92 protein-coding genes and 1 riboswitch are annotated in these 88466 nt (G+C 72.0%); of the genes, 72 read left to right on the top strand and 20 right to left on the bottom strand.

Annotated elements, in window-relative coordinates; translation table 11 throughout:
- The 9 genes from ABD205_RS09565 to ABD205_RS09525 all read left to right on the top strand — a co-directional run.
- Positions 1-682: DHHA1 domain-containing protein (locus tag ABD205_RS09565; protein WP_344044570.1), on the top strand; the 682-nt coding region annotated here is incomplete at its 5' end.
- A 13-nt stretch (positions 683-695) separates the two neighbouring features.
- A complete protein-coding gene (gene ruvX / locus ABD205_RS09560) occupies positions 696-1169 on the top strand; it encodes a Holliday junction resolvase RuvX (protein ID WP_344044569.1) in 474 nt (157 codons plus the stop codon).
- Positions 1166-2404, top strand: coding sequence for an endolytic transglycosylase MltG (mltG, locus tag ABD205_RS09555; protein WP_344044568.1), 1239 nt, complete (start codon positions 1166-1168; stop codon positions 2402-2404). The genes ruvX and mltG overlap by 4 nt, the downstream gene beginning before the upstream one ends.
- 2 nt (positions 2405-2406) lie before the next feature.
- Positions 2407-3222 carry a shikimate dehydrogenase gene (locus ABD205_RS09550; protein WP_344044567.1) on the top strand — a complete coding sequence of 272 codons (816 nt, stop codon included), beginning with the start codon at positions 2407-2409 and terminating at the stop codon, positions 3220-3222.
- A 10-nt stretch (positions 3223-3232) separates the two neighbouring features.
- Positions 3233-3961: an A24 family peptidase gene (locus ABD205_RS09545; RefSeq protein WP_344044566.1), complete on the top strand. Its 729-nt coding sequence runs from the start codon at positions 3233-3235 to the stop codon at positions 3959-3961.
- 59 nt (positions 3962-4020) lie between these two features.
- On the top strand, positions 4021-5199 hold the full coding sequence (gene aroC / locus ABD205_RS09540; RefSeq protein WP_344044565.1) for a chorismate synthase: 1179 nt from the start codon (positions 4021-4023) through the stop codon (positions 5197-5199).
- A 32-nt stretch (positions 5200-5231) separates the two neighbouring features.
- Positions 5232-5735 (top strand): shikimate kinase, encoded by a 504-nt coding sequence (locus tag ABD205_RS09535; RefSeq protein ID WP_425572792.1) that lies wholly within the window; start codon positions 5232-5234, stop codon positions 5733-5735.
- Positions 5732-6817 (top strand): 3-dehydroquinate synthase, encoded by a 1086-nt coding sequence (gene aroB / locus ABD205_RS09530; RefSeq protein WP_344044564.1) that lies wholly within the window; start codon positions 5732-5734, stop codon positions 6815-6817. Before ABD205_RS09535 ends, aroB begins: the two co-directional genes overlap by 4 nt.
- A complete protein-coding gene (locus tag ABD205_RS09525; protein ID WP_344044563.1) occupies positions 6814-7257 on the top strand; it encodes a type II 3-dehydroquinate dehydratase in 444 nt (147 codons plus the stop codon). Before aroB ends, ABD205_RS09525 begins: the two co-directional genes overlap by 4 nt.
- Here the strand turns inward: ABD205_RS09525 and ABD205_RS09520 are convergent.
- The 4 genes from ABD205_RS09520 to yczE all read right to left on the bottom strand — a co-directional run bounded on the left by ABD205_RS09520 (position 7254) and on the right by yczE (position 9756).
- Positions 7254-7802 (bottom strand): RNA polymerase sigma factor, encoded by a 549-nt coding sequence (locus ABD205_RS09520; protein WP_344044562.1) that lies wholly within the window; start codon positions 7800-7802, stop codon positions 7254-7256. The genes ABD205_RS09525 and ABD205_RS09520 overlap by 4 nt on opposite strands.
- A 5-nt stretch (positions 7803-7807) precedes the next feature.
- The gene (locus ABD205_RS09515) at positions 7808-8479 is read right to left on the bottom strand and encodes a hypothetical protein (RefSeq protein WP_344044561.1); all 672 of its coding nucleotides are present in this window, start codon (positions 8477-8479) and stop codon (positions 7808-7810) included.
- Positions 8480-8512: 33 nt separating this feature from the next.
- Positions 8513-9031, bottom strand: coding sequence for a prolipoprotein diacylglyceryl transferase (locus tag ABD205_RS09510; RefSeq protein WP_344044560.1), 519 nt, complete (start codon positions 9029-9031; stop codon positions 8513-8515).
- A gap of 71 nt (positions 9032-9102) precedes the next feature.
- Positions 9103-9756 carry a membrane protein YczE gene (gene yczE / locus ABD205_RS09505; RefSeq protein WP_344044558.1) on the bottom strand — a complete coding sequence of 218 codons (654 nt, stop codon included), beginning with the start codon at positions 9754-9756 and terminating at the stop codon, positions 9103-9105.
- Positions 9757-9818: 62 nt separating this feature from the next.
- Between yczE and yczR the strand changes: the two genes are divergently transcribed.
- The 12 genes from yczR to ABD205_RS09445 all read left to right on the top strand — a co-directional run bounded on the left by yczR (position 9819) and on the right by ABD205_RS09445 (position 23131).
- Positions 9819-11288 (top strand): MocR-like transcription factor YczR, encoded by a 1470-nt coding sequence (yczR, locus tag ABD205_RS09500; protein ID WP_344044556.1) that lies wholly within the window; start codon positions 9819-9821, stop codon positions 11286-11288.
- Positions 11289-11443: 155 nt separating this feature from the next.
- The gene (efp, locus tag ABD205_RS09495) at positions 11444-12010 is read left to right on the top strand and encodes an elongation factor P (RefSeq protein ID WP_344044555.1); all 567 of its coding nucleotides are present in this window, start codon (positions 11444-11446) and stop codon (positions 12008-12010) included.
- A gap of 1 nt (position 12011) precedes the next feature.
- Positions 12012-12440: a transcription antitermination factor NusB gene (gene nusB, locus ABD205_RS09490; RefSeq protein ID WP_344044554.1), complete on the top strand. Its 429-nt coding sequence runs from the start codon at positions 12012-12014 to the stop codon at positions 12438-12440.
- Positions 12441-12517: 77 nt separating this feature from the next.
- On the top strand, positions 12518-12688 hold the full coding sequence (locus ABD205_RS09485; RefSeq protein WP_344044553.1) for a CsbD family protein: 171 nt from the start codon (positions 12518-12520) through the stop codon (positions 12686-12688).
- A 123-nt stretch (positions 12689-12811) separates the two neighbouring features.
- Positions 12812-13825, top strand: a complete 1014-nt coding sequence (locus ABD205_RS09480) for an NADPH:quinone reductase (protein WP_344044552.1) — start codon at positions 12812-12814, stop codon at positions 13823-13825.
- Between the two features lie 68 nt (positions 13826-13893).
- Positions 13894-14475 (top strand): bifunctional pyr operon transcriptional regulator/uracil phosphoribosyltransferase PyrR, encoded by a 582-nt coding sequence (gene pyrR, locus ABD205_RS09475; protein ID WP_344044551.1) that lies wholly within the window; start codon positions 13894-13896, stop codon positions 14473-14475.
- Positions 14472-15419, top strand: a complete 948-nt coding sequence (locus tag ABD205_RS09470) for an aspartate carbamoyltransferase catalytic subunit (protein ID WP_344044550.1) — start codon at positions 14472-14474, stop codon at positions 15417-15419. Before pyrR ends, ABD205_RS09470 begins: the two co-directional genes overlap by 4 nt.
- Positions 15416-16702: a dihydroorotase gene (locus ABD205_RS09465; protein WP_344044549.1), complete on the top strand. Its 1287-nt coding sequence runs from the start codon at positions 15416-15418 to the stop codon at positions 16700-16702. The genes ABD205_RS09470 and ABD205_RS09465 overlap by 4 nt, the downstream gene beginning before the upstream one ends.
- Complete coding sequence (locus tag ABD205_RS09460) at positions 16699-17490, top strand: methyltransferase domain-containing protein (protein ID WP_344044548.1); 792 nt, start codon at positions 16699-16701, stop codon at positions 17488-17490. Before ABD205_RS09465 ends, ABD205_RS09460 begins: the two co-directional genes overlap by 4 nt.
- A gap of 64 nt (positions 17491-17554) precedes the next feature.
- A complete protein-coding gene (carA, locus tag ABD205_RS09455) occupies positions 17555-18751 on the top strand; it encodes a glutamine-hydrolyzing carbamoyl-phosphate synthase small subunit (protein ID WP_344044547.1) in 1197 nt (398 codons plus the stop codon).
- A 4-nt stretch (positions 18752-18755) separates the two neighbouring features.
- Positions 18756-22088, top strand: coding sequence for a carbamoyl-phosphate synthase large subunit (gene carB / locus ABD205_RS09450; RefSeq protein WP_344044546.1), 3333 nt, complete (start codon positions 18756-18758; stop codon positions 22086-22088).
- Positions 22088-23131, top strand: a complete 1044-nt coding sequence (locus ABD205_RS09445) for a quinone-dependent dihydroorotate dehydrogenase (protein WP_344044545.1) — start codon at positions 22088-22090, stop codon at positions 23129-23131. The genes carB and ABD205_RS09445 overlap by 1 nt, the downstream gene beginning before the upstream one ends.
- A 14-nt stretch (positions 23132-23145) precedes the next feature.
- On the opposite strand, the gene ABD205_RS09440 is transcribed toward ABD205_RS09445, so the two are convergent.
- Positions 23146-24273 carry a M48 family metallopeptidase gene (locus ABD205_RS09440; protein ID WP_344044544.1) on the bottom strand — a complete coding sequence of 376 codons (1128 nt, stop codon included), beginning with the start codon at positions 24271-24273 and terminating at the stop codon, positions 23146-23148.
- Between the two features lie 59 nt (positions 24274-24332).
- Here ABD205_RS09440 and pyrF point away from each other — a divergent pair, with 59 nt between their 5' ends.
- The 12 genes from pyrF (at position 24333) to ABD205_RS09380 (ending at position 35213) form a co-directional block, all read left to right on the top strand.
- The gene (gene pyrF, locus ABD205_RS09435; RefSeq protein ID WP_344044543.1) at positions 24333-25142 is read left to right on the top strand and encodes an orotidine-5'-phosphate decarboxylase; all 810 of its coding nucleotides are present in this window, start codon (positions 24333-24335) and stop codon (positions 25140-25142) included.
- A 262-nt stretch (positions 25143-25404) separates the two neighbouring features.
- The gene (locus ABD205_RS09430; RefSeq protein ID WP_344044542.1) at positions 25405-25839 is read left to right on the top strand and encodes a hypothetical protein; all 435 of its coding nucleotides are present in this window, start codon (positions 25405-25407) and stop codon (positions 25837-25839) included.
- An 87-nt stretch (positions 25840-25926) separates the two neighbouring features.
- Positions 25927-26247, top strand: coding sequence for an integration host factor, actinobacterial type (gene mihF, locus ABD205_RS09425; protein ID WP_344044541.1), 321 nt, complete (start codon positions 25927-25929; stop codon positions 26245-26247).
- Positions 26240-26860 (top strand): guanylate kinase, encoded by a 621-nt coding sequence (gmk, locus tag ABD205_RS09420; RefSeq protein ID WP_344044540.1) that lies wholly within the window; start codon positions 26240-26242, stop codon positions 26858-26860. The genes mihF and gmk overlap by 8 nt, the downstream gene beginning before the upstream one ends.
- 4 nt (positions 26861-26864) lie before the next feature.
- The gene (gene rpoZ, locus ABD205_RS09415) at positions 26865-27197 is read left to right on the top strand and encodes a DNA-directed RNA polymerase subunit omega (RefSeq protein ID WP_344044539.1); all 333 of its coding nucleotides are present in this window, start codon (positions 26865-26867) and stop codon (positions 27195-27197) included.
- Positions 27194-28450, top strand: coding sequence for a bifunctional phosphopantothenoylcysteine decarboxylase/phosphopantothenate--cysteine ligase CoaBC (gene coaBC, locus ABD205_RS09410; RefSeq protein WP_344044538.1), 1257 nt, complete (start codon positions 27194-27196; stop codon positions 28448-28450). The genes rpoZ and coaBC overlap by 4 nt, the downstream gene beginning before the upstream one ends.
- 91 nt (positions 28451-28541) lie before the next feature.
- Positions 28542-29744 (top strand): methionine adenosyltransferase, encoded by a 1203-nt coding sequence (gene metK, locus ABD205_RS09405; protein ID WP_344044537.1) that lies wholly within the window; start codon positions 28542-28544, stop codon positions 29742-29744.
- Positions 29745-29870: 126 nt separating this feature from the next.
- Positions 29871-31913 carry a primosomal protein N' gene (locus tag ABD205_RS09400; RefSeq protein WP_344044536.1) on the top strand — a complete coding sequence of 681 codons (2043 nt, stop codon included), beginning with the start codon at positions 29871-29873 and terminating at the stop codon, positions 31911-31913.
- Between the two features lie 22 nt (positions 31914-31935).
- Positions 31936-32496, top strand: coding sequence for a peptide deformylase (def, locus tag ABD205_RS09395; RefSeq protein WP_344044535.1), 561 nt, complete (start codon positions 31936-31938; stop codon positions 32494-32496).
- Positions 32496-33425: a methionyl-tRNA formyltransferase gene (fmt, locus tag ABD205_RS09390; protein ID WP_344044534.1), complete on the top strand. Its 930-nt coding sequence runs from the start codon at positions 32496-32498 to the stop codon at positions 33423-33425. Before def ends, fmt begins: the two co-directional genes overlap by 1 nt.
- Positions 33422-33832, top strand: coding sequence for an MmcQ/YjbR family DNA-binding protein (locus tag ABD205_RS09385; protein WP_344044533.1), 411 nt, complete (start codon positions 33422-33424; stop codon positions 33830-33832). Before fmt ends, ABD205_RS09385 begins: the two co-directional genes overlap by 4 nt.
- Positions 33825-35213 (top strand): RsmB/NOP family class I SAM-dependent RNA methyltransferase, encoded by a 1389-nt coding sequence (locus ABD205_RS09380; protein ID WP_344044532.1) that lies wholly within the window; start codon positions 33825-33827, stop codon positions 35211-35213. Before ABD205_RS09385 ends, ABD205_RS09380 begins: the two co-directional genes overlap by 8 nt.
- Before the next feature lie 4 nt (positions 35214-35217).
- Here the strand turns inward: ABD205_RS09380 and ABD205_RS09375 are convergent, their stop codons facing one another.
- From ABD205_RS09375 to ABD205_RS09365, 3 genes are read right to left on the bottom strand one after another with little or no spacing between them, the layout of a single operon-like run.
- Positions 35218-35979 carry a hypothetical protein gene (locus ABD205_RS09375; protein WP_344044531.1) on the bottom strand — a complete coding sequence of 254 codons (762 nt, stop codon included), beginning with the start codon at positions 35977-35979 and terminating at the stop codon, positions 35218-35220.
- Complete coding sequence (locus ABD205_RS09370; protein WP_344044530.1) at positions 35976-36497, bottom strand: SigE family RNA polymerase sigma factor; 522 nt, start codon at positions 36495-36497, stop codon at positions 35976-35978. The genes ABD205_RS09375 and ABD205_RS09370 overlap by 4 nt, the downstream gene beginning before the upstream one ends.
- 23 nt (positions 36498-36520) lie before the next feature.
- Positions 36521-37276, bottom strand: a complete 756-nt coding sequence (locus ABD205_RS09365) for an AAA family ATPase (protein WP_344044529.1) — start codon at positions 37274-37276, stop codon at positions 36521-36523.
- A gap of 94 nt (positions 37277-37370) precedes the next feature.
- Here ABD205_RS09365 and ABD205_RS09360 point away from each other — a divergent pair, with 94 nt between their 5' ends.
- The 13 genes from ABD205_RS09360 to ABD205_RS09300 all read left to right on the top strand — a co-directional run bounded on the left by ABD205_RS09360 (position 37371) and on the right by ABD205_RS09300 (position 47351).
- Positions 37371-38120, top strand: a complete 750-nt coding sequence (locus tag ABD205_RS09360) for a DUF4328 domain-containing protein (protein ID WP_344044528.1) — start codon at positions 37371-37373, stop codon at positions 38118-38120.
- A gap of 45 nt (positions 38121-38165) precedes the next feature.
- The gene (locus tag ABD205_RS09355; protein ID WP_344044527.1) at positions 38166-38984 is read left to right on the top strand and encodes a MerR family transcriptional regulator; all 819 of its coding nucleotides are present in this window, start codon (positions 38166-38168) and stop codon (positions 38982-38984) included.
- Positions 38985-39002: 18 nt separating this feature from the next.
- On the top strand, positions 39003-39959 hold the full coding sequence (gene ligD, locus ABD205_RS09350) for a non-homologous end-joining DNA ligase (RefSeq protein WP_344044526.1): 957 nt from the start codon (positions 39003-39005) through the stop codon (positions 39957-39959).
- Between the two features lie 48 nt (positions 39960-40007).
- A complete protein-coding gene (locus ABD205_RS09345; protein WP_344044525.1) occupies positions 40008-40790 on the top strand; it encodes an isocitrate lyase/PEP mutase family protein in 783 nt (260 codons plus the stop codon).
- A 19-nt stretch (positions 40791-40809) separates the two neighbouring features.
- Positions 40810-41466 carry a ribulose-phosphate 3-epimerase gene (rpe, locus tag ABD205_RS09340; RefSeq protein ID WP_425573048.1) on the top strand — a complete coding sequence of 219 codons (657 nt, stop codon included), beginning with the start codon at positions 40810-40812 and terminating at the stop codon, positions 41464-41466.
- A 32-nt stretch (positions 41467-41498) separates the two neighbouring features.
- On the top strand, positions 41499-41963 hold the full coding sequence (locus ABD205_RS09335) for a hypothetical protein (RefSeq protein ID WP_344044523.1): 465 nt from the start codon (positions 41499-41501) through the stop codon (positions 41961-41963).
- Positions 41964-42023: 60 nt separating this feature from the next.
- Positions 42024-42170, top strand: a riboswitch (FMN riboswitch).
- 118 nt (positions 42171-42288) lie between these two features.
- On the top strand, positions 42289-43341 hold the full coding sequence (ribD, locus tag ABD205_RS09330; protein WP_344044522.1) for a bifunctional diaminohydroxyphosphoribosylaminopyrimidine deaminase/5-amino-6-(5-phosphoribosylamino)uracil reductase RibD: 1053 nt from the start codon (positions 42289-42291) through the stop codon (positions 43339-43341).
- A complete protein-coding gene (locus ABD205_RS09325) occupies positions 43341-43943 on the top strand; it encodes a riboflavin synthase (RefSeq protein WP_344044521.1) in 603 nt (200 codons plus the stop codon). The genes ribD and ABD205_RS09325 overlap by 1 nt, the downstream gene beginning before the upstream one ends.
- A complete protein-coding gene (locus ABD205_RS09320; protein ID WP_344044520.1) occupies positions 43940-45184 on the top strand; it encodes a bifunctional 3,4-dihydroxy-2-butanone-4-phosphate synthase/GTP cyclohydrolase II in 1245 nt (414 codons plus the stop codon). The genes ABD205_RS09325 and ABD205_RS09320 overlap by 4 nt, the downstream gene beginning before the upstream one ends.
- Positions 45181-45669, top strand: coding sequence for a 6,7-dimethyl-8-ribityllumazine synthase (gene ribH / locus ABD205_RS09315; RefSeq protein WP_344044519.1), 489 nt, complete (start codon positions 45181-45183; stop codon positions 45667-45669). The genes ABD205_RS09320 and ribH overlap by 4 nt, the downstream gene beginning before the upstream one ends.
- A 45-nt stretch (positions 45670-45714) precedes the next feature.
- On the top strand, positions 45715-45978 hold the full coding sequence (locus ABD205_RS09310) for a phosphoribosyl-ATP diphosphatase (RefSeq protein WP_344044518.1): 264 nt from the start codon (positions 45715-45717) through the stop codon (positions 45976-45978).
- A 10-nt stretch (positions 45979-45988) separates the two neighbouring features.
- On the top strand, positions 45989-46858 hold the full coding sequence (gene hisG / locus ABD205_RS09305) for an ATP phosphoribosyltransferase (protein ID WP_344044517.1): 870 nt from the start codon (positions 45989-45991) through the stop codon (positions 46856-46858).
- Entirely contained in the window at positions 46842-47351 is a 510-nt protein-coding gene (locus ABD205_RS09300) for a PH domain-containing protein (protein WP_344044516.1), read from the top strand. The genes hisG and ABD205_RS09300 overlap by 17 nt, the downstream gene beginning before the upstream one ends.
- Here ABD205_RS09300 and ABD205_RS09295 read toward each other — a convergent pair.
- The gene (locus ABD205_RS09295; protein WP_344044515.1) at positions 47348-48268 is read right to left on the bottom strand and encodes an aldose 1-epimerase family protein; all 921 of its coding nucleotides are present in this window, start codon (positions 48266-48268) and stop codon (positions 47348-47350) included. The genes ABD205_RS09300 and ABD205_RS09295 overlap by 4 nt on opposite strands.
- Before the next feature lie 81 nt (positions 48269-48349).
- Between ABD205_RS09295 and ABD205_RS09290 the strand changes: the two genes are divergently transcribed.
- Positions 48350-49855: a glycoside hydrolase family 6 protein gene (locus ABD205_RS09290; protein ID WP_344044514.1), complete on the top strand. Its 1506-nt coding sequence runs from the start codon at positions 48350-48352 to the stop codon at positions 49853-49855.
- A gap of 121 nt (positions 49856-49976) precedes the next feature.
- Here the strand turns inward: ABD205_RS09290 and ABD205_RS09285 are convergent, their stop codons facing one another.
- Genes ABD205_RS09285 through ABD205_RS09275 form a run of 3 tightly spaced genes read right to left on the bottom strand, consistent with a single transcriptional unit; the run spans position 49977 to position 52139 of the window.
- Positions 49977-50525, bottom strand: a complete 549-nt coding sequence (locus ABD205_RS09285) for a nucleoside/nucleotide kinase family protein (RefSeq protein ID WP_344044513.1) — start codon at positions 50523-50525, stop codon at positions 49977-49979.
- A complete protein-coding gene (locus ABD205_RS09280) occupies positions 50509-51720 on the bottom strand; it encodes an amino acid deaminase/aldolase (RefSeq protein WP_344044512.1) in 1212 nt (403 codons plus the stop codon). The genes ABD205_RS09285 and ABD205_RS09280 overlap by 17 nt, the downstream gene beginning before the upstream one ends.
- A complete protein-coding gene (locus ABD205_RS09275; protein ID WP_344044511.1) occupies positions 51720-52139 on the bottom strand; it encodes a hypothetical protein in 420 nt (139 codons plus the stop codon). The genes ABD205_RS09280 and ABD205_RS09275 overlap by 1 nt, the downstream gene beginning before the upstream one ends.
- Before the next feature lie 64 nt (positions 52140-52203).
- Here ABD205_RS09275 and ABD205_RS09270 point away from each other — a divergent pair, with 64 nt between their 5' ends.
- The 7 genes from ABD205_RS09270 (at position 52204) to ABD205_RS09240 (ending at position 56619) form a co-directional block, all read left to right on the top strand.
- On the top strand, positions 52204-52719 hold the full coding sequence (locus ABD205_RS09270) for an SseB family protein (RefSeq protein ID WP_344044510.1): 516 nt from the start codon (positions 52204-52206) through the stop codon (positions 52717-52719).
- A gap of 238 nt (positions 52720-52957) precedes the next feature.
- On the top strand, positions 52958-53692 hold the full coding sequence (infC, locus tag ABD205_RS09265) for a translation initiation factor IF-3 (protein ID WP_425573047.1): 735 nt from the start codon (positions 52958-52960) through the stop codon (positions 53690-53692).
- 34 nt (positions 53693-53726) lie between these two features.
- Positions 53727-53921: a 50S ribosomal protein L35 gene (gene rpmI / locus ABD205_RS09260; protein WP_192680718.1), complete on the top strand. Its 195-nt coding sequence runs from the start codon at positions 53727-53729 to the stop codon at positions 53919-53921.
- Between the two features lie 61 nt (positions 53922-53982).
- Entirely contained in the window at positions 53983-54366 is a 384-nt protein-coding gene (gene rplT / locus ABD205_RS09255) for a 50S ribosomal protein L20 (protein ID WP_344044509.1), read from the top strand.
- 16 nt (positions 54367-54382) lie between these two features.
- Positions 54383-55207, top strand: a complete 825-nt coding sequence (locus ABD205_RS09250) for a TrmH family RNA methyltransferase (RefSeq protein ID WP_344044508.1) — start codon at positions 54383-54385, stop codon at positions 55205-55207.
- An 18-nt stretch (positions 55208-55225) separates the two neighbouring features.
- Entirely contained in the window at positions 55226-56245 is a 1020-nt protein-coding gene (locus ABD205_RS09245; RefSeq protein ID WP_344044507.1) for a sensor histidine kinase, read from the top strand.
- Positions 56245-56619, top strand: a complete 375-nt coding sequence (locus ABD205_RS09240) for an iron chaperone (protein ID WP_344044506.1) — start codon at positions 56245-56247, stop codon at positions 56617-56619. Before ABD205_RS09245 ends, ABD205_RS09240 begins: the two co-directional genes overlap by 1 nt.
- On the opposite strand, the gene ABD205_RS09235 is transcribed toward ABD205_RS09240, so the two are convergent.
- From ABD205_RS09235 to ABD205_RS09215, 5 genes are read right to left on the bottom strand one after another with little or no spacing between them, the layout of a single operon-like run.
- A complete protein-coding gene (locus ABD205_RS09235) occupies positions 56616-57800 on the bottom strand; it encodes an MFS transporter (protein WP_344044505.1) in 1185 nt (394 codons plus the stop codon). The two genes, ABD205_RS09240 and ABD205_RS09235, sit on opposite strands and share 4 nt — an antisense overlap.
- Complete coding sequence (narI, locus tag ABD205_RS09230; RefSeq protein ID WP_344044504.1) at positions 57797-58552, bottom strand: respiratory nitrate reductase subunit gamma; 756 nt, start codon at positions 58550-58552, stop codon at positions 57797-57799. The genes ABD205_RS09235 and narI overlap by 4 nt, the downstream gene beginning before the upstream one ends.
- Positions 58552-59208 carry a nitrate reductase molybdenum cofactor assembly chaperone gene (gene narJ / locus ABD205_RS09225; protein ID WP_344044503.1) on the bottom strand — a complete coding sequence of 219 codons (657 nt, stop codon included), beginning with the start codon at positions 59206-59208 and terminating at the stop codon, positions 58552-58554. The genes narI and narJ overlap by 1 nt, the downstream gene beginning before the upstream one ends.
- The gene (gene narH, locus ABD205_RS09220) at positions 59205-60911 is read right to left on the bottom strand and encodes a nitrate reductase subunit beta (protein WP_344044502.1); all 1707 of its coding nucleotides are present in this window, start codon (positions 60909-60911) and stop codon (positions 59205-59207) included. Before narH ends, narJ begins: the two co-directional genes overlap by 4 nt.
- Before the next feature lie 16 nt (positions 60912-60927).
- Positions 60928-64677, bottom strand: coding sequence for a nitrate reductase subunit alpha (locus ABD205_RS09215; protein WP_344044501.1), 3750 nt, complete (start codon positions 64675-64677; stop codon positions 60928-60930).
- Positions 64678-64766: 89 nt separating this feature from the next.
- Between ABD205_RS09215 and ABD205_RS09210 the strand changes: the two genes are divergently transcribed.
- From ABD205_RS09210 to ABD205_RS09170, 9 genes are all read left to right on the top strand, one after another.
- Positions 64767-65222 (top strand): RrF2 family transcriptional regulator, encoded by a 456-nt coding sequence (locus ABD205_RS09210; RefSeq protein WP_344044500.1) that lies wholly within the window; start codon positions 64767-64769, stop codon positions 65220-65222.
- A 27-nt stretch (positions 65223-65249) separates the two neighbouring features.
- Positions 65250-66467, top strand: coding sequence for a globin domain-containing protein (locus ABD205_RS09205; protein WP_344044499.1), 1218 nt, complete (start codon positions 65250-65252; stop codon positions 66465-66467).
- The gene (locus tag ABD205_RS09200; protein ID WP_344044498.1) at positions 66464-66874 is read left to right on the top strand and encodes a hypothetical protein; all 411 of its coding nucleotides are present in this window, start codon (positions 66464-66466) and stop codon (positions 66872-66874) included. Before ABD205_RS09205 ends, ABD205_RS09200 begins: the two co-directional genes overlap by 4 nt.
- Positions 66875-66980: 106 nt before the next feature.
- Positions 66981-68081: an ABC transporter permease gene (locus ABD205_RS09195; RefSeq protein ID WP_344044497.1), complete on the top strand. Its 1101-nt coding sequence runs from the start codon at positions 66981-66983 to the stop codon at positions 68079-68081.
- 25 nt (positions 68082-68106) lie between these two features.
- Positions 68107-68787 (top strand): ABC transporter ATP-binding protein, encoded by a 681-nt coding sequence (locus ABD205_RS09190; protein WP_344044496.1) that lies wholly within the window; start codon positions 68107-68109, stop codon positions 68785-68787.
- 21 nt (positions 68788-68808) lie between these two features.
- On the top strand, positions 68809-69399 hold the full coding sequence (locus ABD205_RS09185) for a TetR/AcrR family transcriptional regulator (protein ID WP_344044495.1): 591 nt from the start codon (positions 68809-68811) through the stop codon (positions 69397-69399).
- A gap of 125 nt (positions 69400-69524) precedes the next feature.
- A complete protein-coding gene (pheS, locus tag ABD205_RS09180; RefSeq protein WP_344044494.1) occupies positions 69525-70637 on the top strand; it encodes a phenylalanine--tRNA ligase subunit alpha in 1113 nt (370 codons plus the stop codon).
- Positions 70634-73117 carry a phenylalanine--tRNA ligase subunit beta gene (pheT, locus tag ABD205_RS09175; protein WP_344044493.1) on the top strand — a complete coding sequence of 828 codons (2484 nt, stop codon included), beginning with the start codon at positions 70634-70636 and terminating at the stop codon, positions 73115-73117. Before pheS ends, pheT begins: the two co-directional genes overlap by 4 nt.
- Before the next feature lie 27 nt (positions 73118-73144).
- The gene (locus tag ABD205_RS09170) at positions 73145-76048 is read left to right on the top strand and encodes an ATP-binding protein (protein ID WP_344044492.1); all 2904 of its coding nucleotides are present in this window, start codon (positions 73145-73147) and stop codon (positions 76046-76048) included.
- A 1-nt stretch (position 76049) separates the two neighbouring features.
- Here ABD205_RS09170 and ABD205_RS09165 read toward each other — a convergent pair whose 3' ends face one another.
- From ABD205_RS09165 to ABD205_RS09155, 3 genes are all read right to left on the bottom strand, one after another.
- Complete coding sequence (locus ABD205_RS09165; protein WP_344044491.1) at positions 76050-76883, bottom strand: ABC transporter permease; 834 nt, start codon at positions 76881-76883, stop codon at positions 76050-76052.
- Complete coding sequence (locus ABD205_RS09160; protein ID WP_344044490.1) at positions 76883-77884, bottom strand: ATP-binding cassette domain-containing protein; 1002 nt, start codon at positions 77882-77884, stop codon at positions 76883-76885. The genes ABD205_RS09165 and ABD205_RS09160 overlap by 1 nt, the downstream gene beginning before the upstream one ends.
- 73 nt (positions 77885-77957) lie before the next feature.
- Positions 77958-78752 (bottom strand): maleylpyruvate isomerase family mycothiol-dependent enzyme, encoded by a 795-nt coding sequence (locus ABD205_RS09155; protein WP_344044489.1) that lies wholly within the window; start codon positions 78750-78752, stop codon positions 77958-77960.
- 129 nt (positions 78753-78881) lie between these two features.
- Here ABD205_RS09155 and argC point away from each other — a divergent pair, with 129 nt between their 5' ends.
- Genes argC through ABD205_RS09110 form a run of 9 tightly spaced genes read left to right on the top strand, consistent with a single transcriptional unit; the run spans position 78882 to position 88158 of the window.
- Complete coding sequence (gene argC, locus ABD205_RS09150; protein ID WP_344044488.1) at positions 78882-79925, top strand: N-acetyl-gamma-glutamyl-phosphate reductase; 1044 nt, start codon at positions 78882-78884, stop codon at positions 79923-79925.
- Positions 79922-81073: a bifunctional glutamate N-acetyltransferase/amino-acid acetyltransferase ArgJ gene (argJ, locus tag ABD205_RS09145; protein WP_344044487.1), complete on the top strand. Its 1152-nt coding sequence runs from the start codon at positions 79922-79924 to the stop codon at positions 81071-81073. Before argC ends, argJ begins: the two co-directional genes overlap by 4 nt.
- Positions 81070-82008: an acetylglutamate kinase gene (argB, locus tag ABD205_RS09140; protein ID WP_344044486.1), complete on the top strand. Its 939-nt coding sequence runs from the start codon at positions 81070-81072 to the stop codon at positions 82006-82008. The genes argJ and argB overlap by 4 nt, the downstream gene beginning before the upstream one ends.
- Positions 82005-83180: an acetylornithine transaminase gene (locus ABD205_RS09135; RefSeq protein ID WP_344044485.1), complete on the top strand. Its 1176-nt coding sequence runs from the start codon at positions 82005-82007 to the stop codon at positions 83178-83180. Before argB ends, ABD205_RS09135 begins: the two co-directional genes overlap by 4 nt.
- A complete protein-coding gene (gene argF / locus ABD205_RS09130) occupies positions 83177-84109 on the top strand; it encodes an ornithine carbamoyltransferase (RefSeq protein WP_344044484.1) in 933 nt (310 codons plus the stop codon). The genes ABD205_RS09135 and argF overlap by 4 nt, the downstream gene beginning before the upstream one ends.
- Complete coding sequence (locus ABD205_RS09125) at positions 84106-84663, top strand: arginine repressor (RefSeq protein WP_344044483.1); 558 nt, start codon at positions 84106-84108, stop codon at positions 84661-84663. The genes argF and ABD205_RS09125 overlap by 4 nt, the downstream gene beginning before the upstream one ends.
- Before the next feature lie 7 nt (positions 84664-84670).
- On the top strand, positions 84671-86110 hold the full coding sequence (gene argG / locus ABD205_RS09120; RefSeq protein ID WP_344044482.1) for an argininosuccinate synthase: 1440 nt from the start codon (positions 84671-84673) through the stop codon (positions 86108-86110).
- The gene (argH, locus tag ABD205_RS09115) at positions 86103-87575 is read left to right on the top strand and encodes an argininosuccinate lyase (RefSeq protein WP_344044481.1); all 1473 of its coding nucleotides are present in this window, start codon (positions 86103-86105) and stop codon (positions 87573-87575) included. The genes argG and argH overlap by 8 nt, the downstream gene beginning before the upstream one ends.
- On the top strand, positions 87535-88158 hold the full coding sequence (locus tag ABD205_RS09110) for a DNA-3-methyladenine glycosylase (protein ID WP_344045837.1): 624 nt from the start codon (positions 87535-87537) through the stop codon (positions 88156-88158). Before argH ends, ABD205_RS09110 begins: the two co-directional genes overlap by 41 nt.
- Positions 88159-88466 lie beyond the last annotated feature (308 nt).

Below are 88466 nucleotides of genomic sequence, written 5' to 3'. Positions count from 1 at the left end.
CGTGGTCCGGGTCGTCTCCGTGGGCGACTGGGCCCGGGAGCTGTGCGGCGGCACCCACACCGCCTCCAGCGGCAAGCTCGGCGTCATCAAGCTGCTCGGCGAGGCGTCGATCGGCTCCGGCGTGCGCCGCGTCGAGGCGCTGGTCGGCACGGACGCCTACCAGTTCCTCGCCCGCGAGCACGTGCTCGTCGCCCAGCTCTCCGAGGCGCTCAAGGCGCGCCCGGAGGAGCTGCCCGAGCGGGTCAACGACCTGGTGGAGCGGCTTCGTGGCGCGGAGAAGGAGATCGAGCGTGTCCGGACCGCCCAGCTGCTCTCCAGCGCCGGCGCGATCGCCGACAGCGCGGTCGACGTCGGCGGCGTTGCCGTCGTCGCGGCACGCGCGTCCGGTGCGGCTGCGGGCGACGTACGCACCTTGGTGACGGACGTCCGTGCGCGGCTGCTCGACCGTCCGGCTGTCGTCGTGCTCGTCGGCGACGGCGACGGCAAGGTCTCGGTGGTCACCGCGACGAACGACGCGGCGCGTGCCCGTGGGCTGTCCGCCGACGCGCTGCTGCGGGAGCTCGCGCCGGTCCTGGGCGGCCGCGGCGGCGGCAAGGACGACCTGGCGCAGGGTGGCGGCAGCGATGCGTCCCGGATCGACGAGGCGCTCGGCCTCGTGCCGGGCCTGGTGGCGAAGGCCTGATGCGGCGGAGCCGATGAGGCCGGGCGTCAGGCTGGGGATCGATCCGGGTGACGCCCGGATCGGCGTCGCCCGCAGCGACCCGACCGGATTCCTCGCCACGCCGCTCGAGACGGTGCGACGGGGCCGGGGCGACCTGGCCCGGATCGTCGCCCTGGCGGCGGAGATCCAAGCGGAGTCGGTGCTGCTCGAGGTCGTCGTCGGACTGCCCCGCTCGCTCAAGGGCGGGGAGAATCCGGCGACTGCCAAGGTGCGCGACTTCGCCACCGCACTGGCCACTCGGATGGCGCCCGTGCCGGTGCGTCTGGTCGACGAACGGCTCACCACGGTTTCGGCGGAGGCTATGCTCCGCGACCGGGGCCGAAAGGGCCAGGACCGGCGCTCGGTGGTCGACCAGGCGGCGGCGGTCCTGATCCTGCAACATGCACTGGACACCGAACGCGGCGTGGGGGACGCGCCTGGAGAGATCGTCGAGGTTGGGACACGATGAGCGAGCACGACGAGGCCGGACACATTCCGGGGCTCGGCGACACGGCCGAGCGACCCGCCGTACAGGACGGCGAGCCTGGGCACGACGACTTCGACGAGCTGGACGAGCCGCCGCGTCGGGGTGGGCGGCGTGCCGAACGACGCCGCAGCCGCCTGCCCGGCTGCATCGCGGCGCTGGTCGCGCTCGCCGTCGTGGTCGGCATGCTCTGGTTCGGCTTCTCGTTCGTCAAGGGCAAGATCGACGGGCTCGGCGGGAGCAGCGGCGGCGACTACTCGGGCCAGACCGCCCACGACCAGGTGAGCTTCGAGGTCAAGCCCGGCGACACGGCCGCCCAGATCGGCCGCAACCTCAAGACCGCTGGCGTCGTGAAGTCGGTGGACGCCTTCATCTCGGCGGCGAACTCGAACCCGAGCGCGTCCGGGATCCAGGTGGGCTTCTACCAGCTGCAGAAGGAGATGAGCGCCGAGGACGCGCTCGCCGTGCTGGTCGACCCGAAGAACATCGTCAACACGACCGTCGCCGTGCCCGAGGGCCTGCGGGTGGTCGACGTGGTCGATCTGCTCGCGAAGAAGACGAAGTTCAAGAAGTCCGACTTCGAGAAGGCGCTCAAGGACCCCTCGATCGGGCTGCCGGCGTACGCGAAGGGCAACCCGGAGGGCTACCTGTTCCCCGCGACGTACGCCTACGGACCGACCGACAAGCCGGTCGACATGATCAAGAAGATGGTCACGCGCTGGAAGCAGGCGGCGAAGGACAACGACCTCGAGGCGCAGGCGGCAGCGCTCGGCTACACGCCGGCGCAGATGATGACGATCGCCTCGCTCGTGCAGGCCGAGGGTCGCGGTGACGACATGCCGAAGATCGCTCGGGTCATCTACAACCGGCTCGAGGGGCCTGGCGACAAGCAAGGCACCAACGGTCTGCTGCAGATCGACGCCACGGTGAACTACGCGCTCGGACGCAAGGGCGTCGCGACGGTGACGACCGACGAGACGAAGACCGACTCGCCGTACAACACCTATGTCAACGCCGGGCTGCCCCCGGGCCCGATCGAGGCACCCGGAGACCAGGCCATCCAGGCGGCGACCCACCCGGCGCAGGGGGACTGGTACTACTACGTCACGGTCAACCTGAAGACGGGCGAGACCAAGTTCGCCAAGACGTACTCCGAGTTCCTCCAGTACCGCCAGGAGCTGAAGGACTACTGCGCCAACGAGTCTGCCGGCGCCTGCTGACCGTGAGGTGTGCTGTCCTGGGCGACCCCGTCGCCCACTCGCTGTCGCCGGTCCTGCACGCCGCCGGCTATGCCGAGATCGGCCTCGAGGACTGGTCGTACGACGCCGTCCGGGTGCCGTCCGGCTCACTCGCCGGCTTCGTGGCCGACCTCGACCCGACCTGGCGGGGACTGTCCGTCACAGCACCGCTCAAGCGGGAGGCGCTGGCCTTCGCCGTCTCGGTGACGACCCGAGCCCGGCTGGCGGGGGGCGCCAACACGCTGGTCCGGGCGGAGTCGGGCTGGACAGGCGACAACACCGACCTCCCGGGTGCGGTGTCCGCGATCCGCGAGCGCTACTCCGGGCCGGTCGGCTCGGCACTGATCCTCGGCGGCGGGGCGACCGCAGCGAGCGTCGGGCTGGCACTGGTCGAGCTCGGGGCGACGTCGCTCACGCTGGCGGTCCGCGACCCCACGCGAGCGTCGGAGACGGTCGCCGCCCTCGTCGCCCACCCCTCGGCACCCCTCGTCGAAACGGTGCCGTTCGACACGGTGCCTTTCGACACGTTGCCGTTCGACGCGGTCGTCTCCACGGTCCCGGTCGCCGCCGAGACTCCCGACCTGGTCGCCCGCTGCGCGGTGGCCCCGCTCGTCTTCGAGGTCACCTACGACACGTGGCCAACCCCGCTGGCTGACGCGGCGAGGGGTGCCGTCGTCACCGGGCTCGACCTGCTCGTGCACCAGGCGGTGCTGCAGTTCGAGCAGTTCACCGGTCTGCCGGCCCCGCTCGAGGCCATGCGGGCCGCGGGTTCGGCCGCGCTGGCCGCGCGCGCTCAGTAGGGTTCGCGCCATGCATCTGGTCCCGGCGCTGCTCTGCGCCGCCATCGGCGCGGCGACCGGCTGGTTCGCACCGCGTCTGATCGCCTCCCTGCCCGAGCCCGAGACGGACCCGGACGAGAAGCCCGGCGAGTTCCCCGACAAGGTCCTCTACGCCGACCTCGGGGCGACGCCCGGACTGCCGTGGAAGTGCGCCGTGGCCTGCGCGATCGCCGCCGGTCTGCTGGGCGCCGTGTTCGGCTGGGTGTGGGCGCTGCCGTGGCTGGTGTTCCTGGTGCCGGTGGGCTGCGCACTGACGGTGATCGACTACGTGACGTGGTATCTGCCCTCGCGCATCGTCGCGCCGTCGTACGTCGTCGTCGGGCTGCTCATCGTCCTCGGCGCCGTGGCCGTGGGCGACTGGCACGTGGTGCTGCACGCCGTGATCGGCTGGCTCGCCCTGGGCCTCTACTACGGGCTGATGTGGTTCATCAGCCCTCGCATCATGGCGTACGGCGACGTGCGGCTCGGCGGCCTGATCGGGCTCGCCCTCGGCCCGCTGGGCTTCGGGACCCTGATCCTGTCCGTCCTCGCCGCGGGCGTCCTCGGCGCGCTGTCGTTCCTCCCGCTCAAGCTGCTCGGCCGCACCATCAAGCGCGACCCGAGCAAGGGACCGTTGCGCGAGCACGTGCCGTTCGGGCCGTTCCTGCTTCTCGGCGCGCTGGCCGCCGCCTTGGCCGGGAGCCTGCTGAACCTCGCCTGACCCGTCTCACGGGCCCGGCCACGCATGCGCGCGTGAATGCCGAATGGGAGACTGGGCCCATGTTGCGTTGGCTCACTGCGGGCGAGTCCCACGGCCCGTCCCTGGTCGCGATCCTCGAGGGCCTGCCCGCCCACGTCCGGATCACGTCGGAGGAGATCGGCGACTCGCTCGCCCGCCGCCGCCTCGGCTACGGCCGCGGCGCCCGGATGAAGTTCGAGCGCGACGAGGTGACCCTGGTCGGCGGTGTGCGCCACGGCGAGACGCAGGGTGGTCCCGTGGCCGTCCAGGTCGGCAACACGGAGTGGCCGAAGTGGGAGACCGTCATGTCGGCCGACCCCGTCGATCCCGCGATCCTCGAGGGCCAGGCCCGCAACGCGCCGCTGACCCGGCCGCGACCGGGGCACGCCGACCTGGTCGGCATGCAGAAGTACGACTTCGACGACGCGCGCCCGATCCTCGAGCGCGCGTCGGCCCGGGAGACGGCCGCCCGCGTCGCGCTGGGCCGGGTCGCGAGCAACTTCCTCGAGCAGAGCGTCGGCGCCCGGATCGTGTCCCACGTCCTGGAGCTCGGAGGCGTTCGCACGCCCGGCACCGACCTGCCCGGGCCCGACGACGTCGCCCGGCTCGACGAGGACCCGGTGCGCTGCCTCGACCCCGACGGCTCCAAGCGGATGGTCGCGCGCATCGACGAGGCCCACAAGGACGGCGACACCCTCGGCGGCGTCGTCGAGGTCGTCGTCCACGGCCTCCCGCCGGGGCTCGGCTCGCACGTGCACTGGGACCGCCGCCTCGACGCGCGGCTCGCGGGTGCGCTGATGGGCATCCAGGCGATCAAGGGCGTCGAGGTCGGCGACGGCTTCGAGCTGGCCGCCACGCCGGGCAGCCTCGCGCACGACGAGATCGTCTCGGGACCGGACGGCATCCGGCGTACGTCGGGACGCAGCGGCGGCACCGAGGGCGGCATGTCCACCGGCGAGATCCTGCGCGTGCGAGCGGCCATGAAGCCGATCGCCACCGTTCCGCGCGCGTTGCGCACGGTCGACCTCGCGACGGGCCAGGAGGCGGTCGCGCACCACCAGCGCTCCGACGTGTGCGCGGTGCCGGCGGCGGGGATCGTCGCGGAGGCCATGGTGGCGCTCGTGCTCGCCGACGCGGTGCTGGAGAAGTTCGGCGGCGACTCGGTGGCCGAGACCAGGCGCAACGCCGAGTCGTACCGCGACGCCATCCGCTACCGATGACAGAGCCGGTGACAGAGCCGATGACAGGGCCGGTGAGCCCGAGTGTCGTGCTGGTCGGCCCGATGGGAGCCGGCAAGACCACCGTCGGCCGTGTCCTCGCGCGTCGTTGGGGCGTCGCCGTCCGCGACACCGACGCCGACATCGAGGCCGATGCCGGCAAGCCGGTCTCGGAGATCTTCGTGGACGAGGGCGAGGCTCACTTCCGCGAGCTGGAGAAGGCCGCAGTCGCCGCCGCCTTGGCCTCCCACGACGGCGTGCTCTCGCTCGGCGGAGGCGCCGTCCTCGACCCGGACACGCAGGTGCTGCTCAAGGACCACGCGGTGGTCTTCCTCCGGGTCGGGCTCGCCGACGCGGTCAAGAGGGTCGGACTCGGCTCCGCGCGCCCTCTGCTCCTCGGCAACGTCCGCGGCCGCGTGAAGCAGCTGCTCGACGAGCGCACTCCGATCTACGAGGCCGTGGCGCGGTTCGCCGTGGAGACGGACGGGCGGACCCCCGAGCAGGTGGCCGACGACATCGAGGAGAGGCTGGGTCGATGACCACCATCCACGTGGGCGGAGCGTCGCCGTACGACGTCGTGATCGGGCGGGACCTCGCCGACCGACTCCCCGGCATGCTGGGGGAGAAGGTCGAGCGCGTCGCCTTCCTGTACGCCGGCACTCTCGGCGCGCTCGCCGAGCCCGTCCTCGACCGGCTCGTGGATCGCTTCGAGGTGCTCGCCCTCGGCCTGCCCGACGGCGAGGCCGCGAAGACGGCCGCGGTCGCCAACGACTGCTGGGAGGCGCTGGGGGAGAAGGGCTTCACGCGCTCCGACGCCGTCGTGACGTTCGGCGGAGGCGCCACCACCGACCTCGGCGGCTTCGTCGCAGCGAGCTGGCTGCGCGGCGTGCGGGTCGTCCACGTGCCGACCACGCTGCTCGCGATGGTCGACGCGGCGGTCGGCGGCAAGACCGGCGTCAACACCGGCGCCGGCAAGAACCTCGTGGGCGCCTTCCACGAGCCCGCCGGTGTGCTCTGTGACCTCACGCTCCTCCGCACGCTGCCACGGGAGGAGCTGGTGGCCGGCCTGGGCGAGGTCGTCAAGTGCGGCTTCATCGCCGACCCGCGGATCCTCGAGCTGGTCGAGGCGACCGACCCGGCGACGCTCGACGCTGACTCGCCGGTGCTCGAGGAGCTCGTCGAGCGGGCGATCCGGGTCAAGGCCGAGGTCGTCGTCGCGGACCTCAAGGAGACCGGGGGCGCGGACGGGCACCCGGGCCGCGAGATGTTGAACTACGGCCACACCCTCGCCCACGCGATCGAGAAGCGCGAGGCATACGCGATCCGGCACGGCGAGGCGGTCGCGATCGGCTGCGTGTACGCCGCTGAGCTGGCGCGGCTGGCGGGCCGGCTGGACGACGCGACGGCGGCGCGGCACCGCAGTGCGTTCGAGAGGGTCGGTCTGCCGACGACGTACGACAAGGCGGGCTTCGACGACCTGGTCGGATCGATGCGGGTCGACAAGAAGGCGCGCGGCTCGCAGCTGCGCTTCCTCGTGCTCGACGGGCTCGCCCGCCCGTCCATCCTCGCCGGCCCGAGCGACGAGCTGCTGCGCGCCGCGTTCGAGGCGGTGTCGCGATGACGGTCGCCGCGACGCGGGTGCTGGTGCTCAACGGTCCGAACCTCGGCCGGCTCGGGCGCCGGCAGCCGGAGATCTACGGATCGACGACGCACGACGAGCTGGTCGAGATGTGCCGGAGCTGGGGTCACGAGCTCGGGCTGGACGTGGAGGTGCGTCAGACCAACCACGAGGGCGTCATGCTCGACTGGCTCAACGCCGCCGCGGACGAGCAGACGCCGGTCGTCCTCAACGCAGCCGCCTGGACGCACTACTCGTGGGCGATCTACGACGCCTGCGCGCAGCTCGCCGCCCCGCTCGTCGAGGTCCACATCAGCGCGCCGTCGACCCGGCCCGAGGAGTGGCGCCACACCTCGGTGGTCACCCCTCACGCGGCTCGGGTGATCGAGGGGCACGGGCTCGAGGGCTACCGGATGGCGCTCGAGACCATCGCCGGACGCTAGACCTCCCAGCCGAGGCGACGCAGCCGCGCCAGACCCCGGCTGCGCGCCATCCGGGCGGCGGGCCGCTTCACGCCGAGCACCTGCGCCGTCGTGGCCAGGTCGAGCCCGACGACGTCCATGCAGGCGATCACCTCACCCTCGCGCGTGGGCAGCGCGGCGAGTGCCCGTCGTACGGCGTCGTGGTGGTCGACCACGGCCGTCTCCGCCGGGACCGGGATCTCGGGCAGCTCGGCGGTGCCGTACGTCGCCCGACGGGCCACCTTGCGGCGCGTGTTCAGCAGGTGGTTGCGGGCGATCGTGAACAGCCAGCCACCGAAGTCGTCGTCGCCGCCGCCGAAGTCGGCGATCCGGGAGGCGGCCACGGCCCATGCCTCCATGGCGAGGTCCTCGTGGTCCGCGCTCGGATCGCCGCTCGGAAGCTGGCGCAGCCACAGCAGCAGCCGGCCCGCGTGCCGGTCGTAGAGCTCGCGCCAGGCGGCTGCCTCGCCCGCACGCGCGAGCGCGACGACGGAGGTCTCCGTGTCGGCCCGAGACGTGTCACGCACGGTGCTCAACCGTCGTGCTCCCCGGTGCCGCCTGTGCCAGCCGTGTCGCTCCCGCCGTCGTGGGCCGCGCCGTCCCCGGAGTCTCGCCCGCCGTCGGAACCGTCAGGTGCGTCGTCGGATGCTTCCCCGGTCGCCGAGTCGCCGTCGGACGGCTCGGACCGCTCGGAGCCGTCCGAGTGGCCGCCGTCGTGGCCGGCGTCGTCGCCCTGGTCGTCGCCCGAGTCGTCGCTCGGGTCGTCGCCGGTGCTGTCGCCCGGATGCGACGCGGCGCCGGAGGTGCCGCCCCGCCGGTGGGAGTCGCTGAGCCCGCCGTCGTCCCCGCCTGTGGGGTGGAAGGTGGTCGGCGGCTCGACCGGCTGGACCTCGTCGTCGTGCTCGTCGGCCGCGGTCGGGACGAGAGGTTGATGGCTCGTCGAGCGCTCGAGGCGTGTGGCGGGCACGACCGGCTGCGGCCCGTCGCCGTGATGACGGACCTGGTCGGCTCCGAACGTGGCGCCCGCCGTCGCCAGGGCGACGACCGCCCCGGCGACGGGCAGGCCCCAGTGGCGGCGGGCCCGGGGCGACGCGGTCGGCGTCGAGGAACGGGCCAGTGCGGCCAGCCGCTCGCCGAGCGACTCGTCGGAGAGCACGCTCGGCGGATCGAGGTGCAGCGACCGACGGTCAGCGGCGCCGGTCACGACGCCGCCCGACCGCGCGCGCGACGGTGAGGATCAGTCGTCACCCTCGTGGTCATCCCCGTGCGAGCCGCCACCGGAGTGGTCGCCGTCGTGTCCACCGTCATGCTCACTGCCGCCATCGGTCTCGCCCCGGTCGTCGTGCGTCGAGGTGCTCTCGTGCTCGGCGTCGTCTCCCTGGGTGTCCTCGCCCTGGTCGTCGTCGCCCTGGTCGTCGTCGTTCTGGTCGGCCTTCGGAGCCTCCGTGTCGGGTGCCTCGGTGTCAGGGGCCTCCGTCTCGGGAGCCTCGGTCTCAGGCGTCTCCGTGTCGGCGGCCTCGGTCTCCGGGTCCGTCGCGTCCGCAGAGACGGTACCTGCAGCCGGAGAGGTCTCCACCTCGGCGGGCTCGGGGCTCTGGGTGTCCGCCGCCGGAGCCACCGACGAGGTCGGTGCCTGCACCGTGGTCCCGTGGGCGGGGTGGCTGGGCACGGTGGTGGCGGCGTACGCGCCGCCGGCCGCGCAGACGAGGACGGCAGCCGCTCCGGCGGCGATCTTGACCTTGCCGAGGTGTCGCATCAGGGTCCTCCTGGACCTGTCGGGGGTCGGCTCCTCATCGGAGCCTCACCCTGACATGTCGCGAGACGCCCTCAGGCGAACACGGGCTCCTCGGATTTCTGGAGGCTGACGGTCCAGGCTGGGAGCATCCACTGCGTCAGCGGGCCGATGGTCAGCGCGAAGACCACGGTGCCGACGCCGAGCGGTCCACCGAGCAGCAGGCCGACGACCACGACCGCGACCTCCAGGGAGGTCCGGACCAGCCGGATCGAGAGCCCCGTGCGGCGTACGAGGCCGGTCATCAGGCCGTCGCGCGGCCCGCGGCCGAACTGGGCGCCGATGTACATCGCCGTCGCCAGGGCGCAGAGTGCCACGCCGGCGAACATCAGGACGAGCCGCCACACGAGAGCGTCGGGCTGGTGGAGGACGGCCAGTGTGGCGTCCGTGCTCGGGCCGATCATGAGCGCGTTCGCGACCGTGCCGATGCCGGGCTTCTCCCGCAGCGGGATCCACAGGATCAGGACGACGAACGAGGTCCCGACGAGGACGGTGCCGAGGCTGAGGCCGAGGTGCTCGGCGATCCCGAGGTGCAGCACGTCCCAGGGAGCCACGCCGACGGCGCCGCGCACCATGAGGCCGAGCGAGATGCCGTAGACGACCAGGCCGACGAGCAGCTGGGGGAGGCGGCGGCCGAGGCGGCCGGCGCGGAGCTGGGCGAGCGGCCCGAGATCGGCGAGAGCGGTCATGGGAACCAGCGTGGCGGAGATTGGACTGTTCTCAAATAGCCAATCGTGACAGAGTGGACTGCGTGCCCCAGTCCATCGGTACGGCCTCCATCGGTCCGGCCTCCATCAGCGCGGCCCGCCTCGCGGGACTCGTCGAGGGGTTCGGACGCTCGCCGGCGTACGCCGGTCTGGCCGAGAGCCTGACCCTGCTCATCGGCGACGGGCGGATCGCCCTGGCTGCCCGCCTGCCGAGCGAGCGCGACCTGAGCGTCGCGCTCCGCGTCTCGCGCACCACGGTGACGCGGGCCTACGCGACCCTCGTCGAGGCCGGCTACGCCGAGGCGCGCCAGGGTGCCGGCACGTTCACGCGCGTCCCGGGTGACCGCCGGCGTGCACTCGACCGTGCCCTCATGCCGGGCGGCCGCGACGGCGACGTGATCGACCTCAACTGCGCCGCCGCGTCGGCGCCGCCCGGCGTCGCTGCGGCGTACGCCGAGGCCGTGGCCGACCTGCCGGCGTACCTCGGCGGGCACGGCTACTTCCCGGCCGGCCTGCCACGACTGCAGGAGGCCATCGCCCAGGCGTACGACGCCCGCGGGCTGCCCACCCGCCCCGAGCAGGTCATGGTGACCGCCGGCGCGCTCTCGGCGTCCGCCATCGTCGCGCAGGCGCTCACCCGGCGCGGTGCACGCGTGCTCGTCGAGACCCCGACCTACCCGAACGGCGTCGACGCCCTGCGCATCGCGGGTGCCCGGCTGGTCGGCCTGCCGGTCGCCCCCGACGGCTGGGACCTGGACGGGCTGGAGGCGACGCTGCGCCAGGCGCGGCCGACGCTGGCCTCGCTGATCCCCGACTTCCAGAACCCGACCGGCCTGGTGATGCAGGCGGACGAGCGGGAGCGTGTCGCGGCGGCGCTGCGCCGGTCGGGGACCGTGCCGATCGTCGACGAGGCGCACCAGGCCCTCATGCTCGACGGTGACCCGATGCCGCCCCCGTTCGCGGCGTTCGCCCCGGAGACGATCACGATCGGCAGCGCGTCGAAGAGCTTCTGGGGCGGTCTGCGGATCGGCTGGATCCGGGTGCCCGACTCGGCCACGATGCGGGCGCTCACCCATGCGCGGGTCCGGCTGGACCTGGGTGCGCCGGTGCTCGAGCAGCTCGCCTTCGCGCGCTTGCTCGACGACCCGTGGCCGGTGGTCGAGGCCCATCGGGCCCGGCTGCGCGAGCAGCGGGCGGCACTGGTGGCGGCGGTCAGCGAGCAGCTGCCGGAGTGGACGTTCCGCGTCCCACGCGGCGGTCTGTGCCTGTGGTGCCGGCTGCCGGAGCCGCTCGGCACCGACGTGGCGGTCGAGGCCGAGCGACGCGGAGCGATCGTCGCGCCGGGGCCGGTCTTCGCGCCCGAGGGCGGGCTCGACCACTTCGTGCGGATCCCGTGGAGCCGGCCGGCTGAGGAGCTCGAGGCGGCGGTCGGCGTGCTCGCCGAGTCGTGGCGTGCCGTCCAGGGCCGGCGAGGGGGCGGCGGCCGTCCGACGGATCGCATGATCGTGGCCTGAGCCGGTCTGAGCGCTCGCTGGGACGACCTCGCGCCTCGGGCGGGGTGACGCGCGGTTTCGCCGCGCCGCCGGGCCGCCGATAGACTCGGCCGCCGGTGCCTCGGCGCCACGGGAAGACCTTGACAACCTGGACATCAGAAGGCTGGACGCGACGCATGGCAACCACGAACGACCTCAAGAACGGCTTGGTTCTCAACATCGACGGCCAGCTCTGGCAGGTGGTCGAGTTCCAGCACGTCAAGCCTGGCAAGGGCCCGGCGTTCGTGCGCACCAAGCTGAAGAACGTCGAGTCGGGCAAGAACGTCGACAAGACCTTCAACGCCGGCACCAAGGTCGAGACCGCGACGGTCGACCGCCGGACCTACCAGTACCTGTACAACGACGGCACGCACTACGTCTTCATGGACTCCGGGACCTACGAGCAGATCGAGGTCGGCCCCGAGCTGGTGGGTGACGCCAAGAACTACATGCTCGAGAACACCGACGTCATCGTGGCCACCAACGAGGGTCGCGTGCTCTTCGTCGAGCTCCCTGCCTCGGTCGAGCTCTCGGTGACCTACACCGAGCCCGGTGTCGTCGGCGACTCGGCCACCGGCCGCACCAAGCCGGCCACGCTCGAGACCGGCCACGAGATCCAGGTCCCGCTCTTCATCGAGCAGGGCGAGAAGATCAAGGTCGACACCCGCGAAGGCGGCTCCTACCTCAGCCGCGTCAAGGGCTGACGTGGCTGCTCCGTCGGGTCAGCCGACCGCTCGCACCAAGGCGCGCAAGCGGGCTCTGGACCTGCTCTTCGCCGCCGAGGCGCGAGGCCTGAGCCCCGTCGACATGCTCGACCAGGCCATCGCCGAGGGCGAGGGTCCGGGCAACGCCTACACCGCGACGCTCGTGCGCGGCGTGACGGCCGAGCAACCGCGGATCGACGAGCTGCTGGCGACGTACTCGCAGGGCTGGACGCTCGACCGTATGCCGGCCGTCGACCGCAACGTGCTGCGCCTGGGTGTGTGGGAGCTGCTGCACGCCACCGACGTGCCCGAGCACGTGGCGATCAGCGAGGCCATGCAGCTGGTGCGCGAGCTGTCGACGGACGACTCACCACAGTTCGTCAACGGCATCCTCGGCGCCATCCAGCGCGACAAGGCCCAGCTCTCCTGATCGAGCCGCGAGGCATTCCTCTCCCGCAGTCGGTTACCGGGACCTCGTCGGACACCGACCAGAGAGGGGAGCCCCCCATGGGTGAGAAGGACAAGGCTCAGAACTTCGCCGAGGAGAAGGTCGGCGAGGCCAAGGAAGCCGTCGGCAAGGCCACGGACAACAAGGACCTCGAGGCTGAGGGCAAGACCGACCAGACCAAGGGCAGCCTCAAGCAGGCCGGCGAGAAGGTCAAGGACGCGTTCGACTGAGCGTCCGACGCCTGCGAAGCCTGACGAGGGGCACGGTGAGAGCCGTGCCCCTCGTGGCATTTCGCCGGGAGCATCTGCTCCGGACCATCTGCTCGGGTGCATCCGCTGGGTAACGTCGAACCCATGCGCGCCATCGTCTACTCAGAGACCGGTCCGTCCTCCGTCCTGCGCCTCGTCGAGCGCGAGGTGCCCACGCCGGGCCCCGGCGAGCTCCGGGTGCGCCTGTCGCGGGCCGGGGTGAACCCGACCGACTGGAAGGCGCGCGCCGGTGGCACCTACGCCGCGCTGCCGTACGACGAGATCACGCCCGGCCAGGACGGCGCCGGTGTGGTCGACGCCGTCGGCGAGGGTGTCCTCGGCTTCGGCGTCGGGGACCGTGTGTGGGTGCTGCTCGCCCAGCACGGCCGCGCGCACGGCACGGCCGCCGAGCACGTCGTCGTGCCGGCCGAGAAGGCCGTCCACCTGCCGGTCGGGGCGTCCTTCGACCTCGGCGCCGCACTCGGCGTCCCCGCGATCACGGCCCATCGCGCCCTGACCTCCGGAGACGTCGACCGTCTCGAGCCCGGGGCCCTGGCCGGTCGCACGGTGCTCGTCGCCGGGGGAGCGGGCGCGGTCGGCAACGCCGCGATCCAGCTCGCCCGCTGGGCCGGCGCGACGGTCATCTCCACGGTCAGCAGCGACGAGAAGGCCGCCCTGGCGATCGCCGCCGGGGCCCACCAGACCGTCAACTACCGCGTCGGCGACGCGGTGGCCGAGGTCAAGGCGCTCGCTCCGGACGGCGTCGACCTGGTCGTCGAGGTCGCCCCGGCCGTCAACAACGACCTCGACCGCGAGGTGCTGCGCGTCCACGGCACGGTCGCGATCTACGCCAACAACGGCGGCGACGAGATGACGCTGCCGCTGCGGGCCACGTTCTCGAAGAACCTGCGCTACCAGTTCGTCCTGCTCTACACCCTCGCGCCGGAGCTGCTGCGGACAGCGGCCGAGGACGTCGCGGCCGCTGTCGAGGCGGGGGCCCTGCGGGTCGGCGACGAGGTCGGCGTACCGCTGCACCACTACCCGCTGGAGCAGGCCGGAGCGGCCCACGACGCGGTCGAGCAGGGTGCGGTTGGCAAGGTCCTCATCGACCTGGACTAGTCTCCTGCTCGATCCGACATCCTTTAACGACCCGTCCCGTGAGGCGGAGAAGGAGGTCCGGCGAGGCCATGACAGCTCAGTCCTCTCCAGACGTCACACCCCCGGGCGACGGCCGCGTCGTGCTCGACGCCGACGACATCTCCCGCGCACTGACCCGCATCTCCCACGAGCTCCTCGAGAAGAACCGTGGCGCGGACGGCCTGCTCCTGCTCGGTCTGCACACCCGTGGCGTCCCGCTGTCGCGGCGGATCGCCGAGCGGATCGAGACCGTCGAGGGCACGCCCGTCGCGGTCGGGTCGCTCGACGTGACCATGTATCGCGACGACCTGCGCAACCACCCGACGCGTGCCCCGCACAAGACGTCGTTGCCCGCCGGCGGCATCGACGGCAAGACCGTCGTGCTGGTCGACGACGTGCTCTACAGCGGCCGCACCATCCGCGCGGCACTCGACGCGCTCTCCGACCTCGGCCGACCTGCCGTGGTGCGGCTGGCCGTGCTCGTCGACCGCGGTCACCGCGAGCTCCCGATCCGGGCCGACCACGTCGGGAAGAACCTGCCCACGGCCCGCACCGAGAAGGTCCGCGTCCGCCTGACGGAGACCGACGGCGCCGACGAGGTCCGCATCACCGGAGGGGAGATCGCGTCGTGAAGAAGCACCTGCTCTCGATCGACGACGTCACCGCCGACGACATCGCCGCGCTCTTCGAGACCGCCGCCGAGATGCACGACGTGCAGCGGCGCGAGGTCAAGAAGCTGCCCGCGCTGCGCGGCCGGACGGTCATCAACCTGTTCTTCGAGGACTCCACGCGCACCCGGTCTTCCTTCGAGATCGCCGGCAAGTGGCTCAGCGCCGACGTCATCAACCTGTCCGCGAAGGGGTCCTCCGCCTCGAAGGGGGAGTCCCTGCGTGACACCGTGCTGACGGTGACGGCGATGGGCGTCGACGGCCTCGTCATCCGCCATTCGGCGAGCGGGGCCGCCCAGCAGGTCAGCGAGTGGGTCGACGTGCCGGTCATCAACGCGGGCGACGGCACCCACGAGCACCCGACGCAGGCGCTGCTGGACGCCTACACGCTCACCCGGCGGCTCGGCTCCCTCGAGGGCCGCCACGTCGCGATCGTCGGCGACCTCACCCACTCCCGGGTGTTCCGCTCCAACGTCAAGGCGCTCACCAAGCTCGGTGCGCAGGTCACGGTGGTCGCCCCGCCGACCCTCATGCCGAGCGGGATCGGCCCGTGGTCGGCGGAGGCGGGGTTCGCGACGTCGTACGACCTGGATGCGGTGCTGCCCACGGCGGACGCCGTCATGATGCTGCGCGTCCAGCGTGAGCGGATGAGCGGCGCCTACTTCCCGAGCCCGCGGGAGTACACCGTCGGCTACGGGCTCACCCGCGACCGGCTGGGCCGGCTGAAGGACGGCACGCCGATCCTCCACCCGGGCCCGATGAACCGCGGCCTCGAGATCTCCGCGGACGCCGCCGACGCCGTCGACTCGGTCGTCCTCGACCAGGTCTCGGCAGGCGTCGCCGTGCGCATGGCCGTGCTCTACCACCTGCTCGCCGGAGAGACGGCGCCGATGAAGGAGGGGAAGTGAGCCTGCTCATCAAGGGCGCTCGCCTGCTCGGCGGCAAGGCCGCCGACGTGTACGTCGAGGACGGGCTGATCCGCGAGATCGGCTCGCTCTCCACGACCGCCGAGGAGACCGTCGACGCCGACGGCCTCGTGCTCCTGCCGGGCCTCGTCGACCTGCACACGCACCTGCGCGAGCCCGGCCGCGAGGACGCCGAGACGGTGCTGAGCGGCTCCCGGGCCGCCGCGGCGGGCGGCTACACGTCGGTGCTCGCGATGGCGAACACCTCACCCGTGACCGACACCGCCGAGGCCGCCGAGCGTGTCCTCGACCTGGGCCGGTCGGCCGGCCTGGTCGACGTGCAGCCCGTCGGCGCGGTGACCCGCGGCCTGGTCGGCGAGGAGCTCGCGGAGCTCGGCCTGATGGCGCGCTCGCGCGCCCGGGTCCGGGTGTTCTCCGACGACGGCCGGTGCGTCGCGGACGCGCGCGTGATGCGGCGGGCCCTGGAGTACGTCAAGGCCTTCGGCGGTGTGATCAGCCAGCACAGCCAGGACCCCGCCCTCGCCCCGCACGCCGCGTGCTGCCATGAAGGCCGGCTCTCCGGCGAGCTCGGGCTGCCGGGCTGGCCGTCGGTCGCCGAGGAGGTCATCGTCGCCCGCGACGTGATGCTGGCCCGCCACACGGGGTCGCGCGTCCACGTCGCGCACGTGTCGACGGCGGGCTCGGTCGAGCTGGTCCGCTGGGCGAAGGCGCAGGCCGAGAGGGACGGCATGTGGGCCGTGACCGCCGAGGTCACGCCGCACCACCTGCTGCTGACGACCGACCTGCTGACCGGCTACGACCCGACGTTCAAGGTCAACCCGCCGCTGCGACCGGCCGAGGACGTCGAGGCACTTCGGGCGGGGCTCGCCGACGGCACCATCGACGCCGTCGCGACCGACCACGCTCCACACGCACGGCACGACAAGGAGCACGCGTTCGTCGACGCGGCCTTCGGCATGCTCGGCCTCGAGACGGCGCTCTCCGTGGTGGCGACCGTCATGGTCGAGGGTGGGCTGCTCGACTGGGCCGGCGTCGCCCGCGTCATGTCCGTCAACCCGGCCGGCATCGCCGGACTCGACGGTCACGGGCGCGCGCTGGTCGCCGGCGAGCCGGCCAACCTGACGCTGGTCGACCCGGCTGCGTCGTACGTCGTGGATCGGGCCGCCTCGCTGTCGCTGAGCCGCAACAACCCGTGGCACGGGCGCACCGTGACCGGGCAGGTCGTCGGCACCTGGCTGCGCGGCACTCGGACGTTCAGCGCATGACCGACCCGTTCGAGGAGCGGCTCGCCGAGTGGAAGGCGTGGGCCGAGGCTCCGTGGGGCCGGATCCGCTTCGCGGTCGTGGGGGAGACGCTGCGTCGCCAGACCGACTGGCTCGGCCGTCGGCTGCGGGTGCTCGACGTCGGCGGTGGTGACGGTCGCGACGCCGTGCCGCTCGCGGTGGCTGGCCACGACGTCACGGTCCTCGACCCTGCGCCCGGGTGGCTCGCTGAGGCACGTTCCCGGGCCGCCGAGGCCGGTGTCGAGCTCACGACGCTCGAGGGCGGCCTCGACGACCTCCCGGTCACGGGGACGTTCGACCTGGTGCTCTGCCACTTCGTGCTGCACTACCGTCCGGCCGGCACAGCCGACCTCGCCCGGCTGGCGGCGCTCGTACGGCCAGGTGGCCGTCTCTCGGTGATGGCCCCGAACCCGGCGGCGATGGTCCTCATGCGCCTCACGCGGAGCGGCCCGGAGGCAGCCCTGCGCGAGCTCGTCGCGGAGGCCCAGCACTCGGTGACGTTCGACCACACCGCCCGCAAGATCACCGCCGAGGAGATGGCGTCCGACCTGGAGCAGGTCGGCCTCGCCGTGGTGGATCGCTACGGCACCCGCATCGCCAACGACCTCCTCACCGACGACGAGGCCAAGCGGGACCCCGCGTACTTCGACCGCTTGCTGGAGCTCGAGCTCGCCCTCTGCGACCGGGAGCCGTTCCTGCGCGTCGGCGGCATGTGGCAGCTGGTCGCCGAGCGGCGGACCGATGCCGGGACCGCCCCGCCGCGCTGGTAGGGTCGGCGCTCGAGTCCGGCATCCTTTAACAGGCCGTCCAGAGAGGCGGAGAAGGAGGTACGGCGTGCCGCTGCATGCCAAGAATCCCATCAGGCAGAGCGCTCTTCTGGTCCTCGAGGACGGGCGCACCTTCCGCGGTGAGTCGTTCGGGGCCGAGGGCGAGACCTTCGGCGAGGCGGTCTTCTCGACCGGCATGTCCGGCTACCAGGAGACCCTGACCGACCCGTCCTACCACCGCCAGGTCGTCGTCATGACGGCCCCGCACGTGGGCAACACCGGCGTCAACGACGAGGATCCCGAGTCGCGCCGGATCTGGGTCGCGGGGTACGTCGTCCGCGACCCCGCTCGCGTCCCGAGCAACTGGCGCTCGAAGCGCACCCTCGACGACGAGCTGCGTGCCCAGGGCGTCGTCGGCATCTCCGGCGTCGACACCCGGGCCCTCACCCGCCACCTGCGCGAGCGCGGAGCGATGCGCGTCGGCATCTCCACCGTCGAGACCGACACCGAGGCGCTGCTGGCCCGGGTGCGGGCGAGCGCCGAGATGAGCGGCGCCGAGCTGGCCGACGAGGTCACCACGACCGAGGCCTACGTCGTCCCGGCCCAAGGCGAGAAGCGGCTCACCGTCGCAGCGCTCGACCTCGGCATCAAGGAGATGACGCCGCAGCGGATGGCCGAGCGCGGCATCGAGGTGCACGTGCTGCCCTCGACAGCGACCCTCGACGACGTGCTCGCCGTCCGGCCGGACGGGCTGTTCTACTCCAACGGGCCCGGCGACCCCGCCGCGACGACCCACCAGATCGAGCTCCTGCAGGAGGCCCTGGGACGGCAGATCCCCTACTTCGGGATCTGCTTCGGCAACCAGCTCTTCGGCCGCGCGCTCGGGTTCGGCACCTACAAGCTCAAGTACGGCCACCGCGGCATCAACCAGCCGGTGATGGACCTGACGACGCGCAAGGTCGAGGTGACGGCGCACAACCACGGCTTCGCGGTCGACGCGCCGGTGGGCACGCCGACCGAGACGCCGTACGGCACCGCGTCGGTCTCCCACGTCAACCTCAACGACGACTGTGTGGAGGGCCTCGAGCTTCGTGACGCGGAGGGCGACCTGTTGGGCTTCTCCGTGCAGTACCACCCGGAGGCGGCCGCCGGCCCGCACGATGCGGCGTACCTCTTCGACCGATTCGTCCAGCTCATGACCGACCGGCGTCTCGATACGCCCTCGCCCAGCGGCTCGGGCTACTCGACGACCGAGGGGAACTGACGACATGCCGAAGCGCACCGACATCAAGAGCGTCCTGGTCATCGGCTCCGGCCCGATCGTCATCGGCCAGGCCTGCGAGTTCGACTACTCCGGCACCCAGGCGTGCCGCGTGCTGAAGGCCGAGGGCCTGCGCGTCATCCTGGTGAACTCCAACCCGGCGACCATCATGACCGACCCGGAGTTCGCCGACGCGACCTACGTCGAGCCGATCACCCCCGAGTTCGTCGAGAAGGTCATCGCCAAGGAGCGTCCCGACGCGATCCTGCCGACGCTGGGCGGCCAGACGGCGCTCAACACGGCCACCGCACTGCACGAGAACGGCGTGCTCGAGAAGTACGGCGTCGAGATGATCGGCGCGAGCTTCGACGCGATCCACCGTGGTGAGAACCGGGAGAAGTTCAACGCGATCGTCGAGAAGGTCGGCGGCGAGGTCGCCCGCTCGTTCGTCTGCCACTCGATGGACGAGGTCGAGAAGGCGACCGTGACGCTGGGCTATCCGGTCGTCGTCCGGCCCTCCTTCACGATGGGAGGGCTCGGATCGGGCATCGCCTACGACGAGTCGGACCTGCACCGCATCGCGGGCGCCGGTCTGGCCGCCAGCCCGACGACCGAGGTCCTCATCGAGGAGTCGATCATCGGCTGGAAGGAGTACGAGCTGGAGGTGATGCGCGACAAGGCCGACAACGTCGTCATCATCTGCTCGATCGAGAACCTCGACCCGATGGGCGTCCACACCGGCGACTCGATCACCGTCGCCCCGTCGATGACCCTCACCGACCGCGAGTACCAGCGCCTGCGCGACCTCGCCATCGGGATCATCCGCGAGGTCGGGGTCGACACGGGCGGCTGCAACATCCAGTACGCCGTCAACCCGGCCGACGGCCGCGTGATCGTGATCGAGATGAACCCGCGTGTGTCCCGCTCGAGCGCCCTGGCCTCGAAGGCGACCGGCTACCCGATCGCGAAGATCGCGGCCAAGGTCGCCGTCGGCTACACGCTCGACGAGATCGCCAACGACATCACCCAGGAGACCGCCGCCTCGTTCGAGCCGACGCTCGACTACGTCGTCGTGAAGGTGCCGCGCTTCGCGTTCGAGAAGTTCCCGACCGCCGACCCGACGCTCACCACGCACATGAAGTCGGTGGGCGAGGCGATGGCGATCGGCCGCAACTTCACCGAGGCGCTCAACAAGGCGCTGCGCTCGCTGGAGAACAAGGCGGCCCCGTTCACGTGGGTCGGCGACCCGGGCGACAAGACCACCCTGCTCGAGCAGATCGCCGTCCCGCACGACGGCCGGCTGCAGAAGGTGATGCAGGCGGTCCGTGCCGGCGCCACCCCGGAGGAGATCTTCGACGCCACGAAGATCGACCCGTGGTTCGTCGACCAGCTGTTCCTCATCGACGAGATCGCCCAGCAGGTCGCCGCGGCCGACGCGCTGGACGCGACCACGCTGCGACTCGCCAAGCGGCACGGGCTCTCCGACGCCCAGATCGCCGGCCTCCGCTCGACGAGCACGGGCGGCCTGACCGAGGCCGACGTCCGCGGTGCCCGCTACGACCTGGGTGTGCGGCCGGTCTACAAGACCGTCGACACGTGCGCGGCCGAGTTCGCCGCGCGGACGCCGTACCACTACTCGTCCTACGACGAGGAGACCGAGGTGGCGTCGCGCGAGAAGCCGGCGGTGCTGATCCTCGGCTCCGGCCCGAACCGGATCGGGCAGGGCATCGAGTTCGACTACTCGTGCGTCCACGCCTCCCTGGAGCTCTCCAAGGCCGGCTACGAGACGGTCATGGTCAACTGCAACCCGGAGACCGTGTCGACCGACTACGACACCTCCGACCGCCTCTACTTCGAGCCGCTCACGCTCGAGGACGTGCTCGAGGTCTACGAGGCCGAGAAGGCCGCCGGCCCGATCGCCGGCGTCATCGCCACCCTCGGCGGCCAGACCCCGCTCGGCCTGGCGCAGGGGCTGCAGGACGCAGGTGTCCCGATCGTCGGCACCTCGCCGGAGGCCATCGAGCTCGCCGAGGAGCGCGGCGCCTTCGGCCGCGTGCTCGCCGAGGCGGGTCTGATCGCCCCGAAGCACGGCACCGCCGTGTCGTTCGACGACGCTCGGACGATCGCGCACGAGATCGGCTACCCGGTGCTCGTCCGGCCGTCGTACGTCCTCGGCGGCCGCGGCATGCAGATCGTGTACGACGACCAGGCGCTCCAGTCCTACATCGAGGCCGCGACCGAGATCAGCCCCGACCGGCCTGTGCTGGTCGACCGGTTCATCGACGACGCCGTCGAGATCGACGTCGACGCGCTGTACGACGGCACCGACCTGTTCCTGGGTGGCGTGATGGAGCACATCGAGGAGGCCGGCATCCACTCCGGTGACTCGTCGTGCGCGCTGCCCCCGATCACCCTCGGCGCGGCCGAGATCGAGCGGATCCGCGAGGCCACCGAGGGCATCGCGAAGGGTGTCGGCGTCCGCGGGCTCATCAACATCCAGTTCGCCCTCGGCGCTGACGTGCTCTACGTCCTCGAGGCCAACCCGCGCGCCTCCCGCACCGTGCCGTTCGTGTCCAAGGCGACCGGGACCTCGCTGGCCAAGGCCGCGGCGCGCGTGATGATGGGCGAGACGATCGCCGACCTGCGCGCCGCCGGTGTGCTGCCGGCCACGGGCGACGGCGGCACCCTGCCTGCCGACTCGCCGATCGCGGTCAAGGAGGCGGTCCTGCCGTTCAACCGGTTCCGCACCAAGGAGGGTCAGTTCGTCGACACCGTCCTCGGCCCCGAGATGAAGTCGACCGGCGAGGTGATGGGCTTCGACGCAGACTTCGGCAAGGCGTTCTCCAAGGCCCAGGCGGCGGCCTTCGGCCCGCTGCCGACCTCGGGGAAGGTGTTCATCTCGATCGCCAACCGCGACAAGCGGACGATGATCTTCCCGGCGCGCGTCCTGGCCGACTACGGCTTCGAGATCCTCGCGACCCAGGGCACCGCCGAGGTGCTGCGCCGCAACGGGATCCCGTCGACGGTCATCCGCAAGCACTCCGAGGGCGAGGGTCCGAACGGCGAGAGGACCACGGTCCAGCTCATCCTGGACGGTGAGATCGACGTCATCGTGAACACCCCGAACGGCTCGGCGAGTGGCGCGCGCATCGACGGCTACGAGATCCGGTCCGCGGCGGTGCTCTCCGGCACGCCGTGCATCACGACGGTGCAGGGCCTCGCAGCGGCCGTCCAGGGGATCGCCGCGCTGCGTCAGGGCGACATCGACGTGCGCTCGCTGCAGGAGTGGGCGGCACGGGCGGAGCGGGCGGCGCTGGCCTCGTCGGCCGAGACCGTCTGATGGGACGCCCCTACCGGCTGCTCTTCGACCACCTCCTGAGCCACACCGACCCGGAGGAGGCGCACCACGCCGCGTTCCGCGCGATCCGCGCGGCGGCGCCGGCGCTCGCCCGGGTGGCGGCCGTCGGCGAGCCGGTCGACGCCCTCGGCCTGACCTTCCCCAACCGGCTCGGCCTGGCCGCCGGCTTCGACAAGAACGCCGTCGGGATCGACGCGCTCGGCGCCCTCGGCTTCGGCCACGTCGAGATCGGCACGGTGACGGGGGAGGCGCAGCCCGGCAACCCGAAGCCGCGGCTCTTCCGGCTCGTGTCGGACCGTGCGGTCATCAACCGGATGGGCTTCAACAACGACGGGGCCGAGGCGGTCGCCGGCCGGTTGAAGGAGCGGCTCGACCGGCGTCGGTCCGGCACGCTCGGCCCGGTGCTCGGCGTCAACATCGGCAAGACGAAGATCGTGCCCGAGGACGACCAGGGGGCCGTGGAGGCCGACTACGGCAAGTCGACACGTCTGCTGGCGCCGTACGCCGACTATCTCGTCGTCAACGTGAGCTCACCCAACACTCCCGGGCTCCGGTCGCTGCAGGCTGTGGAGAGGCTGGGGCCGCTGCTGCAGCACGTGCGCGCCACGGCCGACTCCGTCACCGACCGCCGCGTGCCGCTGCTGGTGAAGATCGCGCCGGACCTGGCCGACGAGGACATCCTGGGCGTCGCCGACCTCGCGCTCGAGACCGGGCTCGACGGGATCATCGCCACCAACACCACCATCTCGCGCGACGGCCTGCGCAGCCACCCGAGCGAGGTCGAGGAGGCGGGGCCCGGCGGGTTGTCGGGCCGCCCGCTCGCTGGGAGGGCGACGGAGGTCATGCGCCTGCTGCGTGGACGCGTCGGCGACCGCCTGACGCTGATCGGCGTCGGCGGGATCACGACCGTCGAGGACGCGCGGGAGCGGGTCGAGGCGGGCGCCGACCTGGTGCAGGGCTACACGGCCTTCATCTACGAGGGGCCGCTGTGGCCGCGGCGGATCGCGAACGGCCTGTCTGCGTGACCTCGCGGTCGCGCTCAGCGCACGAAGCGGTACCTGTCGCCGAGCCGCTTGAAGGCCTGCTCCAGGTGCGGCGCCAGCTCCTTGTCGATCAGACGACTGCGGTCGGGGTCGAGCACGACCGCCGCGGTCGACCGCTCCACCGACTCGATCAGCCGCAGCCGGTCCACCGTCGGCGGGTGCGAGGCGTCGATGCTGCGCCCGTCGCTTGCGCCCCGGCGCCGGGCGGCCTCACGCTGCCCCGCGTCGTAGGCGGCCACCCGCGCCGCGATGCTCTCGCCGAGGGCGGGTCGGGTCGGGTCGACCGCGGCCCGGTTCGCGGCGGCGTCCACACCGTCGTGGATCAGGCCCACCTCGAGGCTGTCGACGGCCCCGTCGGTTCCGGCGGCGAGCGCGGAGGCGAGGTCGGCGTACAGCTCCTGTCGTCGCGAGGCTGCGGAGTTCACGGCGTCGACCAGGCGGAGGTAGCCGAGGACCAGCCAGCGCGGAGGTGCCAGTATCGCGCGGACCAGCACCGGCGTGCTGTGGAGGAACACCTCGGAGCCCATCGGGTCCAGCAGCGCGACCCAGTGGGAGAGGGTGCTGTAGGCGCTCCCGACGTATCGGAGGCTGAGCAGGTCACCATGGGCCAGGTGTCCCACCTCGTGGCCGAGCAGGGCGATCCGCGACTGCGGTTCGCACGCGGCCCACAGCGGCGCGCCGAGGACGAGCTGACGCCCGCGGAACCGGCGGGCGGCGACGTAGGCGTTGAAGCTGCTGTCGAGGCGGATCTCGTCCGGCGCCCGAGTGCCGAGCAGATCGGCCACGTCGGCGACGAGGGCGGTCAGGAGCGGGGCCTCTGCAGGGTCGACCAGGATGGTGTCGCGCTCGACCGATCCCCAGACGCGTGGCCGCGTCATCCAGGCCACGCCGAGCAGGAACGCGGCCATCGACCACTGCCACCAGCCGCCCCCCAGCACAGCCAGCGCCACGCCGCCCGCCGCCAGTGCGATGCTCACCAGGTGCACCGGAGTGACCAGGAGGAATGCCGCGGCGCGGGCCAGCCAGGTGGATCGACCGGTGCTGATCCTGTCGACCAGCCGTCGGTCGAGCGCCTCGGCAACGCGGGCGTCGAGTCGGCGGGCGAACGTCTCAGGAGTCGGCACGGGCGGATCGTAGGCGCCCACGGAGCGTCGATGTGCACGAACAGAGGAGAGTGAGAGGCATGACCAGCTTCGGAGAGCGGCTGTCCGCCGCCGTCACCCAGCGCGGCCCGCTGTGCGCCGGCATCGACCCGCACGCGTCGCTGCTGGCGGAGTGGGGGTTGGACGACACCGTCGCCGGGCTGGAGACGTTCGCGTTCACGGCCGTGGAGGGGCTGGCGCCGCACGTGTCGGTGATCAAGCCCCAGAGCGCGTTCTACGAGCGCTTCGGGTCCCGCGGCGTCGCCGTGCTCGAGCGGGTGATCGCCGAGTCGCGTGCGCTCGGCGCGCTGGTGCTGCTCGACGTCAAGCGCGGCGACATCGGGTCCACCTCGCAGGCGTACGCCGACGCCTATCTCGACCCCGCCTCGCCCCTGGCCTCCGACGCGATCACGGTGTCGCCGTACCTCGGCTTCGGCTCGCTCGACCCGTTCGTCGACACCGCGCGCCGCTTCGACGCGGGGCTGTTCGTGCTCGGCCTCACCTCCAACAAGGAGGGTCCGGAGGTGCAGTCCGCGACCGTCGACACGGGGGAGACGGTGGCCGGGCGGATGTTCGGCCACCTGCGTCGCCTCAACGCCGACGCGACGCCGCTCGGATCCTTCGGTGCGGTGGTCGGCGCGACGATCGGCGACGCGGCCGAGGGCCTGGACTTCAACGGCCCGATCCTCGCTCCGGGCTTCGGCGAGCAGGGAGGGACTGCCGCCGACATCCGCCGGATCTTCGGCTCGCTCACCGTGCTCCCGTCGTCCTCGCGGGGCATCCTGCGCGCCGGCCCGTCGGTCGACCGGCTGCGCGACGCCGCGCTGCGCACCAACGACGAGCTGCGCTGACGCGGGCTCCGCGCCGCCACCTCCAAAGTGTCACCGTGACAGTTGGCGCGATTGGTGACAGTTAGGAGCTATCACCGACCCCGCAAAGTGTCACCGTGACAGTTTGGGGCCCGGCCCGGTCCGGCCCAGCCATCCCAAAGTGTCACCGTGACACTTTGGGCGGTCGGTGACAGTTGGCAACTATCACCGACCCCGCAAACTGTCACCGTGACAGTTCGGCGGAGCGGCGCGCCCCGTCTGGGCCGCCTGGTTGGATGAGCCGGTGCGAAGACTCCTCGTGACAGCGCTCGCGCTGGCCACTCTCGGCGCGTGCGGAGGCGATCCGTACGCCGGCTACTGCGACCGCGTGAAGAGCCATCGTGACGAGCTCACCCGGACGCTCGACGCCGGCGGCCCGCAGGCACTGCTCAAGGCGCTCCCGACGTTCGAGCAGCTGCGCGACGGTGCTCCGAGCGACATCGCGGACGACTGGAAGACCCTCACCACCGCACTGACACATCTGCGCGACGCGCTCCAGGCGGCGCACGTGGACCCCGCGACGTACGACCCCGCCAAGCCGCCGGCAGGGGTGACCACGGCCGAGCGCGACCGGATCGCCGCGGCGGCGACGGAGGTGGGCGCGGATCGCACCCGAGCGGCCCTGGCCGCCGTCGACCAGCAGGCGCGAGATGTCTGCCACGCTCCGCTGACTCTTTGAGGTATCCCCGCGTTGCCGCCTCCGTGGGCGGCGGCTATGTTGACCGGAAATCGACTGCACGCTCCCGACCACCGAAGGACCACGCACGTGGCTCTGCCTCCACTCACGCCCGAACAGCGCCAGGCCGCCCTCGACAAGGCGGCTGCCTCCCGACGCGAGCGGGCCGAGGTGAAGAACCGGATCAAGAACTCCGGCGGATCCGTCCTCGACGTGATCGAGCAGGGACAGACCAACGAGGTCATCGGGAAGATGAAGGTGCTCGACCTGCTCCAGGCCGTGCCCGGCGTCGGCAAGGTCCGCGCCCGCCAGATGATGGAGCGGCTCAACATCGCCGAGAGCCGCCGCGTGCGCGGTCTCGGGTTCAAGCAGATCGAGGCCCTGGCCGAGGAGTTCGCCCGGCGTGGCTGACGCTCCGCCCGTCCCGCAGCCCTCGCGTCTCGTGGTGCTCGCCGGTCCGACGGCCGTGGGCAAGGGGACCGTCGCGGCCGCCGTACGGTCGTCGCACCCCGAGGTCTGGTACTCCGTGTCCGCCACCACCCGGCCGCCGCGACCCGGCGAGGTCCACGGTGTGCACTACTGGTTCGTCTCCGACGAGGAGTTCGACCGGATGATCGCTGACGGCGAGCTGCTCGAGTGGGCGACGGTCCACAAGGTCGCCCGCTACGGCACGCCGCGTCGGCCCGTCGAGGAGGCGCTCGCCGCAGGTCGTCCGGCCCTGCTCGAGATCGACCTGCAGGGGGCGCGCCAGGTCCGGGAGACGATGCCGGGCGCGCTGTTCGCCTTCCTCGCCCCGCCGTCGTGGGACGAGCTGGTGCGTCGCCTGGTCGGTCGTGGCACCGAGACCGAGGAGGAGCGCGAGCGCCGACTGGCGACCGCGAGGACCGAGCTCGAGGCCGAGCAGGAGTTCGATGTCACCATCGTCAACCGCGAAGTTCACGCTGCCGCGGAGGAGTTGGTAGCCTTGATGATGCTCGCCGCGCCTCTGCGCACGAGCCCATCGAACCCCGACAGTGAGGCATGAACGCGTGGCTGCCCCCGAGATCGACGCCCAGGGCGTGACCAACCCCTCGATCGACGACCTGCTGAGCAAGACCGACAGCAAGTACCGCCTGGTGCTCTACGGCGCCAAGCGCGCCCGCCAGATCAACGCCTACTACTCGCAGCTCGGCGAGGGCCTGCTGGAGTACGTCGGCCCGCTGGTCGAGACCCACGTCCAGGAGAAGCCGCTCTCCATCGCACTGCGCGAGATCAACGCCGACCTGCTCAGCTGCGAGGAGGTCGACCCCGCGGAGCTCGCCGCGGAGGAGGCCGCTCAGCGCGCTGCGACCGCGACGGACCCGTTCGCGGTCGGCGAGTGACCGACAGCACCACCCACGAGGCCGCTCCCCACGCCGGGGAGCGGCCCCGTGTCGTTCTGGGGGTTGCGGGCGGGATCGCGGCGTACAAGGCGGCGGAGCTGCTGCGCCGCTTCACCGAGTCCGGCCACGACGTGACCGTCGTGCCGACCGCCTCGGCCCTGGAGTTCGTCGGCGCCCCGACGTGGGCGGCGCTCTCCGGCAAGGAGATCGCGACCGGGGTGTTCGAGAACATCACGGAGGTGCCGCACGTCCGGCTCGGCCAGCAGGCCGACCTGGTGGTCGTCGCCCCGGCGACGGCCAACACGCTGGCGCGGGCCGCGCACGGACTGGCCGACGACCTGCTCACGAACGTCCTGCTCACCGCCCGCTGCCCCGTCGTCTTCGCGCCCGCCATGCACACGGAGATGTGGGAGCACCCGGCGACCGTCGAGAACGTCGCCACGCTGCGTCGCCGCGGTGCCATCGTCATCGAGCCGGCCGAGGGCCGGCTGACCGGCAAGGACACCGGCAAGGGCCGACTGCCCGAGCCGGACGAGATCTTCGCCCTGTGCGCGGACGTGCTCGCCCGTCCGCGCGCAACCGCCGACCTGACCGGTCGACGGGTCGTGGTCAGCGCCGGCGGGACCCGGGAGTACCTCGACCCGGTCCGCTTCCTCGGCAACCGGTCGAGCGGGCTCCAGGGCTACGCCATCGCTCGCTCCGCGGCGGCCCGTGGCGCCGACGTGGTGCTCGTCGCCGCCAACGTGAGCCTGCCGGACCCGGCCGGGGTCAAGGTCGTCCGCGTCGAGACCACGGCCCAGCTGCGGGAGGAGGTCGTCACGGCGGCCTCCGGCGCCGACGCCGTCGTCATGGCGGCCGCTCCGGCCGACTTCCGGCCGACCACCGTCAGCGACGCCAAGATCAAGAAGGCGACCGACGGCTCGGCCCCGGTCATCGAGCTCGCTCAGAACCCCGACATCCTCCACGAGATCAGTCACCACCGCTCGCGCCCGGGCAGCGTCGTGGTGGGGTTCGCGGCGGAGACCGGCGACGAGACCGGCACCGTCCTCGAGCTGGCCAGGGCCAAGCTCGCACGCAAGGGCTGTGACCTCCTGGTCGTCAACGACGTCAGCGGGGGAGCCGTGTTCGGCAGCCCGGACAACCAGGCGGTCATCCTGGCCGCCGACGGAGCCGCGGTCGACGTACCCGCTGGCTCCAAGAGCGCCCTGGCCCAGGTCATCTGGGACCTCGTCGTTGCGCGTTTGTCGACCTGATCGTGCGACAATGAGACGCCCGTCCGGACCTTGGACGCGCCATCTACCGTAAGACCACAAGTTCCGCCAGCAGAAACGGGAGAGATCGATCGTGACCGGACGTCTGTTCACCTCTGAGTCGGTGACCGAGGGCCACCCCGACAAGATCGCCGACCAGATCAGCGACACCGTGCTCGACTACCTCCTCGAGCACGACCCCAAGAGCCGGGTCGCCGTCGAGACGCTCCTCACCACGGGCCTCGTCGTCGTCGCCGGTGAGGTCACCACCGAGGCCTACGCCCCCGTCGCACAGCTCGTGCGTCAGAAGATCCTCGAGATCGGCTACGACTCCTCCGAGAAGGGCTTCGACGGCAACTCCTGCGGCGTGCAGGTCGCCATCGGCGCGCAGTCGGCCGACATCGCCCAGGGCGTCGACGACGCCTTCGAGGAGCGCGTCGACCACTCCGTCGACGAGCTCGACCGCCAGGGCGCGGGCGACCAGGGCCTGATGTTCGGCTACGCCTGCGACGACACCGCGGAGCTCTTCCCGCTGCCGATCAAGATCGCGCAGTCGCTCGCCGAGCGCCTCACCGAGGTCCGCAAGAACGGCACGCTCCCGTACCTCCGTCCCGACGGCAAGACCCAGGTCACGATCGAGTACGACGACGACCACCGTCCCGTGCGCATCGACGCGGTCGTCCTCTCGACGCAGCACGCCGATGACATCGACCTCGAGGCCACCCTCGGGCCGGACATCAAGAAGCACGTCATCGAGCCCGTGCTCGAGGTGTTCAAGGACAGCGTGCCGTCCGACGGCTACAAGCTCTACATCAACCCGACCGGACGCTTCGTCGTCGGCGGCCCGATGGGTGACGCCGGCCTGACCGGCCGCAAGATCATCGTCGACACGTACGGCGGCATGGCCCGCCACGGCGGCGGCGCGTTCTCCGGCAAGGACCCGTCGAAGGTCGACCGCTCGGCGGCGTACGCCATGCGGTGGGTCGCGAAGAACATCGTCGCCGCGGGCCTGGCCCGTCGCGCCGAGGTCCAGGTCGCCTACGCGATCGGCAAGGCCGCCCCCGTGGGCGTCTACGTCGAGACCTTCGGCACCGAGACCGCGCCGGTCGAGAAGATCCGCGCGGCCGTCCTGGAGGTCTTCGACCTGCGCCCGGCCGCCATCATCCGCGACCTCGACCTGCTGCGCCCGATCTACGCCAAGACCGCGGCGTACGGTCACTTCGGCCGCGAGCTCCCGGAGTTCACCTGGGAGCGGACCGACCGCGCCGAGGCGCTCAAGGCCGCTGTCGGCGCCTGACACCGCACTGCCGAGTCGGCGCATCCTCGCACTCTCGCGTGCGAGGATGCGCCGACTCGGCATTTGTGGGCTGCGAGGATGCGCCGACTCGGCATTTGGTCGGAGTCCGCTGGTAGAACTGCGCGCATGACCGCTGACGAGCCCCCGGCACTCGAGCTGCCCGGTCTCGTCCGCGACAAGGTGGCCGAGGGCCGCGCGAAGGCCCGCGCGACCCGTGCCCGCAAACAGGCCGAGGCCGAGATCACCGACCACCTGCCCGTCGCTCGGGTGCTGCTCGACCTCCAGCCCGCGCATCTCGACAGGGACTTCGACTACGCCGTCCCGGCGAGCATGGCCGGCGACGCCACACCGGGCACCCGCGTGAAGGTGCGCTTCGCCGGACAGGACGTCGACGGCTTCGTGCTCGCGCGACTGGAGGCCTCGGACCACGAGGGGAGGCTGTCCCCGCTGAAGCGGGTGGTCAGCCCCGAGCCGGTCCTCGTCCCGACGGTCGCAGGCCTCGCTGCCGCGCTGGCGGAGAGGTATGCCGGCACCCGCTCCGACGTCCTGCGCCTCGCGGTGCCACCGCGCCATGCCGCGGTGGAGAAGGAGGCCTCGGCCGATCCGGGGCAGCCCGTCGCGCCCGACCCGGTGACCGTGGCCGGTGCCTGGGCGGGCCACGAGCCGGCGGAGGCGTTCCTGCGCCATCTCGGCTCGGGCGGATCACCGCGGGCGGTCTGGCACGCGGCGGCCGGCACGGACTGGGCGCTCCTGCTCGCCCACGTGGTGGCGACGACCCTCGCGAGCGGTCGGGGTGCCGTCGTCTGCGTCCCGGACGGGAAGGACGTCGCCCGCCTCTCCGCCGCGCTCGACGCGGTCCTCGGGGCAGGGCAGCACGCGACCCTCACGGCGGACAGCGGCCCGGCCGCCCGTTACCGGTCCTTCCTGGCCATCAGTCGCGGTGCGGTCCGGGTCGCGATCGGCACGCGCGCGGCCGCGTTCGCGCCGGTCCGCGACCTGGGGCTCGTGGCGATCTGGGATGACGGCGACGACATGCTCGCAGAGCCGCGGGCGCCGTACCCGCACGCGCGGGAGACGCTCCTCCTCCGGGCGGAGCGGGAGGGTGCGGCGGCACTGGTCGGAGGGTTCGCGCGCACCGTCGAGGCCGACCAGCTCCTGCGGTCCGGCTGGGCACAGGAGATCGCGCCGACCCGCGCCCTCGCGCGCCAGCGTGTGCAGGTGAACATCGCCGGGTCGAGCGACATCGACCTCGACCGCGACCCGCTCACCCGTGCCTCGCGCGTGCCGCGGGAGGTGCACGCGGCGATCCGGGCGGCGCTGCCCGACGGGCCGGTGCTCGTGCAGACTCCGCGCCGCGGCTATGCGGCCGCGCTCGCCTGCGAGCGCTGCCGGACGCCTGCACGGTGTGCCGTGTGCACGGGTCCGCTTCGGCTCACCGGCCAGACGACGCCCCCGGCGTGTGGCTGGTGCGGCACCGAGGCCGCCCAGTGGGCCTGCCCGGTGTGCGCGCATCGGGGACTGCGCGCTCCGGTCCTCGGCGACGCCCGCACCGCGGAGGAGCTCGGCCGCACGTTCCCCGGTGTGCGCGTGCTGACCTCCAGTGGCGAGCGGGTGCTGAGCACCGTCCCGGCCGGTCCCGCGATCGTCGTCGCGACGCCCGGCGCTGAGCCCGTCGCGGCGGAGGGGTACGCCGCGGTGGTGCTGCTCGACACCTGGCTGCTGCTCGGCCGACCCGACCTGCGCACCGAGGAGGAGGCGCTGCGACGGTGGAGCGACGCCATCGCACTCGCCGGACCCGGCGGTCGAGCGGTCGTCGTCGGCGATCCCGCCCACCCCGCCCTGCAGGCACTCGTGCGCTGGGACCAGCCCGGGTTCGCCCGCCGCGAGTCCGCCCAACGGGCGGAGGCGCACCTGCCGCCGGCGTCACGGCTGGCCACCATCAGCGGGGACCCGGGCGCTCTGGACGACGCGCTGACGCTGCTCGCGGCGCCGGCCAGCGCGGAGGTGCTCGGGCCGGTCCCGGTGGGCGAGGACCAGTGGCGCGCCGTCGTACGCGTGCCGCGCCCGGAGGGCCCGGCGCTCTCCCGCGCCCTCCTCGAGCTGCAGCGGCTGCGCTCCGCGCGCAAGCTCGACCCCGTGCGGGTCGAGGTGGATCCGCCGACCCTGTAGGCGACTCTCTAGGATTGCCACCATGCCTCTCCAGCCCATCCGTCTGTTCGGCGACCCGGTCCTGCGGCAGAAGGCCCAGCCGGTGACGGACTTCGACAAGGAGCTGCGACGGCTCGTCGAGGACCTCACCGACACCATGCTCGAGGCGCCCGGGGCCGGCCTGGCCGCGCCGCAGATCGGCGTGGGGCTGCGCGTCTTCACCTGGTACGTCGACGGCGAGGTCGGCCACCTCGTCAACCCGGACCTGACCCTGTCCGACGAGACCCAGGACGGCGACGAGGGCTGCCTCTCGATCCCCGGCCTCAAGTACGACTGCCGGCGTGCCCTGTCGGTCGTCGCCCGCGGGTTCAACATGTACGGCGACCCGGTGCTCATCGAGGGATCCGAGCTCCTCGCCCGGGCGATCCAGCACGAGACCGACCACCTCGACGGGGTGCTCTTCATCGACCGGCTCGACGAGGCTGCCCGCAAGGCGGCGATGCGTGAGATCCGCGAGTCGGACTGGTTCGGCCTTGCCCTGAACTCAGGCACGGCGCCGACCGTCAAGGTGTCGCCGCATGCGACGCGCGGGTTCGCTATCTGATGCGCCTCGCATTCGCCGGCACCCCCGACGTCGCCCTGCCGACCCTGAACGCCATCGCGGAGTCCCGCCACGAGCTGGTCGCCGTGATCACCCGCCCCGACGCGCCGGCCGGGCGCGGTCGTCGCCTGGTCGCGAGCCCGGTCGCACAGCGGGCCGAGGAGCTCGGCATCCCGGTGCTCAAGCCGGAGCACCCGCGCGACCCGGAGTTCCAGGACCGGCTGAAGGCCCTCGAGCTCGACTGTGTCGCCGTCGTCGCCTACGGCGCGCTGCTCCCGACCAGTGCGCTCGAGATCCCCACCCACGGCTGGGTCAACCTGCACTTCTCCCTGCTGCCGCACTGGCGCGGCGCCGCCCCGGTGCAGCACGCGATCTGGGCCGGCGACGAGTTCAGCGGCGCGACCACGTTCCGGATCGTCCGGGCGCTCGACGCGGGCCCCACCTACGGCGTGATGACCGAGCGGGTGCGCCCGACGGACACCTCCGGCGACCTGCTGGGCCGACTGGCCGACGGAGGAGCGCAGCTCGTGGTCGCCACGCTGGACGGCATCGACGACGGCTCGCTGGAGGCGCGCGAGCAGGTGGGCGACGACATCACGCTCGCGCCGAAGATCACCGTCGAGGACGCCCGCGTCGACTGGACGGAGCCGGCGGCCGCGGTCGACCGCCGCATCAGGGCCTGCACGCCGGCCCCGGGCGCGTGGACGACGTTCGCGGGGGAGCGGCTCAAGCTCGGCCCGGTCACGCCCGACCCCGACGAGGCGCCGCTGGCTCCGGGCGAGCTTCGCGTCACCAAGCGCTCGGTGCACGCCGGGACGGCGACGGTGCCGGTGCGGCTCGGCCTGGTCCGGCCGTTCGGCAAGAAGGAGATGGCGGCGGCGGACTGGGCCCGGGGCGCGGACGTGCCGCCGGGGACTACCGTCGGACCGTGACGAGACCAGCCACGCCCGACGACATCGGCGAGATCTGCCTGTCGCTGCCGGAGGTCGAGCTCGGCATCAGCTGGGGCGACCGACCGACGTACCTCGTGCCGCGCGGCGACAAGGGCCGCGGTTTCGTGCTCTACCGCGCACCGCACAAGACGGCGATCGACCCCACGACCGGAGAGATGTACGACGACCTGCTGGTGGTCCGCACGCCGACCGAGGCCGACAAGCTGGCGCTGGTGGCCGACGAGGAGCTGCCGTTCTTCACGATCCCGCACTTCAACGGCTACAACGCCGTGCTCGTCCAGGAGTCGCGGCTCGGTGAGATGTCGGTCGAGGAGCTGCGTGAGGTGATCGAGGACGCCTGGCGTGCCGTCGCCCCCAAGAAGCTGGTGAAGCAGATCGATGGCTGACCCTCGCAAGCGCCGCGGCCCGGGCGGACGGCCGCCCCGACGCGCCCGCGTGGACCCCGCCCGCGACATCGCCTTCGAGGTGCTCACCCGGGTCCGCACCGAGGACGCCTACGTCAACCTGGTCCTCCCGGTGCTCTTGCGTCGCGCCGGGCTGACCGGCCGCGACGCCGCCTTCACGACCGCGCTCGTGTCCGGCACGGTCCGCGGGCAGCTCACCTACGACGCGGTGATCGACGCCTGCGTCGACCGCTCACCGCACCCGAAGGTCCGCGACGCGCTCCGCCTCGGGGCCCATCAGCTCCTCGGGATGCGGGTCGCGACGCACGCCGCGGTCAGCACGACGGTCGACCTGGTCCGGTCCCAGGCCGGCCCCGGGGCCGCGGGCTTCGCCAACGCGGTGATGCGGCGCATCGGCGAGACGGACCTGGCGACCTGGGTGCGGCGGCTCGCACCGGCGGACCCGGGCGGGTTCCGGACCGTCGCGTTCAGTCACCCTCGGTGGGTCGTGGACGCTCTCACCGAGGCGGTCGGCGAGGACGAGGTCGAGGCACTGCTGGAGGCCGACAACGCACCGCCGAAGGTCACCCTCGTCGCGCGTCCGGGCCGGGCCACGCCCGAGGAGCTGGGCGGGTCGGCGACCGGACTGTCGCCGTACGCCGTCGTGCTGGACTCGGGCGACCCCGGCGCCGTGCCGGCCGTCGCCGAGGGCCGCGCCGGCGTCCAGGACGAGGGCTCGCAGCTCGTGGCGATCGCCGCAGCGGAGGCTCCGCTGGAGGGGCGCGACGAGCTCTGGCTGGACCTCTGCGCCGGCCCCGGCGGCAAGTCGGCGCTGCTGGCCGCGCTCGCCGCCGAGCGGGGCGCCGTCCTCGTCGCCAACGAGGCGCAGCCCCACCGTGCCGCGCTCGTACGCCGCAACCTGACCGATCCGGGGACCGGCCGACCCGTCCCGGGCACGGTGGGCGTGGTCGCGGCCGACGGGACCCGGCCCGCGTTCCGCGAGGGCGCGTTCGACCGTGTGCTCGTGGACGCGCCGTGCAGCGGCCTCGGCGCACTCCGTCGTCGGCCGGAGGCCCGTTGGCGTCGTCGACCCGAGGACCTCGACGGTCTGGTCCCGCTGCAGCGCGCGCTGCTCGGCAGTGCCCTGCGCCTGGTCCGGCCCGGCGGCGTGGTGCTCTACGCCACGTGCTCGCCCGTGCTCGCCGAGACGCGGGACGTCGTCGAGGCTGTCCTCGCCGAGCAGCCGGCGATCCGGCTGGAGCCGGTGGCGGGGACCGTGGCCGACGTGGCCGATGCCGACGGCCCCCTGCCTGGCACGGTCCAGCTCTGGCCGCACCGGCACGGGACCGACGCCATGTTCATGGCGCTGTTGCGTCGGCCCTGACGGCTCAGTGGACCCAGCGCAGGGTCTTGCCGAGTGACTGGATCTCGGCGTTCGTCGTGCCCTGACCGCCCTGGACGGTGACGAAGATCGTGCCGCGGGTCTGCGTCGTGTAGACGTCCGGAGTGGCGCCCTTGTCGGCGTTCGCGAGCCAGGAGGCGCGCTCGTTCGCCGGTCGGACGACGAGGCTGGCGACGTGACCCCCGTCCGAGGTGCAGGCGGCCTTGTCGTCGGCCAACGCCCACTCGCACGTCCACCCGGCGACGGTCACCGTGACCGGGGCGCGGTCGACCAGACCGCCGGGTGCGCCGGCGGTCGCCACGATCTGACCGGGATAGGTCGTCGTGAGCCACGAGAGGTCGCCGCCGACGAAACCCTCCTGGAGGACGAGCGCGAACGTCGCCGTCGTGCCGGCGGGCGGGCTGGACAGCATCTCGCCGCTCAGCTGGAACTTCGATGCGAGCTCGACCCGGACCGTCGTGCCCTGCGGGGTGGTGAGGTTCGCTCCGGCGACGAGGGGGACGGCGGAGGCGGTCGGCTCGCTGGCGATGCCACCGTCGAGCGGCTGCGGGTCTCCGCCCGGTGCGATCAGTGCCGCCCCCGCGGCGACCGCCGCGACGCCGGCGGCGGCAGCGATCGACACGCCGATCCGGCGGCGCAGGCGGATGCGGGTGCCGGCCCTCATCGAGGCCGTGACGAGGCGGTCGAGGTCGGGGTGGACGTCGGCGACGCGGTCGTGCAGCGCGGTGCCCAGGTCGAGGTCGTTCATGACAGGGTCCTCTCGGAGAGGTCGGTGTGGTCGAGGAGCGGGCGCAGCCGCTGGAGCGCGCGCCGCGCCCGGGTGCGGACGGCCGCCTCCGTCATCCCGAGATCGATCGCGGTGTCGGCCACGCTGCGGTCCTCCCAGTAGCGGAGCACGACCACGGTGCGGTCGAGCGCCGGCAGGACCGCCAACGCCGCCAACACGTCCAGGCGGGTGGCGTGGTCGAGCCCCGGAGCCTCGAGCTCGGGGCCCACGGTCAGATCGAACGGCTGCTCGCTGTTGCGGCGCAGCCGTCGATGGGAGAGGAACGTGTTGAGCAGCGTCGTGCGGGCGTAGGCGAGCGGGTTGTCGGTCGCGTTCACCCGCCGCCAGGAGGCGAACACCTTGGCGTACGTCGCCTGGGTCAGGTCCTCGGCGAGGTGGTGGTCGCCGGTCAGCAGCAGCGCCGCGCGGTGCAGCTGGGTGCCTGTCGCCCGGACGAAGTCAGCGAATCCGCCGGACGGATCCGTGTGGTTCCTCTTCACATCATCTATGACGCCTCGACCCCTCATCCGCGTGACACGTCCTCGTCGATGACGTGTCGCAGGTAGCGGTGCGGCTCGGCCAGGTAGGCGCGCCAGTGACCGACGAGGTCGAGCTCGTCCCAGGTCGCCCGCCTCAGGCCCCAGGGTCCGACCTCCAGGATCGTCGCCCCCGGCATGGCCGCCAGCACGGGCGAGTGCGTCGCGCACAACACCTGGCCACCGGTGGCGACGACGTCGTGCAGTGCGGCGATGAGGCCGAGGGTCGAGGAGAAGGACAGCGCCGCCTCCGGCTCGTCGAGGCAGTAGAACCCGGGGGAGTCGAAGCGGCGGCGGAGCACGGCGAGGAACGACTCGCCGTGGCTCATCTCGTGGAACACCGGGTCGCGCAGGCGGCTCGAGTCGGGCGGTGGGTTCTGCTCGAGGTAGGTGTACCAGCCGTGCATCGTCTCGGCCCGCAGGAAGAAGCCCCAGCGGCTCGAGCCCAGACCGCGCTGGAGCCGCAGTGCCCCGACGAGCGGGGACTCCGACTCTCGGGTCGAGTGCCGGCTCTGTGCGGTGCCGCCCTCGCGGTTGAGACCGAAGGCCATGGCCACGGCCTCGACGATGGTCGACTTGCCGGACCCGTTCTCCCCGACGAGGAACGTCACGCCCTTCGGCAGGGACAGACCCTCGCCGAGGATCTGCTCGACCGCCGGGATCGTCCGCGGCCACGCCGTCGGCGGGAGACCGTGGTCCGCGCGGGCCGCGACCCTGACCACGGGCGGCTGGTCGAAGTCCACGAGCCCGAGGATAAGCGCGCGCACCGACGCTCCGCGTCTTTAAACTGCGGCGACGCCGGAGACAGGCGCCCGTCCACACCCGTCAGGAGATGCTGTGTCCCACCCGGCCAACTGGTACCCCGACCCCGAGGCTCCCCAGCAGCGCCTGCGGTACTGGGACGGCATCGCGTGGACCGCTCACCTCGCGCCGCTCGCCCCCGTCCAGCCGCGCTGGACCTACGACGCGCGCCACCTGCTCGGCACCCTCAGCCTGGTGGCCGTCGGCCTCGTCACCGCCCTGCAGGTGCTGTCGGTGCCGCTGGTCGGGCCGGCGTACGACGCCTTCGAGGATGCGGCCCGACGCGGGGACGATCCGTCGCTCGTCTGGACGGCCTTCGACACGGTGGGGGCCCTCATGTTCCCTGTCCTGCTGCTCGCCTGGATCCTGACCGCGATGTGGCTCGTCGGTATGCGACGCAACGCGGAGGCGATCGCTCCCGGGGCCCCGCACCGTCGCAGCATCGGCTGGGTGTGGGGTGGCTGGGTCTGCCCGGTCGTGAGCCTGTGGTTCCCGTACCAGGTCGTGCGCGACATCATCCGGGCGACCCGACCCGCCGGCCGACTTCCCGTCGGCTGGTGGTGGACCGCCTTCCTGGTCTTCCAGAGCCTCAGCAATCACTTCAACAGCTTTGTCACCGCCGACTCCAGCCCGGCGACGATCCACGACATCGGGTCCGTCGCACTCGGCGTCCAGGCCGTCGCAGCCCTCTCGGCGGTGGCCGCCGCTTTCCTCTGGTTCGTCATCACCCGCGCGGTGAGCCGCGACCAGGCCGCTGCGGCGTCCGCCGTGACGGCGACGTACTGATCGACCGTTGACCTTTCCCCGCGGCAACGGCCTAGCGTTCACGGCGTGGGTGTGCGGACGAGCGGGATGCTCTCGGTGGGCGAGGTCGCCCGGCGTACCGGCCTGACCACGAAGGCGCTGCGGCACTACGACCGCCTCGGCCTGCTCGTCCCGGCCGCGGTGTCGGACGACGGTTACCGCTGGTACGACGAGGTGCAGCTGCGCACCGCCCGCCTGATCGCGCGGCTACGGGCCCTGGAGATGCCACTCGACGCGGTGCGTGCCGTGCTCGCGGGGGACGACGCCCGGCCCATCCTGGAACGGCATCGGATCGTCCTGCAGGCGAGGTCCGACCGGGTCCACGGGGCGCTGCACGCACTCGACCACCTGATGCACGACGAGCGAGGAGTGACGATGGCGACGGATGACGCGACCCCGACCTTGCCGACCGACCAGCGGGCGCTGGCGGTCCAGCTGTTCAACGACACGTGGACGCTGCTGGAGAAGGAGGGTCGCACCCCTGAGGACGATCTGCTGATGATCCACACCGCGCACGCCTCACGGCTGCACTGGGAGGGGGTCGGGGACGACCAGCACCGTGCGATCGGCGAGTGGCAGGTCGCCCGCGTCTACTCGACCCTCGGGCGTGCCGAGCCCGCGTTGTTCCACTCCGAGCGGGCGCTCGAGCTCGCGGCACGTCCCGGCGTGGACGACTGGCTGCTCGCCAGCACGCACGAGGGTCTGGCCCGTGCGCTTGCGGTCGCGGGCGACCTGGAGACGGCGCGCGATGTGCGTGACCGGGCACTGACGCTGCTCGAGGGCATCAGCGATCCGGAGGACCGCAAGATCGTGGCGGACGACATCGACACGCTGCCGATCCCGTAGCCCACTACCCTCGGCACCATGGCGAGCCCTTTCGTCGAGATCGACGTCGACGACCGCGTCGTCAAGGTGACCAACCCCGAGCGGGTCTACTTCCCGCGGCTCGGCCTGACCAAGCTGGACCTCGTGGAGTACTACCTCGCGGTCGGCCCGGGCATCGTGAACGCGCTCTTCGAGCGGCCCTGCATGTTGCACCGCTTCCCGAAGGGGCTCGACGGCGAGAAGGTCCACCAGAAGCGCCTGCCGGCAGGCGCCCCCGACTGGGTGGAGACGGTCCGGCTGTTCTTCCCGCGCTGGAAGCGCACCGCCGACGAGCTCTGCGTCACCGAGCTGGGCTCGGTGATCTGGGCGGTCCAGATGTCGACGGTGGAGTTCCACCCGTGGAACAGCCGGCGGGAGGACACCGAGAAGCCCGACGAGTGGCGCATCGACCTCGACCCCGGTCCGGAGTGCCCGTGGGAGACCGTGCAGCGCGTCGCGGGCGTCGTCCACGAGGTGCTCGACGACCTGGGCGCGGTCGGCTTCCCGAAGACGAGCGGCGGCAAGGGGCTGCACGTCTACGTCCGGATCCCGCCCGCCCGCGGCTTCTCCGACGTACGCCGGGCGGCGCTCGCGTTCGCTCGCGAGGTCGAGCGCCGCGCACCGGAGGACGTGACCACGGCGTGGTGGCGCAAGGACCGCGATCCGGCCCACCTGTTCGTGGACTACAACCAGAACACCCGCGACCACACCATCGCGTCCGCGTACTCCGTCCGAGGCGTCCCGGAGGCCCGTGTCTCCACGCCGGTCACCTGGGCCGAGGTGACGGAGGTGCACCCCAACGACTTCACCGTCCTGACCGTGCCCGAGCGGTTCGCGAAGGTCGGTGACCTGCACGCGGACATCGACGACCACGTCTTCGACATCGCGCCGCTGCTGGAATGGGCCGAGCGCGACGAGCGGGCCGGCGACGAGGTGCCTCCCGAGCCGGAGGACTGACGGTCCTGGCTGTCCCTGGCTGTCCCCGGTCGGAGGCAGGATGGCGCCATGAGCGCCTTCCTCGACCTGCACCGCCCCGGTGACCCGCTGCTGATGCCGAACCCGTGGGACATCGGCTCGGCGCGCATCCTCGTCTCGCTCGGCGCCCGGGCGCTGGCGACGACCAGCAGCGGCTTCGCGGCGACCCTCGGCCGACCGGACGGGTCGGTGACGCGCGACGAGGCGATCGGGCATGCCGCCGCGATCGCCGCCGCCGTCGACGTCCCGGTCTCCGCCGATCTCGAGCAGTGCTTCGCCGACGATCCCGCCGGCGTCGCGGAGACGGTGACCCTCGCCAGGGCCGCCGGCCTTGCCGGCTGCTCGGTGGAGGACTTCAGCGGCACCGCCGTCTACGACATCGGGCTCGCGACGGAGCGGGTCGCCGCCGCGGTCGAGGCGGCAGGTGACGACTTCGTCATCACAGCCCGCGCCGAGAACCTGCTGCACGGTGGCGACCTGGGCGACACCCTGACCCGGCTGCAGCGGTTCCAGGAGGCCGGAGCACCGGTCCTCTTCGCGCCCGGCGCGGTGACCGAGGATCAGATCCGTGCCGTCGTGGGCTCGGTCGACCGGCCGGTCAACGTCCTGGCCTTCGCCGAGGCACCGCCCGTCGCACGCCTCGCCGGGCTGGGCGTCGCGCGCGTCTCCACGGGAGGTGCACTCGCGTTCGCGGCGTACGGCGCCCTGGCCGCCGCGGGGCGGGAGCTGCTCGAGCAGGGGACCTACGGCTACTGGGGCGGCGCCGGTGCCGGACGGCACGCCGCCGGGCGGGCCTTCGCCGACCGACCCTAGGATCTGCGGCGTGGGCCACATCCAGATCACGCCGAGCATCCTCAACGCCGACTTCGCCGACCTCGGCGCCGAGGTCGCCCGTATCGCCGGCGCCGACTGGGTGCACGTCGACGTCATGGACAACCACTTCGTGCCCAACCTGACCTTCGGCCCGACCATGGTGGAGGCGCTCAGCAAGGCCACCGACCTGCCGCTCGACGCTCACCTGATGATCGCGGACCCCGACCGGTGGGCGCCGGGCTATGCGGAGGCGGGCGCCGGCAGCGTCACCTTCCACGTCGAGGCGGCCGCGGCTCCGGTCCGTCTCGCGCGAGAGATCCGCGCACAGGGCGCCCGGGCCAGCATGGCGCTCAAGCCGGCGACGCCGATCGAGCCGTACGCCGACCTGCTGCCCGAGCTCGACATGGTGCTCGTGATGACGGTCGAGCCGGGCTTCGGGGGGCAGAAGTTCCTCGACCTGTGCCTCCCCAAGATCCGGCGGACGCGCGAGCTCATCGCCCGGCACGGCGGAGACGTGTGGCTGCAGGTCGACGGCGGGGTCAGCCTCGAGACGATCGAGCGCTGTGCGCAGGCCGGCGCCGACGTGTTCGTCGCGGGCTCGGCGGTCTACTCGGCCGACGACCCCGACGCGATGGTCGCCGCGCTGCGGGCGAAGGCCGAGGCCGCGGCATCCTAGGGGCCTCGCACACCGACCCCTAGAGTGACCCCGTGCGCTACGAGTGGGGCGGCCGCGGGGTCCTTCTCCGGGACGGAGAGCCCGTCGGTCGTGCCGCCAAGGCGTTCTGGCGCGAGCGGGCGACGGTCACGACCGACGAAGGCACGTGGTCCTTCCGAGCGCACGGGCACAAGCGCATCGTGTCGACCGGGCCCGACGGCGCCGAGCGCGTGGCCGCGGCCTGCAGCGGGTGGCTCTCGCCCGTGTGGACGGTCGACGGGGAGGCCGCCACCTACCGGGTCCGCCGAGGCAGCCTGTTCGCCAGCCGCCTGGTCGTCGACCGGGACGGCGGTGCGATCGGAGGTCTCACCTCGGCCGGTTGGGCGACGGACCGGCCCGCGCTCGACGTCGGGCCGGACGTCCCGCTGGTGGACGTGGTCCTGCTGCTCTGGGTCGGGTACGTCGCCCGGCAGCGCGCCAGCTCCGAGGCGGCCGCGGCGACGACGGCGGCCACCTGACGGACGCCCGGCCCGTGGCATGGACACCGGGGCTATCATCGTCGTTGACGAGTGAACAACTCGCGTGCTCTGGGGTCGGTGTAATTCCGAACCGGCGGTGACTGGGCCGAAGGCTCAGAAGTCCGCGACCCGATGGCAGCCAGCCATCGGTTGACCAGGTGTGAATCCTGGACCGACGGTGAAAGTCCGGATGGGAAGCGCACGCAGATGCCCTCGTCGGACCCTTCCTCGGGAGGCTCCGACGGCGAGCACACTGTCAGGCCCCAGGGTCCGCGACCGGACCATGAAGGGGCCTTTTCCTTTGGCCGAGGCAGCCACGCAGACGATGTCGCAGCGCAGCCTGGAGCGCGCGACGATGCGGCGCGCGCTCGAGCTCGCGGCCAGCCCTGACGCCCCGTTGTGGCCGAACCCACGCGTCGGCTGCGTCCTGCTCGCGCCCGACGGGTCGATCCTCGCCGAGGGCCACCATCGCGGCGCCGGCACCCCGCACGCCGAGGCCGACGCGCTCGCCCTGGCCGGGTCGGCGGCCCGTGGCGCGACCGCGGTCGTGACGCTCGAGCCGTGCAACCACACCGGACGCACAGGCCCGTGCTCCGAGGCACTGATCGCCGCCGGCGTACGCCGCGTCGTGCACGCGCAGGCCGACCCCAACCCGGTCGCCGCCGGGGGCGCGGAGCGGCTGCGGGCCGCGGGCGTCGAGGTCGAGGGCGGCCTCCTCGCCGACGAGGCGCGCGCCCTCAACGCCGTCTGGACGCGAGCGACCGAGCTGCAGCGCCCTTTCGTGACCTGGAAGTTCGCGAGCACGCTCGACGGCCGCAGCGCGGCCGCCGACGGCAGCAGCCGCTGGGTCTCCTCGACAGCCGCGCGGCGGGACACCCACCGGCTCCGCGCTCTCGCCGACACGATGCTCGTCGGCACCAACACCGTCGCGGTCGACGACCCCGAGCTGACGGTCCGCGACGAGCGCGACCGGCCTGTCGGCGTCCAGCCCCTCCGCGTCGTCATGGGCCTGCGGGACCTCCCGACCGGCAAGCGCGTCTTCAACGACCGCGCCGAGACCCTGCACCTGCGCACCCGCGATCCGCACCAGGCGCTCAAGGAGCTGTGGGTCAGGGATCGTCGCCACGTCTTCCTCGAGGGTGGCCCGACGCTCGCGGCCGCCTTCCTCCGCGCCGGCCTCGTCGACGAGATCGTCGCCTACGTCGCACCGATGCTGCTCGGCTCCGGCCGCAACGCCGTCGCCGACCTCGGGATCGCCACGATCGGCGACGCCCTCCGGCCGACCGTCGCCGACGTGACCGTCCTGCCGGGCGTCGACGGCGAGGAGCCCAACGTCCGGCTCACCATGACACCGTCCACCATCGAAGGGGATCGCTGATGTTCACCGGGATCGTCGAGGAGCTCGGCACCGTGGTCGCGCTGGAGGACCAGGGCGACGCGCTCCGGCTCACCATCGCGGCCAGCGCCGTGCTCGAGGACGTCAAGCACGGCGACTCGATCGCCGTCAACGGCTGCTGCCTGACCGTGACCGACACCACGGGCGACACCTGGACGGCCGATGTCATGCAGGAGACGCTCGACAAGACGTCGCTGCGTGGCGTCGCGCCCGGGGACGTCGTCAACCTGGAGCGGGCCGTCACCCCGCAGACGCGGCTCGGTGGTCACATCGTCCAGGGTCACGTCGACGGGGTCGGCCGGATCCTCGGCCGGACGCCCAGCGAGCACTGGGAGGTCGTCGAGATCAGCGTGCCGGCGGAGCTGGCCCGCTACGTCGTCGACAAGGGGTCGATCGCGGTCGACGGCGTCAGCCTCACCGTGGTGAGCGCGGGGGAGGAGAGCTTCACCGTCAGCCTCATCCCGGAGACCCTGGCCCGCACGACGCTGGGCCGCAAGGTCGCCGGCGACGTGGTCAACCTCGAGACGGACATCATCGCCAAGCACGTCGAGCGGCTCCTCGGCCAGGCAGGGGGAGCCCGATGAGCGGCCAGCACGACGGAGTCAGGCTCGATCCGGTCGAGCGGGCCGTCGCCGACATCGCCGCCGGACGAGCGGTCGTCGTCGTCGACGACGAGAGCCGGGAGAACGAGGGCGACATCGTCTTCGCCGCGAGCCTGGCGACTCCCGAGCTGATGGCGTTCACCATCCGGCACAGCAGCGGGGTCATCTGCGTCCCGATGGCCGGCCGTCTGCTGGACCGACTCGAGATCCCGCTGATGACACCGCACAACACCGACCGGCACCGGACGGCGTACACCATCAGCGTCGACGCCCGCGACGGCGTGAGCACCGGCATCTCGGCGGCCGACCGCGCGCGCACCGCCCGGCTCCTCGCGGACACCGCGACCACGCCGCAGGACCTGACCCGGCCGGGACATGTCTTCCCGCTGCGCTACCGCGACGGCGGGGTGCTGGTGCGCCGTGGCCACACCGAGGCCGCCGTCGACCTGGCCCGGCTGGCCGGGCTGGAGGAGGCGGGCGTGCTGGTGGAGGTCGTCAACGACGACGGCACCATGAAGCGTGCGCCCCAGCTGCGCGAGTTCGCCGACGAGCACGGCCTGGCGATGATCTCCATCGAGCAGCTCGTGACCTACCGACGCCGGCACGACGTGCTCGTCGAGCGGGCCGCCGAGACGCGGCTTCCGACGGCGTACGGCGACTTCACGGCGTACGGCTTCCGGATCGCCTTCGACGGCTCCGAGCACGTCGCACTGGTGCACGGGGACGTGTCGGGGGAGTCTCCCGTGCTCACCCGCGTGCACTCGGAGTGCCTCACCGGTGACGTCTTCGGCAGTCGGCGCTGCGACTGCGGCCCGCAGCTCGAGGAGAGCCTGCGACGCGTCGTCGAGGAGGGCCGTGGCGTCGTCGTCTACCTGCGCGGACACGAGGGCCGGGGGATCGGCCTGGTCGCGAAGCTGCAGGCCTACCAGCTGCAGGACGGCGGTCGCGACACCGTCGACGCCAACCTCGACCTCGGCCTCCCCGCCGACGCGCGGCACTACGCGGCGGCCAGCCAGATCCTCCGGGACCTCGGTGTCGACGCGGTGCGACTGCTCACGAACAACCCGGGCAAGGTCACCGAGCTCGAGGAGTACGGCGTGCGCGTGGTGGAGCGGGTGCCGCTCACGCCACGCCCGAACGACCACAACATCGCCTATCTGATGACCAAGCGCGACAGGATGGGACACGTCCTGCCCGACCTCGACCTAGGAGCTGTGCAGTGAGTGGTGCAGGAGCGCCCCAGACCAAGGCCATCGACTGCCACGACCTCCGGGTGGCGCTGGTCGCGGCGAGCTGGCACGAGCAGGTCATGGACGGACTGATCGCCGGCGCCCAGCGCGCGTTCGCCGACCATCGGATCGAGGCGCCGGTCGTCACCCGCGTGCCGGGGACGTTCGAGCTCCCGGTCGTGGCGGGCGCGCTCGCCCAGCAGGGCTTCGACGCGGTCGTCGCGCTCGGCGTCGTGATCAGGGGCGGCACGCCGCACTTCGACTACGTCTGCAGCGCCGCGACCGACGGGCTCACCCGCGTCGCTCTGGACCACACCGTGGCCGTCGGGTTCGGGGTCCTCACCTGCGATGATGAGGCCCAGGCGCTCGACCGCGCGGGCCTCGAGGGCTCGAGCGAGGACAAGGGCTACGAGGCGGCCGCCGCCGCGTTGCAGACCGCCCTGACGCTCAAGAGGATCCGCAGCAGGCTCCAGGCCTGAGACCGACGCGCGACACCGCGACCGGACCACCTAGGCTTCTGCCCCGTGAAGACGTTCGAGCAGCTGTGGGCCGAGCTCTCCGAGAAGGCCGCCAGCCGACCCGCGGGATCCGGCACCGTCGCTCAGCTCGACGCCGGGGTCCATGCGATCGGCAAGAAGCTGGTCGAGGAGGCCGCCGAGTCGTGGATGGCGGCCGAGCACGAGGGCAAGGAGGCGGCAGCGCTGGAGATCAGCCAGCTGCTGTACCACGCCCAGGTCCTGATGCTCGCGACCGGTCTCGAGCTCGACGACGTCTACGCACACCTCTGAGAGGGAACCCATGGCCTCCACCGGCTCCACCTCCGGACTGCTCCGGATCGCCGTCCCCAACAAGGGCGCCCTCTCGGCCGCCGCCTCGGAGATGCTGCGCGAGGCCGGCTACCGGCAGCGCGACGACGCCAAGCGGCTGACGCTGATCGACGAGGAGAACGGCGTCGAGTTCTTCTACCTGCGGCCGCGCGACATCGCGCTGTACGTCGGTGAGGGCACGCTCGACATCGGCATCACCGGTCGCGACCTGCTGCACGACTCGGGTGCGAAGGCCGAGGAGGTGCTGCGGCTCGGGTTCGGTCGCTCGCGGTTCCGTTTCGCAGGGCCCGCGGGGGCCTTCGCCGAGGTCGAGCAGCTGGACGGGCGACGGATCGCGACGTCGTACGTCGGGGTCGTCCGGGAGTTCCTGCAGCAGCGCGGCGTCGACGCAGACGTCGTCCGTCTCGACGGTGCGGTCGAGACGAGCATCCAGCTCGGCGTGGCCGACGCGATCGCCGATGTCGTCGAGACCGGCAGCACGTTGCGCCAGGCGGGCCTGGAGGTCTTCGGGGAGACGATCCTCGACTCCGAGGCCGTGATGATCACCCGCTCGGGAAGCGTGCCGTCCGGCCTCGAGATCTTCCGGCGCCGCATCGAGGGCGTCCTGATCGCACGCAGCTACGTGATGATGGACTACGACATCCGCGCCGAGGACCTGGCCGCCGCGACCGAGCTCACCCCGGGCCTGGAGGGTCCCACCGTCAGCCCGCTGCACCGCGAGGGCTGGGTCGCCGTCCGCGCGATGGTGCCGCGCGAGGGCGCTCAGCGGCTCATGGACGACCTCTACTCGATCGGCGCCCGCGCGATCCTGCTGACCGACATCCATGCCTGCCGCCTCTGACGTGCCCGGCTCGGGACCGGCCGGCCCGGCGGAGCCCGGCCGCGAGCAGCCCGTGCCGGAGCTGCCTGCGATCCCTCGTACCTACCGGCCCCTGGGGCCACGCATCGTGGCGATCGTCCTCGTGGTGGGGCTGGGCGTCGTGTGCGCGATGGCCTGGATCAGCTTCGGCGCCGAGACGCGGGCGAAGTTCACGATGTTCGAGAAGCTGACGCTGGCGTTCATCGGCCTCCTCATCCTCGGCTGCGTGCACGCGCTGACCCGGTCGCGCGTCAGCACCTCTCGGGACAAGCTGGTGATCGTGAACGGCTACCGCCGGCGCGAGCTGGACTGGGCGCAGGTCGTCGCCGTCCGGATGCCGCCCGGGGCGCCTTGGGCGAGCCTCGACCTGGCGGACGGGTCGGAGATCTCGGCGATGGGCATCCAGAGCTCCGACGGAAGCCGTGCCCGGAGCGCCGTACGCGACCTGCGCCGCCTGGTCGCGGCGCTCAGCTAGTCGCCCGCGCCCACGGCGCGGATGCCCCAGGAGGCGCTGAACCGCTCGCCGGGCTCCAGCCGGACCAGGTCGACGCCCGAGTTGTAGGCGTCGGCCGGCGCGGTCATCGGCTCCACCGCGAGGGAGTGCCGCGCGGTCGCCGGGACGTCGTCGGCCGTGTAGAGCATCAGCCACGGGTGTCGCTCGTCGACCCAGAGCTCGACGCCGGTGCCCTCGGGCGCGAGCAGGCGGACCGTCGCCCGGCCGTCCGCGCCGCGGTCGAGCGCACCGTAGGCATGGTCGAGCACCAGGTCGCCGAGCAGCCGCGGCGCACGGAGGTCGTACGGCGTCCCCTCGACGTCCTCCGTGCCGGTCGGGAGCAGCCGCTCGGCGTCGCTGAGCACCCGCACGGAAGCGGGCACCTCGACCGTCCACCTGTCGACGGGGCCCGCGCCGGCGAGCAGGTACGGGTGTGCGCCTGAGGCGTACGGCGCGACCGCCTCCGACCTGTTCGTCGCGGTCTGCGTCACCGTGAGGCCGTCAGCGCCCAGCGCGTAGCCGACCTCCAGGTCGAGCGTCCACGGGTAGCCGGTCTGGCTCATCAGGCGGTAGGTCAGCGTGACGTGGTCGGGCCGGTGCGCGACCAGCGACCAGGCGACCCACCGGACCAGCCCGTGCGAGGCGTTGCGACGCGCCGGCTCGCTGAGGGCGAGCTGCTGCGAACGCCCCTCGAACAGGTAACGGCCGTCGCGGATGCGGTTCGGCCAGGGCATGAGCAGCTGGCCGCGTCCGCCCGAGGCGGCGGCGTCCTCCGCGAACCCGTCGAGCAGTGGCCGGCCGCCGTGGCTCAACGCCCGCAGGGCACCTCCACTCTCCGTCACGACGGCCGCGTAGTCGCCGCTGCTGATGTGGAACTGCTGTCCGCTCGGAGCTAGCACGCCCCCACGCTAGCGTGCGGGAACTTGACGTCGCGGGCGGCGCTGACGCAGGGTCGAGGCTCCCTCCCAGGAGACCTGTCTGTGCCGTCCCATGCTTCGCCGCGCCCACGCCCGCGGGTGCGGTTGCGCGACGTCGTGCTCGTCGGCGTGCTCGTCTCGGTGCTCGTCGCCGGAGTGGCCGTCGCGCTCTGGGTCGTGCCGGGCGGGCACAGCGACGGTGCCGCGCCTGTGGCGCGCTCGACCGACTCGGCGGCCTCGGGTGCGTCGGACCTCGCGACCCCATCTCCGTCGACGCCCGCTCCGCCCCCGCCGCGGGTGAGCGCCGGAGCCGCGCCCCGCCTCGAGACGACCCCGGTCGCGGGACGACGGCTCGTCGCGACGGTGCGCAAGAAGCGCGGCTGGACGCCGGGTGTGCGGTTCGCCTACCAGTGGCTCGTGGACGGCAAGCGGATCGCGGGCGCGACCAGGCCCACCCTCGTGCCGACCGACGAGATGGTCGGTCGCAGCGTCTCGGTGCAGGTGCTCGGCCGGGTGCCCGGCTACCGGCCGGCGGTGTCGCGCTCGAAGGCTCGCACGATCCTTCCCGACAACCCGCTCGCGGGCGGGGAGTGGGCGGTCTACCGGGGCCCGTGGAACGGGATCTATCCCGCCTACGAGCGGGCCGGCGGTGAGGACAAGGGCCTGCTCGCACGCATCGCGCTGCAGCCTCGGGTCATCTGGTTCGCCGGCGACTTCTCGACCAGCTCGATCGGTCCGCAGCTGCGCACGTTCATCGCCGAGCAGCAGGCGGTGTCCGGCAAGGACGCGCTCATCCAGATCGCGGTCTTCCGCGAGTGGCCGCGGGGTGAGGGCGGCCGCGGCAAGCCGCTGAGCGGCAGCGAGCAGGCGGCGTACCGCGCCTGGGTCGACGCCGCTGCCGACGCGATCGGCGACGCACGGGTCGCCATGGTGCTCGAGCCCGACCTCGGCCTCAACGCCGTTCCCAACAACTCCTGGGAGACCCGGACGGCCGACCCCGCCGTGCGCCTCGGGCTGGTCAAGTACGCCGCCCGGCGCTTCTCCGCGCTGCCACGCACGAGCGTCTACCTGGACGCCTCTGACTCCGACTGGCTCTCGGTCCCGAAGATCGTGCCGGTGCTCGAGGCGGCTGGCATCGGCTACACGCGCGGCTTCGCCCTCGGCGCCACCCACTACTCGAGCGTGGCCGACAACATCGACTACGGCATGCGGATCATCGACGCGCTCGACGCCGACGGGATCAGCGGCAAGAAGTTCGTGATCGACACCGCCGACAACGGACGCCCGTTCACCTGGATGCAGCACCGCTCGGAACACCCCGGCGCAGACTTCGACAACGCGGCCACGTGTCGCAGCGCCTCCGACACCACCTGCGACACACTCGGCGTGCCGCCGACGACCGACGTCGCCGGCCAGCCAGGGCTCGACCTGACCGCGCGGCAGCGCACGGACGCGCTGCGGTACGTCGACGCCTACCTCTGGTTCGGCCGCCCGTGGCTCATCCGGCAGGCGTCGCCGTTCTCGCTGAGCCGCTCGCTCGAGGTCGCCCGGTCCACGCCCTTCCAGTGAGGACAGCGGGGCGGGCGGAGTCCCCGGTTAACCGGGGACTCCGGAACTTCCGGGGCGGCACAACACCTCGGAAGTTCCGCTCCTCCCTGGGTCGCGTGACGGGAGTGACGCCTGGGACGACTCAGGTCGTGACGACGACGTCCGCGTGATCGCGCGTCCGATCCCGGGCGAACAGCGCGTCCTCGTCGCGCGCCCACTGTGCCCAGTAGGGCGCGAACGTGTCACCGTCACGATCGATGCCGCGTCGCATCCGCAGGTCGCGGGGAGCATCCGTCCAGACCAGTGCAGTCACCCACGGCGCGAGGTACGGCGACCAGGACCCGACCCCCTCGAGCACCAACAGCCCGGTCGGCGCGAGCGCATGCGTCTCGGCCCACGCACCGGCCAGCCAGTCCCACCGCCGCCAGGTGCCGACCTCGTCCCGGGCGAGCGGCTCCAGCAGCGCCTGCACCGCGGCGGCCAGTCCGACGAGGCCGTCCCAGCCCTCGAGCATCTCGTCGGTGTGCACGACCACCGCGTCCGGCGCCAGCTCCGCCAGCGCCGCGGCGAGCGTCGTCTTCCCCGACCCGGTGGGTCCGTCCACGCACACCAGCCTGCCGCGCCCGAGCGTCGCCGGCCGCGCGAGCGTCAGTGCCAGGACCTCGCGCGCGTCGTCAGAAGGCGAGCCCATGCCCGCGGTACGTCGGCACGTGGTCGACCAGCTCGTCGCCCGCCAGCAGGTGGGCGGTCGTGGTGTGCTCGAACAGCTCACCCGACTTCGCGTGCCGGAACCACACCAGGTCGCCGACCGAGAGCATCCCGGCCGCCGGGCCGGTCAGCGGTGTCTGCACCTCTCCGGCGCCCTCGAGACCGGTGAGCGAGAGACCGGCCGGTGCCCAGGGGACGGGCAGCCGGTCCGTGCCGGACGGCCCGGACGCCACCAGGCCACCGCCGTGCACGGTCGCCGTGCGGTCGTCGGGCCGGCGCGTCACGGGCAGTCCGAAGTAGGCCGCCGGCTGCGGCTCGAACGACCGGTAGTGGTCGAACAGCCCCGGCACGAGCAGCCCCGAGCCGGCGGTGAGCTCGGTGACGACCGGGTCGGCGGCGGAGGACTCGATCGAGCCCGACCCGCCGGCGTTCCAGAACTCGAGCTCCGCGACGCGGGCGAGCCCCTCGGCGACGCTCGCCCGACGCTCGGCGAGCTGGGTGACCGACATGGTCTTGAGCCGCCGGACGACCGCGGAGCGCAGTCGCTGCCCGGGCACCTGGTCGGGCACGCCGGCGACCTGGCCCTCGTACGTCATGACGCCGACCAGCCGGAAGCCCGGTCGCTGGAGGTGGCGGGCGAGCGACTCCGCGACCGAGGCGGACGTCACGGGGGAGCGGCGCGGGCCGACCCGGGTCAGGCCGAGGTCGAGGCTTGCGTCGACGTCGATCGCGACGCGCACCGGCACCGCCTTCGACGTGCGGATCGAGTCGACGACGTCGAGGTGGTCGACCGAGTCGACCATGAGCGTGACGCGGTCGGCGGCGCGCGGGGACGCGACGAGGCGGGCGAGCGCGCCGCGGTCCACGGTCGGGTAGGCGACGACGATGTCGTCGCTGACGCCGTTCTCCTCGAGCCAGAGCGCCTCGGCGAGCGTGAACGCGAGCACGCCCGCGAACCCCGGGTGCGCGAGTGCGCGGGAGACGAGGGCGGGCACGCGCAGCGACTTGGACGCCACCCGGATCGGCGTACCCCCGGCCCTGCGGGCCAGGTCGTCGGCGTTGGCGTCGAAGGCGTCGAGGTCGACGACCATCGTCGGTGTCGGCAGGGGCTCGGCGGACCCGGCGACCGCACGGGTCAGGCGCGACCACAACTGGTTGCGCTCGGTGACACTCGCCATCAGCTGATGCCGCGCCGCTTCAGGAGGGCCTCGATCTCGGCCAGCTCGGGATCGCTTCCGGGCAGCGCCGCGGTGCCGGTGCCCGAGGTCACCGCCTGGGGCTTGCGGTCGGCGCGACGCTCGGGCCCGGGCAGGCGGGCGGCCACCACGAACAGGCCCACCGAGAGGAGGCCGAGCCCCAGCCCGACCCACACGAGGGGGTTCCAGACGAACGACGTCGCCCAGCTGGCGATCGCCGAACCGATCTGGCTGAGCATCTTCAGCGAGCGGGTGAAGTAGGCGGCCGGGACCAGCAGTGTGGTCGCCGCCCAGCGCAGCCCTGAGCGCAGGCCGCGGCGGCGGTAGGCGAGCCACGTGCCCACACCGCCGAGGACGGTGAAGGTGAGCGTGAAGGCTCCCCAGGTGACGGAGTCGAGCATGCGTCCATCCTCCCACCGGACACCACGACGCGTGCGGGACCGACGCGTGCAGGACAATGGTCGGGTGAGTGAGGAGCGGCGACGCGACATCCTGGCCCCGGCGTACCCCGAGGACGACGGGGCTGCCGACGAGCGCCTCGCCGGCGCGTTGGCGGCGCACGCCCGCCGCGAGGCGACGGACGCCGAGGTGCTGGCCGTCCTGATCGAGAGCCGTCTGCTCGTGCCGGTCGTCGCCATCCTCGGGGAGGTCGACGCGAGCGGCGCCGACAAGACGGCCGACATGGCCACCGTCCTGCTCACCGGCGCCGACGGACGCCAGGCGCTGCTGGCCTTCACCAGCCTCGAGACGATGGCCGCCTGGCAGGCCGATGCCCGCCCGGTCGCCGTACCCGCTGCCGACGCGGCGAAGGCCGCCCTCCAGGAAAGGGCGGCCGCTCTGCTGGTCGACGTCGCCGGTCCCGTCACCTTCGTGGTCGAGGGGGAGGACCTGTACGGTCTGGGTGCCGGCTGGACGCTCGCGCGCGTCGGTCGTCCGGACGGGTCGTTCGGCACCGCCTGGATTCGCCCCGGCGGGGAATGATCCGGTAGCCTCTCCTGTTGACCGATGTGGCAGCGACGTAGTCGCCACCACATCTTCAAGCGGAGGGCAACCACTGCCATCCCACCCGCATCGACCGCAGGCAGCATCAAGGTCGTCGGGTCCGGTCGCCGGAGTGATCCGGTCATGACGAAGGTCATGTCCAGAGAGCACCGGTAGCACCCACCCACGGTGGGGTGCAGTGACTGGCTTCCGCTTGAGTGAGCGGGAGCCTTTTCGCATTTCCCGGGGCCCTCCGCTCGAGTCACCGCCACCGAACTCTGGAGGACACATCAGCACCGAGCTTCGTATCAACGACCGGATCCGGGTACCCGAGGTCCGCCTCGTTGGTCCCAATGGAGAGACCGTCGGCATCGTGCCGACGGCTGACGCGCTGCGCCTGGCCCAGGAGGCCGACCTCGACCTGGTCGAGATCGCCCCGCAGGGCAAGCCCCCGGTCTGCAAGCTCATGGACTACGGGAAGTTCAAGTACGAGAACGCCCAGAAGGCCCGTGAGGCCCGCCGGAACCAGACGAACGTCATCATCAAGGAGATGAAGCTTCGTCCCAAGATCGACTCGCACGACTACGAGACCAAGAAGGGTCACGTCGTGCGGTTCCTCAAGGCCGGCGACAAGGTCAAGATCACGATCATGTTCCGCGGTCGCGAGCAGCACCGTCCCGAGCTGGGCTTCCGCCTGCTGCAGAAGCTCGCCGAGGACGTGGCCGAGCTCGGCTTCGTCGAGTCCTCTCCGAAGCAGGACGGCCGCAACATGGTGATGGTCCTGGGCCCGAACAAGAAGAAGGCCGACGCCAAGGTCGACCAGCAGGCCGCCAAGGAGAGCAAGCTCGCCGAGCGCGAGGCCGAGGAGGCCGCTGAGCGCGCCGAGCGCGCCGCGGCCGCTGCCGCGGGCCCGGTCGCGGCCAAGAAGGAGCGGGGCCGCTCCGAGAACCTCGATCCCGAGATCGACGCCTGAGACGCACCTGTAAGCACAAGAGAGAGACCAAGAGATGCCGAAGAACAAGAGCCACTCCGGTGCCGGTAAGCGCTTCCGCGTGACCGGCTCCGGCAAGATCCTTCGCGAGAAGGCCGGCAAGCGCCACAACCTCGAGAAGAAGCCCTCCAAGGTCACCCGTCGGATGACCGGCACTGTCGAGGTTGCCAAGAACGACGTCCCCCGCGCCAAGAAGCTTCTCGGCCGCTGACCTTCCCCCGGGATCGCCGTTCTGCCGGCGCCCACTGATCTTTCGCACTAAGGAGTTCCACATGGCACGCGTGAAGCGCGCAGTCAACGCGGCGAAGAAGCGTCGCGTCACCCTCGAGCGGGCGAGCGGCTACCGCGGTCAGCGCTCGCGTCTGTACCGCAAGGCCAAGGAGCAGGTCACCCACTCCCTCGTCTACGCGTACAACGACCGTCGCAAGAACAAGGGCAACTTCCGTCGCCTCTGGATCCAGCGCATCAACGCCGCCGCGCGCGCCGAGGGCCTGACCTACAACCGCTTCATCCAGGGCCTGAACCTGGCCGGCATCGAGGTCGACCGCAAGATCCTCGCCGAGCTGGCCGTCAACGACGTGGCCTCCTTCAACGCGCTCGTCGCGCAGGCCAAGGCCGCGCTCCCCGAGGACGTCAACGCTCCGGCCTCCGCCTGAGGCTCTGCCCAGACGTATGGCTGACACTCCTCTGACCGCGTCGAACGCGCGTCTGAAGGAGCTCAGGAAGTTGAGCCGCCGCTCGGTACGCACCGAGCGGCGGCTCTTCCTCGCTGACGGCCCGAAGGCCGTCGAGGGCGCCCTCACGGTGCCCGGATGCGTGGTCGAGGTCTTCGCGACGCCCGCCGCCGCCGAGCAGTACGCCGGTCTGCTGGCCCCCGCCGCGGCGGCCGGCGCCCCCGTCACCCTCGTCGACCGGCGCGCCCTCGAGTCCCTGTCGGACTCGGTCACGCCCGCCGGGCTCGTCGCGCTCTGCCGCTTCTTCCACGCCGAGACGTCGATCCCACCGGCCCGAGACGTCGATCCGTACGGGTCGAGACGTCGATCCCTCGTCGCGATCTGTGCCGACGTACGTGATCCCGGCAACGCCGGCACCGTCATCCGGTGTGCCGACGCCGCCGGCGCCGACCTCGTGGTCCTGGCCGGTGACTCGGTCGACCTCTACAACCCGAAGACGATCCGTGCCTCGGTCGGCTCGATCTTCCACCTGCCGGTCGCGGTCGAGCGCGACGCGGCCAGCGCCGTCGCCGCTGCGAAGGCCGCAGGCCTCACCGTGCTCGCCGCCGACATGGACGGCGAGGACCTGTTCGCCGCCGACGAGCTGCTGCGCGAGCCGACCGCCTGGCTCTTCGGCAACGAGGCCTGGGGGATTCCGGCCGAGCTGCGCGCGCTGGCCGACCACGTGGTGAGCATCCCGATCTACGGTCGCGCCGAGAGCCTCAACCTCTCCACGGCCGCAGCGGTGTGTCTCTACGCGAGCGCCAGGGTCCAGCGGGTCTAGGCCGGTAGGTTGGCCGACATGGCCACCGACCCGCTCGACGCCCTTCCCGACGGCGTCGTGATCGCCGGGCCCGACGGCACCGTCACCCTCACCAACGCGGTCGCACGCCGGATGCTCGGCGTCGACGGCGTGGTCGGTCAGCCTCTCGACGAGGTGCTCCTGCTCCTCGACAACGACGGCCGCGCGTGGGTCGAGGTCAACGAGCCGTACGCCGGGCTGGCGACCCGCACCGGCATCCCCGAGCAGTCCTGGCTGCAGCCGGACGGCACCGAGGTGCTGACCCATGCCCGCCTGCACCGCGAGCGGGCGCGTGGCCCCGTCACCGGGGTGGCCGTCACGATCCGCAGCGGCCGGGGCCGTGCCCGGCTCGACCGTGAGCGCTCCGACCTGGTCGCCACCGTCGCCCACGAGCTGCGCAGTCCGCTGACGGGCGTCAAGGGCTTCGTCCAGGCGCTCCTGAACCGGTGGGACAAGCTCAACGACGACCAGAAGAAGCTCATGCTGACGACCGTCAGCGTCGACTCCGACCGGCTCAGCCGGCTCATCGCCGAGCTGCTCGACGTCGCGCGGCTCGACACCGGCCGGCTCCAGCTCCACCCGCGTCCCAGCGATGCCGCGGTGCTCGCGGAGCGGGTCGTGGGTTCGGTGCAGCAGACGACCAGCCGCCAGGTCGAGCTGCACGCGGAGCCCGACCTGCCGTCGATCACCGTCGACCCGGACAAGTTCACCCAGGTCGTCACGAACCTGGTCGAGAACGGCATCCGCCACGGCGAGGGCACGGTCAGCGTCCACGTGAGCGCGGGCCCCGACCTCGTCACCCTCACGGTCGAGGACGAGGGGGACGGCATCCCCGTGGAGCTGCGCAAGCGGGTCTTCACGAAGTTCTGGAAGGGTGGCGCGAGCGCCGGATCGGGGCTGGGCCTCTACCTGGTCGGCGGTCTGGTCAAGGCGCACGGTGGCACCGTCACGGTGACCGACGCAGCCCAGGGCGGTGCACGGATCGAGACGACCTGGCCACACGGCGAGATGGAGTTCTGATGACCACGGAGGAGCCGCAGGCGATCGCCGACTACCTCGCCGACGTCGAGCCGGACAAGCGTCGGCTCATCGAGGACTACTACTCGCGCGTCCCCGGACTGGTGCCGGACGCCGTGGTCGGGCGCAGCTATGCGATGCCGGCGTACCTCTATCGCGGGAAGGGGCTGGTCAGCGTGATGGCGACGAGGACAGGCGTCTCGGTGATCCCGTTCAGTGGCTCGGTGGCGCACCAGCTCCCCGGCGTGGACACCTCCGAGAAGGCGGGCTCGATCCACGTCGACCTCGCCGACCCGCTGCCCGTCGACGTCTTCGAGCAGGTGGTCCGGCTGCGTCGTGCCGAGATCGACGCGTCGTCGGCGGGCGGGCGACGCTAGGCCGGTCGCTCGACGACGCGGCGTCGCATGCCGACGATCGTGTAGAGCAGCGCACAGACCGCGACCACGCAGAGCAGGAGCAACCCGATCGTGTACCGGTGGGCCGCCTCGTCGTACGTCGCACCCATCACGAGCGGTGGGAAGAAGCCGCCCAGCCCGCCGGCGGCTCCGACGATCCCCGTGACCGAGCCGACGCGCGCGGCCGGCGCGAGCTCGGCCACCCAGGCGAAGACGCCACCCGTGCCCAGGCCGAGGAAGGCCGCCATGAGCACGAACGACATGCCGGCGGGCACCTCGAGCGGGGGCACGAAGGCGAGGTCGACCGCCATCACGGCCGCACCGCCGAACGAGATGCCCGCGATCACGCGTGGTCCGACCCGGTCGGCGAGCGTCCCGCCGATCGGCCGGCAGATGACGGCGGCGACGGCGAACCCTGCCGTTCGTGTCCCCGCGTCGGTGAGACCGAAGCCGTAGACGTCCTTCAGGTAGGTCGGGAGGTACGTCGAGAAGGCGACGAAGCCGCCGAAGCAGACCGCGTAGAGGAACGCCATCTGCCAGGTGACGGGCAGCTTCGCCGCCGCTGCCAGCTTGGGCACAGCGGGTTCGGTGTTGGGCGTCCACCGCGGCGAGTCGCGCAGCCAGAGCCAGACGATCCCGGCGGTCACGACCAGGGCGACGGCGATGATCACGTGGGTGGCCGTGTAGCCGAACCAGTTCACGAAGCGCGGGGTGAAGAAGGCCGACAGGGCGGTGCCGCCCATCCCCGCGCCGAAGACACCGGTCGCGAAGCCGCGTCGCGACGGGTCGAACCAGGCGTTGACGAAGGGGATGCCCACGGCGAACGTCGTCCCCGCGACGCCCAGGAAGAACCCGAAGAGAAGGAGCAGGCCGTAGGAGGCGTGGTTGCCGGCGAAGGCGACGAGGAGCACGAAGGGCGCCGCGAGCACGAGAAGGACCGGGAACATGCGCCTCCCGCCGAAGCGGTCGGTGAGCACGCCAGCGACGATGCGCCCGACCGAGCCGACCAGGACGGGGACCGCGACGAGGACGGACTTCTGGGTGGCCGACAGGCCGAGCTGCTCGGTGTAGCGGACGCCGAGCGGGGCGATCATGTTCCACGCCCAGAAGCTGATCGCGAACGCCCAGGTGGCGAGCGCCAGGTTCTTCATCTGACCGGTCATCGGGTCACTCCTCGGTCGCGGTCCGCCGTGCCGACGGGAGACCAGCCGGGTCGCGCGGCGCGGGCTCCGCGTGATCCCACGTCGCGGCTGCGGTAGACGATGTAGGGACGGAACAGGTAGTGCAGCGGCGCCGTGAAGGCGTGCACGAGCCGGGTGAACGGCCAGATCGCGAAGAGCAGCATGCCGACCAGGGCGTGCACGTGGAACTGGATCGGCGCGGCCGCCATCGCGTCGACGTCGGGCTGCAGCCGGAAGAGCGAGCGGAACCAGGGGGAGACGGTCTCGCGGTAGTCGGCCGCGTCGTGACCGGCCGCGACGGCCACCACCGTCGTCCACAGTCCCAGGACGAGGGCGCCGACCAGGACGACGTACATCACCTTGTCGTTGGTCGTTGTCGCCATGAAGACGGGGCCGGTCGTGCGACGCCTGTAGATCAGGATCCCGATCCCGACGAGCGTGCAGGTGCCCGCGATGATCCCCCAGAAGAGCGCGTTGCCGTGGTACATCCCCTCGCTGACGCCGAAGGCCTCGGTCCACGACTTCGGCACCAGCAGACCGACCACGTGGCCCGCGATGACGACGAGCAGGCCGAAGTGGAAGAGCGGGGATCCGATCCGCAGCAGCCGGGACTCGTAGAGCTGGGACGAGCGGGTCGTCCAGCCGAACTTGTCGTACCGGTAGCGCCACACGGTGCCGAGGACGAGGATCGCGATGACGAGGTAGGGCAGCACGCCCCAGAGTGCGACGTCCATCAGCCCTCCACCGTTCCGGGCCGGCTCGTCGGGAAGCCCAGCAGCACCGGGACGCCGCCGTCGGGACCGATGCCGACGGTCTCCGTCGGGGGGACGGCTCGTCCGAGCGCCATCGCCTCGGCGCGGTCCTTCGGCGATCGGCCGGGCAGGGTCGCGCAGACCGCTGTCAGCACGTCGGCGTACGGCGAGCCGCGCTCGGTCAGCGCGATCCGGATCAGCTCGAGGCTCGGCCTGTGCTCCTGCAGCAGCGCGCGCCCACCGGCCGGGTCGGCGAGTGCCGCGTACTCCAGCACCATCGGCAGGTGGTCGGGGAGGTCCCCGTGGGTGTCGACCAGCCACCCGCTGGAGCGGTAACGCTGCTTGATGCCCGCGATCGTCTCGCCACGCCGTCGGGTGTCGCCGTCCGTCCAGTAGGACAGGTAGAGGGTCTGGTGCCGGTCGAGGTCGAACGTGGCGACGTACGCCGTCCGCAGGTCCTCGCCCGCGGCGCGCGCGAGGTGCTCGACGAACCGGCTGAGCAGCCGGACCGGCTCGCTGCGGCGCTGCTCGGCGAGTGCGTCACGCAGCAACGGGAGCCGGTCCAGCAGTCGATCGTCCGGGTATCCCAGGCACCAGGCGGCGACCTGGTGCACCACGCGCCAGTCGGTCCGGCTCATCGGTCCGGCCCTCCGTCCGGATCCGCGTCGGCCTCGCCCGGTCTGCCGGCGGCCCGATCGGGGAAGAGGCCACTCGGACGACCGTTCCCGTCCCAGTTGAGCAGGTTGACGCGGCCGCGCAGCGACTCGTCCGAGGCGGGCTGATCGGTCGTCTGGCGCTCGCGCAGTGCGTGGAACGTCTCGACGGCGACCGGCACCGCCCGCCCGCTCGCCTCGCCCAGCGGGCCGGCGCCGTACATCCCCGGGCCCTCGTCGTAGTCGAGCGAGCAGCCGATCTCCTCGAGCGCGTGCGCGTCCTCGACGTGGGCCTTCGGGATGACGTAGCGCTGCTCGTACTTCGCGATGCCCATCAGGCGGTACATCTCGTAGATCGACTCCTCGGTCATCCCGACCGCAGCGGGGATGGAGGCGTCCGGCTCACGGCCGAGGCTGATGTCGCGCATGTAGGCGCGCATCGCAGCCAGTCGCTTCAGCACCCGGTCGACGACGGCCGTGTCGCCGGCGGTGAAGAGCTCGGCGAGGTACTCCACCGGGATGCGCAGCGCATCGATCGCGCCGAACAGGCTGCCGGCGGCCTCTGCGTCGTGGCCCTGCTCCCGGAGGAGGTCGACGACAGGGGACAGCGGTGGCACGTACCAGACCATCGGCATCGTGCGGTACTCCGGATGAAGGGGCAGAGCCACGCGGTAGCGCTTCGCGAGGGCGTAGACCGGGGACCGTCGCGCGGCGTCCAGCCAGTCCGCCGGGATGCCCTGGGCCTGAGCAGCGCGGACGACCTCGGGGTCGTCGGGGTCGAGCATCAGGTCGAGCTGGGCCTCGTAGAGGTCCTTCTCGTCAGCGACGGAGGCGGCCGCGGTGACCGCGTCGGCGTCGTAGAGGAAGAGGCCCAGGTAGCGCAGCCTGCCGACGCAGGTCTCCGAGCAGACGGTCGGCAGCCCGACCTCGACCCGCGGGTAGCAGAGCGTGCACTTCTCCGCCTTGCCGCTCTTGTGGTTGAAGTAGATCTTCTTGTACGGGCAGCCGGTGATGCACTGGCGCCAGCCGCGGCAGCGGTCCTGGTCCACCAGCACGATGCCGTCCTCGGCGCGCTTGTAGATCGCGCCGGACGGGCAGGACGCCATGCAGGACGGGTTGAGGCAGTGCTCGCAGATGCGTGGCAGGTAGAACATGAACGTCTGCTCGAACTCGAACCGGATCCTGTCCTCGGACTCGCGCCGGACCTTCGCGACGATCGGGTCGAGGTGTCCGAGCTCGCTGGCGCCGCCCAGGTTGTCGTCCCAGTTGGCCGACCAGGTCACCTTCGTGTCCTCGCCGGTGATCAGCGACTTCGGTCGGGCGACGGGGAAGTCGTCGCCGAGCGGCGCGTTCACGAGCGTCGCGTAGTCGTAGGTCCAGGGCTCGTAGTAGTCGGACAGCTCCGGCTGCACCGGCGAGGAGAAGATCGTGAGCAGCTTCTTGAGCCGGCCACCGGCTCGGAGCCGGAGCCGGCCGTTCCCGTCGACGGTCCAGCCTCCGCGCCACCGCTCCTGGTCCTCGTACTGCCGCGGATATCCCTGGCCGGGACGGGTCTCCACGTTGTTGAACCAGACGTACTCCGTGCCGGCCCTGTTGGTCCACGCCTGCTTGCAGGTCACCGAGCACGTGTGGCACCCGATGCACTTGTCGAGGTTCATCACCATGCCCATCTGGGCCATCACGCGCATGTTCGTGCTCCGCGCATCAGTAACGCACCTCCTGGCTCCGTCTCCTGACCGTGGCGACCATGTCGCGCTGGTTGCCGGTCGGGCCGAGGTAGTTGAACGTGTAGGACAGCTGGGCGTAGCCGCCGATCAGGTGGGTTGGCTTCACCAGCAGGCGGGTGACCGAGTTGTGGATGCCGCCCCGGCGACCGGTGGCCTCGGACTTCGGGACGTCGATCGTGCGCTCCTGGGCGTGGTGCACGTAGACAACGCCGGCCGGCATGCGGTGGCTGACGACGGCGCGCGCCACGAGCACGCCGTTCGCATTGGTCACCTCGACCCAGTCGTTGTCGGCTGCGCCGATCGAGGTCGCGTCCGCCGGGCTCATCCAGACGGTCGGCCCACCACGCGAGAGGGACAGCATGAACAGGTTGTCCTGGTACTCGGAGTGGATCGACCACTTCGAGTGAGGCGTCAGGTAGCGCACGGTCACGGTCGCCGCCCCGTCGGGACCCAGCCGCGGCTCGTCGAAGAGGCGGTGCATGTCGAGCGGCGGCCGGTAGATCGGCATCGCCTCGCCGAGGTCGGTCATCCAGTCGTGGTCGAGGTAGAAGTGCATCCGGCCGGTCAGCGTGTGGAACGGCTTGAGCCGCTCGATGTTCACCGTGAACGGCGCGTAACGGCGTCCGCCCGTCTCGGAGCCGGACCACTCCGGCGAGGTGATGACCGGGACGGGTGCCGTCTGCGTCTGCCGGAAGGTGATCCGCTTCTCCTCCGAGCCCTCGGCGAGGTCGGCGAGCGGCTTGCCGACGCGCTCCTCGAGCGTCCGGAAGCCCTGGGCGGCGAGCTCGCCGTTCGTCGTCCCCGAGAAGGTGAGGATGGCCTCGGCGAGCTTGGCGTCCGTGTCGATCGCGGGCCTGCCGGCGGCCGGACCGTGGGACATGACGCCGTTGCCCTCGGCGAGCCGGGCCGTCTCGTGCTCGAGCCGGAAGGTGACGTTCTTGACGGTGAAGCCCAGGCTGTCGGCGAGCGGACCGACGGCGGCGAGCTTGTCGGCGATCGCGGTGTAGTCGCGGTCCACCACGGCGAAGACGGGGGTGTTCCGGCCGGGCACGGCCGCCACACCCTCCTGCCTCCAGTCACGTGCGACGCCGCCGGGCTGCGCGGTCTCGCCGGGGGTGTCGTGCAGGAGCGGCACGCTCACCAGGTCCTTGCGCGTCCCGAGGTGCGTCCTCGACATGTCGGACAGCGCGCGCGCCAGCGAGTGGAAGAGCTCGAAGTCGGTGCGTGCCTCCCACGGCGGGTCGATCGCGGGGGAGAAGGCGTGCACGTACGGGTGCATGTCCGTCGAGGAGAGGTCGTGCTTCTCGTACCAGGTGGCAGCGGGGAAGACGACGTCGGAGAGAAGCGTCGTCGAGGTCATCCTGAAGTCGGCCGAGACGAGCAGGTCGAGCTTGCCCTCCGGTGCCTCGTCGTGCCAGCGGACGCTCTCGGGTCGCGGCGCCGCGGGGTTCTCACCGCCCGCGCCGTCGTGACCGAGCACGTTGTGGTGGGTGCCGAGCAGGTGCCGGAGGAAGTACTCGTCGCCCTTCGCCGAGGAGCCGAAGAGGTTGGAGCGCCACAGGATCAGGGTCCGTGGCCAGGCCTCGGGTGCGTCGACGTCGTCGATCGCGGCGCGCAGCCGGCCCTCCTTCAGCGCTCGGACGACGTACGACGGAGCGTCCGGCGCCTCGCCGGCCTCGACGGCGGCCGCCGCCTGGTCGGCGACGTCCAGCGGGTTGGCGTCGAACTGCGGGTAGAACGGCATCCATCCCATCCGGGCCGACGCCGCGATCGTGTCGGCGGTGTGACCGCGGACGTGCCCGCGCGCCAGCGGCGAGGCCAGTGAGTCCGTGCTGTAGCCGTCGTTGCGCCACTGGTCGGTGTGCATGTACCAGAACGACGTGCCCGTCATCGTCCTCGGTGGGCGGCTCCAGTCCAGGCCGTTGGCCAGCGAGATCCACCCCGTGATGGGTCGGCACTTCTCCTGGCCGACGTAGTGGGCCCAACCGCCGCCGTTGCGGCCCATGGCGCCGGTGAGCATCAGCAGCGCGAGGACGGCCCGATAGGTCGCGTCGCCGTGGAACCACTGACAGATGCCGGCGCCCATGATGATCATCGAGCGGCCTCCCGACTCCTCCGAGTTGGTGGCGAGCTCGCGGGCGACGCGGATGCAGGCCTGCGCCGGCACCGAGGTGATCTCCTCCTGCCACGCCGGTGTGTACGGCGTGGAGGCGTCGTCGTAGCCGGAGGCCCACGCGCCCGGCAGGCCCGGTCGACCGACGCCGTACTGCGCCAGCAACAGGTCGAAGACCGTCGTGACGAGGTGGCCGCCGATCCGTCGCGCGGGGACGCCGCGGCGCAGCACCGAGCCGCTGCCGTCGGGGTCGACGAAGGCCGGGAGCACGACCTCGACCGCCTCGCTGGTCGGGCCGGTCGGGCTGGTCGAGCCGGTCGAGCCGTCGTCGAGGAGGCTGAGCAGCGGCGTGACTCCCTCGAGGTCGAGGTTCCAGCGGCCCACCCCGGAGTCGGCGTAGCGGAAGCCCATCGACCCGTTGGGCACGACGGGGCGACCGCTCGCCTCGTCGATGAGGACCGTCTTCCACTGGTCCTCATCGGCGCCGTGGCTCACCGGGTCGAGATCGGCGGCCGTCAGGAACTTGCCGGCGACGTAGGAGCCAGGGTGGTCGGGGTGCTCGTCGAGCCGGACCAGGTGCGGCAGGTCGGTGTACGTGCGCACGTACTCGGCGAAGAACGGCGTGACGCGGTCGACCAGGAACTCGCGCAGGATCACGTGCCCCATCGCCATCGCCAGCGCAGCGTCGGTCCCGGCGGCCGCCGGCAGCCACTCGTCGGCGAACTTGGTGTTGTCGGCGTAGTCAGGGCTGACCGTCACGACCTTGGTGCCCCGGTAGCGCACCTCCGTCATCCAGTGCGCGTCGGGCGTGCGGGTCACCGGGACGTTCGAGCCCCACATGACCAGATAGCTCGCGTCCCACCAGTCTCCGGACTCGGGGACGTCGGTCTGGTCGCCGAAGACCTGCGGGCTGGCGACCGGCAGGTCGGCGTACCAGTCGTAGAACGACGTCATCACGCCGCCGATGAGCTGCGTGTAGCGGGTGCCGACGCAGTGCGACACCATCGACATGGCAGGGATCGGCGAGAAGCCGATGTTGCGGTCGGGCCCGTGCGTCCTGATGGTGTGCACCTGGGCCGCGGCGACCATCTCGACGGCCTCCGACCAGCTGACCCGGACGAGGCCGCCCTTGCCGCGGGCCTGCTGGTAGCGCCGGCGTCGCACGGCATCGGCCTGGAGGTCCGCCCATGCCAGCACGGGATCGCCCAGCCGCTTCTTGGCATCGCGGTACATCTCGACCAGCACGCCCCGTGCGTAGGGGTAGCGCACCCGGGTGGGGGAGTAGGTGTACCAGGAGAACGCCGCGCCACGCGGACATCCGCGGGGCTCGTACTCCGGTCGGTCGGGGCCGACCGACGGGTAGTCGGTCGCCTGCGTCTCCCACGTGATGATGCCGTCCTTGACGTAGACGTTCCACGAGCACGACCCCGTGCAGTTCACGCCATGGGTGGAGCGAACGACCTTGTCGTGGCTCCAGCGGTCCCGGTAGAAGACATCGCCCGCACGGCCGCCCTTGCGGAACACCGCGCGCCCGTCGTCGGTCTCGTCCCAGCGGGAGAAGAACCTGCCGGCGCGCAGGAGTAGATCGCTCGCGGCGCCGTCCAGTCCGGCCATGGATCACTATCAGCACATCCGGTACCGGAGTGACAAGGGTCATACGCCTTAAGTAGCATCTCAAATACGAATTTCTCTAGCATGGGGTCATGCAGCTGACCGGGTTCACCGATCTGGCCCTCCGCATCCTGATGCGACTCGCCGTGCTGGGGGAGGACGGGACCGCGACGACCGGCGCGCTCGCCGAACAGCTCAACGTCAGCTACGCGCACGCGACGAAGGTCGTGACGGCGCTGAGCGGGCTCGGTGTCGTCGATGCCCGCCGCGGACGCAACGGCGGCCTGCGGCTGGCCGAGGACGCCGGGGCGATCTCGATCGGGTCGGTGGTCCGTCGGCTCGAAGGCGGTCCGGAGCAAGGCCGCGAGGTCGTCGAGTGCGAGGGCGCCAACCCGTGCCCGCTCCGCGCCGGCTGCCGCCTGCGCGGAGCGCTCCGGGTCGCGCAGGAGGCGTTCTTCGCCGCGCTCGACCCGCTCACGGTCGCCGACGTCTCGGCCGCGCCGACCCAGTCGCTGCTGCTCAGTCTCGGTCCTCGTCCGCAGGACTGATCCCCCATGATGAAGGAGTCATCGCCCATGCTGTCCGCAACCTCGCGCCAGGTCGTCCGTGCCACCCTGCCGGTCATCGGAGCGGCCATCGGGGACATCACGCCGGTCTTCTACCGACGCATGTTCGCGGCGCACCCCGAGCTCGAGCGCGATCTGTTCAACCGTGGCAACCAGGCGCAGGGCGACCAGCAGCGCGCCCTCGCCGGCGCCATCGCGACGTACGCCACCCTGCTCGTCGCCGAGGACGGTCCCGATCCGCGGGCCGTGCTGGCGCGCATCGCGCACAAGCACGCCTCGCTCGGCGTCCGCGAGGACCAGTACCCGATCGTGCACGAGCACCTGTTCGCTGCCATCGTCGAGGTGCTCGGCGAGGCGATCACGCCGGAGGTCGCGTCCGCCTGGGACGAGGTCTACTGGCACATGGCCCACGCGCTCGTCGACATCGAGAAGGGCCTGTACGCCGAGGCGGGGGTCGCCCCCGGTGACGTCTGGCGCACCCTCGTCGTACGCCGGCGCGTCCACGAGTCGCGCGACACGGTCGCGTTCACCCTCGAGGCCCCCGACGGCGGCCCGCTGCCCGCCGCCCGTCCCGGCCAGTACGTCTCGGTCGCCGTGCGCCTGCCCGACGGTGCCCGCCAGATCCGCCAGTACAGCCTGACCCGGGCACCTGGGCAGAGCGCCTGGGGCATCTCGGTCAAGGCTGTCCCGGCGCAGCGTGACGCGGACGCCATCGTCCCGGCGGGTGAGGTCTCGAACTTCCTGCACGACAACGTCTTCGAGGGCGACATGCTCGAGGTGTCGACGCCCTTCGGTGAGCTGGAGCTGACCGAAGGAGGCTCGCCCCTGGTGCTGGTCTCCGCCGGCATCGGCATCACGCCGATGATCGGCTTCCTGCACCACCTGCGTCGGACGTCGTCGCGACGCGAGGTGGTCGTCCTGCACGCCGACCGCTCGCCGAGCCGCCATGCGCACCGGGCCGAGCTCGCCGAGCTGGTCGACTCGATCCCCGGTGCCTCGCTGCACCGCTGGTACGAGGACCTGGGCGTGCGTTCCGCCGGCGACACGCTCTACCGCGGGCGCATCGACCTCGACGGCGTCGAGCTGCCGGTGGACGCCGACGTCTACCTGTGCGGCCCGTTGCCGTTCATGGCCGGCGTGAAGTCCGCGCTGGTCGGCCGCGGCGTCGCCGACGACCGCATCCACTACGAGATCTTCGGGCCCGACCGCGAGCTGGTCTCGGCGTGACGGGGGTCGCCACCGCTGTCAGCTGGCTCTGGTTGGGCATGGTGCTGGCGATCTCGTTCCTCGAAGCGCCGCTGAAGTTCCGGGCGCCGGGTCTCGACCTGCGCACCGGACTGGCGATCGGTCGGCTGGTCTTCCGGGCGCTCAACGCTGTCGAGGTCGTGCTCGCCGTCGTGCTGTCGGCCGCACTCGCCGTGGGCGACGAGAGCCGGGCGGCCGTGGTCGCGGCCTCGGTGGCGGTGGCCGTGCTGGCGGTCCAGCTGGTCGCCGTACGGCCGGCACTGTCGCGTCGCTCGGACGCCGTCCTGGCCGGCGCCGAGGGGCCGCGGTCGCACGCCCATCTCTGGTACGTCGGACTCGAGGTCGTCAAGGTGCTCGGTCTGATCGTCGCGGGTGTGCTGCTGCTCTGACCCCGCGGCGATCCGCGCGAGCCTCCCCGCACGGCGGGCCGGTTCGTGTTGTCGACACCATGTTGCTAAGGTAGTGACATGGTGTCGACAAAGATCGAGGTGGCGCGTGTTCGTCGCACTCCGTGAGCTTCGCAGCGCCCGCGGGCGCTTCCTGCTGGTCGGCGCGGTGATCGCGCTGATCGCCCTGCTGACCACGTTGCTGTCCGGACTGGCCAACGGCCTGGTCGACGACGGCATCTCCGGCCTTCGCCGGTTGCCGATGACGCATCTCGCCTTCCAGCGGGGAGCGGACGAGACGTTCAGCCGGTCCACCCTCACCGCGTCGGACCTCGCGCCGTGGACCGAGGTCGACGGCGTGCAGGCCTCGCCTCTCGGCGTGTCCTTCGTCAACGCCCGCACCTCGTCGGGACGGACGGTCGACGTGGCGCTCGTCGGCGTCCCGGCGGGCTCCTTCCTGGCGCCGCGCCGGGACGCCGAGGCCGCGCTCGCCGGCCGTCCGGGTCTGGTGCTCAGCCACGAGTTCGAGGCCCAGGGAATCTCGGTGGGCGACGAGCTCACGATCGTCGGCGTCGACGAACGGCTGCCCGTGCTCGGCTTCACCTATGCCGGCTCCTACGGCCACGTCGACATCGCCTTCACCAGCCTCGAGACCTGGCAGCGCCTGCTCTACGGCACGGGGGCCGAGGGGCGCTTCTCCGCCATCGCGCTGCGCGCCGACGACCCGGGCGCGATCGCCGGCGCGGCCGATCGGATCGACCGCGTCCGCGGGACCCAGACGGTGACCAAGGAGGCGGCGTACGCCGGGTCGCCGGGCTACAGCGGCGAGACGCAGACCATGTCCATGATCCGCTGGTTCCTGCTGGTGATCTCCGCGCTCATCGTCGGCGCCTTCTTCATCGTCTGGACCATGCAGCGCTCGCGCCAGATCGCCCTGCTGCGAGCCCTCGGCGCCTCCCGCGCCTACGTCGTGCGCGACGCGGTCGGCCAGCTCGTCATCGTGCTGGTGCTCGCGACGCTGGTCGGCGGCCTGGCGGCCTTCGGCGTCGGCAGCCTGGTCGGGTCCACCGCTGTGCCGTTCCGCCTCGCCGTCGGGCCGGCGGTGTCCGCGCTGACCCTTCTCGTCGTGGTCGGCGTCCTCGGCTGCCTGGCCGGGGTGCGGCGGGTCACCTCGGTCGATCCCACCCTCGCGCTGCGAAGCGCCGACTAGAGCACACCGACCAGAGGAGCACCACATGTCACTCCACCTCGAGAACGTCTCCGTCGCCGTTCCGGACGGCACCGGCCGGCGAGTCCTGCTCGACGAGGTCGACCTCACCGTCCGGGCCGGTGAGACCGTCGCTCTCAGCGGCGCCTCCGGCTCCGGGAAGTCGACGCTCGTCGCCGTCGCCGGCCTGCTGCGGTCGCCCGACACCGGCCGCGTCCTGCTCGGCGACGTCGACGCCACGTCCGTGTCGGCGCGGCGGCGCACGCGGTTGCGGGGCGACCTCGTCGGCATCGTCTACCAGTCGCCCAACCTGCTCCCCGCGCTGACGGCGCGCGAGCAGGTCGAGGTCGTCGCGCACATCGCCGGGAGGCTCGACCGCGCGGCGCGGCGCCGTGCTGTCGAGCTGCTCGAGCAGGTCGGTCTGGGCGACCGGCTCGACGCCCGACCGGCCGAGCTCTCCGGCGGAGAGCGCCAGCGGGTCGGGATCGCGCGGGCGCTGATGAACGCGCCCACGATCGTGCTGGCCGACGAGCCCACGGCGTCGCTCGATCCTGAGCGCGGCCACGCCGTGATGGACGTGCTGATCTCCGAGGCGCGCCGAGCCGGCGCCGCTACGCTGGTCGTCACCCACGACCCCGACCAGGCCGCACGCGCCGATCGTCGCGTTCACCTGCAGCGTGGACGGGTCCTGGCCGAGTCGACCACCTGAACGCTGAGCAGAAGGGACGCCATGCCCCGGATCACCGGTCCGTCGATCGCGGAGCATGTCGCCTCCCAGGAGGCCGCGGTCGTGGACGCCGCGCGCCGGCTCTTCTCCGAGCGCGGCGTCGCCGCGGTCTCCCTCGGCGACATCGCCGCCGAGGTGGGGCTGCGCCGGACGTCGCTCTACCGGTACTTCCCGACGAAGGCGCACATCCTCGAGCGCTGGTTCGACCTGGAGATGGACCCGCTGGTGGACCGCTCACGGGAAGTGGTCGCCGGGGCAGCGCCCGCGGCCGAGACGCTGAAGGCATGGCTGGACGTCCAGCTCGACTTCTTCACCGACGGCGCGCACCGTGCCCTCATGGAGGCAGCCGCCGCCTCGGAGGAGATGCCGCCCGACGTCGTCGAGCACTTCGGGCGACGTCACCGCGAGCTCTATGCCACGCTCGACGGCGTCCTGCTGTCCGGCGGCGCCGAGACCGCCGAGGTGCGCCGGGTGCGGGCACTGATGATCGCGGGTCTCGTCCGCTCGGCCGCCGAGCTCGTCTCCGGTGGCGAGGACGACGCCGACGTACGCCGCGAGCTGCACCGCGGCGCGGCGGCGATCGCCGGGCTCTGAGCGCGCCGGGCACCGCAGGAGCGCCCCCTGGGTCCGTCAGGGGACCGCGGAACGGAACCGGTTCGCCGCGGGCTGGCCGACGTTCCTAGACTTGGCCCGCACGTCACCTGCTGGGAAAGGCAACGATGTCCGGCCCGAACACCGACTACGACCCTGTGGAGGTCACCCCTTTGAAGGCGGAGGAGGTGGATGCCGCCCGCGATGCCGCGCTCGCGGCCATCGCCGGAGCACAGGACCTCGAGCAGCTCAAGCAGGTCCGCCTCGAGCATGCCGGCGACCGCTCGGCGCTCGCCCTGGCGAACCGGGAGATCGGCGCGCTGCCGCCGCAGGCCCGCAAGGAGGCCGGCCAGCGCATCGGTCAGGCCCGCGGTGCCGTCAACAAGGCGCTCGCTGAGCGGCAGACGGTGCTCGAGGCCGAGCACGAGGCCCGCATCCTCGTCGAGGAGGCCGTCGACGTCACCCTGCCGACCGACCGCCGTCCCGCCGGTGCCCGGCACCCGCTCACCACGGGCGCCGAGCTGATCGCCGACATCTTCGTCGGCATGGGCTGGGAGGTCGCCGAAGGCCCGGTCATCGAGGCGGAGTGGCTGAACTTCGACGCGCTCAACCTCGGCCCGGACCACCCGGCCCGCACGATGCAGGACACGTTCTGGACCGACCCGCCCGAGGACCACCTCGTGCTGCGCACCCACACCTCACCCGTGCAGGCGCGCACGATGCTGACGACGACGCCCCCGATCTACGTCGTGTGTCCGGGCCGCGTGTTCCGCACCGACGAGTACGACGCGACGCACAGCCCGATGTTCCACCAGGTCGAGGGGCTCGCCATCGACGAGGGCATCACGATGGGGCACCTGAAGGGCACGCTCGACCACTTCGCCGGCGCGATGTTCGGCGAGGGCATCACGACGCGGTTCCGGCCGTCGTACTTTCCCTTCACCGAGCCGTCCGCCGAGGTCGACCTCACGTGCTTCGTCTGCCGCGGCTCCGGCTTGAAGGCAGGGAGCTCGGAGTCCTGCCGCACCTGTCGGGGCGAGGGCTGGATCGAGTGGGGCGGCTGCGGCATCGTCAACCCGCGCGTCCTGCGCGCGTGCGGCGTCGACAGCGACCGCTACACCGGCTTCGCCTTCGGGATGGGCATCGACCGGACGCTGATGTTCCGGCACGGCCTCGAGGACCTGCGCGCCCTCTTCGAGGGCGACGTCCGCTTCACCACGGCATTTGGGAGTGAACTGTGAAGGCCCCCGTCTCCTGGATCAAGGAGTACGTCGACCTGCCGGCCGACCTCAGCACCGAGGCGCTCACCGACCGGCTGACGATGCTCGGGCTCAAGCTGGAGGCGATCGAGACCTCCGGCGCCGGCATCGAGGGCCCGCTGGTCGTCGGCCGCGTGCTCACCATGGAGCCGGAGCCGCAGAAGAACGGCAAGACGATCAACTGGTGCACCGTCGACGTCGGCGACGCCAACGGCACCGGGCAGCCCCAGGGCATCGTCTGCGGCGCCCACAACTTCGCGCCGGGCGACAAGGTCGTCGTGATCCTGCCCGGAGGTGTGCTTCCGGGCGACTTCCGCATCTCCGAGCGCAAGACCTACGGCCACCTCTCGGCCGGCATGATCTGCTCGGCCCGCGAGCTCGGGCTCGGCGACGACCACGACGGCATCATCGTGCTGCCCGAGGACGCACCCGACCCGGGCACGGACGCGCGCGGCGTGCTCGGCTTCGGCGAGGAGATCGTCGAGTTCGAGATCAACCCCGACCGGGCGTACGCGCTCAGCCTCCGAGGCGTGGCGCGGGAGGCGGCGCTCGGGTTCGGGGCGCCCTTCCACGACCCGGCGCAGATCGACTTCCCGCAGGCCGACGACGCCGGCCACGCGGTCGACCTCGCCGACACCGACGGCTGCCCCTACTTCGTGGCTCGGACCGTGACCGGGTTCGACCCGTCGGCGCCGACGCCGGCGTACATCAAGGAGCGGCTCGAGGCCGTCGGCGTGCGGTCGATCTCCCTCGCCGTCGACGTCACCAACTACGTGATGTTCGAGCTCGGCCAGCCGATCCACGCCTACGACCGCGCCAAGCTGCAGGGGCCGATCGTCGTACGCCGGGCGAGCGAGGGGGAGAAGCTCACCACCCTCGACGACGTCGTCCGCGAGCTGTCGCCCGAGGATCTGCTCATCACCGATGACTCCGGCCCGATCGGCCTCGCCGGTGTGATGGGGGGTGCGTCGACCGAGATCTCCCCGACGACCACCGACATCGTCGTCGAGGCCGCGCACTTCGAGCCGACGAGCGTCTTCCGCACCCAGCGTCGGCACAAGCTTGGTTCGGAGGCGTCCAAGCGCTTCGAGCGCGGCGTCGACCCGCTGCTGCCGCCGGTCGCCGCCCAGCGGGTCGTCGAGCTGCTCGTCGAGCACGGCGGCGGCGTGGCCGACTCCGGCATCACCGTCGCGGGCGAGCCGCCCCGGCCGCGCAGCATCACGATCGCGAGCGACCTCCCGGCGCGGATCTCCGGCATCGCGATCGACGCCGCGACGAGCGTCGCGCACCTGGAGGCGATCGGCTGCCGCGTGACGGTCGAGGGCGACTTGCTGACTGCGCAGGTGCCGACCTATCGGCCCGACCTCAACGACGGCTACGACCTCGTCGAGGAGGTCGTCCGCATCGTCGGCTACGACCAGGTCCCGAGTGTGCTGCCGCGTCGCGCGACCGGCCGCGGGCTGACCCGGGCACAGCGGCTCCGGCGCCGCGTCGGCCGGGTGCTGGCAGGCGCCGGAGCCGTGGAGGTCGTCAGCTTCCCGTTCGTCGGCGAGGCGTCGTTCGACGCGCTGGGCCTGCCCGCCGACGACCCGCGCCGCCACGCGGTCCGGCTCGCGAACCCGCTCTCGAGCGAGGCGCCGTCCTACACCACGACGGTCCTGCCGGGGCTCCTCGAGGCAGCCGGTCGCAACCTCGGCCGTGGTGCGGCCGGAGTGACGCTCTTCGAGACGCAGACGGTCGCGATCCCGGCCGACCAGGGCCCGGCGCCCATCTACGGCGTCGACCGGCGCCCGACCGACGTCGAGCTCGACGCGCTGCTGGCGGCGATCCCACGGCAGTGGGCGGAGCTCGGGGTCGTGTTCGCCGGCGAGCAGGAGCGCGTCGGCTGGTGGGGCGCGGGCCGCACCGCGAGCTGGGAGGACGCGGTCGCCGTGGTCCGCCGCCTCGCGGACGAGCTGGGCGTCGCGATCGAGGTCGAGTCGGCCGCGGTCATGCCGTGGCATCCGGGACGCTGCGCGAAGATCACCGCCGGTGACCGGACGCTCGGATTCGCCGGCGAGCTGCACCCGACCGTGTGCCGCGCCCACGGGCTGCCGGAGCGCAGCGCAGCGGCCGTCATCGACCTGGACACGCTCATGGAGCTCGCGCCCGAGGTCGTGGCGGGGCCGGCGTTCTCGACGTTCCCCGTCGCGAAGGAGGACGTCGCGCTCGTCGTCGACGAGTCCGTCACGGCGGCGGCGGTCGAGGCCGCGCTGCGTGAGGGCGCGGGGCCGATGCTCGAGTCCGTTCGCCTCTTCGACGTGTACGCCGGCGAGCAGATCGGCGCGGGCAAGAAGTCGCTGGCCTTCGCGCTGCGGTTCCGCGCTCCCGACCGGACCCTGGTCGAGGGCGAGGCCGGCGCCGCTCGGGATGCCGCGGTCGCGAAGGCGGCCGAGCTGACCGGCGCCGTCCAGCGTGCCTGAGCCCACGTCTTTGGCATGATCGCAGGCGTGCTGCGGCTGCGTGTGCTCGACGAGGTCTCCTGGGACGGCAGGCAGGTCCCAGGGGAGCGGACGCACGCGCTGCTGCGCGCCCTCGTGCAGGCCGGCACCCGTGGCCTCGGGGAGCACGCTCTCGTCGAGGAGGTCTGGGCCGGTGACGAGCCGGCCAATCCGACCAAGGCCCTCCAGGTGGTCGTGTCCCGCGCGCGCTCCGCCACGTCCCCCGCAGCGATCGAGCGGACGGCGTACGGCTATCGGCTCGCGCTGGCCCCCGCCGAGGTCGACGCCTGGGCGCTGCGTCCGGAGGGCCTGCGCCTGGCAGCCGAGGGGCGGTACGCCGAGGCCCTCCCGCTGCTCGAGCGCGCCGAGGCCGACGACCAGGTGACGGCGGCGCTGCTGCGCGCGATCGCCGACGTCCACGGAGTACCGGCCGCACTCGAGCGGTTCGAGGCCTACCGCGAGGACCTCGCCGACCGTCTCGGGGTCGACCCGAGCCCGTCGCTCCAGCGGCTGCACGCGGACCTGCTGGCCCGAGACCGGCCGGTGCGCTCGGGGCTGCGGTTCGACGCGGACGCGCTCATCGGTCGCGAGGCCGATGTCGCCGCGGTGACGGCCATGGTGCGTGCCGCCCGGGTCGTCTCGATCGTCGGGGCCGGCGGCCTGGGCAAGACGCGGCTCGCCCACGTCGTGGGTCGGCAGGCCGAGCAGGCGGTCGTCCACTTCGTCGAGCTGGCGGGCGTGGCGTCGCCGGACGGGGTGGCGCTGGAGGTGGCCGACGTCCTCGGAGTCCGTGAGAGCGTCGTCACCCGCGGTCGGCCCCGCCGTGAGGACGTCGTGGGCAGGATCGTCGACGCCGTCGGCACGGCGTCGTCCCTGCTCATCCTCGACAACTGCGAGCACATCGTCGAGGCGGTCGCCGACCTCGTCTCGGCCGTGATCGCGCGCACCCCGGCACTCACCGTGCTTACCACGTCCCGGGCGCCGCTCGGTCTGGCGGCGGAGCGCATCTACCTGCTGCCCGAGCTCTCGACCGACGACGGTGTTGCGCTGTTCGTGGAGCGGGCCACCGCCGCGCGCCCCGGCGTGCACCTCGACGCCGGGGCCGTCCGGAGCCTGGTGGCGCGCCTCGACGGCCTGCCGCTCGCCGTCGAGCTGGCCGCCGCCAAGATCCGCGTGATGAGCGTGGCCGAGATCGAGCGGAGGCTGGACAACCGCTTCGCGCTGCTGCGCGGTGGCAGCCGCGACGCCCCCGAGCGCCACCAGACCCTGCTCGCGGTCATCGACTGGTCGTGGAACCTGCTCAGCGAGGACCAGCGCGTCGCGCTGCGCAGGCTCAGCGTGTTCCGCGACGGCTTCTCCTTCGACGGCGCGACCGCTGTCGCCGGGCCCGACGCACTCGACCTGGTCACCGGGCTCGCGGACCAGTCGCTGGTCACGGTGCAGGAGGGCGAGCACATCCGGTTCCGGCTGCTCGAGACGGTCCGCGAGTTCGGGCGGATGCAGCTCGTCGACGCCGGCGACGACGCCGAGGCGGCGGCACGGCAGCGGGAGTGGGCGGTCGCGGTCGCCGACACGGCGGCCCCCCGCCTCTTCAGCCGCGACCAGGTCGCCACCATGGCAGCGTTGCGTGCGGAGGAGGGCAACCTCCTCGATGTGCTCCGCGCCGCGCTGGCGGCCGACGACGTCGCGACGGTCGTCCGTATCTTCACCGTCCTCGCCGGCTACTGGACGGTGGAGGGCAGCCACTTCAAGGTCATCAACCTCGCCCGCCAGGTCGAGGACCTCGTCGTGCCGGCGCCGGTCACGCCCGGCCTCGAGGACGCCTTCCGGACGGTGCTCGTCTCCATCATCACCAACCGGGTGATCTTCTCCCGCGAGAGCATGGACGACGTCGTCGCGCGGCTCCGGGCGCTCGGCCCCGGGACCACCGATCCCCGCACCCGCGCGAACGTGCGGGTCGTCCTTGCGCTCACCGACACCGCGGGCGGTGCCCAGCTCGAGGCCCTGCTCCGGTTGACCGACGACCCCGACAGACTCGTCGCACGCGTCGCGCTGACCTGGGCCACCGGCGCCCTGGAGAACAACGGTGATCTGGCGGGTGCGCGCTCGATGGCCCGGCGGGCGCTCGCGCTCGACGACGAGGAGGAAGGCCCCTGGGCCGCGGCACTGCTCACCGCTCAGCTGGCCAGCCTCGCGCTGCAGGGTGGCGACACCGCGGAGGCCAGGACGTACGCCGCCACGGCGCTCCCGCTCCTCACGGCGATCGGCGCCTGGGACGACATGGCGCAGACCCAGTCGATGCTCGCGCTCGCCGCGATCCGGCTGGGCGATCTCGACGAAGCGGAGCGGATCCTCGACGAGGTCGCCGCCAACGAGGCGAGCCAGTCGATCTTCGGCGGCGCCGTCAGCCGCCTGGCCGGGCACGCGGAGCTGCTGATCGCGCGCGGCGAGATCGACGCCGGACTGGCCGCATACCGCGAGGCGGTGACGGTGCTGCGCGACCGCGGGCTGCCGGGCGTCGACCTGCCCGCCGACTTCGCGCCGTGGGTGATCTTCCCCGAGTCGGCGTCGATCACGGCTCACTGCCGGGCCGGCCGGGCGGTCGACGTACGCAAGGAGCGGGACGGGCTGCGCGACCGTCTGGTCGCCCTCCTCGCCGACGAGGACGAGTTCCTCGACTATCCGGTGGTCGGTTGCGGCCTCTTCGCGATGGGCGTGTGGGAGCTGACGGGTGGCGGCTCGCACGCCGCGGCGAGACGCCTCCTCGGCTACGCCGTCGCGTTCTCGTTCAACCGGATGCTGCCCAGCCTCGACCTCGACTGGGCCGAGGAGCTCCTGGGGGAGAAGTCCGACGAGCCTCGTCCCGCACCGACGGTGCGGGACGAGGCCCGTGAGCTGTTGCTGACCCTCTAGGTCACATCTTGCGGCTGTAGCTGCGCACCGCGAGCGGCGCGAAGATCGCGACGACGATCGCGCAGGCGACGAGCGCCCAGCCGACCTCGGCCGTGAGCCCGTTGCCGTTCATCAGGTCGCGCACGGCCGTGACCACGTGGGAGACCGGGTTGATCTTGACGAAGGTCTGCAGCCAGTCGGGCATCGTCTTCGCCGGGACGTAGGCGTTGGACAGGAACGTCAGCGGGAACATGATCATCATGCCGATGCCCTGCACCGCCTGGGCCGAGCGGGCCACGGTGCCGAGCCACGCGAAGATCCAGGCCAGCGACCAGCCGGCGACGATGGTGAGGAGCCAGCCGGCGACGACTCCGACGGCACCGCCGTCAGGCCGGTAGCCCATGGCCATGCCGACGGCGATCGTGATCGTCGCCGCGATGCCGTAGCGCAGCAGGTCGGCCATCATGGGGCCTGCGAGCGGTGCGATGCGGGCGATGGGCATCGCCTTGAACCGGTCGAAGACGCCCTTGTCCATGTCCTCGCGCATCTGCGTGCCGGTCGCCATGCAGGCGGTGAGCGCCGTCTGGGCCAGGATGCCGGGGATCATGATCGGCAGGTAGTCCTGCACCGATCCCGACACCGCGCCGCCGAAGACGTAGGCGAACATCGCCGTGAACAGGATCGGCTGCAAGGTGACGTCGAAGAACTGCTCCGGGTTGCGGCGCATCTTCTTCAGCGCCCGCCACGCCATCGCGAGCGTCTGGGCGACGGTCTCCTGAAGGCTCGGCCGCGAGCTCAGCCGCCGCTCGGTGACGTCGGTGGACGTGGTCCGGGGGAGAAGCGTCTCAGCGGTCATCAGGCCACCTCCTCGTCTGCGCCGTGGGCGTCGTCGGACTCGCTGTGATGGCCGGTGAGGGCCAGGAAGACCTCGTCGAGCGTCGGCTGACGCACGGTGGCCGTCGCGATGGACAGGTCCGCCTGCCGCAGCGCGATGAGCACGTCGGCCGCGCGGTTCGGGTCCGGCAGGGCGATGTTGAGGCCGCCGGCCTCGGGTGTGAGGACCGGGTGCTCGCCGAGCACGCGCTCGACGATCGCCGCCGCCCGTGCCGTCAGCTCCCGGTGCTCGAGCCGGACCTGCAGGGTCGAGTTCCCGACTGACGCCTTGAGCTGGTCGGAGGTGCCCTCGGCGACCTTCTGGCCGCGGTCGATGACCGCGATCCGGTCGGCGAGCTGGTCGGCCTCGTCGAGGTACTGGGTCGTCAGCAGGATCGTCGACCCGTTGGCGACCAGCTCGCGGATGGTGTCCCACATCTGCCCGCGGGTGCGGGGGTCGAGGCCGGTGGTCGGCTCGTCGAGGAAGATCAGCGGCGGTTGCGCGATGAGCGAGGCCGCCAGGTCGAGCCTGCGGCGCATGCCGCCGGAGAAGTTCTTGATCTGGCGCGTCGCCGCCTCCTCGAGGCCGAAGCGTCCCAGCAGGTCGTCGGCGGTCGCCCTCGCGCGCGGCTTGGGCAGCCCGAGCAGACGACCGAAGAGGTAGAGGTTCTCGACGGCCGTCAGGTTCTCGTCGACCGAGGCATACTGCCCGGTCACGCCGACGAGCTGCCGGATCTGGTGGGGCGACGAGGCGACGTCGACGCCGAAGATGCTGGCCCGGCCGCCGTCGATCGGCAGGAGCGTGGCGAGCATCGAGAGCGTGGTGGTCTTGCCGGCGCCGTTCGGCCCGAGCACGCCGAAGACTTCGCCGCGACGTACTTCCAGGTCGATCCCGTCGACGGCGGTCACCGTGTTCGATCCTGGCCGACCGAACCTCTTGACGAGGCCCTCGGCGCTGACCGCGAGTGTCGTGGAAACGTTCATGGCATCACTCTCAGGCAGCTCGGTTTCAGATCGGCTTCAGTCTGCCTTCAGCGGCTTCGCACAGGCGCGATCGTCACGTGATCGGCTGGTTCACGCACGCACGGAACCGGTCGTAGACCTCGCGGTCGCCGACGACGTGGATCCCGGCGTCGTCACGGCGCCGCCACAGCCACGCGTCGACGTCGGACGCCAGTCCTTCGACGACGGCGTCCGGGTCGACCCCCGGGTCCGGCACCGCCGAGATGTCGGGCTCCCCGGAGAGCTCCACACCGTCGGGGGACGTCCCGCTGAACGTGCCGAGCTGGACCCACACCTGGGTGTCGGTGTCGCTCAGGTCGACCCGGACGTGGTGGGGGAGCGGGTCGAACCGGCCCCACTCGGGCGTGCCGCCGAACATGATGTCGAGCGCCTCGTCGACGCCGTCGGCGGCCAGCAGCGGGTCGAGCCCGGTGACGGTCCCCGCCGTCAGCTCGGCGTCGAGCCGGTGGATGAGGCACTCCTGGGCCTGGCGTCGGAAGGTGAACGCCACGGTCTGCTCGCTCGACCAGGTCCAGGCCGCGTCGGCGGGATCGGCCGCCTCGAGGGTGCCGACGAACGCGGAGTGGGCGGCGTCGAAAGCGGCCAGGAGATCGTCGTACGACGCCGGGGGTGCGGGCTCCTGGACATCCTCGGGCGCCGCCGGGCGCGTGCGGATCACGCCCTCCCAGAACGTCTGCACACCGGTGAGGTGCCAGAGCAGGTCGGCAGCCGTCCAGTCCGGGCACGACGGCACGCGCGTCGCGGGGTCGCAGGTGGCGAGCACGTCACGGAAGCGGCGGGACTCGCGACGGATATGGTCGAGGTAGACGTCGGTAGGAAGTCGGGTCACGCTTGACGACGCTAGCCGGGGTCGCCGACACCGCGCGAACGGTTTGGGCGGTCGGGCTGAGACGGTCACACATCTACATGCATTAGCCTGTATAGTCATGCATATGTCCACGGAGAAGACCCCACGGAAATGACACAGGGAGACACGGTGAAGCGGGTCGCCGTCGCCGGAGCGAGCGGGTACGCCGGCGGTGAGCTGCTGCGCCTGCTGCTGGGTCACCCCGGTGTCGAGATCGGCGCGCTCACCGGCGCCTCCAACGCCGGCCAGACCCTCGGGACCCTCCAACCGCACCTGCTGCCGCTCGCCGGCCGCATCCTCGAGGAGACCTCCGTCGAGACGCTGAGCGGCCACGACGTCGTCTTCCTCGCGCTTCCGCACGGTCAGTCGGGCGCGATCGCCGAAGCGCTCCCCGAGGGCACCGTCGTCATCGACTGCGGCGCCGACTTCCGGCTGGCGGACGCCGCGGAGTGGGAACGCTTCTACGGATCCGAGCACGCCGGCACCTGGCCGTACGGTCTGCCGGAGCTGCCCGGCAACCGGGCGAAGCTGGCCGGCGCGACGAAGATCGCGGTCCCGGGCTGCTACCCGACCGTCTCCTCCCTGGCCCTCGCGCCGGCCGTCGCCGCCGGCATTGTCGAGAACGACGTCGTCGTCGTCGCGGCGAGCGGCACCAGCGGCGCCGGGAAGGCGGCCAAGGCGCACCTGCTCGGCAGCGAGACGGCCGGCAACGTCAGCGCGTACGGCGTCGGCGGCGTGCACCGCCACACGCCAGAGATCACCCAGAACCTGTCGGCCCTGGCCGGCGGCCACGTCACCGTCAGCTTCACCCCGCTGCTCGTTCCCATGCCGCGCGGCATCCTCGCCACCTGCACCGCCCGGCTGAAGCCCGGCGTGACGCCGGAGGACGCACGGGCGGTCTACGAGAAGGCCTACGCCGACGAGCCGTTCGTCCACCTGCTGCCCGAGGGCCAGTGGCCGCAGACCAAGTCCGTCACCGGATCCAACGCCGTGCACCTCCAGGTCACGGTCGACGAGACCGCCGGGCGTCTCGTCGCCGTCGGCGCCGTCGACAACCTCACGAAGGGGACGGCGGGCGCCGCCGTCCAGTGCATGAACCTCGCCCTCGGCCTCGATGAGGCCACGGGCCTGAGCACGATCGGACTCGCACCATGAGCGTCACCCACCCGCAGGGGTTCCTCGCCGCCGGCGTGGCCGCCGGCCTCAAGTCGTCCGGCGCCAAGGACGTCGCGCTCGTCGTCAACTCCGGCCCGCGGTTCGACGCAGCGCACGTCTTCACCGCCAACCGCTGCCAGGCCAACCCGGTGCTGTGGAGCAAGGAGGTGGCCAAGGACGGGGTCGTCCGGGCGGTCGTCCTCAACTCCGGGGGCGCCAACTGCTACACCGGCCCGGAGGGGTTCCAGACCACGCACGCCACGGCCGAGCGGGTCGCCGGGCACCTGGGCATCGGCGCCGGCGACGTGGTGGTCTGCTCGACCGGATTGATCGGCCTCCTCAACGACCGCGACGTGCTGCTGGCCGGTGTGGACGCGGTGGTAGGTGCGCTCGCTCCCGCGGGCGGGGACGACGCCGCGCACGCGATCATGACCACCGACACCGTTGCGAAGCAGGTCGTCGTCGAGGGCGACGGCTGGTCGATCGGGGCGATGGCCAAGGGCGCCGGGATGCTCGCGCCGGCCCTGGCGACGATGCTCGTCGTGATCACGACCGATGCCGTCGTGCCGGCGGCGGACCTGGACAAGGCGCTGCGTGCCGCGACCCGGGTGAGCTTCGACCGGCTCGACTCCGACGGCTGCATGTCGACCAACGACACGGTCAGCCTGCTGGCCAGCGGGGCGAGCGGGATCGCGCCGTCCCTCGAGGAGTTCACGGCCCTGCTCGCCGACGCCTGCCAGGACCTCGCGCTCCAGCTCCTCGCGGACGCCGAGGGGGCGGACCACTCGATCGCGATCACCACGGTGAACGCCGCGCACGAGGACGAGGCCGTCGAGGTCTCCCGGTCGGTCGCGCGGAGCAATCTGTTCAAGGCCGCGATCTTCGGCAAGGACCCCAACTGGGGCCGCATCCTCGCCAGCGTCGGCACGACGCAGGCCGCCTTCGACCCGGCCGACCTCGACGTCGCGCTCAACGGCGTCTGGGTCTGCCGCGGCTCCGCGCCCGCGGAGGACCCGAGCGCGATCAGCCTCGAGGACCGCGACGTCACGGTCACCATCGACCTGAAGGCGGGCAGCGCGTCGGCCACGGTGTGGACCAACGACCTGACACTCGCCTACGTGCACGAGAACAGCGCCTACAGCTCATGACCGATCGGATCGAGACGCCGACGGCGACGAAGGCGGCCGTGGACACGGCCAAGGCGGCCACGCTCGCCGCCGCGCTTCCGTGGCTGAAGAAGTACAACGGCAAGATCATCGTGATCAAGTACGGCGGCAACGCCATGATCGACGACTCGCTCAAGGTCGCCTTCGCCGAGGACATCGCGTTCCTGCGGCTCGCCGGCTTCAAGCCCGTCGTCGTGCACGGCGGCGGTCCGCAGATCTCCGCGATGCTCGACCGGCTCGGGATCGAGTCGGAGTTCCGCGGCGGCCTGCGGGTCACGACGCCGGAGGCGATGGACGTCGTCCGGATGGTGCTCGTCGGGCAGGTCCAGCGCGAGCTGGTCGGCCTGCTCAACCAGCACGGCCCGCTCGCGGTCGGTCTGTCCGGCGAGGACGCCGGCCTGTTCACGGCCAGCCGCACCAACACGATCGTGGACGGCGAGGAGGTCGACCTCGGCCTCGTCGGCGAGGTGACGTCGGTGCGCCCCGAGGCGGTGCTCGACGTCATCGAGGCCGGCCGCATCCCCGTGATCTCCAGCGTCGCACCCGACACGACCGGCCAGGTGCACAACGTCAACGCCGACACCGCGGCGGCCGCGCTCGCCGTCGCGCTCGGCGCCGAGAAGCTGCTCGTCCTCACCGACGTCGAGGGCCTCTACCGCAGCTGGCCGGACAGCGACGACGTCATCGGCGAGATCGGGCCCGAGGCGCTCGCCGAGCTGATGCCGTCGCTGGCCAGTGGCATGGTCCCGAAGATGGGGGCCTGTCTGCAGGCGGTCGAGGGCGGCGTACCGCGGGCGACCGTGGTCGACGGCCGGGAGCCGCACGCCGTCCTCCTGGAGATCTTCACCGAGGAGGGCATCGGGACCCAGGTCCTTCCCGGGGTCGAGACCAAGATCAGGAAGGCTGGGCAGCGATGAGCACGGGCTTCACCGAGCGCTACCGGAGCGCGCTGATGAACACCTTCGGCGCGCCCAAGCTGGTCCTCACCCGGGGCGAGGGCGCGCACGTCTGGGACGAGGACGGCCAGGAGTACGTCGACCTGCTCGGCGGCATCGCCGTGAACGCCCTCGGCCACGCCCACCCGGCGATCGTGCAGGCGGTCACGACCCAGCTGAGCACGCTCGGGCACATCTCGAACTTCTTCGCCTCGGCCCCGCAGATCGCCCTCGCCGAGAAGCTGCTGGCCGTCGTCGGCACGGGCGGTCGCGACGGGAGGGTCTTCTTCACCAACTCCGGCACCGAGGCCAACGAGGCGGCCTTCAAGCTCACTCGCCGCACCGGCCGCACGCACCTGGTCGCGATGACCGGCTCGTTCCACGGTCGCACGATGGGCTCGCTCGCTCTGACGTCGAAGGAGGCCTACCGGGCCCCGTTCGAGCCGCTGCCGGGCGATGTCACCTTCGTGCCGTACGGCGACGTCGACGCGCTGGCCGCCGCGGTGACCGACGAGACGGCGGCGATCGTCATCGAGCCGATCCAGGGCGAGGCGGGCGTCGTCGTCGCGCCGGAGGGGTTCCTCGCGGCGGCGCGGTCGATCGCGGACGAGCACGGCGCGCTGCTGTGGCTCGACGAGATCCAGTCCGGGATGGGTCGCACCGGCCAGTGGCTCGCTTCGGCGCCGTCCGGTGTCACCCCCGACATCGTCACCCTCGCGAAGGGCCTCGGCGGCGGCTTCCCGATCGGCGCGTGCGTCGGTCTCGGTCGCGCCGCGACGTTGTTCGAGCCCGGCAACCACGGCACCACGTTCGGCGGCAACCCGGTCGCCTGCGCGGCAGGGCTCGCAGTCATCGCGACCATCGAGGAGGACGGCCTGCTCGAGCACGTCACCGTGCTCGGCCAGAAGCTGCGCGACGGCCTCGCGGCCGACCCGCGGGTCGCCGAGGTCACCGGGGAGGGCCTGCTCATCGGCGTCGTGCTCACCGACGAGAGGTCCGCGGAGGTGGCCGCCGCCGCGCTGAGGGCCGGCTTCATCCTCAACAACGCGACGCCGACGAGGGTGCGTCTCGCACCACCGCTCGTCCTGACCGGCGACGACGCCGAGGCGTTCCTCCAGGCGTGGCCGGCGATCCTCGAGGAGGCCTTCTCATGACCCGCAGCTTCCTGCGCGACGACGACCTCGCACCGGACGAGCTGATCACGGTCCTCGACCTGGCTGCGAAGCTCAAGGCGGACCCCTACGCCGCCAAGCCGCTCGCCGGGCCGCAGACGGTGGCGACGATCTACGACAAGCCGACACTTCGCACGCAGACGTCGTTCGCCGCCGGCATCGCCGAGCTCGGCGGCCACCCGATGCTCGTCGACGGATCGCTGGCCGGCATCGGCCGGCGGGAGTCCATCGCCGACGTCGCTCGCGTCCTCGGCCGCCAGGCCAGCGTGATCGTGTGGCGCACCTACGCCCAGGGCAGGCTCGAGGAGATGGCGGCGTACGCCGGCGTGCCGGTCGTCAACGCGCTCACGGACGACTTCCACCCGTGCCAGCTCCTCGCCGACCTGCTGACCGTGCGCGAGCACAAGGGCCGCCTCGCCGGCCTGCGCGTGGCGTTCGTCGGCGACGGCGCGTGCAACATGGGCAACTCCTGGCTGCTGGCCGGGGCGCTGGCCGGGATGGACGTCGTCATCGGCGCGCCGGCGGGCTACGCCCCGGAGTCGGTGATGTTCGATCGCGCGAACGAGATCGGCGCCGCGACCGGCGGCTCTGCCACGTGGACGACCGACGCGATCGAGGCCGTCGAGGGCGCCGACGTGGTCGTCACCGACACGTGGGTCTCGATGGGCCGGGAGGACGAGGCGAAGGCGCGACTCGCCGTCTTCTCGCCGTACGGGGTCACCGAGGAGCTGCTCGGGCACGCGAAGCCGGATGCCATCGTGATGCACTGCCTGCCCGCCTACCGCGGCAAGGAGATCGCCGCTTCGGTGATCGACGGGCCGCGCAGCGTCGTGTGGGACGAGGCGGAGAACCGTCGGCACGCCCAGAAGGCGATCCTCGCGTTCCTCGTGCAGGAGAGCGGCACGCCATGACCGAGTCCGCGCTGCGTCCCTCGACCAAGAACGCCCGGCACCAGCTCATCGTCGAGCTGGTGGCCGGCCACGAGATCAGGTCGCAAGGCGAGCTGGCCGACATGCTCGGCGAGCACGGGGTGCAGGTCACCCAGGCGACGCTGTCGCGTGACCTCGTCGAGCTCGACGCCGTCAAGGTGCGCGCGGCGAGCGGCGGCCTCGTCTACGCCGTTCCCGCGGAGGGTGGTGACCGTCGGCCGGTGGCGCCGGGGGAGTCCGCCGCCGCGCGCCACCGCCTGGCCCGGCTCTGCGCCGAGCTGCTCGTCACCGCTGAGGCGAGCGCCAACCTCGTCGTCCTGCGGACCCCGCCGGGGGCGGCGCAGTTCCTGGCCTCGGCGTTCGACAAGTCGGAGTTCACCGACATCCTGGGCACGATCGCGGGCGACGACACCGTCCTCGTCATCGGTCGCGAGCCACAGGGCGGCGACGACCTGGCGCGGCGCATACTCGCGCTGGCCGAGCAGCCGAACCAGGACGACCACCACCACGACCCCGAAGCAGCACAGGAGAGATGAGCGAGAAGTGAGCAAGGTCCTGACCTCCCTGCCGCAGGGTGAGCGCGTCGGCATCGCGTTCTCCGGCGGCCTGGACACCTCCGTGGCCGTCGCGTGGATGCGCGACAAGGGCGCGGTGCCGTGCACCTACACCGCCGACATCGGGCAGTACGACGAGCCGGACATCTCCGGCGTGCCCGGCCGTGCGCGTCAGTACGGCGCCGAGATCGCCCGGGCGATCGACATCAAGCCGCAGCTGGTCGAGGAGGGCCTGGCCGCGCTGGCCTGCGGCGCCTTCCACATCCGCTCGGGCGCCAAGGTCTACTTCAACACCACGCCGCTGGGCCGTGCCGTCACCGGCACCATCCTGGTCCGTGCGATGCAGTCCGACGACGTCCACATCTGGGGCGACGGCTCGACCTACAAGGGCAACGACATCGAGCGGTTCTACCGCTACGGCCTGATGGCCAACCCCGAGCTGCGCATCTACAAGCCCTGGCTCGACGCCGACTTCGTGACCGAGCTCGGCGGCCGTGCGGAGATGTCGCAGTGGCTCACCGAGCACGGCCTGCCCTACCGCGACAGCCAGGAGAAGGCCTACTCCACCGACGCGAACATCTGGGGTGCCACGCACGAGGCGAAGACCCTGGAGCACCTCGACGTCTCGCTCGAGACGGTCGAGCCGATCATGGGGGTGCGCTTCTGGGACCCGAGCGTCGCCATCGAGACCGAGGACGTCGCGATCACGTTCGAGGGAGGGCGCCCGGTGGCGATCAACGGCACCCGCTTCCACGACGCCGTGGCGCTCGTGCTCGAGGCGAACGCCATCGGTGGCCGGCACGGTCTGGGCATGTCCGACCAGATCGAGAACCGGATCATCGAGGCGAAGTCGCGAGGCATCTACGAGGCGCCGGGCATGGCGCTGCTGTTCGCGGCGTACGAGCGACTGCTCAACGCGATCCACAACGAGGACACCCTCGCCAACTACCAGCTCGAGGGCCGCAAGCTCGGCCGGCTGCTGTACGAGGGCCGCTGGCTCGACCCCCAGGCGCTGATGCTGCGCGAGTCGATCCAGCGGTGGATCGCCTCGCTGGTCACGGGCACGGTCACGCTGCGGCTGCGCCGTGGCGACGACTACACCATCCTCGCGACCGAGGGTCCCGCGTTCTCGTACCACCCCGAGAAGCTGTCGATGGAGCGCGTGGAGAACGCGGCGTTCGGGCCGACCGACCGGATCGGCCAGCTGACGATGCGCAACCTGGACATCGCGGACAGCCGGGCCAAGCTCGAGCAGTACGCCGCCCAGCCCCTCGACCAGGGCAACGTGCTCGTCGAGCACGGCACCCTCTTCGGCGAGCTGCCGGCCGGCGGGTTCGAGCAGATCTCCGAGAACCCCGAGGCCGTCGCCGAGGCGGAGACGGTGGACGTGGTGCTCGACGAGGCGGCGATGGAGTTCGGCGTTGACTGAGCTGCAGGGCACCACGGTGCACGCAACAGGGGAGGGCAAGCTCTGGGGCGGCCGGTTCTCCGGTGGGCCCTCACCGGAGCTCGAGGCCCTGTCACGGTCGACCCACTTCGACTGGCGGCTGGCGCTCTACGACATCGCAGGCTCGCACGCGCATGCCAAGGCTCTCGGTGCGGCCGGGCTGCTCACGGCGGAGGAGGAGTTGGAGCTCCACCGCGGGCTGGACGCGCTCGCCGAGCGGTTCACGTCCGGGCGGCTGCGCCCGTCCGAGTCCGACGAGGACGTCCACGGCGCGCTCGAGCGGCTGCTGATCGAGGAGGTCGGACCTGAGGTCGGCGGCAAGCTCCGCGCCGGCCGGTCCCGCAACGACCAGATCGCCACGCTGTTCCGCTCCTACCTCCTCGATCACGGCCGCGTCGTCGCCGGCCTGGTGCTCGACCTCGTCGACGCGCTCGCCGGGCAGGCGCAGACCCACCTGCGCCTCCCGGGCGGGCCGAGCATCATGCCGGGGCGCACGCACCTGCAGCACGCCCAACCGGTGCTGCTCTCCCACCACCTGCTCGCGCACGCCTGGGCGCTGCTCCGCGACGTCGACCGACTGGGGGACTGGCGCCGGCGCGTCGAGTCGGACTCGCCGTACGGCTCGGGAGCGCTCGCCGGGCAGAGCCTGGGCCTGGATCCCGAGCTGGTCGCGAGCGAGCTCGGCTTCACCGCGTCCACGGCCAACTCGATCGACGGCACCGCGTCGCGCGACTTCGTCGCCGAGTTCGCCTACGTCTGCGCGCAGACCGGCGTCGACATCTCCCGGATCGCCGAGGAGATCATCCTGTGGGCCACGAAGGAGTTCGACTTCGTGACACTGCACGACTCCTGGTCCACCGGGTCCTCGATCATGCCGCAGAAGAAGAACCCGGACATCTCCGAGCTCGCCCGCGGCAAGGCGGGGCGCCTGGTCGGCAACCTGACAGGCCTCCTGACCACGCTCAAGGCACTGCCTCTCGCGTACAACCGGGACCTGCAGGAGGACAAGGAGCCGGTCTTCGACTCCGTCGACACCCTCGAGGTGCTGCTGCCGGCGTTCACCGGGCAGGTCGCGACGCTCGTCTACAACACCGCCCGGATGGCCGAGCTGGCCCCACAGGGCTTCTCGCTCGCGACGGACATCGCCGAATGGCTGGTCCGGGAGGGGACGCCGTTCCGGACAGCGCACGAGGTCGCCGGCGCGTGCGTGCGTGCGGCTGAGGCGAAGGGCACCGACCTCGACGGGCTGACCGACGAGGAGTTCGCCGCGATCTCGCCTGCCCTCACCCCGCAGGTGCGTCTGGTCCTGACGACCGAGGGGTCGGTGGCCTCGCGCAACGGCCGTGGTGGCACGGCTCCCGATCGGGTCGCCGAACAGCTGGAGGAGCTCCGCGCGCGTGCGGGCGCTGCCCGCGCCGACCTCGACGGTCGTGACGGAGCTCGCTGAGCTCCTCTCCGGTCCGCCGGAGCAGGTCGCCCCGCTGCTGCTGGGCGGCCTGCTCTCGCACGGCGGCGTGACGGTCCGCCTCACCGAGGTCGAGGCGTACGCCGGCCCGGCCGACCCCGGTTCGCACGCCTACCGCGGCCGCACCGACCGCAACGCGGTCATGTTCGGGCCGGCCGGCCATCTCTACGTCTACTTCACCTACGGCATGCACTTCTGCGCCAACGTGGTGTGCGGGCCCGAGGGCGAGCCATCGGGCTGTCTGCTCCGAGCCGGCGAGGTCGTCGCCGGGATCGACCTCGCCCGCGAGCGCCGGCCCCGCTCCGGCGACCGCGACCTGGCGCGCGGCCCCGCCCGGCTCACGCGCGCCCTCGACCTCACCCGTGAGCACGACGGGGCCGACCTGACGCGTGGTCCGGTACGGCTCGAGCTGGGGGAGCCGGTCGACCGTGTGTCGACCGGCCCGCGGGTCGGCCTGCGTGGCGCCCCGGAGCGACCGTGGCGATTCTGGGTCACGGACGACCCGACGGTCTCCGTCTACCGGCCCGCGAAGGCGCTCCCGAGCGGGCGACGAGCCGGTCCCTGAGCGCGGCGGGGCACCCCGATTCGCCGGGGGTGCCCCCCGATTTGATGCTCCGGACACCCCTGTGTAATGTTCTTCCTGTCGCCGCGAGCGGCACCAAAAACCAAAGCCGAGAGGCAACAAGGTCCCAGGTGCAGCACGCTTCGACACCGGTCCGGGAGCCGAGTCAGCGTCAAGTTGACGAGGCGAAACGAACCGGGTAAGTTTCTGCAGGTTGCCCCGCAGCAAGGCCGAGCGGCTGAGCACGGTGCGCGTGTGATTCTTGAGAACTCAACAGTGTGTCATAGTCGACGAATTAGTTTGTTATGCCC

Source organism: Nocardioides panacihumi, from assembly GCF_039530925.1.
GTDB lineage: Bacteria > Actinomycetota > Actinomycetes > Propionibacteriales > Nocardioidaceae > Nocardioides > Nocardioides panacihumi.
This window is presented reverse-complemented; position numbering and strand designations above follow the sequence as displayed.

What these genes read in the sequence shown, in the direction of transcription:
- ruvX (WP_344044569.1), top strand. Translation starts at nt 696, where the DNA reads ATGAGGCCGGGCGTCAGGCTGGGGATCGATCCGGGTGACGCCCGGATC.
- mltG (WP_344044568.1), top strand. Translation starts at nt 1,166, where the DNA reads ATGAGCGAGCACGACGAGGCCGGACACATTCCGGGGCTCGGCGACACG.
- ABD205_RS09545 (WP_344044566.1), top strand. Translation starts at nt 3,233, where the DNA reads ATGCATCTGGTCCCGGCGCTGCTCTGCGCCGCCATCGGCGCGGCGACC.
- aroC (WP_344044565.1), top strand. Translation starts at nt 4,021, where the DNA reads ATGTTGCGTTGGCTCACTGCGGGCGAGTCCCACGGCCCGTCCCTGGTC.
- aroB (WP_344044564.1), top strand. Translation starts at nt 5,732, where the DNA reads ATGACCACCATCCACGTGGGCGGAGCGTCGCCGTACGACGTCGTGATC.
- ABD205_RS09525 (WP_344044563.1), top strand. Translation starts at nt 6,814, where the DNA reads ATGACGGTCGCCGCGACGCGGGTGCTGGTGCTCAACGGTCCGAACCTC.
- ABD205_RS09510 (WP_344044560.1), bottom strand. Translation starts at nt 9,031, where the DNA reads ATGCGACACCTCGGCAAGGTCAAGATCGCCGCCGGAGCGGCTGCCGTC.
- yczE (WP_344044558.1), bottom strand. Translation starts at nt 9,756, where the DNA reads ATGACCGCTCTCGCCGATCTCGGGCCGCTCGCCCAGCTCCGCGCCGGC.
- efp (WP_344044555.1), top strand. Translation starts at nt 11,444, where the DNA reads ATGGCAACCACGAACGACCTCAAGAACGGCTTGGTTCTCAACATCGAC.
- ABD205_RS09485 (WP_344044553.1), top strand. Translation starts at nt 12,518, where the DNA reads ATGGGTGAGAAGGACAAGGCTCAGAACTTCGCCGAGGAGAAGGTCGGC.
- ABD205_RS09480 (WP_344044552.1), top strand. Translation starts at nt 12,812, where the DNA reads ATGCGCGCCATCGTCTACTCAGAGACCGGTCCGTCCTCCGTCCTGCGC.
- pyrR (WP_344044551.1), top strand. Translation starts at nt 13,894, where the DNA reads ATGACAGCTCAGTCCTCTCCAGACGTCACACCCCCGGGCGACGGCCGC.
- ABD205_RS09460 (WP_344044548.1), top strand. Translation starts at nt 16,699, where the DNA reads ATGACCGACCCGTTCGAGGAGCGGCTCGCCGAGTGGAAGGCGTGGGCC.
- carB (WP_344044546.1), top strand. Translation starts at nt 18,756, where the DNA reads ATGCCGAAGCGCACCGACATCAAGAGCGTCCTGGTCATCGGCTCCGGC.
- ABD205_RS09445 (WP_344044545.1), top strand. Translation starts at nt 22,088, where the DNA reads ATGGGACGCCCCTACCGGCTGCTCTTCGACCACCTCCTGAGCCACACC.
- pyrF (WP_344044543.1), top strand. Translation starts at nt 24,333, where the DNA reads ATGACCAGCTTCGGAGAGCGGCTGTCCGCCGCCGTCACCCAGCGCGGC.
- ABD205_RS09400 (WP_344044536.1), top strand. Translation starts at nt 29,871, where the DNA reads ATGACCGCTGACGAGCCCCCGGCACTCGAGCTGCCCGGTCTCGTCCGC.
- def (WP_344044535.1), top strand. Translation starts at nt 31,936, where the DNA reads ATGCCTCTCCAGCCCATCCGTCTGTTCGGCGACCCGGTCCTGCGGCAG.
- fmt (WP_344044534.1), top strand. Translation starts at nt 32,496, where the DNA reads ATGCGCCTCGCATTCGCCGGCACCCCCGACGTCGCCCTGCCGACCCTG.
- ABD205_RS09380 (WP_344044532.1), top strand. Translation starts at nt 33,825, where the DNA reads ATGGCTGACCCTCGCAAGCGCCGCGGCCCGGGCGGACGGCCGCCCCGA.
- ABD205_RS09375 (WP_344044531.1), bottom strand. Translation starts at nt 35,979, where the DNA reads ATGAACGACCTCGACCTGGGCACCGCGCTGCACGACCGCGTCGCCGAC.
- ligD (WP_344044526.1), top strand. Translation starts at nt 39,003, where the DNA reads ATGGCGAGCCCTTTCGTCGAGATCGACGTCGACGACCGCGTCGTCAAG.
- ABD205_RS09345 (WP_344044525.1), top strand. Translation starts at nt 40,008, where the DNA reads ATGAGCGCCTTCCTCGACCTGCACCGCCCCGGTGACCCGCTGCTGATG.
- ribD (WP_344044522.1), top strand. Translation starts at nt 42,289, where the DNA reads ATGTCGCAGCGCAGCCTGGAGCGCGCGACGATGCGGCGCGCGCTCGAG.
- ABD205_RS09325 (WP_344044521.1), top strand. Translation starts at nt 43,341, where the DNA reads ATGTTCACCGGGATCGTCGAGGAGCTCGGCACCGTGGTCGCGCTGGAG.
- ABD205_RS09320 (WP_344044520.1), top strand. Translation starts at nt 43,940, where the DNA reads ATGAGCGGCCAGCACGACGGAGTCAGGCTCGATCCGGTCGAGCGGGCC.
- hisG (WP_344044517.1), top strand. Translation starts at nt 45,989, where the DNA reads ATGGCCTCCACCGGCTCCACCTCCGGACTGCTCCGGATCGCCGTCCCC.
- ABD205_RS09300 (WP_344044516.1), top strand. Translation starts at nt 46,842, where the DNA reads ATGCCTGCCGCCTCTGACGTGCCCGGCTCGGGACCGGCCGGCCCGGCG.
- ABD205_RS09285 (WP_344044513.1), bottom strand. Translation starts at nt 50,525, where the DNA reads ATGGGCTCGCCTTCTGACGACGCGCGCGAGGTCCTGGCACTGACGCTC.
- ABD205_RS09280 (WP_344044512.1), bottom strand. Translation starts at nt 51,720, where the DNA reads ATGGCGAGTGTCACCGAGCGCAACCAGTTGTGGTCGCGCCTGACCCGT.
- ABD205_RS09275 (WP_344044511.1), bottom strand. Translation starts at nt 52,139, where the DNA reads ATGCTCGACTCCGTCACCTGGGGAGCCTTCACGCTCACCTTCACCGTC.
- rpmI (WP_192680718.1), top strand. Translation starts at nt 53,727, where the DNA reads ATGCCGAAGAACAAGAGCCACTCCGGTGCCGGTAAGCGCTTCCGCGTG.
- rplT (WP_344044509.1), top strand. Translation starts at nt 53,983, where the DNA reads ATGGCACGCGTGAAGCGCGCAGTCAACGCGGCGAAGAAGCGTCGCGTC.
- ABD205_RS09250 (WP_344044508.1), top strand. Translation starts at nt 54,383, where the DNA reads ATGGCTGACACTCCTCTGACCGCGTCGAACGCGCGTCTGAAGGAGCTC.
- ABD205_RS09245 (WP_344044507.1), top strand. Translation starts at nt 55,226, where the DNA reads ATGGCCACCGACCCGCTCGACGCCCTTCCCGACGGCGTCGTGATCGCC.
- ABD205_RS09240 (WP_344044506.1), top strand. Translation starts at nt 56,245, where the DNA reads ATGACCACGGAGGAGCCGCAGGCGATCGCCGACTACCTCGCCGACGTC.
- ABD205_RS09235 (WP_344044505.1), bottom strand. Translation starts at nt 57,800, where the DNA reads ATGACCGGTCAGATGAAGAACCTGGCGCTCGCCACCTGGGCGTTCGCG.
- narI (WP_344044504.1), bottom strand. Translation starts at nt 58,552, where the DNA reads ATGGACGTCGCACTCTGGGGCGTGCTGCCCTACCTCGTCATCGCGATC.
- narJ (WP_344044503.1), bottom strand. Translation starts at nt 59,208, where the DNA reads ATGAGCCGGACCGACTGGCGCGTGGTGCACCAGGTCGCCGCCTGGTGC.
- narH (WP_344044502.1), bottom strand. Translation starts at nt 60,911, where the DNA reads ATGCGCGTGATGGCCCAGATGGGCATGGTGATGAACCTCGACAAGTGC.
- ABD205_RS09215 (WP_344044501.1), bottom strand. Translation starts at nt 64,677, where the DNA reads ATGGCCGGACTGGACGGCGCCGCGAGCGATCTACTCCTGCGCGCCGGC.
- ABD205_RS09210 (WP_344044500.1), top strand. Translation starts at nt 64,767, where the DNA reads ATGCAGCTGACCGGGTTCACCGATCTGGCCCTCCGCATCCTGATGCGA.
- ABD205_RS09205 (WP_344044499.1), top strand. Translation starts at nt 65,250, where the DNA reads ATGCTGTCCGCAACCTCGCGCCAGGTCGTCCGTGCCACCCTGCCGGTC.
- ABD205_RS09190 (WP_344044496.1), top strand. Translation starts at nt 68,107, where the DNA reads ATGTCACTCCACCTCGAGAACGTCTCCGTCGCCGTTCCGGACGGCACC.
- ABD205_RS09185 (WP_344044495.1), top strand. Translation starts at nt 68,809, where the DNA reads ATGCCCCGGATCACCGGTCCGTCGATCGCGGAGCATGTCGCCTCCCAG.
- pheS (WP_344044494.1), top strand. Translation starts at nt 69,525, where the DNA reads ATGTCCGGCCCGAACACCGACTACGACCCTGTGGAGGTCACCCCTTTG.
- ABD205_RS09165 (WP_344044491.1), bottom strand. Translation starts at nt 76,883, where the DNA reads ATGACCGCTGAGACGCTTCTCCCCCGGACCACGTCCACCGACGTCACC.
- ABD205_RS09160 (WP_344044490.1), bottom strand. Translation starts at nt 77,884, where the DNA reads ATGAACGTTTCCACGACACTCGCGGTCAGCGCCGAGGGCCTCGTCAAG.
- argC (WP_344044488.1), top strand. Translation starts at nt 78,882, where the DNA reads ATGACACAGGGAGACACGGTGAAGCGGGTCGCCGTCGCCGGAGCGAGC.
- argJ (WP_344044487.1), top strand. Translation starts at nt 79,922, where the DNA reads ATGAGCGTCACCCACCCGCAGGGGTTCCTCGCCGCCGGCGTGGCCGCC.
- argB (WP_344044486.1), top strand. Translation starts at nt 81,070, where the DNA reads ATGACCGATCGGATCGAGACGCCGACGGCGACGAAGGCGGCCGTGGAC.
- ABD205_RS09135 (WP_344044485.1), top strand. Translation starts at nt 82,005, where the DNA reads ATGAGCACGGGCTTCACCGAGCGCTACCGGAGCGCGCTGATGAACACC.
- argF (WP_344044484.1), top strand. Translation starts at nt 83,177, where the DNA reads ATGACCCGCAGCTTCCTGCGCGACGACGACCTCGCACCGGACGAGCTG.
- ABD205_RS09125 (WP_344044483.1), top strand. Translation starts at nt 84,106, where the DNA reads ATGACCGAGTCCGCGCTGCGTCCCTCGACCAAGAACGCCCGGCACCAG.